At 68.7% G+C, this 112,186-nt stretch carries 105 protein-coding genes and 2 pseudogenes (2 of these 107 running past the window's edge); 61 read left to right on the top strand and 46 right to left on the bottom strand.

The features are described 5' to 3' along the window. The 6 genes from LRH25_RS32960 to LRH25_RS03115 all read left to right on the top strand — a co-directional run. Positions 1-5,601, top strand: partial view of a GH36-type glycosyl hydrolase domain-containing protein gene (locus LRH25_RS32960; RefSeq protein WP_231010151.1) — the 3' portion only. 3,369 nt of this gene lie to the left of the window's left edge; only the last 5,601 of its 8,970 coding nucleotides appear in the window; its start codon lies beyond the left edge, outside the window; it ends in the stop codon at positions 5,599-5,601. Between the two features lie 83 nt (positions 5,602-5,684). Further along, positions 5,685-7,010, top strand: coding sequence for a PQQ-dependent sugar dehydrogenase (locus LRH25_RS03135; protein ID WP_375142155.1), 1,326 nt, complete (start codon positions 5,685-5,687; stop codon positions 7,008-7,010). A gap of 109 nt (positions 7,011-7,119) precedes the next feature. Next, the gene (locus LRH25_RS03130) at positions 7,120-7,398 is read left to right on the top strand and encodes a hypothetical protein (RefSeq protein WP_141288627.1); all 279 of its coding nucleotides are present in this window, start codon (positions 7,120-7,122) and stop codon (positions 7,396-7,398) included. A 100-nt stretch (positions 7,399-7,498) separates the two neighbouring features. Next, on the top strand, positions 7,499-7,921 hold the full coding sequence (locus LRH25_RS03125; protein WP_141288628.1) for a hypothetical protein: 423 nt from the start codon (positions 7,499-7,501) through the stop codon (positions 7,919-7,921). Positions 7,922-7,978: 57 nt separating this feature from the next. Beyond that, positions 7,979-8,497 (top strand): cupin domain-containing protein, encoded by a 519-nt coding sequence (locus tag LRH25_RS03120; protein ID WP_141288629.1) that lies wholly within the window; start codon positions 7,979-7,981, stop codon positions 8,495-8,497. A 66-nt stretch (positions 8,498-8,563) separates the two neighbouring features. Next, positions 8,564-9,196: a LysE family translocator gene (locus LRH25_RS03115; protein ID WP_141288630.1), complete on the top strand. Its 633-nt coding sequence runs from the start codon at positions 8,564-8,566 to the stop codon at positions 9,194-9,196. Here the strand turns inward: LRH25_RS03115 and LRH25_RS03110 are convergent, their stop codons facing one another. Further along, on the bottom strand, positions 9,197-10,018 hold the full coding sequence (locus LRH25_RS03110; RefSeq protein ID WP_141288631.1) for a metallophosphoesterase family protein: 822 nt from the start codon (positions 10,016-10,018) through the stop codon (positions 9,197-9,199). A 10-nt stretch (positions 10,019-10,028) separates the two neighbouring features. Continuing rightward, positions 10,029-11,009 carry a diacylglycerol/lipid kinase family protein gene (locus tag LRH25_RS03105; RefSeq protein WP_141288632.1) on the bottom strand — a complete coding sequence of 327 codons (981 nt, stop codon included), beginning with the start codon at positions 11,007-11,009 and terminating at the stop codon, positions 10,029-10,031. A 134-nt stretch (positions 11,010-11,143) separates the two neighbouring features. Here LRH25_RS03105 and LRH25_RS03100 point away from each other — a divergent pair, with 134 nt between their 5' ends. The 6 genes from LRH25_RS03100 to LRH25_RS03075 all read left to right on the top strand — a co-directional run bounded on the left by LRH25_RS03100 (position 11,144) and on the right by LRH25_RS03075 (position 14,824). After that, the gene (locus LRH25_RS03100) at positions 11,144-11,530 is read left to right on the top strand and encodes a tautomerase family protein (RefSeq protein ID WP_141288633.1); all 387 of its coding nucleotides are present in this window, start codon (positions 11,144-11,146) and stop codon (positions 11,528-11,530) included. Positions 11,531-11,687: 157 nt separating this feature from the next. Next, a complete protein-coding gene (locus LRH25_RS03095; RefSeq protein WP_141288634.1) occupies positions 11,688-12,095 on the top strand; it encodes a polyhydroxyalkanoate granule-associated phasin in 408 nt (135 codons plus the stop codon). A gap of 184 nt (positions 12,096-12,279) precedes the next feature. Continuing rightward, on the top strand, positions 12,280-13,038 hold the full coding sequence (locus LRH25_RS03090; protein ID WP_231010149.1) for a hypothetical protein: 759 nt from the start codon (positions 12,280-12,282) through the stop codon (positions 13,036-13,038). Between the two features lie 12 nt (positions 13,039-13,050). Further along, positions 13,051-13,689, top strand: a complete 639-nt coding sequence (locus LRH25_RS03085) for an HAD family hydrolase (protein ID WP_141290317.1) — start codon at positions 13,051-13,053, stop codon at positions 13,687-13,689. An 80-nt stretch (positions 13,690-13,769) separates the two neighbouring features. After that, positions 13,770-14,393, top strand: coding sequence for a DJ-1/PfpI family protein (locus LRH25_RS03080; RefSeq protein WP_141290318.1), 624 nt, complete (start codon positions 13,770-13,772; stop codon positions 14,391-14,393). 65 nt (positions 14,394-14,458) lie between these two features. After that, a complete protein-coding gene (locus LRH25_RS03075) occupies positions 14,459-14,824 on the top strand; it encodes a four-helix bundle copper-binding protein (RefSeq protein WP_141290319.1) in 366 nt (121 codons plus the stop codon). A gap of 57 nt (positions 14,825-14,881) precedes the next feature. Here the strand turns inward: LRH25_RS03075 and LRH25_RS03070 are convergent, their stop codons facing one another. From LRH25_RS03070 to LRH25_RS03045, 6 genes are all read right to left on the bottom strand, one after another. Next, entirely contained in the window at positions 14,882-15,508 is a 627-nt protein-coding gene (locus LRH25_RS03070) for a hypothetical protein (protein ID WP_141290320.1), read from the bottom strand. A 58-nt stretch (positions 15,509-15,566) separates the two neighbouring features. Beyond that, positions 15,567-16,238, bottom strand: a complete 672-nt coding sequence (locus tag LRH25_RS03065; RefSeq protein WP_231010148.1) for a lipocalin family protein — start codon at positions 16,236-16,238, stop codon at positions 15,567-15,569. After that, positions 16,238-16,780 carry a hypothetical protein gene (locus LRH25_RS03060; RefSeq protein ID WP_231010147.1) on the bottom strand — a complete coding sequence of 181 codons (543 nt, stop codon included), beginning with the start codon at positions 16,778-16,780 and terminating at the stop codon, positions 16,238-16,240. Before LRH25_RS03060 ends, LRH25_RS03065 begins: the two co-directional genes overlap by 1 nt. After that, positions 16,777-16,995, bottom strand: a complete 219-nt coding sequence (locus LRH25_RS03055; protein WP_231010146.1) for a hypothetical protein — start codon at positions 16,993-16,995, stop codon at positions 16,777-16,779. The genes LRH25_RS03060 and LRH25_RS03055 overlap by 4 nt, the downstream gene beginning before the upstream one ends. Before the next feature lie 85 nt (positions 16,996-17,080). After that, positions 17,081-18,598, bottom strand: coding sequence for a sigma-54-dependent transcriptional regulator (locus LRH25_RS03050; protein ID WP_231010145.1), 1,518 nt, complete (start codon positions 18,596-18,598; stop codon positions 17,081-17,083). Between the two features lie 195 nt (positions 18,599-18,793). Further along, positions 18,794-19,537, bottom strand: a complete 744-nt coding sequence (locus LRH25_RS03045; protein ID WP_231010144.1) for a sensor histidine kinase — start codon at positions 19,535-19,537, stop codon at positions 18,794-18,796. Between the two features lie 124 nt (positions 19,538-19,661). Here LRH25_RS03045 and LRH25_RS03040 point away from each other — a divergent pair, with 124 nt between their 5' ends. From LRH25_RS03040 to ypfJ, 3 genes are all read left to right on the top strand, one after another. Next, a complete protein-coding gene (locus LRH25_RS03040; RefSeq protein ID WP_231010143.1) occupies positions 19,662-21,206 on the top strand; it encodes a response regulator in 1,545 nt (514 codons plus the stop codon). A 165-nt stretch (positions 21,207-21,371) separates the two neighbouring features. Next, positions 21,372-21,827 (top strand): PA2169 family four-helix-bundle protein, encoded by a 456-nt coding sequence (locus tag LRH25_RS03035; RefSeq protein WP_170200897.1) that lies wholly within the window; start codon positions 21,372-21,374, stop codon positions 21,825-21,827. Positions 21,828-21,989: 162 nt separating this feature from the next. Then, entirely contained in the window at positions 21,990-22,886 is an 897-nt protein-coding gene (ypfJ, locus tag LRH25_RS03030) for a KPN_02809 family neutral zinc metallopeptidase (RefSeq protein WP_141288066.1), read from the top strand. Here the strand turns inward: ypfJ and LRH25_RS03025 are convergent. From LRH25_RS03025 to ku, 8 genes are all read right to left on the bottom strand, one after another. Further along, positions 22,832-23,119 (bottom strand): thiamine pyrophosphate-dependent enzyme, encoded by a 288-nt coding sequence (locus tag LRH25_RS03025; protein ID WP_141288067.1) that lies wholly within the window; start codon positions 23,117-23,119, stop codon positions 22,832-22,834. The two genes, ypfJ and LRH25_RS03025, sit on opposite strands and share 55 nt — an antisense overlap. 129 nt (positions 23,120-23,248) lie before the next feature. Then, a complete protein-coding gene (locus LRH25_RS03020; protein ID WP_170200898.1) occupies positions 23,249-24,949 on the bottom strand; it encodes an ATP-binding response regulator in 1,701 nt (566 codons plus the stop codon). After that, positions 24,949-25,950 carry a SpoIIE family protein phosphatase gene (locus LRH25_RS32955; RefSeq protein WP_141288069.1) on the bottom strand — a complete coding sequence of 334 codons (1,002 nt, stop codon included), beginning with the start codon at positions 25,948-25,950 and terminating at the stop codon, positions 24,949-24,951. Before LRH25_RS32955 ends, LRH25_RS03020 begins: the two co-directional genes overlap by 1 nt. Then, on the bottom strand, positions 25,935-26,339 hold the full coding sequence (locus tag LRH25_RS03010; protein WP_231010142.1) for an anti-sigma regulatory factor: 405 nt from the start codon (positions 26,337-26,339) through the stop codon (positions 25,935-25,937). Before LRH25_RS03010 ends, LRH25_RS32955 begins: the two co-directional genes overlap by 16 nt. Continuing rightward, positions 26,336-26,719 carry an STAS domain-containing protein gene (locus LRH25_RS03005; RefSeq protein ID WP_141288070.1) on the bottom strand — a complete coding sequence of 128 codons (384 nt, stop codon included), beginning with the start codon at positions 26,717-26,719 and terminating at the stop codon, positions 26,336-26,338. Before LRH25_RS03005 ends, LRH25_RS03010 begins: the two co-directional genes overlap by 4 nt. A gap of 12 nt (positions 26,720-26,731) precedes the next feature. Further along, positions 26,732-27,598 carry an STAS domain-containing protein gene (locus LRH25_RS03000; protein ID WP_141288071.1) on the bottom strand — a complete coding sequence of 289 codons (867 nt, stop codon included), beginning with the start codon at positions 27,596-27,598 and terminating at the stop codon, positions 26,732-26,734. 119 nt (positions 27,599-27,717) lie between these two features. Continuing rightward, a complete protein-coding gene (gene ligD, locus LRH25_RS02995; protein ID WP_231010141.1) occupies positions 27,718-30,330 on the bottom strand; it encodes a DNA ligase D in 2,613 nt (870 codons plus the stop codon). A 10-nt stretch (positions 30,331-30,340) separates the two neighbouring features. Beyond that, complete coding sequence (gene ku / locus LRH25_RS02990) at positions 30,341-31,267, bottom strand: non-homologous end joining protein Ku (protein ID WP_141289870.1); 927 nt, start codon at positions 31,265-31,267, stop codon at positions 30,341-30,343. Positions 31,268-31,466: 199 nt separating this feature from the next. Between ku and LRH25_RS02985 the strand changes: the two genes are divergently transcribed. After that, positions 31,467-32,684 (top strand): M23 family metallopeptidase, encoded by a 1,218-nt coding sequence (locus tag LRH25_RS02985; RefSeq protein ID WP_141289869.1) that lies wholly within the window; start codon positions 31,467-31,469, stop codon positions 32,682-32,684. A gap of 121 nt (positions 32,685-32,805) precedes the next feature. Further along, positions 32,806-33,240: a response regulator transcription factor gene (locus LRH25_RS02980; RefSeq protein ID WP_141289868.1), complete on the top strand. Its 435-nt coding sequence runs from the start codon at positions 32,806-32,808 to the stop codon at positions 33,238-33,240. Positions 33,241-33,448: 208 nt separating this feature from the next. Here LRH25_RS02980 and LRH25_RS02975 read toward each other — a convergent pair whose 3' ends face one another. The 4 genes from LRH25_RS02975 to LRH25_RS02960 form a co-directional block, all read right to left on the bottom strand. Then, positions 33,449-34,300 carry an anti-sigma factor family protein gene (locus tag LRH25_RS02975; RefSeq protein ID WP_231010140.1) on the bottom strand — a complete coding sequence of 284 codons (852 nt, stop codon included), beginning with the start codon at positions 34,298-34,300 and terminating at the stop codon, positions 33,449-33,451. After that, complete coding sequence (locus LRH25_RS02970; protein WP_141287941.1) at positions 34,297-34,833, bottom strand: RNA polymerase sigma factor; 537 nt, start codon at positions 34,831-34,833, stop codon at positions 34,297-34,299. Before LRH25_RS02970 ends, LRH25_RS02975 begins: the two co-directional genes overlap by 4 nt. 22 nt (positions 34,834-34,855) lie before the next feature. Further along, on the bottom strand, positions 34,856-35,254 hold the full coding sequence (locus tag LRH25_RS02965; RefSeq protein ID WP_170200884.1) for a COG4315 family predicted lipoprotein: 399 nt from the start codon (positions 35,252-35,254) through the stop codon (positions 34,856-34,858). An 87-nt stretch (positions 35,255-35,341) separates the two neighbouring features. Continuing rightward, on the bottom strand, positions 35,342-36,598 hold the full coding sequence (locus LRH25_RS02960; RefSeq protein WP_231010139.1) for a catalase family protein: 1,257 nt from the start codon (positions 36,596-36,598) through the stop codon (positions 35,342-35,344). 299 nt (positions 36,599-36,897) lie between these two features. Here LRH25_RS02960 and LRH25_RS02955 point away from each other — a divergent pair, with 299 nt between their 5' ends. Next, the gene (locus LRH25_RS02955; protein WP_170200883.1) at positions 36,898-37,440 is read left to right on the top strand and encodes a CAP domain-containing protein; all 543 of its coding nucleotides are present in this window, start codon (positions 36,898-36,900) and stop codon (positions 37,438-37,440) included. A 16-nt stretch (positions 37,441-37,456) separates the two neighbouring features. Here the strand turns inward: LRH25_RS02955 and LRH25_RS02950 are convergent, their stop codons facing one another. Further along, positions 37,457-37,738: an AbrB/MazE/SpoVT family DNA-binding domain-containing protein gene (locus tag LRH25_RS02950; RefSeq protein WP_170200882.1), complete on the bottom strand. Its 282-nt coding sequence runs from the start codon at positions 37,736-37,738 to the stop codon at positions 37,457-37,459. Between the two features lie 111 nt (positions 37,739-37,849). Here LRH25_RS02950 and aqpZ point away from each other — a divergent pair, with 111 nt between their 5' ends. The 5 genes from aqpZ (at position 37,850) to LRH25_RS02925 (ending at position 41,238) form a co-directional block, all read left to right on the top strand. Next, positions 37,850-38,533 (top strand): aquaporin Z, encoded by a 684-nt coding sequence (gene aqpZ / locus LRH25_RS02945; protein WP_141287938.1) that lies wholly within the window; start codon positions 37,850-37,852, stop codon positions 38,531-38,533. A 124-nt stretch (positions 38,534-38,657) separates the two neighbouring features. Further along, positions 38,658-39,134 carry a CAP domain-containing protein gene (locus LRH25_RS02940; RefSeq protein WP_141287937.1) on the top strand — a complete coding sequence of 159 codons (477 nt, stop codon included), beginning with the start codon at positions 38,658-38,660 and terminating at the stop codon, positions 39,132-39,134. Between the two features lie 166 nt (positions 39,135-39,300). After that, a complete protein-coding gene (locus LRH25_RS02935) occupies positions 39,301-39,972 on the top strand; it encodes a hypothetical protein (protein WP_141287936.1) in 672 nt (223 codons plus the stop codon). A gap of 98 nt (positions 39,973-40,070) precedes the next feature. Further along, positions 40,071-40,874, top strand: a complete 804-nt coding sequence (locus LRH25_RS02930; protein ID WP_141287935.1) for a DUF4349 domain-containing protein — start codon at positions 40,071-40,073, stop codon at positions 40,872-40,874. Between the two features lie 10 nt (positions 40,875-40,884). After that, complete coding sequence (locus LRH25_RS02925) at positions 40,885-41,238, top strand: hypothetical protein (protein WP_141287934.1); 354 nt, start codon at positions 40,885-40,887, stop codon at positions 41,236-41,238. 610 nt (positions 41,239-41,848) lie between these two features. On the opposite strand, the gene LRH25_RS02920 is transcribed toward LRH25_RS02925, so the two are convergent. Both LRH25_RS02920 and LRH25_RS02915 read right to left on the bottom strand, forming a co-directional pair. After that, a complete protein-coding gene (locus tag LRH25_RS02920; protein ID WP_141287933.1) occupies positions 41,849-42,580 on the bottom strand; it encodes a GNAT family N-acetyltransferase in 732 nt (243 codons plus the stop codon). Positions 42,581-42,613: 33 nt separating this feature from the next. Next, entirely contained in the window at positions 42,614-43,507 is an 894-nt protein-coding gene (locus tag LRH25_RS02915) for a LysR family transcriptional regulator (protein ID WP_231010138.1), read from the bottom strand. A 90-nt stretch (positions 43,508-43,597) separates the two neighbouring features. Between LRH25_RS02915 and LRH25_RS02910 the strand changes: the two genes are divergently transcribed. Together LRH25_RS02910 and LRH25_RS02905 are read left to right on the top strand one after the other, a co-directional pair. Next, on the top strand, positions 43,598-44,029 hold the full coding sequence (locus tag LRH25_RS02910) for a PACE efflux transporter (RefSeq protein ID WP_141289751.1): 432 nt from the start codon (positions 43,598-43,600) through the stop codon (positions 44,027-44,029). A gap of 110 nt (positions 44,030-44,139) precedes the next feature. Then, complete coding sequence (locus LRH25_RS02905; RefSeq protein ID WP_141289752.1) at positions 44,140-45,843, top strand: methyl-accepting chemotaxis protein; 1,704 nt, start codon at positions 44,140-44,142, stop codon at positions 45,841-45,843. A 79-nt stretch (positions 45,844-45,922) separates the two neighbouring features. Here the strand turns inward: LRH25_RS02905 and LRH25_RS02900 are convergent, their stop codons facing one another. Continuing rightward, entirely contained in the window at positions 45,923-46,597 is a 675-nt protein-coding gene (locus tag LRH25_RS02900; RefSeq protein ID WP_141289753.1) for a hypothetical protein, read from the bottom strand. Positions 46,598-46,892: 295 nt separating this feature from the next. On the opposite strand from LRH25_RS02900, the gene LRH25_RS02895 reads away from it, so the two are divergent. The 8 genes and pseudogenes from LRH25_RS02895 (at position 46,893) to treY (ending at position 62,939) form a co-directional block, all read left to right on the top strand. Next, complete coding sequence (locus tag LRH25_RS02895) at positions 46,893-47,129, top strand: hypothetical protein (protein WP_141289754.1); 237 nt, start codon at positions 46,893-46,895, stop codon at positions 47,127-47,129. A 160-nt stretch (positions 47,130-47,289) separates the two neighbouring features. Continuing rightward, complete coding sequence (locus LRH25_RS02890) at positions 47,290-47,670, top strand: hypothetical protein (RefSeq protein WP_141289755.1); 381 nt, start codon at positions 47,290-47,292, stop codon at positions 47,668-47,670. A 54-nt stretch (positions 47,671-47,724) separates the two neighbouring features. Next, entirely contained in the window at positions 47,725-49,806 is a 2,082-nt protein-coding gene (locus LRH25_RS02885) for an alpha-1,4-glucan--maltose-1-phosphate maltosyltransferase (protein WP_231010137.1), read from the top strand. After that, positions 49,803-53,270 carry a maltose alpha-D-glucosyltransferase gene (gene treS, locus LRH25_RS02880; RefSeq protein ID WP_231010136.1) on the top strand — a complete coding sequence of 1,156 codons (3,468 nt, stop codon included), beginning with the start codon at positions 49,803-49,805 and terminating at the stop codon, positions 53,268-53,270. The genes LRH25_RS02885 and treS overlap by 4 nt, the downstream gene beginning before the upstream one ends. A 28-nt stretch (positions 53,271-53,298) precedes the next feature. Beyond that, entirely contained in the window at positions 53,299-54,519 is a 1,221-nt protein-coding gene (locus LRH25_RS02875; RefSeq protein WP_231010135.1) for an amylo-alpha-1,6-glucosidase, read from the top strand. A gap of 93 nt (positions 54,520-54,612) precedes the next feature. Then, positions 54,613-55,902, top strand: a pseudogene (locus LRH25_RS02870) (glucose-1-phosphate adenylyltransferase); the annotation flags it as partial. Next, on the top strand, positions 55,902-57,758 hold the full coding sequence (gene treZ / locus LRH25_RS02865; protein WP_375142151.1) for a malto-oligosyltrehalose trehalohydrolase: 1,857 nt from the start codon (positions 55,902-55,904) through the stop codon (positions 57,756-57,758). The pseudogene LRH25_RS02870 and the gene treZ, both read left to right, overlap by 1 nt. 108 nt (positions 57,759-57,866) lie before the next feature. Beyond that, complete coding sequence (treY, locus tag LRH25_RS02860; RefSeq protein WP_231010133.1) at positions 57,867-62,939, top strand: malto-oligosyltrehalose synthase; 5,073 nt, start codon at positions 57,867-57,869, stop codon at positions 62,937-62,939. A gap of 53 nt (positions 62,940-62,992) precedes the next feature. On the opposite strand, the gene LRH25_RS02855 is transcribed toward treY, so the two are convergent. Continuing rightward, on the bottom strand, positions 62,993-63,268 hold the full coding sequence (locus LRH25_RS02855) for a hypothetical protein (protein ID WP_141289464.1): 276 nt from the start codon (positions 63,266-63,268) through the stop codon (positions 62,993-62,995). A 687-nt stretch (positions 63,269-63,955) separates the two neighbouring features. Then, positions 63,956-65,074, bottom strand: a complete 1,119-nt coding sequence (locus LRH25_RS02850) for a serine hydrolase domain-containing protein (RefSeq protein WP_211361484.1) — start codon at positions 65,072-65,074, stop codon at positions 63,956-63,958. A gap of 195 nt (positions 65,075-65,269) precedes the next feature. Between LRH25_RS02850 and LRH25_RS02845 the strand changes: the two genes are divergently transcribed. The 3 genes from LRH25_RS02845 to LRH25_RS02835 are packed head-to-tail and all read left to right on the top strand — an operon-like array spanning position 65,270 to position 69,084. After that, positions 65,270-66,070, top strand: coding sequence for a hypothetical protein (locus LRH25_RS02845; protein WP_141289465.1), 801 nt, complete (start codon positions 65,270-65,272; stop codon positions 66,068-66,070). Between the two features lie 5 nt (positions 66,071-66,075). Next, positions 66,076-66,879 carry a nucleotidyltransferase domain-containing protein gene (locus LRH25_RS02840; RefSeq protein ID WP_141289466.1) on the top strand — a complete coding sequence of 268 codons (804 nt, stop codon included), beginning with the start codon at positions 66,076-66,078 and terminating at the stop codon, positions 66,877-66,879. A gap of 24 nt (positions 66,880-66,903) precedes the next feature. Next, positions 66,904-69,084, top strand: a complete 2,181-nt coding sequence (locus LRH25_RS02835) for a TonB-dependent receptor family protein (RefSeq protein WP_375142150.1) — start codon at positions 66,904-66,906, stop codon at positions 69,082-69,084. A gap of 1 nt (position 69,085) precedes the next feature. Here the strand turns inward: LRH25_RS02835 and LRH25_RS02830 are convergent, their stop codons facing one another. Then, positions 69,086-70,039 carry a TauD/TfdA dioxygenase family protein gene (locus tag LRH25_RS02830; protein WP_141289655.1) on the bottom strand — a complete coding sequence of 318 codons (954 nt, stop codon included), beginning with the start codon at positions 70,037-70,039 and terminating at the stop codon, positions 69,086-69,088. A gap of 352 nt (positions 70,040-70,391) precedes the next feature. Between LRH25_RS02830 and LRH25_RS02825 the strand changes: the two genes are divergently transcribed. Both LRH25_RS02825 and infA read left to right on the top strand, forming a co-directional pair. Next, positions 70,392-70,739, top strand: coding sequence for a hypothetical protein (locus LRH25_RS02825; RefSeq protein ID WP_310733353.1), 348 nt, complete (start codon positions 70,392-70,394; stop codon positions 70,737-70,739). Between the two features lie 11 nt (positions 70,740-70,750). Continuing rightward, positions 70,751-71,011, top strand: coding sequence for a translation initiation factor IF-1 (gene infA / locus LRH25_RS02820; RefSeq protein ID WP_141289654.1), 261 nt, complete (start codon positions 70,751-70,753; stop codon positions 71,009-71,011). A 31-nt stretch (positions 71,012-71,042) separates the two neighbouring features. Here infA and LRH25_RS02815 read toward each other — a convergent pair whose 3' ends face one another. Beyond that, positions 71,043-71,771, bottom strand: a complete 729-nt coding sequence (locus LRH25_RS02815; RefSeq protein WP_170200997.1) for a glycine-rich domain-containing protein — start codon at positions 71,769-71,771, stop codon at positions 71,043-71,045. On the opposite strand from LRH25_RS02815, the gene LRH25_RS02810 reads away from it, so the two are divergent. The 4 genes and pseudogenes from LRH25_RS02810 to LRH25_RS02795 all read left to right on the top strand — a co-directional run bounded on the left by LRH25_RS02810 (position 71,770) and on the right by LRH25_RS02795 (position 73,397). Further along, positions 71,770-71,943 carry a hypothetical protein gene (locus LRH25_RS02810; RefSeq protein WP_170200996.1) on the top strand — a complete coding sequence of 58 codons (174 nt, stop codon included), beginning with the start codon at positions 71,770-71,772 and terminating at the stop codon, positions 71,941-71,943. The genes LRH25_RS02815 and LRH25_RS02810 overlap by 2 nt on opposite strands. A gap of 168 nt (positions 71,944-72,111) precedes the next feature. Further along, positions 72,112-72,507, top strand: a complete 396-nt coding sequence (locus LRH25_RS02805) for a nuclear transport factor 2 family protein (protein WP_141289653.1) — start codon at positions 72,112-72,114, stop codon at positions 72,505-72,507. A 53-nt stretch (positions 72,508-72,560) separates the two neighbouring features. Further along, positions 72,561-72,755 (top strand): annotated as a pseudogene (locus LRH25_RS02800) (hypothetical protein); the annotation flags it as partial. A 24-nt stretch (positions 72,756-72,779) separates the two neighbouring features. Continuing rightward, the gene (locus tag LRH25_RS02795; protein WP_141289652.1) at positions 72,780-73,397 is read left to right on the top strand and encodes a hypothetical protein; all 618 of its coding nucleotides are present in this window, start codon (positions 72,780-72,782) and stop codon (positions 73,395-73,397) included. Positions 73,398-73,415: 18 nt separating this feature from the next. Here LRH25_RS02795 and LRH25_RS02790 read toward each other — a convergent pair whose 3' ends face one another. The 6 genes from LRH25_RS02790 to LRH25_RS02765 form a co-directional block, all read right to left on the bottom strand. Further along, entirely contained in the window at positions 73,416-74,792 is a 1,377-nt protein-coding gene (locus tag LRH25_RS02790) for an efflux transporter outer membrane subunit (protein WP_231010131.1), read from the bottom strand. Then, on the bottom strand, positions 74,789-76,072 hold the full coding sequence (locus LRH25_RS02785) for an HlyD family secretion protein (RefSeq protein ID WP_231010130.1): 1,284 nt from the start codon (positions 76,070-76,072) through the stop codon (positions 74,789-74,791). The genes LRH25_RS02790 and LRH25_RS02785 overlap by 4 nt, the downstream gene beginning before the upstream one ends. A 28-nt stretch (positions 76,073-76,100) precedes the next feature. Next, positions 76,101-77,798, bottom strand: coding sequence for an MFS transporter (locus tag LRH25_RS02780; protein WP_141291278.1), 1,698 nt, complete (start codon positions 77,796-77,798; stop codon positions 76,101-76,103). Between the two features lie 69 nt (positions 77,799-77,867). Beyond that, on the bottom strand, positions 77,868-79,133 hold the full coding sequence (locus tag LRH25_RS02775) for a c-type cytochrome (protein WP_231010129.1): 1,266 nt from the start codon (positions 79,131-79,133) through the stop codon (positions 77,868-77,870). After that, a complete protein-coding gene (locus LRH25_RS02770) occupies positions 79,130-79,822 on the bottom strand; it encodes a c-type cytochrome (RefSeq protein ID WP_231010128.1) in 693 nt (230 codons plus the stop codon). The genes LRH25_RS02775 and LRH25_RS02770 overlap by 4 nt, the downstream gene beginning before the upstream one ends. Positions 79,823-79,908: 86 nt before the next feature. Beyond that, on the bottom strand, positions 79,909-80,619 hold the full coding sequence (locus LRH25_RS02765) for a glutathione S-transferase N-terminal domain-containing protein (protein WP_141291879.1): 711 nt from the start codon (positions 80,617-80,619) through the stop codon (positions 79,909-79,911). Between the two features lie 231 nt (positions 80,620-80,850). On the opposite strand from LRH25_RS02765, the gene LRH25_RS02760 reads away from it, so the two are divergent. Then, entirely contained in the window at positions 80,851-81,510 is a 660-nt protein-coding gene (locus LRH25_RS02760) for a phosphoribosyltransferase (protein ID WP_231010127.1), read from the top strand. A gap of 201 nt (positions 81,511-81,711) precedes the next feature. On the opposite strand, the gene LRH25_RS02750 is transcribed toward LRH25_RS02760, so the two are convergent. From LRH25_RS02750 to LRH25_RS02740, 3 genes are all read right to left on the bottom strand, one after another. Continuing rightward, on the bottom strand, positions 81,712-85,341 hold the full coding sequence (locus LRH25_RS02750; RefSeq protein ID WP_231010126.1) for an amino acid adenylation domain-containing protein: 3,630 nt from the start codon (positions 85,339-85,341) through the stop codon (positions 81,712-81,714). Between the two features lie 8 nt (positions 85,342-85,349). Beyond that, the gene (locus LRH25_RS02745) at positions 85,350-86,144 is read right to left on the bottom strand and encodes a hypothetical protein (RefSeq protein ID WP_141290957.1); all 795 of its coding nucleotides are present in this window, start codon (positions 86,142-86,144) and stop codon (positions 85,350-85,352) included. A gap of 127 nt (positions 86,145-86,271) precedes the next feature. Continuing rightward, entirely contained in the window at positions 86,272-86,829 is a 558-nt protein-coding gene (locus tag LRH25_RS02740) for an NADPH-dependent FMN reductase (protein WP_141290959.1), read from the bottom strand. Positions 86,830-86,939: 110 nt separating this feature from the next. On the opposite strand from LRH25_RS02740, the gene LRH25_RS02735 reads away from it, so the two are divergent. Continuing rightward, positions 86,940-87,596 carry a glutathione S-transferase gene (locus LRH25_RS02735; protein ID WP_141290961.1) on the top strand — a complete coding sequence of 219 codons (657 nt, stop codon included), beginning with the start codon at positions 86,940-86,942 and terminating at the stop codon, positions 87,594-87,596. Here LRH25_RS02735 and LRH25_RS02730 read toward each other — a convergent pair whose 3' ends face one another. Both LRH25_RS02730 and LRH25_RS02725 read right to left on the bottom strand, forming a co-directional pair. Next, positions 87,597-89,000 carry an alkaline phosphatase family protein gene (locus LRH25_RS02730; protein WP_231010125.1) on the bottom strand — a complete coding sequence of 468 codons (1,404 nt, stop codon included), beginning with the start codon at positions 88,998-89,000 and terminating at the stop codon, positions 87,597-87,599. It lies immediately after the preceding gene. A gap of 113 nt (positions 89,001-89,113) precedes the next feature. After that, positions 89,114-90,043 carry a LysR family transcriptional regulator gene (locus LRH25_RS02725; protein WP_231010124.1) on the bottom strand — a complete coding sequence of 310 codons (930 nt, stop codon included), beginning with the start codon at positions 90,041-90,043 and terminating at the stop codon, positions 89,114-89,116. An 89-nt stretch (positions 90,044-90,132) separates the two neighbouring features. Between LRH25_RS02725 and LRH25_RS02720 the strand changes: the two genes are divergently transcribed. Then, a complete protein-coding gene (locus LRH25_RS02720; RefSeq protein WP_141290875.1) occupies positions 90,133-90,921 on the top strand; it encodes an NAD(P)H-dependent oxidoreductase in 789 nt (262 codons plus the stop codon). 150 nt (positions 90,922-91,071) lie between these two features. Continuing rightward, a complete protein-coding gene (locus LRH25_RS02715) occupies positions 91,072-91,632 on the top strand; it encodes a flavodoxin family protein (protein ID WP_141290873.1) in 561 nt (186 codons plus the stop codon). A gap of 72 nt (positions 91,633-91,704) precedes the next feature. Here the strand turns inward: LRH25_RS02715 and LRH25_RS02710 are convergent, their stop codons facing one another. Continuing rightward, positions 91,705-92,418: an NUDIX hydrolase gene (locus LRH25_RS02710; RefSeq protein WP_141290871.1), complete on the bottom strand. Its 714-nt coding sequence runs from the start codon at positions 92,416-92,418 to the stop codon at positions 91,705-91,707. 144 nt (positions 92,419-92,562) lie between these two features. Between LRH25_RS02710 and LRH25_RS02705 the strand changes: the two genes are divergently transcribed. From LRH25_RS02705 to LRH25_RS02680, 6 genes are all read left to right on the top strand, one after another. Further along, on the top strand, positions 92,563-93,432 hold the full coding sequence (locus tag LRH25_RS02705; RefSeq protein ID WP_231010123.1) for a cysteine hydrolase family protein: 870 nt from the start codon (positions 92,563-92,565) through the stop codon (positions 93,430-93,432). 15 nt (positions 93,433-93,447) lie between these two features. After that, complete coding sequence (gene pncB, locus LRH25_RS02700; protein WP_141288268.1) at positions 93,448-94,650, top strand: nicotinate phosphoribosyltransferase; 1,203 nt, start codon at positions 93,448-93,450, stop codon at positions 94,648-94,650. Further along, on the top strand, positions 94,650-96,350 hold the full coding sequence (locus LRH25_RS02695; RefSeq protein ID WP_141288272.1) for an NAD+ synthase: 1,701 nt from the start codon (positions 94,650-94,652) through the stop codon (positions 96,348-96,350). The genes pncB and LRH25_RS02695 overlap by 1 nt, the downstream gene beginning before the upstream one ends. A gap of 17 nt (positions 96,351-96,367) precedes the next feature. Beyond that, positions 96,368-97,465, top strand: coding sequence for a bifunctional nicotinamide-nucleotide adenylyltransferase/Nudix hydroxylase (locus LRH25_RS02690; protein ID WP_141288267.1), 1,098 nt, complete (start codon positions 96,368-96,370; stop codon positions 97,463-97,465). A 67-nt stretch (positions 97,466-97,532) separates the two neighbouring features. Next, the gene (locus LRH25_RS02685) at positions 97,533-97,784 is read left to right on the top strand and encodes a PDZ domain-containing protein (protein ID WP_231010122.1); all 252 of its coding nucleotides are present in this window, start codon (positions 97,533-97,535) and stop codon (positions 97,782-97,784) included. A 3-nt stretch (positions 97,785-97,787) separates the two neighbouring features. Continuing rightward, a complete protein-coding gene (locus LRH25_RS02680; protein ID WP_141288266.1) occupies positions 97,788-98,585 on the top strand; it encodes an ATPase in 798 nt (265 codons plus the stop codon). Here the strand turns inward: LRH25_RS02680 and LRH25_RS02675 are convergent. Continuing rightward, the gene (locus tag LRH25_RS02675; RefSeq protein WP_211361414.1) at positions 98,564-99,529 is read right to left on the bottom strand and encodes a glycosyl hydrolase; all 966 of its coding nucleotides are present in this window, start codon (positions 99,527-99,529) and stop codon (positions 98,564-98,566) included. The two genes, LRH25_RS02680 and LRH25_RS02675, sit on opposite strands and share 22 nt — an antisense overlap. 189 nt (positions 99,530-99,718) lie before the next feature. Between LRH25_RS02675 and LRH25_RS02670 the strand changes: the two genes are divergently transcribed. From LRH25_RS02670 to LRH25_RS02655, 4 genes are all read left to right on the top strand, one after another. Continuing rightward, a complete protein-coding gene (locus LRH25_RS02670; protein ID WP_141288265.1) occupies positions 99,719-100,039 on the top strand; it encodes a YbjQ family protein in 321 nt (106 codons plus the stop codon). 4 nt (positions 100,040-100,043) lie between these two features. After that, on the top strand, positions 100,044-100,502 hold the full coding sequence (locus LRH25_RS02665; RefSeq protein WP_211361413.1) for a YbjQ family protein: 459 nt from the start codon (positions 100,044-100,046) through the stop codon (positions 100,500-100,502). 7 nt (positions 100,503-100,509) lie between these two features. Then, entirely contained in the window at positions 100,510-101,391 is an 882-nt protein-coding gene (locus LRH25_RS02660; protein WP_231010121.1) for a M48 family metallopeptidase, read from the top strand. Positions 101,392-101,508: 117 nt separating this feature from the next. Beyond that, a complete protein-coding gene (locus tag LRH25_RS02655) occupies positions 101,509-103,803 on the top strand; it encodes a putative bifunctional diguanylate cyclase/phosphodiesterase (protein ID WP_231010120.1) in 2,295 nt (764 codons plus the stop codon). A 7-nt stretch (positions 103,804-103,810) separates the two neighbouring features. Here LRH25_RS02655 and LRH25_RS02650 read toward each other — a convergent pair whose 3' ends face one another. Together LRH25_RS02650 and scpC are read right to left on the bottom strand one after the other, a co-directional pair. Further along, entirely contained in the window at positions 103,811-104,722 is a 912-nt protein-coding gene (locus LRH25_RS02650) for a bestrophin family protein (protein ID WP_231010119.1), read from the bottom strand. A gap of 4 nt (positions 104,723-104,726) precedes the next feature. Further along, positions 104,727-106,250, bottom strand: coding sequence for a succinyl-CoA:acetate CoA-transferase ScpC (gene scpC, locus LRH25_RS02645; protein WP_231010118.1), 1,524 nt, complete (start codon positions 106,248-106,250; stop codon positions 104,727-104,729). A gap of 132 nt (positions 106,251-106,382) precedes the next feature. On the opposite strand from scpC, the gene LRH25_RS02640 reads away from it, so the two are divergent. Then, positions 106,383-107,366 carry a LysR substrate-binding domain-containing protein gene (locus LRH25_RS02640; protein ID WP_231010117.1) on the top strand — a complete coding sequence of 328 codons (984 nt, stop codon included), beginning with the start codon at positions 106,383-106,385 and terminating at the stop codon, positions 107,364-107,366. Here LRH25_RS02640 and LRH25_RS02635 read toward each other — a convergent pair. Then, the gene (locus LRH25_RS02635; protein WP_375142154.1) at positions 107,323-107,931 is read right to left on the bottom strand and encodes an NUDIX domain-containing protein; all 609 of its coding nucleotides are present in this window, start codon (positions 107,929-107,931) and stop codon (positions 107,323-107,325) included. The two genes, LRH25_RS02640 and LRH25_RS02635, sit on opposite strands and share 44 nt — an antisense overlap. 93 nt (positions 107,932-108,024) lie before the next feature. On the opposite strand from LRH25_RS02635, the gene LRH25_RS02630 reads away from it, so the two are divergent. The 4 genes from LRH25_RS02630 (at position 108,025) to LRH25_RS32665 (ending at position 111,316) form a co-directional block, all read left to right on the top strand. Then, positions 108,025-108,783, top strand: a complete 759-nt coding sequence (locus LRH25_RS02630; RefSeq protein WP_231010115.1) for a DeoR/GlpR family DNA-binding transcription regulator — start codon at positions 108,025-108,027, stop codon at positions 108,781-108,783. A gap of 671 nt (positions 108,784-109,454) precedes the next feature. Continuing rightward, positions 109,455-109,826 carry a DUF4145 domain-containing protein gene (locus LRH25_RS32950; protein ID WP_211361588.1) on the top strand — a complete coding sequence of 124 codons (372 nt, stop codon included), beginning with the start codon at positions 109,455-109,457 and terminating at the stop codon, positions 109,824-109,826. A 106-nt stretch (positions 109,827-109,932) separates the two neighbouring features. Beyond that, the gene (locus tag LRH25_RS02620) at positions 109,933-110,814 is read left to right on the top strand and encodes a phage exclusion protein Lit family protein (protein WP_141290634.1); all 882 of its coding nucleotides are present in this window, start codon (positions 109,933-109,935) and stop codon (positions 110,812-110,814) included. A 373-nt stretch (positions 110,815-111,187) separates the two neighbouring features. Further along, complete coding sequence (locus LRH25_RS32665) at positions 111,188-111,316, top strand: hypothetical protein (RefSeq protein WP_259372463.1); 129 nt, start codon at positions 111,188-111,190, stop codon at positions 111,314-111,316. Between the two features lie 33 nt (positions 111,317-111,349). Here LRH25_RS32665 and LRH25_RS02615 read toward each other — a convergent pair whose 3' ends face one another. After that, entirely contained in the window at positions 111,350-111,907 is a 558-nt protein-coding gene (locus LRH25_RS02615) for a YbhB/YbcL family Raf kinase inhibitor-like protein (RefSeq protein WP_231010114.1), read from the bottom strand. Between the two features lie 58 nt (positions 111,908-111,965). Next, a protein-coding gene (locus LRH25_RS02610) for a helix-turn-helix transcriptional regulator (protein ID WP_141287410.1) crosses the window boundary here: on the bottom strand, positions 111,966-112,186 show its 3' end. It continues 640 nt past the right edge of the window; 221 of the gene's 861 nt are visible here — the last part of the coding sequence; its start codon lies beyond the right edge, outside the window; it ends in the stop codon at positions 111,966-111,968.

Raw genomic sequence — 112,186 nt, 5'->3', positions numbered from 1 at the left:
CTGCAGGCCACGCTGGACTCGCTGGACACGCTGCCCCGCTGGCGCGGCCACTTCTACAACTGGTACGACACGCAGAGCGGTGCGGTGCTGCCGCCGGCCTATGTCTCGGCAGTCGACAGTGGCAACTGCTCGGGCCACCTGCTGGTCGTGGCCCAGGCCTGCGAAGCCGCTGCGGCCTTGAGCGACGAGCAGGCCGAGGCGCCGCTGCAGGTCGCGCTGGAGCGGGCCCGCCAGCGCATGAAGGCGCTGCACTCGGCGCTGGCCAATGCCCCCTCGCTGCAGACGCTCGCGCTGCTGGCCCAGCAAGGCCAAGCCTGGCCGACCGACCTGGCTGCCGCGCAGGCGCTGAGCGCGCAGGTGCGCCTGGCCCGCATGGAGCTGGACACGCTGCACCTGGCGCAACAGGGCCTGGGCGACCCCGACGAGCGCCGCTCGTTGTGGCTGATGCATGACATGGTGGTCACGCTGGAATCCGCCGTGCGCGACCGGCTGGCCGACCGCGACGCCTTGCGCAGCCAGCTGCGCACCCTCGCCCAGCGCGCCCGCAAGATGGGGCTGGAGGCCGACTACGCGGCGCTCTACGACCGCGAGCGCCAGCTGCTGCACATCGGCTGCCGCACCGACACCCACCAGCTCGACGACAACCACTACGACCTGCTGGCCAGCGAGTCGCGCCTGACCAGCCTGGTCGGCATTGCCAAGGGTGACCTGCCGGTGGCGCACTGGGCGGCGCTGGGCCGGCCGTTCTTCGCCTGTGGCAAGGAGATCGCGCTGAAGTCCTGGTCGGGCTCGATGTTCGAGTACCTGATGCCTTCGCTGGTGCTGGCCGAACCGATTGGCAGCGTGCTGCACCAGGCCACCCGCAGCGCGGTGGCCGAGCAGCGCGCCGAGGCGCGCGAGAAAGGCACGCCCTGGGGCATCTCGGAATCGGCCATCGCCGGCCAGGACCACACGCTGGCCTACCAGTACGGCCCGCAGGGCGCACCCCGGCTGGCGCTGAGCCGGCTGCCGGCCGACGAGCGTGTGCTCGCACCCTACGCGACGCTGATGGCCACCGTGGTGGCCCCGGTCGCCGCGGTCGAGAACCTGCGTGCGCTGCAGGAGCTGGGCGCGCGCCGCACCATGGGTTTCATCGAGGCGGTGGACTACACGCCGCGGCGCCAGACCGCCGGCAGCAGCTTCACGCTGGTGCACACCTACATGGCCCACCACCAGGGCATGGCGATGCTGGCGCTGACCAATGTGCTGGCCGACGAGGCGCCGCGCCACTGGGCCCAGGCCGACCCGCACCTGCGCGCGGTCAGCACGCTGCTGCACGAGCGCGCGCCGCGCGAAGTGGCGGCGCTGCCCGCTGCGTTGCCGGCACCCAAGCTACGTGGCCCGCGCAGTGCCCGCATGCTGCGCGACAGCCGGCCACTGCAGGAAGCCGTGCCGCTGACGCAGCTGCTCACCAACGGCCGCTACGCCGTGGTGCTGCGCAGCCACGGCGCAGGCTACAGCAGCTGGGACGGCGTGGGCATCACCCGCTTCCGCGACGACCTGCTGCGCGGCGCCTACGGCAGCTTCTTCTACCTGCAGCGCGAGGGCCTGCCGAACTGGCAGTCCATCACCGCCCATCCAGCCCCCGACCCAGCCGCGCGCTACAGCGCCCGGCTGCAGGCCGAACGCGTGATCTTCGATGCCCGCTGGAGCGACCTGCACAGCAGCTGCACCGTCTGGGTCAGCCCGGAAGACGACTGCGAGATGCGCCAGGTGGTGCTGACCAACGCCAGCCCGCAGGCCATGGCGCTGACGCTGGCCTCCTGCTTCGAGGCCACGCTGGCGCCGCAGCGCGGCGACGAGGCCCACCCGGCCTTCTCCAACCTGTTCATCCAGACCCGCTGGGACGAATCCGAGCTGGCGCTGCACATGGTGCGCAACCCGCGCCTGCCGGACGAGGCGGCAATGCGCGCGGTGCACTTCCTGGCCGGCGCCGAAGGCATCATCGAATCGGTCGCGCCCTGCGCCGACCGGGCGCGCTGGCTGGGCCGCTACGGCAGCAGCGCGCGCCCGCTGGGCGACGGCGGCGCGCAGTTCATCCCCACAGATCCGGCCGACCCGCAGGGCGGCGCAGGCCAGCTGGTGGACACCGGGCTGGACCCGATCGCCGGGCTGCTGGTGCGCCTGCGCATCGCACCGGGCGCCAGCGTCACGCTGACCTTCTGCACCGCCGCCGCGCGCGAAGCCGACACGCTCAGTGCGCTGATCGACAAGTACCGCCAGCCCAGCCACGTGGAGCGGGCGGCGAGCATGTCGTACACCATGGCCGGCATCCGGCTGCGCGAGCTGCAGTTCGAGCCCGACACCTGGGCCGCGCTGCTGAACCTCAACACGCTGGTGACCGGCCAGGCCACGCGCACCGAAGGCGCGGCCCAGCGCGGGCCCGTGCCGGTGGCTGCGCGCTGCGACCGGCGGGCACTGTGGCGCCACGGCATCTCGGGCGACCGGCCGCTGATCTGGGTCAGCATCAGCGGCGAAGAAGGCCTGGAGCTGGTGCAGACGCTCAAGCGCGCGCTGCGCATGTGGTCCACCGCCGGGCTGGTGGTGGACCTGGTGGTCAGCAATGACGAGCCGGTGTCCTACCTGTCGCCAGTGCTGCATGCGCTGCAGACGCTGCAGGCCCGCCTGCACGCCCAGCACCACGGCCGGCCCAGCCACCTCTGCGCGGCCATGTACGTGCTGCGCGAGCCGGAGCTGAGCGCCGACGAACGCATCACGCTGCACACCTTGTCGCGGCTGCGCCTGCTGGCCGACGGCCGCTCGCTGGCCCAGCAGCTGTCGCGCTGGGCCGAGGAACAGCAGCGCGCGCATGCCGAGCGCAGCGCGGTCAAGCATGCGGTCGTGCCGCTGCCTTTGCCGCTGGCGGGCCCGGTGCGGCACGCGGTGCTGGCGCCAGAGGGCCGCTTCGACGCGGCCAGCGGCGCCTTCGTGTTCGAGCGCTCGCCGGCCCAGCATCCGTCGCGGCCCTGGGTCAATGTGCTGGCCAACCCGGACTTCGGCTGCCAGGTCTCGGAACTGGCCGGCGGCTACACCTGGGCCGGCAACAGCCGCATGCACCAGCTCACCGGCTGGTCCAACGACGCGCTGTCCGACCCGGCCGGCGAATGGCTGCTGCTGCACGACCTGGACCGCGGCCGCATCTGGGCGCTGGGCCGCCAGCTCTCGCACGAATCGCCCGGCGAGGTCGAGCACGGCATTGGCTACAGCCGGCTGCGGCAGCGGCTGGACGACATCGAAGTCACGCTGACCTGGTGCGTGGACCCGCGTGCCGCCGTCAAGCAGGTGCAGGTGGAACTGGCGCTGGTGGGCACCGGCGGCCCGGCCAAGCAGACCGTGGTGGCCAGCTCGCCGCGGCGCCGGCTGCGGCTGGTGGCCATGGCCGAATGGCAGATGGGCAGCGCACGCCAGGAGCGCATCTCGGTGGCCACCCGGCCCGACTGGCTGGCCACCGGCCCCGAAGGCGCCGGCCTGCCGCAGCCGCAGCGCGTGCTGACGCTGCAGGCCACGCAGCTGGACCACCTGGGCGGCTTTGGCAATGCCACGGCCTTTCTGGCGATCCGTCCCCCGCAGCCTGGTGACGAAGCAGGGGACAGGCCTGGCACCGGCATCAAGCCCGACGCCGAGCAGGCCAACGTGCGCCTGCTGCCACAGGACTGGACCTGCGACCGGCGCGAGTTCTTCAACACCGCCGGCCAGCTGATCCTGCCGGTGCAGCTGGGCCAGGACAGTGGCGCCGGGCTGGACGCCTGCGCCGCGCTGGCCGCGCAGATGGAAATCGCCCCGGCCCAACCCGCAAAGCTGACAGTGCTGCTGGGCCACGGGCGCGATCCGGGCGACGCGCGCACGCTGCTGCAAAGCGCCTGGCGCGTGGCCCCGGCCGCGCGGCTGGCCGGCCAGCGCGAGCAGTGGCGCGAGATGCTGGGCAATGTGCAGGTGCGCACGCCGGACGCGCGCTTCGACGCGCTGGTCAACCACTGGCTGCCCTACCAGACGCTGGGCTGCCGCATGTGGGCCCGTGCCGGCTTCTACCAGGCCGGCGGCGCCTTTGGCTACCGCGACCAGCTGCAGGACGCGATGGCGCTGGTCACACGCGCACCGCAGCTGTTGGCCGCGCAGATCCGCACCAGCGCCGCGCGCCAGTTCCCCGAGGGCGACGTGCAGCACTGGTGGCACGAGCCGGGCGGCGCAGGCGTGCGCACCCATTTCTCCGACGACCGGCTGTGGCTGCCGCTGGCGCTGGCGCACTACGTGGAGCGCACCGGTGAGCGCGCGCTGCTGGACGAAGAAGCCCCGTTCCTGCAAGGCCAGCCAGTGCCGGCCGGCGCCGAGGACATCTACGAGAGCCCCACCGTCACGCCCGAGCGTGCCAGCCTGTACGAACACGCGGCCCGCGCCATCGACTGCAGCCTGGCCAATGGCGTGCACGGCCTGCCGCTGTTTGGCACCGGCGACTGGAACGACGGCATGAACCGCGTGGGCCACCACGGCAAGGGCGAGTCGGTGTGGCTGGCCTGGTTCCTGTGCCAGGTGATTGCCGACTTCGCCCCGATTGCCACCGCCCGCGGCGAAGCGCCGCGCGCGCGCCGCTGGCTGGCCGCACGCGACGCCTGGGTCAAGGCGCTGGACACCCAGGCCTGGGACGGCCAGTGGTACCTGCGCGGCTTCTTCGACGACGGCTCGGCACTGGGCAGCGCGCAGAACCCCGAGTGCAGGATCGACCTGATCGCCCAGGCCTGGGCGGTGCTGACCGGCGCCGGCGACGAAGCCCATGCGCGCCAGGCCATGGCCAGCGCCAGCGTGCACCTGCTGGACACACCCAACCAACTGGTGCGCCTGCTGGACCCGCCGCTGCAGCATGCAGCCCCGAGCGCCGGCTACATCCAGGCCTACCCGCGCGGCGTGCGCGAGAACGGCGGCCAGTACAACCATGCCGCCGTCTGGGCCCTGATGGCGCTGGCCCGGCTGGGCCAACGCGAGCGCAGCTGGCAGGTCTTCTGCGCGCTGAGCCCGGCCCACCGCTGGGCCGACCCGCGGCGCGGCGAGACCTACGCGATCGAGCCTTATGTGATGGCCGGCGACATCTACACCCACGCGCCTTATGTAGGCCGCGGCGGCTGGAGCTGGTACACCGGCTCGGCCGGCTGGCTGCTGCGCGCCGCTGTCGAGTCCATCTGCGGCGTGGTGCTGGCCGGCGGCAAGGCCGTGGTGTCGCCCTGCCTGCCGCCGCATTGGGACAAGGCCGAGGTCAGCGTGCGGCTGGGCGAGCGCACACACCGCATCGTCGTCTGCGCCCACGAGGCCACCGTGCATGCCGAGCTGGCTGCGCGGCCGGGGGCAAGACGGGTCGAGGCGCACCAGGCGATTGACCTGGCCGGCGCCGCCGAGTCGAGCTGCTTCGTGCTGCTGGCGCCACCGGGCGACGAAGCGACCGCCCCAGCCGCCCTGCGCACACCAATTGCCCCTGGCGCTGGGCAGGCTTTCGACAATGCTGGCGCGAACCTGCTGCACGGCAGTGTCCTGTCGTCTGCACACACCCAAATCAGCCCGGAGGAGACGCCATGACGCAGGACGAGGGAGCCCAGGAAGGTCACCAGACCCCGGCAGATTTGCAGCAAGGACGGGTGCCCATACTGTCCACGCTGGCGATGGCGGCGGTGGCCATCGCGGTCGGCGTGGCTGGCCTGACGGGCTGCGTCGACGGCCTGACCAACCTTGGCCTGGCCGCCGACGACACCTCGCACGGCGTGGGCCCGGATCCGGCGCTGCCCGCGCCGCAGGCCAGCCTGATCCCCACCGTCAACATCGCCGAGGCCACCGGCTGGGCCGGCGACGCCAAGCCGCAGGCCGCACCCGGCACCCAGGTGCGGCCGTTCGCCAAGGGACTGGACCATCCGCGCTGGCTCTATGTGCTGCCCAACGGCGACGTGCTGGTCGCCGAAAGCACGCCACCCAAGGGCGAAGGTGCTGGCGGCGGCCTGAAGGGCTTCGTGATGGGCCTGGTGATGGCGCGCGCCGGTGCCGGCACGCCCAGCGCCAACCGCATCACGCTGCTGCGCGATGCCGATGGCGACGGCATTGCCGAGACCCGCCGCGTCTTCCTCGCCAACCTCTATTCGCCCTATGGCATGGCGCTGGTCGGCGACCAGCTCTACGTCGCGAATGCCGACTCGGTGATGCGCTACACCTACATCGAAGGCAGCACCGCGATCGACCAGCCCGGCGTCAAGGTCAGCGACCTGCCCGGCGGACCGATCAACCACCACTGGACCAAGAACATCCTGGCCAGCAAGGACGGCGACAAGCTCTACGCCACCGTCGGCTCCAACAGCAACGTCGGCGAAAAAGGCCTGGACAACGAAGCCGGCCGGGCCGCGATCTGGGAGATCGACCTGAAGAACGGCGAGCACCGCATCTTCGCCAGCGGCCTGCGCAACCCCAACGGCCTGGTCTGGGAACCCGCCACCGGCACCTTGTGGACGGTGGTCAACGAACGCGACGAACTCGGCGACGACCTGGTGCCCGACTACCTCACCTCGGTGCAGGACGGCGGCTTCTACGGCTGGCCCTGGAGCTACCACGGCCCGCACGTGGACCCGCGGGTGAAACCGCAGCGGCCCGACATGGTGGCGCGCGCGCTGAAGCCCGACTACACGCTCGGCTCGCACGTCGCCCCGCTGGGCCTGTGCACCACCGAAGGCGCCACCACCCTGCCTGACCGTTTCCAGCACGGCATGTTCGCCGGCCTGCACGGCTCCTGGAACCGCCGCATCCGCACCGGCTACTCGGTCATCTTCGTCCCCTTCCAGGCCGGCAAGCCCAGCGGCCCCCCGGTCGAACTGCTCACCGGCTTCCTGGACCGCAACGGCAAGGCCCAAGGCCGCCCCGTCGGCGTCACCGTCGACAAACGCGGCGGCCTGCTGGTGGCAGATGACGTGGGCAACGCGATCTGGCGGGTGACCGGGGCGGTGTAACGCCGCCGACGGGAAAATTCACGGGGTCCTCGCCCCCTTCAGGGGGATGTCCCCCGATTGAGCCCAAAGCTACCTTTCGCCTCCACGAATTTGCTTCTTGGAGGCCGCGATGTCGTTCGAGCTGTTGCTGACCCTTTCCGCCCTGGCCATGATCCTGTGGATCATCTCGCAGTTGCACCGCATCGAAGCCAGGATGGACGACCTGCTGTCCATCTTCGGCATGCCCGCCAAGGGCGACCCAGCCCGCCCCTCCGCCGAAGTCCAAGCCCTGGCCGCCGCCGGCCAGCGCATCGAAGCGATGCGCTGCCACCGCCAGCAGACTGGTGCGGACGTGCGGCAGGCGATGAAGGTGGTGGACGAACTCGTGGAGCGGAACAAGGCTTCTTGAACATTGGCCAGCGAGGTAGGCTCCACGAATGCCACCCGCTCCTGCCCATCGGCCAACGCCATCCATTGCGCCATGTCTGCGGGGCAGAAACTGGCTCGCTTTGGCCTTCATCATCCTGGTCAGCGCCTGCTCACCCGACACACGGCCAGATGCCAACACCTTCACCTTTGCCACGGGCGTGCACCTGCTGTCATTCAAAGAGCGAAAACCTGACGCGAACACCGGACGCGGCGTCTCGGTCACGGCAGAGAGTGATCACCTGCGAATCAAGGTGCGTGACTTCTTCTATCGCAACGGTGACTTCCCTGCGCCGTGGATCGGTCTCCCGCATAACGGCATCGTCACGCTGAACATCGGCACGCACGAAGCGAGCAGCCCACTCAGCACAAAGGACGAATATGCCCTGGACCTTGAGGTGCAGGTTGAACTGCGACGACTCCAAGACGCAACCTCGCTGGCGATCTACAACCTCGACACAGGTGACGTGTTGGCCCACGTCGCGCTGCCTGTGAAGTCGCCCTGAGCGCTTTGACGGCCGCGCGCCTCGTGGCCCAATGCCGGTTCCCAATCAGGAGAACCCATGGGCAACTCGAATGACGGTTCGGCGGCCACCGCGCTGGCCGGCAAGCTGATCCGCAACTTCCGCCAAGCCGAGTTGCAGCACCGCGTGCGCGAGCCACTGTATGACAGCCACAGCGTGCGGCTGGCGCGGGGCACGGCCGCGCAGGGGCTGGGCCTGTCGGTGGTGACGGTGGCGCCGGGCAAGCGGGCGTCGCCTTACCACTTGCACCATGCCGAGGAGGAAATGTTCATCATCGTCTCGGGCAGTGGCACGCTGCGGGTGGCCGGCGAGATGCTGCCGCTGGTCGAAGGGGATGTGGTGTTCATCCCACCCGGCCCCGAGTACCCGCACCAGATCATCAACACCTCGGACCAGCCGCTGGCTTACTTGGCGATCAGCAACCGCTGCAAGGTCGAGGTCTGCGAATACCCGGATTCGGACAAGTTCCAGGCCGACGTGTCGACCGACGCCGGAACGAGTTTCGAGGCCACGCGGCGGCGCGGCGACGAGCTGGACTACTGGGACGGCGAGCCTTGAAGCCTGGCAGCGAAGCCAAGGTCGCAATGCGATGATCGCCAGCCACCCGACGGAGAAGCCTGCCCCATGCCGCCCATCGCCACCTTGATGCTGTTCGCCGGCGCCGCCTTGTTGATGGCGCTCACGCCCGGGCCGAACATGGCCTACCTGGTGTCGCGCTCGCTGTGCCAGGGCCGGCGCGCCGGGGTGACCTCCTGGCTGGGCGTGGTGCTGGGCTTCACGGTGCACATGTGCTCGGCTGCGGTCGGCTTGAGCGCACTCTTCCTGGCGGTGCCCATGGGCTACGAGTTGCTGCGACTCGGCGGCGCGCTGTACCTGCTGTGGCTGGCCTGGCAGGCCTTGCGGCCGGGCGCGTCTTCGCCGTTTCAGCCAAGCGCCATGCCAGAGGAGTCGCCGCGCAAGCTGTTCACCATGGGGCTGCTGACCAGCATCCTGAACCCCAAGGTGGCGATCTTCTACCTCTCGGTGCTGCCGCAGTTCGTCTCGGCCGAACACGGTTCGGTGCTGGCGCAAAGCCTGGCCTTCGGCACGCTGCAGGTGCTGATCGGCGCGACGGTCAATTTGCTGCTGACGCTTTCGGCCGCGCGCATTTCGGTGTGGCTGTCCGCGCGGCCGGTCTGGCTGGCGGTGCAGCGTTACCTCATGGGTGTTGTGCTGGGTGCGCTGGCGCTGCGGCTGCTGGTTCAGCGCCGGGCCTGATCAGACCGGCGCCATGCTGCGACCGCCGCGGTCCAGCGCCAGTGGCACCCGCTCCAGCTGCTTGAACTCGTCGGCCTCGGCGCTGTAGTCCCAGCGCGCGAGCCAGCAGAAGCCGGGCAGCCGCGCCGGGTCATGCTGCAGGACATTGACCGAATTCGGCGCACCGGCCCGCACCCGCGACGACAGCGCGGTGCCGGCCTGCACCACCCACAGCGGCCGCACGCCGTCCTTCACCTGGCAGTGGTAAGGCAGGTGGATGTGGCCACCCAGCACCAGGTCTGCCCCGGCGGCAGACCAGGCTTCGATGGCCGCCGCCGCGCCGCGGATCTGGTTGTTGTGGTCATGCCCTTCGCCCACATGCAGCGGCTGGTGCAGCACCACGACGCGCAGCTGCCCTGGCCGGGCCTGTTGCAGCTGCACGACCACCTCGGCCACCTGTTCGGCCGACAGCTGCCCGTGCTTGTGGCGCCAGCGCCGCGTTGTCTTCACGCCGATGATCAACGCGCCGGGCAGCGCCAGCGGCGCAACCGGCAACGCGCCGAACGCACGCTCGAAGCCGCGGTAGGGCCACGCAACGCGCGCCACCAGGTTGAACAGCGGGATGTCGTGGTTGCCGGGAATGACCAGGCGCTGCGGCACGTTCAGCCCGTCGGCAAACAGGCGCGCCGCTTCGAACTGCGCACGGCGCGCACGCTGCGTGATGTCGCCGGACCAGATCATCGCGTCCGGCGCCAGCTGGTGCACGAAGCGCTGCAGCGCGGCGACCACCGCAGGCACCTCGGTGCCGAAGTGCGGGTCGGAAATCTGCAACAAGACGGTCATGTCGGGACGATCATGACGCCGGCCCTTGGCCGTCCCACAGCAACCGAAGGGGCTGCGGACTGACGCGGAAGACCAGCGGCGTCTGCATGTGCATCACCTCGCCGTCGATCGCCACCTTGAGCCGCGCCTTGTCGCTGCCGCGCGCGGGTCGCACAGTCAGCTGGCGGAAACCGAAACTGCCAACGTGGTCGGAACCACCGAGCCGGCCGAGCGCACCACGCAGCCCCAGGCCCAGCAGCGCCAGCGGGCCCACCGGGTCGACCATCACCGCGGCCAGCCGGTCCTGGTCCAGCAGCGCGCCTTCCTCGATGCCGACCTGGTCCAGCTGCAGCCGGTTGTTGCCGACGAACAGCGTGCTGGTGCGCGCGCTGCGGCGCTGGCCGCCCTGTTCGATCTCGATCAGCCATTGCCCACGCCGGCTCAGCACCGTGGCGAGCGCGGCAAACAGCGCCACGATGCGGTTGCGCCCATAGTGCCGCTTGTAGGCCTCGCGGTCTTCCAGCAGCCGCGGGTAAAGGCCCAGGCTGGCATTGACCAGGAAAGCGCGGTCGTTCAGCAGGCCGACCTGGATGGGCCGCGGCTGGGCCTGCAGCAGCCGCCGAGCCGCCTGCTCGGTGTTGGCCGGAATGCCATGCGCCCGGCCGAAGTAGTTGAAGGTGCCCTGCGGCAGTACGCCAAACGGCAGGCCGCTGGGCAGCACCGTCTGCACCACCGCGTTGATCGTGCCGTCTCCGCCGGCCGCGATCACGGCCCCCTGGCGCGCCTTGGCCCAGCCCAGCGCCAGCGCGGCCTGCCTGGGCAGGTCCGCACCCCGCTCGGCCATGAAAAACGCATGCTGCCGCCCCGCCTCGGCGAACAGCCGACGCAGCACCGACAGTCGCTGCGCCAAAGGCTCGCGACCGGAGCGCGGATTGAGGACCACAGCCAGCGGCAACGCGCTGACCTCCGGGTTCGTGCCCAGGGTCGATAAGGAAGCTGGCACGATGCTCATGCCGGCATTCTGGCCAGCCACCGGGCACTCGCCGCCACCTGCGCGCCGCATCCGGCTGTAGGAAGGCGCCTCACACGTCAACAAAAAATGAGCCAACATGCCGGGCGCATCACAACTTCGCGCTGTCTCGCAACATGCCATTCGCCAAGATCGAAGTTCGCCGCAGCCGGCCCCCTGAGGAAGTGCAAGCCTTGATCGAGGCTGTGTACCAAGCCCTGCGCGAGGCGCTGAAGGTGCCGGAAGATGACAGGCAGATTCGCTACGTCGAGCACTCGCCGGCGCATTTCTCGGTGGCGCCGCCCAAGACCGAGAACTACACGCTGGTCGAGATCCAGATGTTCCCTGGCCGCTCGCTGAACGCCAAACGTGTGCTCTACCAGGCCATCACCCGCCGCTTTGGCGAACTGGGCATTGCACCGGCAGACGTGGCCATCGTGCTGCAGGAGCCACCGATGGACAACTGGGGGCTGCGGGGCGTGCCAGCGAGCGAGCTGGACCTGGGTTTCCGGCTGGACGTGTGAGGCTGGCTTGGCACTTCGGCGGCTGGCACAACCGCCGCCGGCCCGCCGCTTGCCATGGCAGCCTGGCGCCGGTTCATCTCGCCCAGCAGCCCATGCGGCGATGGCATAGCATGCATTGAACCGGGCGCTGCCCCGCCCACTCCAGAAAGCCGCCGCCATGAACACCCGCCACAGTCGCAAGACCCACTCCCTGGCCACCCAGTCCGCGGAGCTGGCCATGGCCGTGCCGCAGGTGATGGCGCACCGCCTGACCCGCATGGCGCTGGCCGGCCCGTCGCCTTCGGCGCGCGACCAGCGTGAAATGAGCCAGATGATGAGTGAGAAGAGCACGGCATTTTTTGCCTCCTGGTCGGCCATGGCCATGGAAAGCATTCGCACCCAGCAGGCGCTGGCCACCTCGGTGATGGGCATGTGGTCGCCCGCTGGCTGGGGCCAGGCCTCGATGGGCGCGCTGGCCAGCCAGATGCACGGTGCAGCCCTCTCGGTGCTGGGCCAGGGCCTGCGGCCGGTGCACCGCAAGGCGGTGGCCAACGCCAAGCGGCTGGCGCGCACGCCGCTGCGCTGAACCAGGCGCCGGCCAGGCCTCCCTCGGCTTGGGGATCGGCGCAGGTGGTGGAATGCCGCAAAATCGCGGCCGTCTCGCGCGCATGCGCGGAACGCGCACGGATTCAGGCAGGCGCAGACCTGCCCCCACCACCATGAATACAGGCCCCGGCGCTCGGCGCGCAGGCCATCGAGGGAGTCTTCAAATGCCATTTGCCGGCCTGGGCCTGCACATCCTGCTGGCGCTTTTCTGCGCCTACCACGTGGTCCGCTCGGGCCAGCAGCTGTACTGGCTGTTCATCCTGTTCGCGTTCCCGCTGCTGGGCAGCCTGGTCTACCTGTTCGCGGTCTACCTGCCGAACTCACGGCTCGAGCGCGGCGCAATGCGGGCCGTGTCCGCTGCCGCCAGGGCGCTGGACCCGACGCGCGAAGTGCGCGAAGCCCGCGCCCGGCTGGAAGAGACGCCCACCGCGCAGAACCAGATGCGCCTGGCCGCCGCGCTGCTGGACAACGAGCAGGCCGAGGAGGCCGCCAAGCTCTACGAAGCTTGCCTGAAGGGCCCGTTTGCCTCCGACCTGGAGATCAAGTTCGGCGCCGCGCGGGCCTTCACCGAATGCCAGCGCTACCCTGAAGCGCTGGCGCACCTGGCGGACATCCGTCAGCGCGACGCCGGCTTCCGCCGCGACCAGGTCGCCCTGCTCACCGCGCGCTGCCTGGCCGGCACCGCACGTGCCAGCGAAGCCCGCAGCGAGTTCGAAAACGCCGTGACCACACACGGCACCTTCGAAGCCTACGCCGAATACATGATCTGGACCCTCGCCATTGGCGACGCTTCGACCGCCGCCCGCCTGCAGACCGAGTTGGACAAGATCACCCAGCGCTGGAACAAGATGGCGCGCGAGCTGAACGAGCCCATCATGCGGCGCCTGCGCGCGGCGCAGCAGCTGGCGCAGAAGTCCGCCTGAAAGCCAGGACACATGCCCTACGACCTGATCCTGTTCGACCTTGACGGCACGCTGAGCGACCCGGCGGTGGGCATTGGCCGCTCGATCAACCATGCACTGCTGCACCACGGCCATGCGCCGCTGCAGCCACACGAGGTACCAGCCTGGATCGGGCCGCCGCTGGACGAGAGTTTCGGCAGGTTGCCGGGTGGCGCGGACCCTGCGCTGGTGGCCAGCCTGGTGGCGAAGTACCGCGAGCGCTACGGCGAGCTGGGCTATGCCGAGAACACGCTGTACGGCGGCGTGCCCGAGGCACTGCAGGTGCTGGCGGATGCGGGCGTGGCCATGGGTGTGTGCACCTCCAAGCGGGTGGACTTCGCCGAGCAGATCCTCGAGATGTTCGGGCTGCGGCACTTCTTCGGCTTTGTCAGCGGTGGCGACATCGGCGTGCAGAAGTGGCAGCAGATCGCCGCGCTGCGCGAGCGCGGCGTGATCCGCGGCCCGGCGGTGATGGTGGGCGACCGGGCGGTGGACCTGACCGCCGCGCGGCGCAACGGGCTGCATGGTGCCGGCGTGCTGTGGGGCCACGGCTCGCACGCGGAGCTGGCGGCCGAGCAGCCGCAGCACCTGTTCCGCGAACCGGCGGAGTGGCGGCAACTGCTGGCCGCCTGAGCAGCAAACCTCGCTGTACCGGTGCGAGGCGGCGGCCACTGTGTCTGGGCCGGCCTGCGCCCATCGGCTAGATTGCGCCCATGCACATCGCCATCCTCACCTTCGACGGCTTCAACGAGCTGGATTCGCTGATCGCACTGGGCCTGCTGAACCGCGTGAAGCGGCCCGGCTGGCGTGTCTCGCTGGCCAGCCCGACACAGACCGTGACCTCCATGAATGGCGTGGTGCTGCACCGCCAGTGCACGATGGAAGAGGCCAATGCGGCCGATGCGGTGCTGGTGGGCAGCGGCATGAAAACCCGCGAGGTGGTGGAAGACGCGGCGCTGATGGCCTCGCTGCAGCTGGACCCTGCCCGCCAGCTGCTGGGCGCGCAGTGCTCGGGCACGCTGGTGCTGGCCAGGCTGGGGCTGCTGGGCCGCGTACCCGCCTGCACCGACCTGACCAGCAAGCCCTGGGTGCAGGCGGCCGGCGTGGAAGTGCTGAACCAGGCGTTCACCGCACAGGGCAACCTGGCGACAGCTGGCGGCTGCATGGCCTCGGCCTATCTCGCAGCCTGGGTCATCGCGCGCAGCGAAGGCCTGGACGCGGCAGCGAGCGCGCTGCACTACGTGGCACCGGTGGGTGAGAAGGACAGCTATGTGAAGCAGGCGCTGGGCCACATCACTCCGACCCTTCCGACCCTTTCGATGGCCGCCCAGGCCTGAAGCCACCTCGGGGCACATCGCTTGCCAGCTCCAAGCCATCTCCCTGGCTTTTCGAGGAACAAGCAATGCCCACCGTCGACCCCCTGACCCCTCCGAGCGAGGACCTGAGCGCCTGCATCACGGCTTGCGAGGCCGCGCGCCGTGCCTGCGAAAACTGCGCCGCGGAAGACGCGCGTGACGGCGACCCGATGATGGCCGCCTGCATCCTCATCAACCTGGACTGCGCGGCGATCTGCAGCGCCACGCTGGGCGCGCTGGCGCGGGGCTCGGTGCACCACGGCGACTTCTGCGCGCTGTGCGCCCATGTGTGCACGGCCTGCGCCGAGGAATGCGGCAAGCACGAGCACGAGCACTGCATCCGCTGCCGCGAGGCGTGCAAGCTGTGCGCGCAGGCCTGCCTGCAGCATGCGGGCGAGCGCCACGCGATGTGAGGTGACGCTGGCCCGCTGAAGCGCCCTGCGCGGCCGCTTCAGCCCTGGCTCACTTCTTCACTTCTTCGTCTTCAATGGCTTGCCGCCTGCAGCCTTGGCCGGCAGCGGCTTTTGTGCCGGCTTGGCATGCGGCGCGGTCTTCGCGGCGGCTTCGGCATCGGAGTGGCCATCGCCCACCGGGTCGGCAGACTCGTCCTCCTTGTCCTCGCCCATCATCTCGCGCTCGCTGCGGGCAATGATGGCCAGGTCCTCGTTGGCGATGGCCTCGTCCTCCTCGTCGGCAACGTCTTCGTCGTCCAGCACGTCTTCGTAGACGGCCTGGTCCAGCGCGTCTTCGAGTGCGGCGTCCTGGTCGGCGTCACTGGCGTCGCCAGTGCTGAAGACACGGTCGACCGAGATGTCGCTGGCCTCCTCGCCGGCATCGGAGCCGGCGCTGCGGCGCTCACCCGAGCCGCCGCGGTCGCTGGTGGCGCCGTTCAGGCTGTCGACCGGCATCAACGGGCGTTCGAGGTCGCGGCCCAGCGCCACGTCCACCGGCTCGTTCGGATCACCGTCGCCCAGCTCGTCCACGCCGACCATGTCGCTGCCGCTGTCGGAGCTGTCGCTCGGGCCCAGCGCAGCGTTGTCGTGTCCTTCGGACTCGAGATCTGCTTGTTCAACACCCAGCAAGCTGCTGCGTCCCATGTGTGTCTCCTTGGCCTCTCGGCCGATGCGAAAGATTCGAGCGCCTCTTGCGCGCGGTTCAGGGTGCGGTGGCGTACTGCAGCTGATGGGTGGCAAAACCCATGGCCTTGGCCCGGCGGGTCAGCGCCCGCAATGCCGCCTGCGAAACTTGCGGCTGGCGCGCAAGCACCCACAGGTGGTCGCGCGAAGGGGTGCCGATCAGCGCGACCTGGTAGTCCGCGTCCAGCTCCAGCACCCAGTAGTCGGCCCAGACCATGGGCAGCCAGCGCAGCCAGCCCGGCGCGAAGCTGACCTTGAGCTGCGCATTGCCGCTGCCAGGCACGACCCTGGCCACGCCCAGGGCTTCACGCAGCTCGCCGTTGGCGCCCGCGCAGCGGTTCAACACCACCATGCGCTCACCTTCCAGGCGGTAGTTCGCAGTGGGCTGGCCCACGCAGCTGGCCTCGAAAGCCAGGGGCAGCCGCGCCACCTCGTACCAGGTGCCCTGGTAGCGCTTCAGGTCGACCGAGGGCACGCTGCGCACCGCGATGGCCGGCGGGCTGCTTGGCTCGCCGCTGGCCGCGCCGGCGCTCGCAGGTGCCTCAGCCCGGGCCTGGCGCTGCCACAGCCACAAGGTGCCCAGCGCCGCCGCGGCACCGAGCGCCAGCGGGAGCAGCCGCGGCACGCCTGCAGCAGCAGGACCGGCACCAGAAGCGGCCCAGGCGTCATCCGGCACTTCGACATGCGCCATCAGCGATCTCCGGTTTTGGCCAATGCCGGCTCTGCCGGGCGCATTGCGGCACGCTCGCGCTCGTTGCCAGAAGGCGTCTGCGCGTCCAGCCCGCGGTCGGGCGACTCGGCCACCTGCGGCATGTCACCCTCGTGTTCGATCATCTCTTCGATGATGAAACGGCCATAGAGCTGGGCCCGCTCTGCGCCCAGGGGCTTGACCAGGTCCGCGATCTCGCGGGCGTGGTCCGTGCCCTTGGCCTTGACGACCAGCCAGTGGTAGCCGCGCTCGGCCAGCGCCTGGTGGGCCTTGATCAGGTTCAGCTCCTGGCCGATGGCAGCGATGCTGCTGGCGCAGGCCAGGTCGTGCTCGATCTGCTGCAGCATCGCGCGGGCGGTGTAGAAGTGCACATCGCCTGGCGGCAGCCCGGTCTGCTCGATGGCCGCGCGCGCGGCCTGGGCCTGGTCGGCGGAAGGAAACGAGATCACGACATGGCCCACCGGTTTGAAGACGCCAAAGCTGGTGGGATGCTCGGTGTTGCTCGTGCTGCTGGTGGTGCTCATGTCCTGCCCTTTCTACGGCGAAGCTTGCCCTTGTGCCGGGCAAGCGATGTGCCGGCCTGGCCCTTCAGCGGCGCTGCCTCATGCGCCAGCAGGGCCATCAACTGCCGCTCGGCCAGGCTCAGGCCACGCTGCGGCGGGGGCGATTGCAGCCAGTCGCTCGCCAACAGCTCGCATGCAGCCTCGGCTTCGCACAGCGCCAGCACCGCGGGGTGCACATGGCTCTTGCGGCAGATCGCCGGGGTGTTGCCCAGCCGCGCGCCCAGGCCGGCTGGAGCGGGTGGCTGCCATGCTGCTGCAGGCTCAGGCGCGCAACGCGGCCGAGCCGTCGTCCTCGTCCGCCGGCTCGGTGTCGGCCGCCACCGCTTCTGCCGCGGTCGAAGGCTCGGCCTTGTCGGCGGTCGGTGAACCGGCAGCGGCGCCGGACTCGGCCGCATAGTCCTTGAGCCGGTTGTAAAGCGTCTTCAGGCTGATGCCGAGCACGGCCGCGGTGCGTTCCTTGTGGTGGTGGAAGTGGCGCAGCGTGGCCAGGATCAAGGCCTTCTCGGCCTGGGCCATCGAGCTGCCGACCGGCACCACGATCTGCTCGCCAGCGGCCGGGTCGTGCAGCAGTGCGGCAGACGGGGCCGGCACGACATCGGCCAGCGCGTGCGGCGCGGGCGCATCGGCGGCCGGCAGCCATTCCTCGTCGATGTCCTCGTCCAGCGCCATCACATAGGCGCGTTGCACCACGTTGCGCAGCTCACGCACATTGCCCGGCCAGCGGTAGGCGGACAGGCGCTCCAGCGCCCGCGGCGTGAAGCGGCGCTGCGCACCTTCTTCCTCGCCGATGCGGGCCAGGAACTGCTCGGCCAGCAAGGGCACGTCGCTCAGCCGCTCGCGCAGCGGCGGCAGCGCGATCGGGAACACGTTGAGCCGGTAATACAGGTCTTCGCGCAGCTTCCCTTCGGCCACGGCCTGCAGCGGCGGCCGGTTGGACGCGGCGATGACGCGCACATCGGTCTCCTGCGCCTGGGTGGCGCCCACCCGCATGAAGCGCCCGGTCTCCAGCACGCGCAGCAGCTTGACCTGCAGTTCCATCGGCATCTCGGTGATCTCGTCCAGGAACAGCGTGCCGCCGCTGGCGCGCTCGAAGAAGCCCTGATGCTGGCGCTCGGCGCCAGTGAAGCTGCCCTTCTCGTGGCCAAAGATCTCGCTCTCGAACAGCGTGGGCGAGATGGCGCCGCAGTTGACCGCCAGGAACGGCTTCTTGCGCCGCCGGCTCAGCTCGTGCACCGTCTGCGCCACGACTTCCTTGCCGGTGCCGCTCTCGCCTGTCACGAAGACGGTGATGCCGGTGCCGGCCACGCGGGCAATCTGCTGGTAGACCCGCTGCATGGCCGGCGAGCGGCCCCACAGGCTGCCGAAATGGCCGCTGCGGGCCAGCTCGTCGTTCAGGTCGGCCACCTCGGCCTGCAGCACCGCCGGCTTCATGTAACGAGACAGCACGCCTTGCAACTGCTTCATGCCGATGGGCTTGACGAGGTAGTCCGCCGCGCCCACGCGCAGCGCCTGGATGGAGGTGTCCAGGCTGGCGTGGCCGGTCACCAGCACCACTTCCGAGCGCGCCACCAGCTGCGCATCGGAGCTGAACAGCTCCAGGCCGCTGCCGTCGGGCAGCTGCAGGTCCAGCAGCACGATGTCGGGCCGCTGCAGCGCCAGCTGGCGCCGCGCCTCGGCCAGCGAATGCGCCAGCGAAACGGTGAAGTGTTCGCTCGCCACCAGCGCGCGCAGCGAGGTCGCAGCGTCTACATCGTCATCAACAATCAGGACATGGGCCACGGGGGGTCGCTCTCAAGAAAACAAGGGGCGCTACCGGCGTGCAAGGTTGCGCCATGGGCAGCGTCGCCACGCACGGCCACGCTGCATCTGGGGATGCACAACCCGTTTTTTACGCGGCTTTGGCCCCGCGGCTTGTAGGCGGGGAACGCGTCTTCAGGGCGGCCAGAAGCCCGACGACGCCCGATGACGCCCGGCTCAGCCCAGCGGCAGCCAGAGCCTGAAGCAGGTGCCCTGCGGGCCTGCTTCGGCCTCGGCCCTGCCGCCCTCGGCCTGCGCCAGGTGGCGCACCAGCGGCAGGCCCAGGCGCTGGGCAACGCCGCTGCCGGCTGCCAGCCCTGTCGCCGCGGGTCTGCCGGCCCAGTCGAAGGCCAGGGACGGCTCGGCGCCGCCGGGGCCAGCCGGCACCTGCAGCACGATGCAGGCCTGGCCTTGCAGCGCGCTGGCGCCCAGCCGCGCCGGGCCGGTGGCGCCCTGCAAGGCGTGGCGCAGCAGGTTGCCCAGCATCAGCGCCAGCCGGCCGGGAGACACCCGCAGCAGCAGGGCTTCCGCCGGCAAGGCCAGCACCAGCGGGTGTGCCAGCGGCTGCAGGCTCGCCAGCACCGCCTGCACCGCCTCGGCCAGTGCCACCGGTGGCGGCCGCGGCTCGGGGGCCGAGGACGGCGGCGCCTGGCTGCACAAATCGCCAAGCGCCTGCAATTCGTCCAGCAAGGCTTGCAGCCGGGCGGTCTGGCGGTGCAGCAGCGCCACCGCGTCGGCCCGCAGCCGAGGCTGTTCGCCGCCGCGGTCCAGCAGGTGGGCGGCGTTCGAAATCACCCCCAGCGGGCCGCGCAACTCGTGGCCCAGCAGCGCCAGCAGCGGCCCGGCAGGCAACACCGGTGGCGGCGGTGCTTCGCGGGCAGGGTCGGCGCAGGGCGGCAAAGGCGGCGGTGGGCGGGTCATCGGGGCGGGGTTTACCACGCTTTGGGCGACGGCAACGCAGGCACGCCGTTCGCCCTGGCAAGCCAGGGGCTGCGCACGCACGCCGGCCCCGCTGCAGAGACCTGGCTGGGAAAGTCCAAGCGCCATGCTGTTTCCGTTGATCCGTAACCGACCCTGGTGGCTGCTGGGCGCCTTGCTGCTGCCCGCAGGCCTGGCCTTGACCTGGTGGATGGGCGCCAGCGCCGCGGCCGGCCCGCCTGGCCTTTCCGCCGGCAAGCACTCCGCCATCTACTGGCCGCTGGCCGCTATGGCGCTGGCCTGGTGGCTGGCGTGGTGGGGCCAGCGGCGCTTGACGCAGCCGCTGCGCCGGCTGCAGGCCAGCCTGCGCGCGCTGCAGGCCGGCCTGCCGCTGCCGGCCGGCGGCACCGGCCTGGCCGCGCTGGACGAGCAACTGGGCGCGCTGGCCCTGGCCGCCGCAGCCTCGCGGGAGGCCCAGCAACAGTTGCAGCAAAGGCTGGAAGCTGCCCAAGCCCTTGCTCGCGAAGCCGAGCAGCGGGCCACCCAGCGCCAGCGGCTGGACACGCTGGGCCGGCTCGCTGCCGGCGTGGCGCACGACGTGAACAACCTGCTGGGCGTGATCAGCAACAGCGCCCACCTGATCGGCCGGCTGGCGCCGCCGCAGAGCCCGGTGGCACAGCCGCTGGCGGCCATCCTGCGCTCGGTCGACAGCGGCAGCCGGCTGACCCAGCGCCTGCTGCACCTGTCGGACCGCCACCCGCTGCAGCCGCTGCCGGTGGACCTGGCGCGGCAGCTGGACGAATCCGGCGAGGTGCTGCGCAGCGTGCTGGGCCGGCGCATCACGCTGCGCTGCAGCGTGGCCGCCGGCACCTGGCCCGTGCAGGTCGACCCCGACGAGCTGGAACTCGCGCTGGTGCAGCTGGCCCTGAACGCCCGCGACGCGGTGGCCCAGCAAGGCAGCGTGTGGCTGCGCGCGCGCAACGCCGGCCCGCAGGACTGCGCAGGCCTGCCGGCCAGCGCCACGCGGGCGGTGCTGATCACGCTGGACGACGACGGCTGCGGGCTGGACGAAGCGCTGGCCGAACGTGTCTTCGAGCCCTTCTTCAGCACCAAGCCGCTGGGCGAAGGCACAGGGCTGGGCCTGACCCAGGTGCAGGCGTTTTGTGCGGAAAGCGGCGGGCTGGCACGGCTGGCCAGCACGCCGGGGCTGGGCACCACCGTCTCGCTGCTGCTGCCGGCCGCCCGCACCGCCGCCGCAGCGCCGGCCCGCCGCGGCGGCACCGAGGAGCCCATGGCCGGCACCCGGGTGCTGGTGGTGGACGACAACGAGGAGCTCGGCCAGACCACCGGCCTGCTGCTGAGCTGCTATGGCTGCGAAGTGAGCTGGGCCGCGAATGCCGCCGAGGCGCTGCAGAAACTGGAAGACGAGCCCTTCGACGCGGTGCTCAGCGACGTGGTGATGCCGGGCGGCATTGACGGGCTGACGCTGGCGCGCATGCTGCGGCGCGAGCGGCCAACGCTGCCGGTGGTGCTGATCAGCGGCTACAGCGCGGCGCTGGCCGAAGTGCAGGACTTCATCGTGCTGCGCAAGCCCTGCGCACCCGGCCCGCTGCTGGCCGCGCTGCGCCGGGCCATGGCAGAAAAAGCAACGCCGCGCGAAACCCGGCGGTAAGCACTGCGGCAAAGCATTCCACGCCCCATCTGCGCCCAACACCACCGAAAACACCTTCAGAACCACAGCCATCCCCAACCCGCAGCCGATGGGCACACGGCTTGCCGAACCTGGGACAGCGGCCCCGCAACGGGCAATCTCGCAACCGAAGACCGGAAGGACATCATGGACAAGAATGACATCACCAAGACCCTGGATCGCCTCGTTGAAACCAGCAAGGACGGCGAATTCGGCTTCCAGGCCTGCGCCGAACACGCCAAGGACGCGGCGCTGCGCCAGAGCTTCCTGACCCGTGCGGCCGACTGCCGCCAGGCGGCCTCCGAGCTGCAGAGCGTGATCCGCACCATGGGCGAAACGCCGGAAGACGGCGGCACCGCCGGCGGCGCCATGCACCGCGGCTGGGTCGCCGTGAAGGGCACGCTGGCCGGCTACACCGACCTGGCGTTGCTCGAAGAAGCCGAGCGCGGCGAGGACGTGGCCCTGGGCGCGTACCGCAAGGCCTTGAAGGAAGACCTGCCGGCGGACATCCGCATGCTGGTCCAGCGCCAGGCCGACGGCGCGCAGCGCAACCATGACCAGATCCGCGCGCTGCGCGACCAGGCACGGGCCATGAAGGTGTAAGCCTCTCGCACCGCCTGCCGGCAGGCCCGGCAGTCCGACCCCAAGGCCCGCGCGAGCGACTGACCGCTTTCGCGGGCCTTGTCATGTCCGGCCTTGCCGCAGAATGCGGGCTGGATGGATCCACCGGCAGGCGCCCCGCGCAGCCGGTTACCGGAGAACGCGATGGAGTGGGAACGAGGCCGGCGCAGCGACAACGTGGTCGAGGCCGATGACGACGGTGGCAACGGCGGCGGTGGCGGCTTCCGCGTGGGCGGCGGCACCGGGCTGGGCATTGGCGGCGTGGCCGTGGTGCTGGTCATCAGCCTGTTCACCGGCATCAACCCGCTGCAGCTGCTGGGCCAGATGTCCGGCGGCGGCAGCGTGCAGCACCAGGCGCCGCCACCGCGCGAAGCCCACACCTCGCCGGCTGCGAAGAACCCGCAGACCGAGTTCGTGCGCGCCATCCTCGGCGACACCGAGGACACCTGGGGCGCGATCTTCCGCGCCAGCGGCAAGCAGTACCGCGACCCGACGCTGGTGCTGTTCAACGGCGGCGTGAACTCCGCCTGCGGCTACGCCCAGTCGGCGGTCGGCCCGTTCTACTGCCCGGGCGACCAGCGCGTGTACCTGGACCTGAGCTTCTTCCACGACATGGAAACCCGCTTCGCGGCCTCCGGCGACTTTGCGCGGGCTTACGTGATTGCCCACGAAGTCGGCCACCATGTGCAGCGCCTGCTCGGCACCTCCGCCAAGGTCGACCAGGCACGCCAGCGCGGCGCCCGCATGGAAGGCGCCAATGGCCTGTCCGTGCGCATGGAACTGCAGGCCGACTGCTACGCCGGCGTCTGGGCCAACAATGCCCAGCAGCGCCTGCACTGGCTGCAACCGGGCGACCTGGAATCCGCCCTGCGCGCAGCCACGGCCATTGGCGACGACCGCCTGCAACAACAGTCCCGCGGCCACGTCGTGCCCGACGCCTTCACCCACGGCAGCTCCGCCCAGCGCGTGAAGTGGTTCAGCACCGGCTACGACAAGGGCGACCCCGGCGCCTGCGACACCTTCTCGGCCAAGCAGTTGTGACGGCAGCAGGCGATCTTCATGCGCGACTGCGGCCCGAGCTGCAGCCGGTCGGTCACCAGCTCGATCATCGCGGCCTTGCCTGAGGCCTTGGCGCGCGCGAATGCCGCGGGGAAGTCCACCTCGTGTTCGATGCGCTCGGCATGCGCGACAAAGGCTTGGGCGAAGGCGACGAAGTCCGGGTTCACCAACTGCGTGCCGGACACCCTGCCGGGGTATTCGCGCTCTTGGGGCATGCGGATGGGGGCGCGGGGGCTTGATCAGCTCGTAACCGCCAGAGGTCATCTCCGAAACCCGCGCAGATGCCTCGCGTACCAATGCGGCCTGCCTGTGTTGGCACAAGCGCCCCCGAGGCGCCGGCCACCTCACCTCATCGGCTGACCGGCGTCGTGGCCAGCGCTTGTTGCGAGCCGCAGCAGCAGGGCATGCATGTCGATTGGCTTGACCAGGAAATCGTCGAAGCCGGCTTGCTTGGCGCGCAGCCGGGTGTCCTGCGTCGAGTAGCCGCTGATGGCGATCAGGGTCATGTCGGGGCCGTACCGTTGGCGCAGCTCGCTCGCCAGGCCAAAGCCATCGAGGCCGGGCAGGCCGATGTCGACGATGGCGATCTCGGGCGGCTGGTCGATGGCGGCGGCCAGGCCTTGCGGCCCGTCGCTGGCCACCGTGCAGGCGTAGCCGTGCATCCGGCACAACTCGGCCATGGCCTGCAGCGCGTCGGCGTTGTCGTCCACCAGCAGCAGCCGCCGCTGTCGCGGGGCGGTCTCCGGTGCCGGCGCGAACAACGGCGGCTCCTCGGTTGCGACCGCGGGCTTGGCAACGGTCGGCAGCGTCAGGATGAATTCACTGCCCAGGCCCAGCCCGGCACTGCTTGCACGGATGCTGCCGCCGTGGTCCGCGGCCATGCGCTGCACGATGGTCAGGCCAATGCCCAGGCCGACGTCTTCTCGCGCCAGGCTGTTCGGTGCCTGCGTGAACAGCTCGAAGATCTTCGGCAGCATCGGTGCATCAATGCCAACGCCGTTGTCCTTGACGCTGATGTGCACCACCGCGTCGGCCGGCGTGATGCCGATCTCGATCAGGCCGCCTTCGGGCGTGTAGCGCGCAGCGTTGTGCACCAGGTTGCTGATGACCTGCTTCATGCGCACCAGGTCGACATCGACAAAGGCCACGTCGTCCAGGGCCGGCACGCGCAGCCGGTGCTGCTTCGCATCGACAAAGGCCCGCGTCATCTCGATGGCTTCGAACACCAGCGAGCCGACGCCGACCACGGCGCGCTCCAGTTCGACCTTGCCGCGCGAGACGCGCGAGACGTCCATCAGGTCGTTGACCAGCTTGGTGAGCTGGGTCGCCTGACGGCCGATGGTGTCGCGGTACTTCCCGACCTCGGCCATGCTGAGGTCGCGCTTGCGCCGCATCACCTCGATGCTCATCGAGATCGCCGCGAGCGGGTTGCGCAACTCATGGGCCAGCATCGCCACGAATTCGTTCTTGCGCTGATCGGCCAGTTCCAGGTCGTGCTTGCGCTGGCGCAACTCGTCCAGCGCGTGCAGCATGTCGCGGTTCTGCTGCTCGAGCTCCTCGTGCGGGCTCTGCTGCTGGGAGCGCAGCAGCTCATCGATGCGCTGGCCGATGTCGGCGGCCGCCAGCCTGGGCGCCGTGCGCGGCAGCAGCATTTCCATCGACACGCTGGCCCCACCGCCAGGCGGGGTCTCGATCCAGAAGGCGTCCACCAGGCGCTGGCTGCCGTGCAGGCCGCCGGCCCTGTGCAGCGCGCCGATCTCGCCATCGGCCCAGATTGAAGCCGGCATGCCGGGGCCCTTGTCCGCGACCCGGATCAGCACCGATTGCGCGCCCGGCAAGGTGGCCGAATCGCCGACCAGAAAGCTCACCGTGGCGGCACCGGCATGCTGCAGCGCATTGCGGCCAATCTCCGACACGGCCGTGGTCAGGCGCGTGCGCTGCAGGGCTTCGAGGCCGAACAACTCGCCGACCTGGCGACACCGATGCCGCAGCATCACCAGGCTCTGGTTGGTCTGGATCCTGACGGTCAAAACAGCGATCTGCATCATTGGCCCTGGATGACGACGACGGTGGCGTCGTCCGTGTTGCGAGCGAAGTCCCGATGCAGCACGGCCGCAATCAGCAAGGGATGGCAGGCCAGCAGGCCGGGATGCCTGGCCAGGCTCCAGCGGGAGCTCAGGCCATCGGTGTTGAGGATCAGCGTCGAGCGGGGCACCCAGGCGACCGAGGACTCGCGCGCCCTCTGCACGCCGTAGCCGACCGTGCCGTCGCTCGAACTCAGGCGCACCGCCACGCCCTGGGTGTGGACCACCGCACTGATGTTGCCCAGGCCGGCAAAGCGCAGCGTCTGCGCATCGCCATCGATGCAGGCCACCGCCATCACCGCACCGCGTGTCGACAACAAGGCCTGATGGGCCAGCTGCACGACCTGGGCCGGACCGACATCGCGCACGCAGCGGTGGAAGGTTTCGATCGCGGCGTGCGCCGCCTCGGCCGCCTTCGGGCCATGGCCAAGACCGTCGACCACCGTCACCGCGATGGACGGGCCAAACCGCAGGCAGGACCAGCTGTCGCCCGACACGATCTCGCCGCGTATCGGCGTCATCCGGCTGCCGACGACAAAACCGTCGTCCCCTGGCGCTGCAAGCTTCTTTTCCTGCAAGCGCACCAGCACGGCAGTGCCCAGGCCGGGCGCGGTGTAGATGTCGAACAGCGCGGCAGCGCGGCGCATGGTGCCCAGCCCGATGCCCAGGCTGCCACCGGTGGAAAAGCCATCCTTGGCCGCGGCGGCGAAGTTGGCAATGCCCGGGCCGCGGTCCAGCGCGACGATGTCCAGCCCGTAGGCCGTGCCATTGGCCGCCAGCGTGCTCAGCCAGACCTCGCCCCGCTCTGCGTACTTGAGGATGTTGGTGCACAGCTCGGACGTGACCAGCGATGCCTGCGCGATCAACTCAGGGCTCAGGCCCATCGTCTGGCCGAGCAGGGCCGCGGCACGACGCACCTCCGCAATGCGGCTGTGGTCGTCGACGGTTACCGTCGTTTCCACTGCACGATCCGCACATGCGTGCCCGCGCCTGGGCGGGAGACGATCTCGAATTCATTGACCAGGCGCTGGGCACCGCCCAGCCCCAGGCCCAGGCTGTTGGCGGTGGTGTAGCCGTCGCGCAGCGCCTGCTGCACGTCGGCAATGCCAGGCCCCTGGTCCTCGAAATCGAGTTGCAGGCCTGGCTTGCCGTCGCGCTGCAGGTCACGCATGGTCATCGTGCCGCCGCCGCCATGCACGAGCACATTGCGCGCGAGCTCGCTGGCCGCCGTGACGAATTTGGTCATCTCCAGCGTCGACAGGCCGATGGCCATCGCACGTGCCTGCACCAACCTGCGGGCCGCGCTGACTTGTTCAGACGTGCGGATCTCGACCACGACAGCGTCGGTCACGGTGCGGCGACGATCCTTCCGGGCTCGTCCAGAGAACGCCGCAGCAGTGCCAGGCCCTTGTCCACGTTCAGCGCCGTGCGCACGCCGGCCATGGTCATGCCGAGTTCGACCAGCGTGATCGCCACGGCCGGTCGCATGCCGACCAGCACCATGGTGGCATCCATGATGCCCACGATGGCCGAGATCTGCGACAGCATGCGGCCAATGTAGGAGTCGACGATCTCCAGCGCCGAGATGTCGATCAGCACGCCGTGCGAGTTGGTCTTCAGCAGCTTCTGGGTCAGGTCGTCCTGCAGGCTCATCGCGAGCTCGTCGTGCAACTCGACCTGGATGGAGACCAGCAGGAAGCTGTCGACCTTGAGGATGGGAATGTGGTCCACCGGGCGCGGCCTCTAGTTGCCGACCTTCAGCGGCTCGGCGCGCTGCACGCTCTGCCCGGTCTTGCGCAAGGCCGTCTGCAGCGCGCCGGCCAGGGTGGCCTTGGTGATGACACCGTCGAGGTTGACCCCGAGGTGAACAATCGTCTGCGCGATCTGCGGGCGGATGCCGCTGATGATGCATTCGGCCCCCATCAGCCGGGCGGCCGCCACCGTCTTCATCAGGTGCTGGGCGACCAGCGTGTCAACGGTCGGCACGCCTGTGATGTCCAGGATCGCCACGGTCGCTTCCTTCTCGACGATGGCCTCCAGCAGGCTCTCCATCACGGTCTGGGTGCGCTCGCTGTCCAGCGTGCCGATCAGCGGCAGCGCGAGGATGCCCTGCCAGAGCTCGACCACCGGCGTCGACAGGTCCAGCAGCTCCTGGTGCTGCCGCTCGATGACCTGCTCCCGGCCGTTCTGGTACGCCTCGATGCTGAACAGGCCCAGCTTGTCCAGCATCAGCGAGACGGCCCAGAGTTCACTGCTGAGCCGCTTCGGGTCGTCGGCCAGCGACTCGCGCAGCGCCACGAACAAGGGCTGCTTCAGCGAGAAGACAAAGGTGGCGGTTTCGGTGGGGCTGAAGCCGGCCACGGCACGGTCACGCGACAGGTCGGTCAACAGCGCCCGCACGTCGTCCCATTCGGTGCCCGCCATGTCGGCGTCGCTGGACCTGCGGATGGCCGCTGCAAAGGCGGCGAGGAAGCTGCGCGCTTGCGCTTGCGTGTCGCCGCTGCCGGGACTGCCATGACGCCGCACTTCCTGCAGCGCGCCAGTCCAGTCCTGCAGAATCTTGCTTTCGTGCTGGCGCAGTACCCACGCCAGCCCTTTGTCGTCTTGCATGCTCTGCTCCGTGGACACAAAAAAAGGCCGCGTCATCGCAGCCGTGCCTTGATTATGCATGTCATGCATGAACGAGCAGGTTTTGACAGCGGCAAGGCGGGTCTTTCACAGGCCGCTCCTCACGGCAAGTGCCCCAGCACCTGCATCGCCGGCTGCAGCTTCTGCCGACCGTGCCGCTCCATGCCGGCCCAGCGGTCCGGCGCCTTCAGGCGGGCGGCGATGGTGGGGACTGTCCAGTGGTCGCCACCGGTCAGCGTCGGCAACTCTTCCCAGTCGACGGGGACCGACACGCCAAGCCCCGGCCGGGCGCGGGCGGACCAGGCGCAGGCTGTCGTGGCGCCGAAGCCGTTGCGCAGGTAGTCGACAAAGATCTTGCCGACGCGGTTCTTCGGCCCGCTCTTGGCGACGAAGCGCTGCGGCAAGGTGCTGGCCAGATGCTGGACGATGGCCTTGGAGAAGGCCTTGACCGCGTCCCAGCCCAGGTCCGGCTGGAACGGCACGACCACGTGCAGGCCCTTGCCACCGCTGGTCTTCAGGAAGGCGGTGAGCTTCAATTCGTCCAGCATGGCATGCACCAGCTGGGCGGCTTCCTGGACCTGCGGCCAGGCCACGCCTTCGCCGGGGTCGAGGTCGAAAGTCAGGCGGTCCGGCTGGGCGATGGAAGGTTGGCCCTCGACGCTGCGCACGCGGCCGTTCCAGGCATGCAGCTCGATCACGTTCATCTGCACCGCGCCGAGCAAGGTGCGGGCGCTGGCCATGGTCACCAGCGGCGCATGGCCCGGGTCCAGCGACGGGTCCAGCTGGGTCAGGCCGGGGATCTTCAGGCCGGCTGCGTGCTTCTGGAAAAACAGCTGGCCGCCCACGCCTTCGGGGCCACGCACCAGCGCCAGCGGGCGGTCTTCGCAGAGCTTGAGCAGTCGTGGCGCGACGGCGGCATAGAACTCCGCCAGCTGCTGCTTGGTGGTGCCGCTCTTGGCGTCGATCACCCGCGAGGCATGCGTGAGCTTCAGCCCGGCAGGCAGCTTCCCGCAGGCACGCCCGCTGGCTGGTGGCGGCAGCTCGGAGGCATTCTCCGGCGCAGCGGCCGCCAGCTTGCCGCCCTTCACCGCCACCGGCTGCTCGTGCACGATGGCGCCTGCCGGCTTGTCGCTGCGCAGCGCGTGGAACACGCCGTGGCGCACCCGGCCCTGGCCGGTCCATTCGCTGAACGAGACCTCGGCCACCAGCTTGGGCCGCACCCAGTGCACACCGGCCTTGATGCCCGCCTCTTTCAACTCGGCCGCGCTCAGCAACAGCGGCGAACGCGTGCTTTCCAGGGCCTGCAGCTGCGCGGCGAGCTTCTTCAGCGTGGCGGTGTTGAAGCCGCTACCGACATTGCCGGCGTATTGCAGCCTGCCTTCGCGGTCGTGCACCGCCAGCAGCAGCGCGCCGAAGCCGCTGCGGTTGCCCTGCGGGTCGGTGTAGCCGACGACGACGAACTCCTGGCGCTGGGTGCACTTGAGCTTGAGCCAGTCGGCCGAACGGCGCGAGACATACGGCGCGTCGGCCCGCTTGCCGATCAGCCCTTCCATGCGCAGCTGGCAGGCGGTGTGCAGCAGTTCGCCAGGCGCGGCGTCGAAGTCCTCGCTGAAGCGCAGCGGGCCGTCGCCAGGCAGGCCGGCCAGCAGCGTGCGCAGGCGCTCGCGGCGCTGCAGCAGCGGCAACGCGCGCAAGTCTTCGCCATTCAGGAATGGCGCGTCGAACAGGTAGTAGACGACCTCGCCGAGCTTGCGCGACTCGAAGGCGTCCTGCAGCGCCTGGAAGCTCGGTGCGCCGTGTTCGCCCGCGGCCTGCACGATCTCGCCGTCCAGCCAGCCGCTGGCCAGGTCCAGCTTCAGCAGCGCGCGCTTCAGGTGGGGCAGCTTGGCGGTCCAGTCGTGGCCGCTGCGGGTGAACAGGCGCAGATCGTCGCCGTCCCGCCGGGCCAGCAGGCGGTAACCGTCAAACTTCATCTCCCAGCGCCAGTCGCCGCTGGTTGGCGCGGCACTGGCCAAGGTGGCCAGCTGCGGCGCGAGGGACAGCGGCAACTCCGTTGCCTTTGCCTTTGCCTTTGCCTTTGCGGCCCGGGTGATCTTCTTCGTTGCCGCCTTGGCCGCAGGTGCAGGACCAGCGCCCACCGCATCGCCGCTCAGCACGCTGTCGGGCTGCTCGCTGACCACGTCGAACTCGGCCGCGGGCCGGGCCGCATCGTCGCGTTCCTTGACCAGCAGCCACGGCGCCTTGGTCTCGTCGGCCCGACCGCGCAGGCGCACCAGCGTCCAGCCGCCACTGAGCTTTTCGCCGTGCAGCTGGAACTTGAGCTTGCCTTCGCGCAGGCCGGCACGGGCGTCGCCCACCGGGGTCCAACTGCCACGGTCCCAGACGATGACGCTGCCGGCACCGTACTGGCCTGCCGGGATGGTGCCCTCGAAGCCGGCGTAGGCCAATGGATGGTCCTCGACCTGCACGGCCATGCGCTTGTCGTGGGGATCCAGGCTGGGACCCTTGGGCACCGCCCAGCTTTTCAGCGTGCCGTCCAGCGCGAGGCGGAAGTCGTAGTGCAGCGCGCGGGCGGCGTGCTTCTGGATCACGAAGGGCAGCGCGACCTGCTTCGCGCGCGGGATGTGCTCGCCCGAGGGTTCGCGGGTCAGCTCGAAGTCCCGCTTCTTGCGGTAGTCCTGCAGCGGGTCGCTGCGGTGTTGGTCGTCGCCCATGAACAACCTCTCAGGCCGCCTTGCGCCGCGCGGGCTTGGCGACAGACTTGGTGCTTGGCCTGGCCGCTGCGCCGCGCTTTGGCCTGGGCTTGGCGGCCGCGGTTTCCTCGGCCTCGGCCTTCGCCTTCTCGCCTGCTTTGCCGCGCCCGCCCAGGCTGCGCTTGAGCAGTTCGGTCAGGTCCACGACGTTGCTCGGCGCACTGCTGTCGGCAGCCGCTTCCAGCGGCGTGACGCGCTCGGTGTCGCCGGCTTCGGACTTCTTTTGGATCAGCGCCATGATCGCGGCGCGGAACTGGTCGGCGTAGTCCTCGGCCTTCCACTTCATCGTCATGTCGGCGATCAGCGCTTCGGCCATCTTCATCTCGCCGGCGGCCAGCTTGTTGGCCGCCGCGCCTTCGGGCGGAAAGGCCAGTTCCTCGGCCGGGCGGATCTCGTTGGGCCAGCGCAGCGTGTTGAGCATCAGTGCCTCGCCGCTGGGAATGAGCGCGGCCAGGTGCTCCTTGGCGTGCATGACCACGCGCGCAATGCCGATGCAGCCGGCCTTCAGCATGGCCTCGCGCAGCAGCGCATAGACCTTGCCAGCCTTGCCGATGGGCGCCAGGTAATACGGCTTCTCAAGGTAAAGGAACGGAATCTCGACCGCGGTGACAAAGGCCTCGATGGCAATCGTCTGCGTGCTCTGAGGGTAGGCGGCCTGGATCTCCTCGTCGGACAGCAGCACGTAGTCGCCGTCTTCCAGCTTGACGCCGCGCACGATGTCTTCCTTCCTGATCTCGCGGCCGGTGCGCTTGTTGACGCGCTTGTAGCCCACCGGGTCCATGCTGCGCTTGTCCAGCCAGTCGAAGTCGATGTCGTCTTCGCGCGAGGCGGGGTACAGCCCCACCGGTACATGCACCAGCCCGAAGCTGATGGCGCCTTTCCAGATCACCCGTGCCATGCCAAGCTCCTCAGGGGCCGACGGGGCCCGTGCAGCGGCCAGTGCGGCCCCAGAGCCTGCATGCTGGCCAAGGCCGGCGCCACACGCCAGCGGCCTAGCGGCAGAGCTGGCGTAGGCCAGGACCTACGAAAGCGCATGGCTAAACTCCGCGCCGAAGACCGCGCGGCGCTGCCGATGCGCCCACACCCGAAAGGATCGAATGAGAAGCTCCCACCCCAGCGCGCACCCGGTGCGGACCTGGCGACGCCGGATGTCAGTGGTGATGGCCTGGAGTTCGTTGCTGCTGTTGGCTGCAGCCGCAACGGCAGCGGAGGAGCCGGCACCGATAGAGGCGCACGCAGTGTTCACGCCGCAGGCAGTGCCGGGCAGCGATGGCTTTGTGCACCTGGCCTATGAGCTGGATGTCACGAACTTCTATGCCGGCACCGGCCCGCTGAATCTCGGCCTGCTGGAGGTCTTTGCCAGCGGGGCCAGCAAGCCCCTGGCCAGCTTCAGCGGCGCAGCGCTGGCCGGGCTGCTGGGCCCGGGCAAGGCACTGGAGGCCAACAACAGCCTGCCCATAGAGGCCGGCATGCATGCCGTGCTTTTCGTCTGGCTCACGCTGCCCAAGACCCAACCCCTGCCGGCGCTGCTGCGTCACCGCCTGGTGTTCAAGACTGCAAAAGGCCAGACGCAGGTGGCCACGGACGTGCCGGTGGCAGTCGACTCGACGCGGCCCGTGGTGATCGCGGCGCCGCTGCGGTCCAACGCCAAGGCCGTGCAGTGGCTGGTCGATGAAGGCCCGGGCCATGCGCAGTCGCACCACTGGGGCAGCCTGGTGGCAGAAAACGGTCGCCTGACGATTCCTCAACGCCACGCCATCGACTTCTTCGGCCTGGATGCCAAGGGCCACGCCATCACCGTGCCGTCAGACAAGCTGGCGAGCAGCCTGCCTGGCGACTGGACCGGCTTCGATGCGGAGGTTGTGGCGGTGGCAGACGGCGTGGTGCGCAACGCGCGCGACGGCGTGCCGGACCACCGGCCACTGGCGCCGATGGAACAGCCCACCGAGATGACGGCGGAGGCGCTGTACGGGAATTTCGTGATCCTGGAGATTGCACCCCACGTCTTCGTGCACTACGCGCACCTGCGCCAGGGCAGCCTGCGCGTGAAGACCGGCGAACGCATCCAGCGGGGCACCGTGCTGGCGCGGCTGGGCGTGTCCGGCAGCGCCGGAGCGCCCCACCTTCACTTCCATGTGGCCAGCTCGGCGGGATTCGCCCCGTCACAAGGGTTGCCGTTTGTCTTCGAGCGCTTCACCTTGACGGGCCGAGGCAGCGAAGACGACATGCTGGACCTGTCGAAGGACGCCTCACTCGACCACCCGGTCGGCATGCGAGGGGTGATGCCGCTGCACGGCGACCTGATCGGTTTCTAGTTCGGCTCATCGCCCTGTCAGACAGGTCTTACAGCAGGCCGGGTTGCCGATCCCTGGCAGAGGTGGCCCCCGCTTTGCCACACTGGGATCAGGGTGCCTCGGGCAGCCCGCACTGCCCACCATGCCCCACACCCTGAACGCCTATTTGGTCGAGGACAGCCGCCTGATCCGCGAGAACCTGACGGCTGCCCTTGAAGAAATGGCGGCGGTGAGGATCGTGGGCTGGGCCGAGGGTGAGTCCAAGGCGGTCGCGTCGCTGGCGGCATTGAGCGCCGCGCCGGCAGACCATGAACTGGACCTGGTGCTGATCGACCTGATGCTGCAACAAGGCTCGGGCCTGGGTGTCCTGCGTGCGGCCTGCGGCAAGGGCCCGGGCCGGCATGCGCGCTGTGTGGTGCTGACGAATTACGCAACGCCGGACATGCGGCGCGAGTGCCTGAAACTCGGCGCCGACCGGGTGTTCGACAAGTCCAACGAGATTGATGCGCTGATTGACTATTGCCTGTCGCTGGCCAAGGCCGGCCCGCCGCCAACGGCGGCAGCGGCACCCGTTTGATCCGGCAAACAAATGGGGTCAGAGTCAATTTATCTCGGCACACGTGCGACTTCGCATTGAGGTATCTCAAGATAAATTGACTCTGACCCCATTTGTTTGCTGACCCCATTTGTTTGAGGCACGTTGGGTGGCAGGGCGAACGGTGGAAATGCCGAAGCCGCGTGGATTGGCGAAGTCGCCACGCACCCAAGAAACTCGCGCCCCCGGTCTACTCACTCACCAGCTGCCGATACACCTCATTCGACACATCCGCCAGCACCTGCCGGCCGGCGTCGGCGGTGATCGCGTAGCCGTAGGCGCCGTCCACCCAGTAAAAGACATTGACCCGGCCTTCGCGGGCGAAGCGGAAGGCGGTGGTCGGCATGGCGCTGGCGGGTACACCGGCGTGAGCCGGCGCCGAGGCCGCGCCGGCGGGGCCGAGTTCGTTGGAGACGTAGACGGTGAGCTTGCGGCCTTCGCTGTCGCGGTACATGAACTGCGCGACCGGGCCCTGCCCGCCGGGCAGCAGCCGGCCGCCTTCGAGCGCGTAGCCCTGGGCCTGCAGATGCGGTGGCTTCATCGCCGCGCCCATGCGGCGCGAGAGCCAGGTGCTGAGCTGTTCCTCGTGCGCAGCGTCCAGCTCCACGGCGCGGCGCTGGTCCGGGCTGAAGACGGCATGGGCCACCGCGGCGCGGCGGGCGAAACCTTCGGGCGAACGGGCGGCGGCCAGCGCCAGCGCGGTCGCATCGCCACCTGCCGGCAGTGCGCTGCGCATGCCCCAGCCAGCGCCGGTGCCCAGCAACAGCAAGGCCAGGCCCGCAACCCAGCGCTGCGCATACCAAGGCTGTCGCGGCGCCGCAGCGCGCAGCAGCCGGGCCGGCGCGGCTTCGTCCAGCACCGGGTCGAACAGCGCGCGCAGCGCGGCCTTCTGGCCCCGGTAGTCCGCCAGGCGCGCAGCTTCTTCCGGGCGTGAGGCGAGGTAGGCCTCGATCTCCTGCTGGCGTGCGGCCGGCAGCTGGCCGTCCAGCCAGGCGTGCAGCTCGGCTTCGGTGACCGGCGTGTCCGCGTCTTCGGGCCTCATTTGACGACCTTCAAAGTGGGCCGACCCGCGACAGCAGCCGCGGACAGCACCGGTTCGTTCATCAGCTGCCGCAGCCGCTCGCGGCCCCGCGACAGGCGCGACATCACCGTGCCCATCGGCAGGCCCAGTGCCTGCGCCACGTCCGCATAGGCCATGTCTTCCAGCGCCACCAGCAGCAGCACTTCGCGCTGCTCGGCCGGCAACTGGGCCAGCGCGCTTGCCAGGTCCCGCAATGCCAGGCCTTCGGTTTGACGCGCTGGCTCGGCCTGCTCCGGCAGCGCCTCGCCTTCGGCCAGTGCCACGATGTTCAACCGGCCGCGGCGGTGGCCGTCCACGTGCAGGTGGTGCATCAGGCTGAACAGCCAGGCCCGCATGTCGGCCACGCCGCGCCACAGCCCGGCCTTGGCCCAGGCACGCTCCAGCGTGTCCTGCACCAGGTCGTCGGCATCGTCACGGTTGCCGGCCAGCGCCCGCGCATAGCGGCGCAGGCGCGGCAGCCAGGTCAGCAGTTGCTGCGGGTCGTCGTGCTGCACGTGCGGGCGCGGCCGTCCAGGATCATTCCGGAATGATGTGCCAGACGTCCTTGAACTTGTCGCCGCTGCGCTCGCCGGCGGCCTTGTCGGCCTCGTAGTAGTACAGCGGCTTGCCCTTGAAGGCCCATTGCTTTGCGCCGTCGTCGCGCGTCACCAGCGTGTAGTCGCCGCTGGGCATGTCGCCTGCTGCGGCCACCAGCGGCGGCCAGAGCTTGGCGCAAGGGCCGTTGCAGACGCTCTTGCCGCTGCCGGCGGTGTCCTTGTCGAAGGTGTAGAGCGTCATGCCGTTCGGGCCGACCAGCGCGCCCTTGCTGAAAGCCGGTGCGGCCGCCTGGGCCAGGCCGGCCAACGCCATCAGGCTGCTCATCAGCCCGGTCGTGAACACCAGGCGCCAAGTGGTCTGCATGCGAATCTGCGTCATCAGAATGTCTCCCATCGGTGAGTGAACCGCCCCGCCCCCATGGCGCGGCAGCCGCTCACTTTGACGCAGACGGGCCCGGCGCGGGGTTTATTCCACCGGCCGCGAAAAATTTCCCGGCGGCTCGGCGCCACGCAACGCCATGCCTTCGCCCGGCCAGGCCTGCTGGCCGGCTTCGCCGAGCACGGCTTTCAGCGCCGCGAGCGAACGCGGCTCGACGACAGGCGTGGGGTTGTGCGCCGCGCGGAATTCGGCGGCCATGCGGTAGGCCGCCTGGCGGATGCGCATGATGGCGCCCAGCGGCCGGTGCGCGGCCAGCGCATGCCAGGGGCTGAAGGACATGCCATCATCGATCGCCACCGACAGTTCCCGGCTCCAGCCCGGCTGAGGCCCGGCGCGCAGCATGGCCACCGGCACATACGGGCTCAGCACCTCGGACCACGGCTCGGACGGATCTTCCAGCGGCATGCGGGCCAGGTCGGTGCACAGCTGCACGCGCAGCTCCCACGCGCCGCCCTCGCGGGCGAAATGCGCCTCCACCGCCAGCCTCAGCGCGTCATGGTGGGCGTCCAGGTCGACCGGGTGCTGGCGCAGCGCGAGCAGCGAATCGTCCACCGGCACCAGGCAGAACTTGGCCATGTAAGGGCCCCACAGCACCGGCAGCTGGCCGTAGTAGCGGTCACCCAGCGGGTGCGTGGGCGGGTGCGCGCCCAGCGCCTTGAGCGAGTTGAGCTCGGTGTCGGCCTTCTCGGCCCAGCGCTCCAGCCCGCGCAACACCACCGAGAGCGCCTGCTTCAGGCTGGGCAGCCTGTCGGTCGTGGCGGCCACCAGCTTCACGCTGCGCAGGAACTGGCGCGCGCTCTTGGCGCTGAAGTTCGGGCTGTCGACCATCAGGAAATCCTGCGTCGTGTCGCCCTCCGAGCCCGGCACCCGGTCCCCCGGCACACCCACCAGCTTCAGCGCGAAGCCACGCGGCGTGGACACTGCGTCATGCAGCAGGTCGCCCGGAATGGTCGACAGCCGCATCACCGCCGGATAGCGCCCCGGCTGTGAGAACACGCCCTGTGCATAGGCCGGCGGCAGCTTGTCCAGGACTTCCATTTCCCCCAGCAGCAGCCCGTGGCTCTTGGCATGCACCGAGCGGTACGCGTGGCCTTCATCCTTCAGCACCTTCTCGCTGATGCCGCGCATCGCCGCGACCAGCGCCTCGCCGGTCCTCTCCTCGTCTTCTTCCAGGAACTCGAACGAGGGCTGGTAACGCAACGGTTGCAGCGTGAACGGATCCGGCAGCTTGGGGTCATCCAGCGTCGAATCGTGTGTGGCGTGCGCAGCGGCAGGCAAAGTCATGCGCGGCTCCTCGGCAGTGAAACTGCGCCAGCCTAGTCTTCCGCCAAAAGGCCGGACGTAGGACGGCGCCGCGATCACGCCAAGGTCCCTTACATCCTTCTCGAACAGCAACACCCGCCCGGCGCCGGGGGAATCGACAATCGCCCCGCACCCACACCCGAAGTCCCCCAGCTGATCACATGCGCCTCCATCCCCGGCTCCTGGCCACCGCGGCACTCACCTGCTGTGCCACCGTCACCGCCCCAGCCCAAGCCCAGGACATCACAGTCAGCTGTGCAGAAAGAGGAAAGCCCGGCCCCATGGCCCAGCCGCTGCTCGAAGAGGTGAACCTCCTGCGCACCAACCCGAGGGAATACGCCAAATTCGTCGAGGAGCGGCTCCGCAACATGGACGCGCAAGGCTTCTACAAATCGGAGGGCGTGTCCTACGCCAGCGTGGAAGGCCGCGCCGCCGTGGCGGAAACCATCGCGTTCCTCAGGAAGGCACAGCCGGTCAAGCCACTGGTGCTGTCGAACTGCCTGTCCAACGCCGCGCAAGGCCACGTGGCCGAACAAGGCCCCGAGGGCGCCACCGGCCACTACAGCGCAAACGGTGCCAGCCCTTCGGACCGCGCCACCCGCCACCTGTCCGGCACCGCTTACTGCGGTGAAAACATCAGCTACGGCATGCCCACACCGCGCGACGTCGTCATCCAATTCGTGGTGGACGACGGCGTGCCCACCCGTGGCCACCGTGAAAACCTGTTCAAGGACGACTACAAGTCCGTGGGCTTCGGCTTCGGCCCGCACAAGAAATTCGGGTTCATGGCGGTGGAATTGATGTGCATGAATGCCATTCGGTAGAGGAGGGCCAGTTCCCTCAGACAGCGCCCTGCGGCACGGCGCGCTGCACACGCAGCCGGAGACCGTCGGCTTCCTCCGTCACTTCCAGACGCGCACCAGGATTGAGCCCGAGCCGGCGACGCATGTCTGCCGGCAGCACCACCTGACCCTTGGATCCCGCATGCCGCCAAATCCACCCAGCCGGAAGACGCCTCGATGCGACGCACGCAGTGGGCGGAGGGCGGCGCCAGCTCGTGAACTGGTTCACGGTCTTGTTGGCTTGCTTCCAATGGGTGACGGTGATCGTGCGATGGGTCACGCAACTGCTTTTTGAGCCACCAAACGCAGGCGGCCTGCAGTTACAAACCGCACCCTTGCTGCCCATTCGGGTTGCGGCAAGTCATCCGTGAAATTCATTGAGGAGGTCGATATGCAAAAGTACGCCGCAGAGTTTGTGGGCACGTTCTGGCTGGTGCTGGGCGGTTGTGGAAGTGCGGTGCTGGCTGCCGCGTTTCCAGGGGTGGGCATTGGGCTCTTGGGGGTGTCGCTGGCCTTCGGTTTGACGGTGTTGACCATGGCCTATGCGATCGGCCACATCAGCGGTTGCCACCTGAATCCGGCCGTCTCCATCGGGCTGTGGGCGGGCGGCCGATTCTCGGCGCGCGAGCTGGTGCCTTACATCGTGGCCCAGGTGCTGGGCGCCGTGGCCGCAGGCGGCGTGCTGTTCCTCATCGCGTCCGGCAAGGCCGGCTTTGACGTCGCTGGCGGCTTCGCATCCAACGGGTTCGGCGAGCACTCGCCAGGGGGTTACTCCCTGTTCGCCGCGCTGGTGTGCGAAGTGGTCATGACGGCCCTGTTCCTGATCGTCATCCTCGGCGCCACCGACGAGCGCGCACCCAAGGGATTCGCACCCATCGCCATCGGCCTGTGCCTGACCCTGATCCACCTGATCAGCATCCCGGTGACCAACACCTCGGTCAACCCCGCGCGCAGCACCGGCGTGGCGCTCTTCGTCGGCGGTTGGGCAGTCGAACAGCTGTGGGCCTTCTGGCTCGCCCCGATCGCTGGCGCCCTGATCGGCGCAGGGGTCTACCGCGTCATCGGCAAGCGCTGAGCGCCCCCTCAGACCAGAAGCTTCACGCCTGGCTTTTCAAGAGCCGCCCGGCAGCGCAGCAGCATCACCAACGACTCGCCGAACCAGTGCCTTCCGTTCCGACCAAACACCGGACATCGGCCAGATGGTCGGACAACTGTTCGGCAACTCCAGCGGCTACGAGCAGGCGGGCATGCTCAACCAGATTCTGGCGACGCTGGGCCCCGCCGCCGCAGCCTCTCTTGCCGGCGACGCGCTCAGCCGGGTGATGGAACAGCCGGTCAAGCCACTTGTGCTGTCGAACTGCCTGTCCAACGCCGCGCAAGGCCATGTGGCCGAACAAGGCCCCGAGGGCGCCACCGGCCACTACAGCGCAAACGGTGCCAGCCCTTCGGACCGCGCCACCCGCCACCTGTCCGGCACCGCCTACTGCGGTGAAAACATCAGCTACGGCATGCCCACGCCGCGCGACGTCGTCATCCAATTCGTGGTGGACGACGGCGTGCCCACCCGCGGCCACCGTGAAAACCTGTTCAAGGACGACTACAAGTCCGTGGGCTTCGGCTTCGGACCCGCACAAGAAATTCGGGTTCATGGCGGTGGAGTTGATGTGCATGAATAACATTCGGTGAAGTCGCCCGCTCGGCGACGATGCACGCCGATGAGCACCCCCTAGAACGACGATCGGCGCGTTCAACCGGTCGTCGGAGAATTCGCTTCGTTTGACCGTAAGACAACCCATCCAACACCCGCGGCAAACAACGTCAGTCAAATCACTGGAGGGAACCATGAACCGATCACTTTCGATCCTGGGTGCGGCAGCGTCTACGCTCATCGCGAGCAGTGTCTTCGCAGCGCATCCGCAGGCCGCTGCCGCACCAAGCAACACCGCTGCATTCAAGGCCACCGAGACTTTGGTCACGGCGGCAGAGCCCGACACGGGCTTGTCGACGCTGTACAGCAACTTCAGCAAGGACGCAGCAGCCGTCTACGACTGCTGCACTGGCTGGTCCGTCGCGGGTCCAGCTGTTTTCGATGGGGTGGCTTACGACATCGGCATGCCGTTCACCCCGCGCTTTGACGGCATCGCGAAGCGCATCAAGCTCGCTGCGGGCTACACCTACGGTCCCGACATTGCGGTGGTAAGCCTGCGAGCTGACGAGAACGGTCTGCCAGGCGCCGTGCTGAAGAAATTCGACATCTCTGACATCCCTCAATTCGGGCTTTGCTGCGAGCGCGTCTCTGGCGACCTGGGCAAGGGCGTCCTGTTGTCTGCGGGAACGCAGTATTGGGTGGTGATGTCGACCAAGAAGAAGACGCCCGACGCGGACATCGCATGGAACGCGACCGTCACCGCGTCGCCAACGCCCATCGCATACGCCAGGGACGGTGTCTGGTTCCCCGACGTGGGCCGCGCCTCGGCCTTCAAGGTGCTGGGTGTGCGTGCTGAGTCGAACTGATTCAGCGAGTACCTGACTCACATGCCTGCGGCGGTGACATCCCGCTGGCGCCGCAGTTCCTGCTGCGCCAGCCCCACATCCGTCACTTCAGGGATTCCATGCGCCATCCTTTCCTCGTCGCCCTGCTGCTGATCTGCCTCACCGGATGTTCGAGAAACAACGAGTCTTCGCAGGTTGCTTCTCGGATGAGTTTCGAGCGGTCCGGCACATCGGCAAAGGCAGCGCCAAATCGCCATCTTGCGGTCCAGCACGCCATCACCGTGGACGTCACGGAGCCGCAAATCGCCTCGGTGTATGAGGCGGGCCAGGCGGCCTGCCGGGAGGCGACATCCGAGGCTTGTGTGGTGCTGGAGTCGGAACTGACGGCAGGACGACGACCCTTCGCCTCGCTCAAGTTTCGCGCCAGACCCGCTGGTATCCAGAAGCTCATGGCCACCTTTGGCGCCCAAGGTGCCGTCACCAGTCAAACCTCCAGCGCGGAAGATCTGACGGCGCCGGTGGAAGACACGGCCCGAAAGGTGGCCATGTTGACGGAATACCGGGCGAAGCTGGAAGCACTGCTGTCACGCCCGAGCGCTGATGTAGACGCATTGATCAAGCTCACCAAGGAATTGGCTCAAGTGCAAAGCGACTTTGAAGCCATCAAGGCTCAGCAGGCCAACCTCATGCAAAGGATCGACACGGAAATTCTCAACGTGTCCATCTCCGCCACCGAAAACCGCGCGTTCCTGGCGCCGGTCAACACAGCGCTTGCTGATTTCACATCCAACCTTTCACAAGGTATTTCCGGCGCGATCACCGGCGTCGCCTACCTCGTGCCGTGGTCGCTGCTGCTGGCGCTGTTTGGGTGGATCGGCACGAAGCTATGGCGCCGCCAACGTCGTGCAAAGGCGAGGGCCTGAAGGTACGGCGATGACCAGCAACCAACACCGACTGTTGACAGCAATGCTGGTATCAGCGCTTGCAACCGCCTGCGCCAAAGGCGGCGTGACCTTTACCGTTCGCAACGCCGGGGACAGCGTGATGGCCGGAGTCGTCGTCCAGGTCACAGGCAAGGCGTACCCCGTGGGTGATTTGTTGCCTGGCGAATCAAAGTCGATGACGCTGGCGCCGACAGGCGAGTCCCACGTCGAAATAGCCCAGATCGGGAATCCTAAACTCGTCGTCGATTGCTATTTCGAGCCCGGCTACGAAGGCACCATTGAGGCGAGGTTGACGGAAACCAAAGTGGTCGCCGTCAAGAGCCAGTTGCGGCTCTCTCATTGATCCAATTGGAACTGTGAAAGCTTTCGAGGCCGCATAAGATAAGGGCTTGGTCTTGCAATCGAGGGCTAACGCCCTTGAGCTGCAAGGTATCGCCAAGGCTAAAGGCCTGGATCGGAACACACGAACCACTCCCATCGTTTTGAGCATACGACTCGTTGCGCGCCGGAATGACCACCCGAAGCTCAAATTCGGTCACGCGATCAACCTCGCTGGGAACTTCGTATCGCGCCAGGAGAAGGCCTGACCGTCCTCCTGAGAAATATGGGACCGGCTCTGGAACACAGGACAACTCAAGCGTCCTTTCTGCGCCGCGCAACACGATGCTGATGCGAGCGCCGAGATCGTACGTGGAAGCGACTGTTGGCAAGCAGCCGCGCGAGGCCAAACCAATGACATAAGTCCCGTCGGCTGGGTGAACCACCGACCCAGTGATCCGCGATGATTGCCGGAGAGGAACCGCCGGACAAGCAAAGACGGTCACCGGCCTTTTGAAGGCGCGCACCAGTGCCCGAAACCGGGCTGGCAGATTCTCTTGGTTAGGCTTCATGACAGTCGGCAAGCCTTGCCGCCAAAGTCTGCACGGTGACCCATCCTGTCGATTCTTGATCCATTACTCCTTCACCCGATACCAATACCGATACACCTCGCCAAACCCCAACACCTCATACAACTTGATTGCCCCGGCATTCGTGCCCGTGACCTGCAGGTACGCACTCTGAGCACCTTGCGCCCGCCCCCACGCCAACAACGAGTTGCAGAGTTCGCTGGCCAGGCCTCGGCGGCGCAGTGTGGCGTCTGTGGCGATGTCGAACAAGCCCAGCTGGCCATCGACCAGCACACCGAGGCCGCAGGCGGCCGGGCGGCCGTTCCGTTCGAGCAACGCGAACGCGCTGGGGTGCTGGATGGTTTGCAGCATCTGCAGGTGAATGGCCTGCTCGGGGCCGAGCTTGCCGGAGACGGACTGGAAGGCTTCCAGCCAGGGGGCGGCGTTCGTGGTGGCGGGTTGGGGTGCGGTGGCGTCTGCGCTGCTCAGGGGGCGGTGCATGACCAGCGAGGTGTCGACATGCTGGTAGCCGCGGGCAGCGAGTTCGTCGTCCAGGCCTTCGGGCCCTGCGAAGGACGTGAGGCGGAAGATGGGGCGCAGGCCGCGTGCCGTGAATCGCGCCTCGATGGCTTCGATCTGCGCGCGCGAGAGGTCTTGCGCCGCCGCTGTCGCGTTCGCCGAGTTGGCGCGCTTGGTATAGCCCTGGGCGTATCGCAAATGCCAGCCGAAGAGGTCCTCGTGTTCGAGACTCGGCCAGGCGGCGAAGGCGGCGGTTTCGAGGGCGTGCAGCGGCGACATCAGGCGGACCGGTGAAGCGACAGAAGCGTCGCATCATAGGGGCGGCTCGCTCCGCAGACCTTCCCGCAGCAGCGCCAGGTAACGCTGTGCCACGCTGCTCAGCGGGCGCTCACGGTGCCACACCACGTCCACCCACAGCGAGACCTGGTTGCTCATGTTGTCGAAGGCCAGTTCGACCAGTTCGCCCTGGCCGGCGGGCGGCAGCATGGAGCGGGGCAGGAAGGCCCAGCCCAGACCGGCTTCGACCAGGCGCACGGCCGCCATGTGGCTGCCAGCTTCCCAGCGGTTGGCCGAGTGCACCAGGCGCGGGTCGTGGCCGCCGGCCTTGCTGCCGACCAGGATCTGGCGCGTCTCCTGCAGCGTTTCGCTGCGCAGCGGGGCGCTGCCGTCCAGGCCCGCCAGCCAGCTGCGCGAGGCCGCGGCCACCAGCACCTCGCAGCCCAGTTCCTCGAAGCCTTCCCAGGCTTCCAGCGCATGCCGCTCGAAGACCAGCGCCAGCTGCACCTCGCCTTCGCGCAGCAAGGCCATGGCCTCGGCCTGGGGCAGCACGCGCACGTCCAGCTCCAGCGGCGGGAAGGCCTGGGCCAGCGCGGCCAGCGGCGCATGCCAGCGCGCGCCCACCAGTTCCGGCGCGATGGCCAATGACAGCCTCGGCTGCGGCGCCTCGTGCAGCGCCAGCGCCTGCGCGGCCAGGCGCTGCAGGTGGCTGGCGGCCAGCCTGGCCTGCGGCAGCAGCGCGCGGCCGGCCGGCGTGAGCGGCGTGCTGCGAGGCTGGCGCTCGAACAACTGCAGGTCCAGCTCGGCCTCCAGCTGGGCAACAGCCATGCTGACAGCCGAAGGCATGCGGCCCAAAGCGCGGGCCGCGGCCGAAAACGAGCCGTGATCCACCACGGTCAGGAACACGCGCACGGCTTCGCTGCTGAACATGCTGTCAGCTTAACTGACAGCAGCCGACTGGCAGCTTTCAGCCAGCAACACTACGCTCGCGGCTTTTCGCATGTTGGAAGAGGTGCCCCGATGAATGGGCCAGGATTGCAAGGGCTGCGCCGCAGGGTGCTTTACGTGACCCTCTTCGAGGTGGGTGCCATCGCGGCCAACAGCCTGATCATGCAGGCGCTGGGCCACCCGCTGCCGGCGGCCGGTGCCGTGGCGGTGGCGGCCTCGGTGGCCGCGGTGCTGTGGAACATGGTGTTCAACGCGCTGTTCGAGCGCTGGGAAGCGCGGCAGACAACACGCGGCCGCAGCTTTGCGCGCCGGGCGGCGCACGCGGTGCTGTTCGAAGGTGGACTGACGCTGCTGCTGGTGCCGGTGATGATGCTGTTGCTGCAGATCAGCTTCTGGCACGCGGTGTCGCTGGAAGTCGGCCTGATCGCCTTTTTCCTGGTCTACACCTACCTGATGAACTGGGCCTTCGACGCGGTGTTCGGCCTGCCGGCCTCGGCGGCCTGAACGACGAAGGAACAGGCCAGTCAACTTTGCCTCGCGCTTTCCGATATCACTGCCGAGGGCTCACCCAAGCGTGAGTGTGTCTATTCCAGACGTCACAAGGCAGAAGCAGAATGAGATCCATCAAGCAGTTGTTCGGAACCGCACTGATCAGCACGGCCATCGCCACGCTGTTGCTCGTCATGTCGATCTATCAGGTGGGCGCAGCGAGCGACAGGCTGTCGGCCGCGCACGAGTCGCGCCACGTGTCTGCACTGCTGGCCGACGAATTGCGTCAAAGCTCGGATGACCTGACCCGCCTGGCGCGCACCTACGTCGTCAGCGGCGACCCGATGTGGGAGCAGCAGTACTTCGAAGTGCTGGACATCCGCAATGGCAAGAAGCCGCGCCCGCCCGGCTACGAAAGAATCTACTGGGACTTCCGCGCGGCCAACATCGTGCCCTCCGGGCCTGGCCATGAAGGCAGCAGCGCCAGCGTGCCGCTGCTGGACAGCATGAAGGCTGCTGGCTTCACGCAAGCCGAGTTCGCCAAGCTCAAGGAAGCCGCGGCGAACTCTGACGACCTGGTCAAGACAGAGACCATCGCGATGAACATGGTGAAGGGCCAATACGCGGACGGCAATGGCGGCTTCAGCAAGACCGGCGAGCCCGACCGGGCGCAGGCCCAGGCCTTGATGCACAACGCCGACTACCACCGCTACAAGGCCAAGATCATGAAGCCGGTCGACGAGTTCTTCGGCATGCTGGACCAGCGCACGGCGGCGGCGGTGGCTGACGCCAACGCCTTGCGCCGGCACTGGTACGCAGCGGCGCTGGCCAGCCTTGCGCTGGTGATCGTGTCGGCAATCGGTTCCCTGTTCTACGCGCGGTCCTGGATCCAGCGCCGGCTGGGCGCCGAGCCGGATGCCGTCGTTGGCGCGATGAACAGCATTGCACAGGGCAACCTGATCCTGAGCCCCATCCATGGCAAGGCGAATTCGAGCAGCGTGATGGCCGCGCTGACGCAGATGACCGCCAGTTTTGCGAATGCCGTGGCGATGGTCCGCAGCTCGGCCGAAGGCGTGGCCACGGCCAGCGGGCAGATCGCCCTGGGCAACCAGGACTTGTCGGGCCGCACCGAACAGCAGGCCAGCGCGCTGCAGCAGACCGCCTCCACGATGGAAGCGCTTGGCGGCACCGTGCGCAACAACGCCGACAGCGCCAAGCAGGCCCACCAGCTGGCGCACGGCGCATGTGCCGTGGCCGCACGAGGCGGCGACGTCGTCGGCCAGGTCGTCACCACGATGCAGGGCATCAACGACAGCAGCCGCAAGATCGGCGACATCATCGGCGTGATCGACGGCATTGCCTTCCAGACCAACATCCTCGCCTTGAACGCGGCGGTGGAAGCCGCCCGCGCTGGTGAGCAGGGCCGCGGCTTCGCGGTGGTGGCCTCCGAAGTCCGCAGCCTGGCGCAGCGCAGCGCCGAGGCGGCCAGGGAGATCAAGTCCCTGATCGGTCGCAGCATGGCGCAGGTCGAGCAAGGCACTGTTCAGGTCGATCAGGCCGGCGTGACCATGGGCGAGATCGTCAGCGCCATTCAGCACGTCAGCAGCATCGTGGCCGAGATCACGTCGGCCAGCACCCAGCAGAGCCACGGCGTGCAGCAGGTGGGCATGGCCGTCAGCCAGATGGACCAGGCCACCCAGCAGAACGCCGCGCTGGTCGAAGAGAGCGCCGCTGCCGCAGAGAGCCTGAAGGCCCAGGCACAGCAACTGGTGCAGGCCGTGGCGGTGTTCAAGCTGTCGCCGCAAGCCCAGGCTGGCGCGGCCCATTGAGCGTTGCGCCCCGCGTGACCCCCGGAATGCGCTCAGGGCCCCGAAAGGCCCTGAGCGCATGCCGTTCTCGGCGTCTCGCTCAAGGTTCGGCGTTGAGCCCGGTTTCCCAGAGCGCCTCGGGCGCCACGAAGATCGAGCGGTCGGCCGGGCCGGCGTCGTGGCTGGCCAGGCGCAGCCAGGCGACGGTGTCGTGGTGGGTGCCGGGCACGCGGTCGGTCGAGCGTTCGGTCATCAGCCAGGTGTGCAGCCGGGCGTAGAGCTCGGCATGGTGCTGCTGGGCCCAGGCCAGGCCGACCAGGTCGGCATAACCTTCCTCGCGGCGCACCGCCTTCATCTCGCGGTAGTCGGCCTGCAGCTCCGGCGCGAGGCCTTGCGGCTCCTGCCAAGACAGGCCTGCGGGCAGGCCGTACCAGGCGCCGTCCAGGTGACGGCGGCAGTGGGCCAGCTCGTGCGCGGCCATCAGCTCCAGCGCGGGGTTCTGCAGTTCGGGGGCCAGACGGTCCAGCGTGGCCTGGGCTTCGGGGTTGCCGCGCAGCGTGAAGACCAGCTTGCAGCGGCCTTCGACAAAAGCCATCGCGATTGGCGCCGCACCGGGACCGGGCTGCGGCTGCACCACGATGTCCAGCGGCAGCCGGCTTTCCTTGGCAAAGGCGACGACCGGCCAGACGGCCTTCATCCAGCTGGTTTCCAGGGCCGTCAGCTCCGCTGCAGCGACCGGCAAGCCTGCCAGGTTCTGCACAAGACCGAGGCTCACAATGGCCCACCCCCGGGCCCACAAAGACTGCTTCACAGGCATCTCCGGCATTCCACGACGCATTGCACGCAACCTTAGGGCCAGCCTGCTCCGTGTCTTCGGCGGAAATGAGGGGTGGCATGAAGCCTGTTACATCCGCGGCGCGGCGGTCACCGCTGCGGCAATTTCTGCATCGCGCGGCGCGGGGCCCCGCCGGCCTACCTGCAGAGGGCCGCCTGGGCACGGTGATTGCCGCGGAGGTGGCGTCGGCACACCGTCGGCGTTTGTATCGAAGCCATCGTCCAAGGAGACCATGATGAGTCAACAAAACCGCCCCAACGAAGCGCAGCAAAAGCAGCAGGAAGCCAGCCAGCAAGGCCAGGGCAGCGGCCAGAAACGCCCGCTGGACCCGCAGCAGCAACAGCAGCAACGCAGCGGCACCCAGGGCCAGCAGGGCCAGCAAAACCCCAAGGACCCGCAACAGCGCAACCAGAACAATGCCAACCAGCAAGGTGACAAGCGCCAGCCCGGCTCTGACGATCAGCAACGCTGATGAATGCCGCGCCAGCCTGCGCCGGAGGCGTGGGCCGGCGCGGCCGTCGGCACGCCGATTGCCAGGGCGGACTCGGTGGCTTGCAACCCCGAGGTTTTCGGGCAGCAGGCCCTGTTGTCCATGTCATGCCCAAGCGCTGCGGGCAGGAAAGTGCCCCGTGATGATCGACCTGTCCGCCCTCGCCCCTGTCGTGTTGCAGACGCCCGCCCTCGCTCTCGCGCCGGCCCAACGCACCCGCCGGCCACCCAGCACCAAGGCCCTGCTCACCTGCAGCCTGGGGCTGGAAGAGCGCGCGGGTGAGGAAATGCTGCTGATCCCCGCCGGCCCCTGCACGCTGGAGCGAAACCAGCGCCGCATGCTGCTGCGCTGGGTGGACGACGCGGGGCCAGGCGTGGCGAGCGTGTCCACCTCGCTGATGCGCTGCCTGCTGGCACGGGGTGTCTTGAAACAGGACCCGCCCAAGCGTGCCAACACAGGCGGCAGGATGCCGGCGATCCACGCTGCCCGTGCGGCCAGCACCTTCGGTGCCGTGAGCGCCTGAGCCCTGCCCTGCCCTGCCCTGCGGCGCGGCACCGGCCGCCGGGGACGCATCGGCATGCCGATTGCCGACACCGGCGGCATGTCCGATGTTGCCGCCGAGACCCGTTTCCTTGCTGGCCCTGAACTTCCGGCCGATGGCCGCGTACGCGTGGTCATCGCCGCGGTGCAACCGAGCATCGACCACGGCCGCTTTGCTGCCAAATGCGTGGCCGGCGAGCCCTTCGAGGTCAGCGCCCACGTCTTCACTGACGGGCACGACCAGGTGCGCGCCAGGCTGCAATGGCGGCCCGAACGGCAGGACGACGGCAGCGCCTGGCGCGAAGTGGAAATGAGCGCCGCCGGCAACGACGAGTGGACCGCCTGCTTCGTGCCGCCCGCACCGGGCCGCTACCGGTACCGCGTGGCCGCCTGGGTGGACGCGCTGCAGTCCTGGCGCCGCGAGCTGGCCCGGCGCGTGGAGCCGGAAGACATCCAGGCCGCGGCCCGCGTCGGCGCCCGGCTGCTGGCCGACGCAGCCGAGCGCGCCGGCCCGGGGCCGGACGTGGCGCCCTTGCTCGCCAGCGCGCAGGCGCTGCAGGCCGGCGGCGCCGCGCCCAGTGACCCGGTCGCGCTGAAGGCCCTGGCGCTGGATGCCACGCTGGCCCAGCTGGCCGACCGCCACCCCGACCGTTCGCTGCAGCTCGTGCACCCGGCCGAACCGCTGCCGCTGGTGGCCGACCGGCTGCGCGCCCGCTACAGCAGCTGGTACGAGCTGTTCCCGCGCTCGGCCTCGCCCGAGCCGGGCCGGCACGGCACGTTTGCCGACGTCGAAGCCCGCCTGCCCTACATCGCCGAGATGGGCTTCAACGTGCTGTACCTGCCGCCCATCCACCCGATCGGCCGCGAGCGGCGCAAGGGGCGCAACAACACGCTGCAGGCCGAGGCCGGCGACGTGGGCAGCCCCTGGGCCATCGGCGCGGCCGAAGGCGGGCACCTGGACATCCTGCCGGCCCTGGGCACGGCGGACGACTTCCGCCGGCTGGTGAACGCCGCCAAGGAACGCGGCATCGACCTGGCGATGGACATCGCCTTCCAGTGCGCACCGGACCATCCGTGGGTCGCCGAACACCCGGACTGGTTCCGCCACCGGCCGGACGGCAGCGTGCAATACGCAGAGAACCCGCCCAAGAAGTACCAGGACATCTACCCCTTCGACTTCGAGTGCCAGGACTGGCGCGGCCTGTGGCAGGCGCTCAAAAGCGTGTTCGAGCATTGGATTGCGCAAGGCGTGACGATCTTCCGCGTCGACAACCCGCACACCAAGTCGTTTGCCTTCTGGGAATGGGTGATCGCCGAGCTGCGCCAGGCGCGGCCTGAGCTGATCTTCCTGGCCGAGGCCTTCACCCGGCCCAAGGTGATGCACCGGCTGGCCAAGCTGGGCTTCACGCAGTCGTACACCTACTTCACCTGGCGCCACAGCCGGCAGGAGCTGACCGACTACTTCACCGAGCTCTCGCAAGGCCCCGGCCGCCACTATTTCCGGCCCAACGTGTGGCCCAACACGCCGGACATCCTCAGCGAGCAGCTGCACGGCGCCAACCGCGCGATGTTCTCGCTGCGGCTGGTGCTGGCCAGCCTGCTGGCCGCCAGCTACGGCCTCTACGGCCCGGCCTACGAGCTGCTGGAGAACCGCCCCGCAAAACCCGGCAGCGAAGAGTACCTGGACTCCGAGAAATACCAGCTGCGCCACTGGCAGCTCGACGCACCGGACAGCCTGCGCAACCTGATCGCAAGGCTCAACCGCCTGCGCCGCGAGCACCCCGCGCTGCAGGACAACGCCGGCCTGCACTTCCACGCCAGCGACAACGACAAGCTGCTCGTCTGGTCCAAGCACGACCACGCCCGGCGCGACCTGATGCTGGTGGTGTTGAACCTGGACCCGCAGCAGATCCAGGTCGGCTGGGTGGACCTGGACCTGGCGGCAATGCAGCTGGCCGCGGACAGGCCGTTCCGTGTCGACGACCTGCTCAACGACCAGCACTTCCTGTGGCAAGGGCCGCACAACTTCGTGATCCTGGACCCGGCGCGCACACCGGCCCATGTGTTCCATGTCCGCCCGCATCCGCGCAACGAGCTGGACTTCAAGGACTTCGCATGAACGCCCCGCTGACCCCCAAGCTCGACACCCCGGACCTGCAGCAAACGGCCCAGCCCGCGCTGGTCCCGGCCGGCACCGCCACGCTGGACGCTGGCGCCATCACCCCGGTGCCGACCGATCCGGCGCTTTGGTACAAGGACGCGGTCGTCTACCAGCTCAACGTCAAGGCCTTCGTCGACTCCAACGAAGACGGCGTGGGCGACTTCCTCGGCCTGGCCAGCCGGCTGGACTACGTGAAGGAGCTGGGTGTCAACACGCTGTGGCTGATGCCCTTCTACCCCTCGCCGCTGCGCGACGACGGCTACGACATCGCCTACTACACCGACGTGCACCCGCAATACGGCACGCTGGACGACTTCAAGCTGATGCTGGCCGAGGCCCACAAGAGGGACCTGAAAGTCATCACCGAGCTGGTCATCAACCACACCTCGGACCAGCACCCCTGGTTCCAGGCCGCGCGCCGTGCGCCGCCCGGCTCGCCCGAGCGGGAGTTCTACGTCTGGAGCGAGACCAACCAGAAGTACCTCGGCACGCGCATCATCTTCACCGACACCGAGACCTCCAACTGGACCTGGGACCCGGTGGCCGGCGCGTATTTCTGGCACCGCTTCTTCAGCCACCAGCCGGACCTGAACTTCGACAACCCGGCCGTGCTGGAAGCCATCCTGAAGATCATGCGCTTCTGGCTGGACCTGGGCGTGGACGGCTTCCGGCTGGACGCGATTCCCTACCTGGTCGAGCGCGAAGGCAGCGCCAGCGAGAACCTGCCCGAGACGCACGCCATCATCAAGCAGCTGCGCGCGGCGATCGACCGCGACTACCCCGGCCGCTTCCTGCTGGCCGAGGCCAACCAGTGGCCCGAAGACGTGCGCGAATACTTCGGCGACGGCGACGAATGCCACGCGGCCTATCACTTCCCGCTGATGCCGCGCATGTACATGGCCATCGCGCAGGAAGACCGCTTCCCGGTGGTCGAGATCATGCAGCAGACGCCGGACATCCCCGACAGCTGCCAGTGGGCCATCTTCCTGCGCAACCACGACGAGCTGACGCTGGAGATGGTGACCAGCAAGGAACGCGACTACATGTACAGCACCTACGCGGCCGACCCGCGGGCGCGCATCAACGTCGGCATCCGCCGCCGCCTGGCGCCGCTGCTGGACAACGACCAGGAGCGCATCAAGCTGATGAACAGCCTGCTGCTGTCGATGCGCGGCTCGCCCATCATCTACTACGGCGACGAGCTGGGCATGGGCGACAACGTCTACGTGGGCGACCGCAACGGCGTGCGCACGCCCATGCAGTGGAGCCCGGACCGCAACGCCGGCTTCAGCCGCGCCGACCCGCAGCGCCTGTACCTGCCGCCCATCATGGACGCCATCTACGGCTACCAGGCGGTCAACGTCGAGTCGCAGACGCGCGACCCTTCCTCGCTGCTGAACTGGATGCGCCGCCTGCTCAGCGTGCGCCAGAGCACCCGCGCCTTCGGCCGCGGCGAGCTGGTCTTCCTCACGCCGGGCAACCGCAAGGTGCTGGCCTACCTGCGCGAGTACGAAGGCGAGACCATCCTGTGCGTGGCCAACCTGGCGCGCAGCGCGCAGCCGGTGGAGCTGGACCTCGCGAAGTACCGCGGCCGCGTGCTGGTGGAGATGATAGGCCGCACGCCGTTCCCGCCCGTCTCGGACCTGCCCTACCTGCTGACGCTGCCGGCCTACGGCTTCTTCTGGTTCCGCCTGGCCGAGAACGCACCGGTGCCCGCCTGGCACACCACCCCGCTGTCGGACGACCGGCCGCTGCTGGTGATGTTCGATGGCTGGCGCAGCCTGTTCCCGGAGCAGGTGCTGCCCTCGCGCACCGGCCTGGCCCAGAAGATCCGCGCGCGGCTGGAGAATGACACGCTGCCGCGCTACATCGAAGGCCAGCGCTGGTACGCCGCGCATGGCGAGGCCATTGCCAGCGCGAAGCTCGCCGAACGCTGCGTCTGGGCGCCTGGCCCGGCGGACGGCGTGGCCGCCCTGGTGGCGCGCGGCGAGCGCTGGCTGCTGCCGCTGGTCACGGTGGAAAGTGCCGCGCAGCCGGCCACCGCAGCCGAACCGCCGCGCTACTTCGTGCCGCTGTCGCTGGCCTGGGAAGATGGTGGCGACGAAGACCGCTGGCGCCAGCTGTCACCCGCCGCCATCGCCCGTGTGCGCCAGCAAGGCCGCGTCGGCGTGATGGCAGACGCCTATGCCGACGAAGGCTTCTGCCGCGCCGTCGTTGCGGCCATGGGCGCCGGGCTGGACGCGGCCGGCGAAGTGGGCGAGTTCCGCTTCCGCGCCACGCGCGCCTTTGCCGAACTGGGCGGCGAGGAAGTCGGCAGTCTGGCCGTCACCCGCGTGAAGGCGCAGACCAGCAACACCATCGTCACGCTGGGCGACAGGCTGTTCCTCAAGGGCTACCGCCGCGCGCGCGCCGGGCAGAACCCGGAAGTCGAGATGGGCCGCTTCCTGACCGAGGTGGCGCAGTTCCCGAACTGCGTGCCGCTGGCCGGCACGCTGGAGCATGTGGACAGCGAAGGCCGCTGCACCACGCTGGCCTGCCTGCAGGCCTATGTCGTCAACCAGGGCGACGGCTGGGCCTACAGCACCCACTACCTGCAGCGCTACCTGGAGCTGTGCATGGCCAGCGGCGAGCCGCCGCAAGGCCACGCCGGCTACCTGGCGCTGATCCGCACGCTGGGCCAGCGCACGGCCGAGCTGCACCAGGCCCTGGCCAAACCGACCGGCGACCCGGCCTTCGACCCCGAGCCACTGACCGCCACGGACCTGCAGGCCCATGTGCAGCGCCTGGCCGCCGAAGGCGAAGCCGTGCTGGACAAGCTGCAGGCGCGCCAGGGCGAACTCACCGGCGCCTGCGGCAACGAGGTGGCCGGCGTGCTGGCGCTGCGCGAGCACCTGCTGGAGCGCCTCACGGCCCATGCCACCCAGCCGCCCGCAGCATGGAAGACCCGCTACCACGGCGACTACCACCTGGCCCAGGTGCTGCTGACCAAGGACGACTTCGTCATCACCGACCTCGAAGGCGAGCCCGGCCGCAGCGTGGACGAGCGCCGGGCCAAGGACTCGCCGCTGCGCGACGTGGCCGGCATGCTGCGCTCGTTCAGCTACGCCCGCCTGGCCGCGTTGCGCGCCGCAGCCACCACCAGCGAACACATGGCCCAACTGGCGCCGCTCTCGCAACAATGGGAAAGCGAAGCCCGCACCGCCTTCCTGGCCGGCTACGATGAAGCGGCCCGCTCCAGCACCTCGGCCGGCGGCCTGGCCCTGTACGACCATGCGCTGCTGCCCGGCCAGGGCCTGCTCGGGCTGTACGAGCTGGAGAAAGCCTTCTACGAACTGCGCTACGAGCTGGACCATCGGCCCGACTGGGCCTGCATCCCTTTGCAAGGCATGCTGGGCCTGGTCGAACAAGCTTCGGCCGGCTGACAGGCCGCTCAACGAAAGGACCGCCCCCGTGTTGCTCACGACCAGCCCGTCCCCGCCGCTCACCGGCCACGCACTGATCGATGAAGGCACTCGCCGCTCGTGGCAACTGCTGGAACGCAATCTGTCGCCGCAAGGCGTGCTGGCGGCCAGCCGCACCGCCGCGGCCGAGGCGCGCAGCTACACCCGCATCTTCGGCCGGGACGCCGCCATCTGCGTGCTGGCCATGGCCGGCAGCGGCCTGCCGGCGCTGGAGCGCGCCGCTGTGGACAGCCTGGCCTCGCTGGTGCAGTTCCAGGCGCCCAACGGGCAGATCCCGAAGTACGTGGACCCGGAAGGCCGGGACGCCGACTTCTGGTACCTCGGCTGCATCGACGCCACGCTGTGGTGGCTGATCGCGCTGCAGCATGTGCGACAAACCAGCCCGCTGGCACACGAGACCGAGGCCTGGGCGCCGCAGGTCGCACTCGCCATCCAGTGGCTGCAGGCCCAGGAGCACCAGCGCTTTTTCCTGCTGCAGCAGAACGAGGCCAGCGACTGGGCCGACATCATGCCGCGCTCGGGTTTCGTGCTGTACACCAACGCGCTGTGGTTCCAGGTCAAGACGCTGTACGGATTGCCGCAACAGAGTGAAACCCGCTACCACTTCAACCACCTGTTCCACCCTCAGCAGGGCGACCTGCCGGACTACCGCCGCGCCCGGCTGCTGAGCCACTACGCCCGGCGCGAGCGCCGGCACCCCGAGCTGTACCTCAGCTTCGTGAACCTCTCGTTTGCCGGTGACGAGGGCGACGTGTTCGGCAACCTGCTGGCCGTGTTGTACGGCCTGGCCAACCGGCCGATGGCGCAGCAAATCCTGCGCGCGCTGCAGCAGGCCGGCGTGGCCGATCCGCACCCGGTTCGGGTGGTCACCACGCCGATTGCCGAAGACGACGAACTCTGGCGCGCCTACATGGGCCGCCACCAGCAGAACCACCCGCACCAGTACCACAACGGCGGCATCTGGCCCTTCGTCGGCGGCTTCTGGGTCATGGCACTGGCCAAGCTCGGCCAGGCCTCTGCAGCACGCGACGCATTGGTCCGCCTGGCCGAGGTCAACCGCATGGACGACTGGCGCTTCACCGAATGGCTGCACGGCCAGACGCTGGCACCGATGGGCATGCTGGGCCAGAGCTGGAATGCCGCGACCTACCTGCTGGCGCAACGCGCGCTGGGCGGCAAATCCGCCCCTGCATCGCTGCCCGAAGGCTGACGGCGCCCCGGCTGGCACAGCCCTTGTAACGGCATGCCGATTGCCGTCTCCGTTGAAACCCTCTTTCTTTCAACGGCCCTCGCGGGGAGCGACATGGCATCGATACACAAGACCTTGGGCATTGTCCTGGCTGGCGGCCAGGGCACGCGCTTGCATGCGCTGACACATCAGCGCTGCAAGCCGGCGGTGCCATTCAACGGCAAGCACAGGCTGGTGGATTTCGTGCTCAGCAACCTGCTGAACTCCGGGCTGACTTCGGTGCACCTGCTGGTGCAGTACCAGGCGCAGTCGCTGGTCGAGCATGTGCGCCAGGCGTGGAGCTCGGCGCCTTACCTGCCGCCGCACTTCGTCAACCTGGTGCCGCCAGCACCGACCAGCGAACACGGCTACCTGGGCACCTCTGACGCGGTGTGGCAGAACATCCGCCTGATCGAAGAGGCCGCGCCGGATCACGTGGCCGTGTTCGGTGCCGACCACGTGTACCGCATGGACCTGCGCCAGATGCTGGACGCCCATGTGCGCAACCGGGCCGACGTGACGGTCGCCACCGTGCCGGTGCCGTGCGAGCACTGCAGCGGCTTTGGCATCGTCGAGACCGACGCGCAACTGCGCATCACCGACTTCCGCGAGAAGCCGCAGCAGACGCGCGGCATGGCCTCGCGCCCCACGCATGCGCTGGCCTCGATGGGCAACTACCTGTTTTCCACCGAGGTGCTGCTGCGTGAACTGCGCCGCGGCGCAGAAGCCGGCGAAACCGATTTCGGCACCCACCTGCTGCCGCGCCTGGTCAAGGGCCACCGCCTGCTGGCCTACGACTTCGCGGAGAACCAGGTGCCCGGCACGCATGCCTTTGAGGAGCCCGCCTACTGGCGCGACGTGGGCACCATCGACGCCTACTTCGAAGCCCACCTGGACACGCTGGGCGTGCAGCCGCGCTTTCGCATGACCAATCCGCAGTGGCCGATCTACGGCTCGCAGGATGCATCGGAGTCGGCCCAGATCGAGGCCGGGCTGATCCGCCGCTCGGTGGTCGGTTCCGGCTGCGTGGTCGACGGTGCGCGGCTGGACCATGCGACGCTGCGCCGCGCGGTGCACCTGCAGCCCGGCGCCGAGCTGGACCATTGCATCGTGATGGACCGTTGCGTGATCGGCGCGGGCGCCTCGCTGCGCCGGGTCATCGTCGACCAGGACAACCACGTCCCGCCGGGCGAGCGCATCGGCCACGACGAAGCCTACGACCGCATGCGCTTCCACGTCAGTCCCAGCGGTGTGGTGGTGGTGCCGCGCGGCCATTTCCGCAGGCCGGCATGATCGAAGACGACACCCGAGTTGACACGGCACCCGGTTCGGCGGCTCAGCCTCGCCTCGGGTTTGAACACGGCATGCCGTTCGGCGCGAACCTGCTGCCGGACGGTGGCGCGCGCTTTCGGCTTTGGGCACCGGCCCCGCTGGAGGTTTCGCTGCGCTTCGAAGGCCAGGCCGCGGCGCTGCGCGTGGCCGCACCGGTGAGTGCCGACGGCTGGCGCGAGCTGGTGCTGCCCGAGGCCCAGGCCGGCGACCATTACCAGTGGCTGGTGCGTGCGGACGACGGCGAGCAGGCCGTGCCCGACCCGGCCTCGCGCAGCAACCCGCAAGGCGTGTTCGAGCCCTCCGTGCTGTGCGACCCGCTGGCCTTCGACTGGCCCGCCACCGAGGCCGAGTGGCGCGGCCGGCCGTGGTTCGAGGCCGTCTGCTACGAGCTGCACCCCGGCTGCTTCACGCCCGAAGGCACGCTGGACAGCGCCGCGGCTCAGCTGCCGCGGCTGCAGTCGCTTGGCGTGAGCTGCGTGCAGCTGATGCCGCTGGCCAGCGCACCCGGCCGCTTTGGCTGGGGCTACGACGGCGTGCTGCCGTATGCGCCACACCCGGCCTACGGCGAGCCCGAGGCGTTGAAGCGTTTCGTTGCCACTGCGCACGCGCTGGGGCTGATGGTGATGCTGGACGTGGTCTACAACCACTTCGGCCCCTCCGGCAATTTCCTGCCGCTGTACGCGCCCGGCTTCTTCGCCGAGCGCCACCACAACGCCTGGGGCAAGGCCATCAACTTCGACGGAGAACACAGCGGCCCGGTGCGCGAGTTCTTCATCCACAACGCGCTCTACTGGCTGGAAGAATTCCGCCTCGACGGCCTGCGGCTGGACGCGGTGCACGCGATGAAGGACAACAGCTCGCCCGACATCCTCGAAGAACTCTCGCTGCGCGTGCGCGAGCAGTTCGCCGGCCGGCAGGTTCACCTGGTGCTGGAGAACGACAGCAATGACGCGCGCCGCCTGCCCGGCCTGCCGCAGCCCGGCGCCTACGATGGCCAATGGAGCGGCGACTTCCACCACACGCTGCACGTGCTGCTGACCGGCGAGACCGAGGGCTACTACGCCGAATACAAGGACGCACCGCTGGCCCAGCTCGCGCGCTGCCTGTCGCTGGGCTTTGCGCGCGTCGGCGAGCCGCACTTGAATGCGGAGGAGGCACGCGCTGCCAACCCGCGGCGCGACGCGACCGAGCCGGTGCCGCTGCCGGCCACCGTCAACTTCCTGCAGAACCACGACCAGATCGGCAACCGCGCCTTTGGCGAGCGCCTGGCCACGCTGGTGCCGGACGAAGCAGCCCGCCGCCTGGCCGCCGGGCTGCTGCTGCTGAGCCCACCGGTGCCGCTGCTGTTCATGGGCGAGGAATGGGGCAGCGACACGCCTTTCCTCTACTTCGCCGACTGGCAGGGCGAGCTGCAGGACATCGTGCGCGAAGGCCGGCGGCGCGAGTTCGCGCACTTCTCCGCCTTTGCCGACGCCGGCACCCGCGCCCGCATTCCCGACCCCTGCGACGAAGCCACGCTGCGCCGCTGCCGGCTGGATCCGGCCGCCGTGCCGCAGCAGCCCGCCGCGCAAGCCTGGTGGCTGTTCCACCAGCGCCTGCTGGCCTGGCGCGCCCGCGTGCTCACGCCGCGCCTGCTGCAGTTGCGCCATGGCGCGCACGAAGCCGAGCTGCTCGGCGGCCAGGGCCTGCTGCTGCGCTGGCGCTTCGACGACGGCGCCGAGCTGCTGATGGCCGCCAACCTCGGCGCCGTGCCGCTGGCGCTGCCCCCCATTGCCGCCCTGGGCGACAACCACTACGCCGGCGACGGCTTCACGCTGGGCGAACAAACCGAAACCCTGCTCGGCCCCTGGGCCGGCCGCTGGCGCTGGGCGCATGACGAGACCGAATGAATCATCCACCCTTGAAGACACTGGGCGGGCCGAGCGCCGGGCCGCTCCCAAGGCGGCCCGCATCCCCTCGGGGGATGGTCTGCGGTACTCCGCGGACGAGGGGCTGACATGAGCGAAGTCTTGCTGGCACTGTGCGAGCGCGCGGGACTCGCCACTTCCTACCAGGACTACTGGCACAAGACCCAGCCGCTGGATGACGCTGCACTGCGCGCGCTGCTCGCCGCGATGGGGCTGCCCGCGGCGGACGACACGCAGGCCGAGGCCACGCGGCAGCGCTTGGCCGACGAGGCGGCGCGCCAGGTGCTGCCGGCCATGCACGTCGTCCAACAATCGGCTCCTTCGCCACTGCGCCTGCAACACCCCGGCAGCGTGGGCATGGGCTGGCAACTGCTGGCCGAGGACGGGCAGCATTTCCGCGGCGTGGTGCTGGCCGGCGCCACGCCAGGCCACGGCCTGATCGCGCTGCCGCCCGAGCTGCCGCTGGGCTACCACCGGCTGCGCGTGCGCGGGCTGCCTGCGGGCGAGACGACCGTCGCCGTCTGCCCGCCGCGCGGCTTCGCACCCGCCGGCCTCGCACAAGGCGAGCGCTGGTGGGGCGTGACGCTGCAGCTCTACGCGCTGCGCTCGGCCGGCAACTGGGGCATTGGCGACTTCAGCGACCTGATGCACGCGGTGTCGCTGGCCGCTGCGCAAGGTGCGGCCTTTGTCGGCCTGAACCCGCTGCATGCACTCGCCCCCGGCCAACCCGAACGCGCCAGCCCCTACAGCCCAACCAGCCGGCGCTGGCTGAACCCGCTGTACCTGGACGTGCAGGCCGTGCCCGACTTCGCGCACTGCAGCGCCGCGCGCGAACTGGTGCGCGGGGCGGATTTCCAGCTGCGGCTGCAGCAGCTGCGCGATGCGCCGCTGGTCGACTACCGCGGCGTGGCCGCCGCCAAGCGTGAGGTGCTGGCCCTGCTGTACCAGCGCTTCCGCTCGCAGGAGCTGGCCCGCGCCACCGCGCGTGCGCTGTCCTTCCGGGCCTTCCAGCGTGGCAGCGGCGCCGCGCTGCGCCAGCTGGCGGTGCACCAGGTGTGGACTGCGCAGGCGGACGCCCCGCCGATGCCGCCGCCCGGCAGCCCCGAGCTGGCGCTATTCGCGGCAGAGCAGATCGAAGCCGTCGAACAGGCCGAGTACCTGCAGTGGCTGGCGGACCAGCAACTCGGCGCCGCCGCTGCACGGGCCCGCGCGCTGGGCATGCCGCTGGGCCTGTACCGCGACCTCGCAGTGGGCGCACCGGCCGATTCGGCGGAGGTCTGGTCCGCAGGCGACTTGCACAGCACGGCAGCCAGCATCGGCGCGCCGCCGGAAGACCAGTACCCCGGCGGCCAAAGCTGGGGCCTGGCGCCACCGCTGCCGGCGCAACTGCAGCAGCAGGGCTACGCCAGCTTCATCGCGCTGCTGCGCGCCAACATGCGCCACGCCGGCGCGCTGCGGCTGGACCACGGCATGGCGCTGCAGCGGCTGTTCTGGGTGCTGCCCGACACGACGGGCGAGGTCCCGGTGGGCAGCTATGTGGACTACCCGCTGGACGACCAACTGAGCCTGCTGGCGCTTGAAAGCGTGCGCCAGCGCTGCCTGGTCATCGCCGAGGACCTGGGCAATGTGCCGGATGGCCTGCGCGAGCGGCTGCAGGCCGGCGGCGTGCTGTCATACCGGCCGATGTATTTCGATTTCGACGATGCGACCGGCCTGCCGCCGCCCAACAAGGGCATGCCGCAGGCGCTGGCCGTGGTCGGCACGCACGACCTGCCCACGCTGCGCGCCTGGTGGCGCGGCGAAGACCTGAAGGCGCAAGCCGAGCTGGGCCTGTCGCCCACGGCCGCGTTGATGGCAGCCGCGCACCAGCGCCGCGCGCTGCAGCGCCGCCAACTGCTCACGGCGCTGGCCGATGCCGGCCTGCTGCCGCCGCGCCTGTCGCCCAACGACTTGGCCGACGACGACCCGTGCCTGCTCGAAGCCGTCTACGCCTGGCTGGCCCGCAGCCGCACCCAGCTGGTGGGCGTGGCCTGGGAAGACGTGACGCAGCAACTGCAGGCTGTGAACGTGCCGGGCAGCACCGAGGACCAGCGCCCGAACTGGCGCGTGAAGCTGCCGCTGACGCTGGAACAACTGGCGCACGACCCGCACTGGCAGGCCGTGGCCAGGCTGCTGCGCCTGGCCAGGCCGCTGCAACCCACCAGCGCCGCGCCAGCGCTGGTGCAAGACCTCGCGCTGCCGCCGCTGGACAGCGCCGAGATCCCGCGCGCCACCTACCGCATCCAGTTCCATGCCGGCATGCGCTTCACCGAGGTGGCGCGCCGCGTGCCCTACCTGAAGGCGCTGGGCGTCAGCCACCTGTATGCCTCGCCCTACCTGAAGGCGCGCGCCGGCAGCACCCATGGCTATGACGTGATCGCCCACGGCGAACTGAACCCGGAGATCGGCAGCCCGCAGGAGTTCGACCAGCTCTGCACCGCGCTGCGCAACCACGGCCTGCAGCAGTTGCTGGACATCGTGCCCAACCACATGGGCGTGCTCACGGGCGTGCCGGGTTCCGAAAACGCCTGGTGGCAGGATGTGCTGGAATGCGGCGGCGCGTCGCCCCATGCGCAGTTCTTCGACATCGACTGGCAGCCGCAGGCCGCGGAATTGACCGGCAAGCTGCTGCTGCCGGTGCTGGGCGACCACTACGGCCGGGTGCTCGAAGCCGGCGAGCTGCAGCTGCAGTTCGACGCCGCGCACGGCCGCTTCGAGCTGGCCTATTTCGACCACCGCTTCCCGCTGGATCCGCGCACCTATCCGCAGGTGCTGGGCCATGCCGCGCCGCCGGCCGACGCCATGCCGGCCGCAGCCGCCAGCATGCTGTCCGGCCTGCTGGACGACCTCGCCCGCCTCCCGCCGCGCGACGTGCGCGAGCCGGCGCGCATCGCCATCCGCCGGCGCGAGAAGCTGCTGTACCAGCAGCAGCTGGCCGGCGCCACGGCGCGCCACCCTGGCCTGTCGAACTGGATCTCGCAGCAGCTGCAGCGCCTCAATGGCAAGCCCGGCGAGCCCGCCAGCTTCGACGCGCTGGACCTGCTGATCCAGCAGCAACCCTGGCGCCTGGCCTTCTGGCGCGTGGCCGGCGACGAGATCAACTACCGCCGCTTCTTCGACATCAGCACGCTGGCCGCGCTGCGCATGGAGCGCGAGGACGTGTTCGAAGCCACGCATGCGCTGGTGCTGCGCTGGCTGGGCGAGGGCCGGCTGTCCGGCTTGCGCGTGGACCACCCGGACGGGCTGAGCGACCCGCGCGGCTACTTCGAGCGCCTGCAGCGCCGCTACCAGCAGCTGCGCCAGCAGCAAGGCCTGCCGCCGCGCGCGCTGTACCTCTCGGTCGAGAAGATCCTCGCCGAGCACGAGCACCTGCCGGAGGACTGGCGCGTGCACGGCGGCACCGGCTACCGCTTCGCCGTGCAGGTCCATCAGCTCAGCGTGGACAGCGGCAACGAAGCGGCGTTCACGCAGCTCTACGACGAGTTCACCGGCCAGACGCAGGACTTCGAGCGCACGCTGCGCGAGGCCAAGCGCCTGGTGATGACCCGCTCGCTGGCCAGTGACCTGCAGTGGCTCACCGAGGCCCTGCACCGCATCGCCAAGTCCGACCGGCGCAACTGCGACTTCACCCGCAACGGGCTGCGTCAGGCGCTGATGGCGGTGGCAGCGGGCTTTCCGGTCTATCGCACCTACATCGGCCCGAACCCGCCCAGTGATGCAGACCGCCAACATCTGGACTGGGCCTGTGCCGATGCGCGCCGCCACAGCCCCACGGCCGAACAGAACACCATCGATTTCCTGCGCCAGGTGCTGCTCGATGCGGCCACGCTGCCGGACCCGGCACGCCGCACGCAGGCCCTGGCCTTCGCCGCACGCTTCCAGCAGTTCACCTCGCCGGTGATGGCCAAGGCCATGGAAGACACCGCGTTCTACCGCTACCACCGCCTCGTCTCGCTGAACGACGTGGGCGGCGACCCGCGCCACTTCGGCAGCTCGGTGGCCGCCTTCCACGCCGCGAACCAGGCCCGCGCTCGCCACCATCCGCACACGCTGCTGGGCACCAGCACGCACGACACCAAGCGCTCGGAAGACGTGCGCGCGCGGCTGGCCGTGCTGTCCGAAATGCCGGCCCGCTGGGGCGCCGCCGCCGAGCGCTGGGCCGCGCTGAACCGCCCGCGCGCCGAACGCGCCGAGGCCACCATCTCGCGCAACGACGAGTACCTGCTGTACCAGACGCTGGTCGGCATCTGGCCGCTGGAGGCGGCGCTCGACGACATCGGGCTGGCCGAGTTGCGCCAGCGCGTGCAGGCCTACATGCAGAAGGCCGTGCGCGAAGCCAAGCAGCACAGCAGCTGGCTGCAGCCAGACGAAGCCTACGAAGCCAGGCTGTCGCGCTTCGTGGACCTGCTGCTGGGCACCCTCGAGCCCAACCCCTTCCTCAGCGACTTCCAGGCCTGGCTCGCGCCGGTGCAGGCCTTCGGCTGCTGGAACAGCCTGAGCCAGCTGCTGCTCAAGCTCACGTCACCTGGCGTGCCGGACATCTACCAAGGCCAGGAACGCTGGGACTTCAGCCTGGTCGACCCCGACAACCGCCGCCCGGTCGATTTCGATGCACTGCAAGCCTTGCTGACACAGGTCCGAGAAGCCTTCATCGAGGGCCAGCTCCCACCCACCGCAGCCGCCGCGATGCGCGCCACCCTGCCCGACGGTCGCCTGAAGATGCTGCTGACCCAGCGCCTGCTCGCGCTGCGCGACGCCCGCCCGCTGCTGTTCGAGCGCGGCCACTATCTGCCGCTGGATGTCACAGGCCCCGCCGCCGCCCACGTCACCGCCTTCGCCCGCCAACTCGACGGGGACACGCTCGTCGTGCTGGCCCCGCGGCTGCTCTGTGGGCTGGCGGGCGCGGATCCGACGCGACTCACGCGCGAGCTATGGCAGTCCAGTCACATCGTCCTGCCCAACAGCCACAAGCCGCCCGCCGCCTGGCAGGACGCGCTGACCGGCCGCTTGCTGCCGGACGCGACGCTGACCGCGCCATCACCTCAAGACGGCTCGGCCGTCATCCAGCTGCCTGAGGCTTTCGCGGACTGGCCGATGGCGGTCCTGATGCCCACGTCGTTGTAGGCAGCGTCGGGCATGAGGCTCTGCAGCATGAAGTGGCACTGATTGAACTTTCGTCAGGGCGAAAAATACAGCTCAGAACTGCCGCTTGAGGGGTTAAGTCGCTTGAACTCGGCTGCGTAGTCGTCATTGGCAAACCGAAAGCGCAGTCTGGCTGCATCGGCATACTCGAACTTCACAGGTGTGAAGCGGCGAGCCCAAAAAAACAAGCCGCAATAGGCAGCGGGAAACGCGGCCACTGATGCAACGTATTGCCATGTGATGCGCTGTGAGCCCGGCGATGAATTGACGAGGTTAAAAAGAGCACCTGCAGCACCAATTGCAAGCAGCACTGCGATGAATCCAAGAAGCACATTGAGAGGATGACGCTGCGAAAGCCGGCTCGCGACCCACCCCGAAATCCGATGTTTCCCGCAGATTGGATGGCTGATGGAACTCCGATGCCGCGACCAAAGGATTACAACCGCGATCAACGCGACATCTGTAGCCCGAGATGTCCTGATCTTGAGGGTGCCATCCGCTTGCCCTCCACACGCGGCACATCTGTGCGGCCAGCGAACCCCTTGATTCGCCAATATCACTCGTTTCATTGGATCGTCGGTTAAGTGGTTAAAAAGTGATTCGCCGCCACCGAGTGAAGCATGTAGTCGACGGGCAGGCAGAGGTTGGCTGAGCCGCTCGTATCTACCAAGATACCCGACACCGACGCCCTCACACGCCAGCCGATCGACGACCGTGTCACGCTCTGGACTGAGCGTGACACGGTGGCAACTATTCTGACGCGAGGCACCGCAGCGGCCCGTTACGGACACGGCCGATTGAAGCGATCATCGAACACCAGGGGGTGATCTGATTGGGATCCTCGAACCGCGCTGCCCTGCGCCGTGAGTCGAACCGCCCTCCATCGTCTGAGCCACGCCTTTAGCAACCAGATCGTCAGCTTCGGCCCCCAGGCCGTCGCCCGTGGCGTTGCTGATCGGTCTCTGGAACACTTGCCTCGCATGTCCCCTTGAGCCACCTCAAGGTCCCGCATAACTCTCCGCCAACAACTCATCCGCCATCTGCCCCAGCAGCAAATGGTCATCGCTGCTGTTGTTGAGCACGACCACGCTGTGGCCGTCGGCGAGGACGCGGCGGGCGATGGCGCGGAAGCCGCCGTTGGAACCGTCTTCCCAGGCGATTTCGCGGGGCTGGCCGGCAATGGTTTCGGTGCGGATGCGGCCGCCGAGGGCGTAGTGCTGGTCGGGCATCTGGGTGGTCATCAGCGTGCGGCGAGCTTCAGGGCTGAGCAGCGGGCCGGCGAGCACGCCTTGCAACAGTCGCAACAAGTCCGGTGCGGTGCTGTAGAAGCCGCCGGCCATGGCCATGTAGGCGGGAATCGGATTGATGCGCGCCTGCGGCCCGGGCTTCAAGGCGCTGTAGCCACGAGCCATGCCGGGCACCTGGGCCGAGTCGCCGGAGAAGATGCCGCTGCCCTCCAAGCCCAGCGGGCCGGTGAGTTCGTCGCGCACCAGTTGCGGGTATGGCTTGCCGCCGACCTGCTCGGCGATGGCCTGCACGATCAGCCAGTTCGAGTGCGAATAGTCCCACTGGGTGCCGGGCGCGAAGGCCAGGTCGCCGCTGGCGTAGCGGCGCACCGCCTCGGCCTGCGTCATGACCTGCGTGGCCACCGATGGATCGGCCTTGCGCGCGGCCGCGATGTCGTTCGGCACGCCGCTGCTGTGGCTCATCAGGTGGCGCAGCGTGAGGCGCGCGCCGGTGTCGGGCCGGTAGTCCGGCAAGTAGCGGGTGATGGGCGCGTCCAGCGACAGCAGCCCGCGGTCCACAAGCCGCATCACGACGATGGCCGCGACCCACTTGGACATCGAGCCGGTCTCGAAGCGCGTCTGCGCGGTGACCGGCAGGCCAGCTTCCGCGTCGGCCACGCCAGTGCTCACCAGCGCCAGCACCTGCGTGCCCTGCCCCACCAGCACCACACCATTGAAGCCATGCGCAAGGCGATGGCGCTCGACGATGGCGGCGTAGGGCTGAGGTGCCGGCACCACGGTTTGCACTTGAGGCGCGACGGCAAGCTGCGCGCTGCCGCAGCCCGCCAGCGTCGCTGCTGCCAGCGTTGCCATCAAAATCGGTTTGATCATGCCGCTCCCGGAAAGCCTGCTGGCACATGCCGCCGGCCAGTCTCCCACAGCGCCACCTCGGCACAATTGAAGTCCCCACGGCCCCGCCTTTGCATATGCCCAACGACAGTCGGGCAGCGTTCCAGTTGAGCGCAGTTCGTTTGCAATGCCAGCCTGGCTCCTTGGGACTGACCTTCCTGCTGCACACATCAACCCATGAACGACAACCTCCTTCTCCAGCATCTCTGCAGTGAGCTCGCCGGTCCCAAAGAGGACGAGCTGGACCCTGAGTTGCATGAACGCTTGTCCGTTGCCGAGCAGGTGGGCAGGCTGCACGTCCACTTCCATGGCTCGCCGATGGAAGCAACTTACTTCAGACTCTGCCGCGCCCTTCGAGAACCAGGCACCGCCGGACGCGTCGCATCGATCGTCCTGAATGGACCTGACGAAGGCGCCAATGGCGTCTGCAATTGGCGCCTGGACGAGCTGTTGGATGGTTCGACCACGTTCCCCGAACTGAAGCTGTTCTCAATCGCGCAGTCCGCACCTGGCGACCACAACCACAGGATCGTCGCGACCGGGTACGAAGAAGATGGGGCGCTTGGCCGGTTGCTCTGTAAAGCGCCTGCGCTTGAGGCTCTCATTGCACCCTCGGCGCCCAATGCAAGCTTCTTTGAACATGCTGGGCACCCGCTGCGCCGCCTGGATTTGGATGCGGGCCTGGCAACCGAGGATTTCATTGGCAATCTTGCTGATTCCAAAGCCTTTTCGGGCTTGAAGCATCTGGCGTTTGGTGAGTTCAACCAAACCTATCTCAAGGACTTCAGGGAACGCCGCACGCCCCTCGAAGACTATCGGCGGCTATTCACATCAGCAGCGTTCTCGACGGTTGCCAGCTTCACTTGGCGAAATCCCCCCTGTGCACCTGGCGATGTCGAGGCCCTGCGCGCGCTGCTGCCCCGCAGGTTCACTTTCAAAGTCATCCGATACTCTTCTGAATACATTCGTGCCGCGTGACATCCATGAACTTGTCCGACCCAGAAAGCTACGCCCATCCCATCGACCCGCTGATCCGCGAGCAGATCATGGCCAAGCTGGCCGCGGTTGAAACCGAGCATGGCGTGCGGGTGCTGTATGCCTGCGAATCCGGCAGTCGGGGCTGGGGCTTCGCTTCGCCGGACTCGGACTACGACGTGCGCTTCGTCTACGCGCGGCCGGTGCGCGACTACCTGCAGCTGGCGCAGCCGCGGGACGTGATCGAGGAGGTGCCGGGGCCGGTGTTCGATGTGAACGGCTGGGACTTGCGCAAGGCGCTGCAGTTGCTGGCCAAGGGCAATGCGACGCTGGTCGAATGGCTGAGCTCGCCGGTGGTGTACCGGCAGGACGAAGCGTTCGTGCAGCGGCTGCGAGCAGCGGCGGCCGCGGTCTACCAGCCGGTGCGCTCCTTCCACCACTACCACGCGATGGCGCGCGGCAACTACCGCGACTACCTGCACGGTGACCTGGTGCGGGCGAAGAAATACCTGTACGTGCTGAGGCCCTTGCTGGCCGCGCAATGGGTGCTGACGCATGACGATGCGCCGCCGATGGCTTTCGAGGCGCTGGTCGAGGCGATGGTGCCCGACGCGGCCCTGCGTGCCGAGGTTGCCGAACTGCTGGTGCTCAAGCGCCAGGCCGGCGAGCAGGACTGGCTGCCGGCGCGACCCATGCTGAATGCCTTCATGGACCGCATGCTGACCAGCATGGCCGAGCTGCAACCAGCCTTGGTGCAACGCTCGCTCGCACCACTGGATGCGCTGTTGGCTGACACGCTGCTGGGCGGCTGAGCGACTCAGCGGCACAATGGCGCGATGCCTCGTCACTTGCTTGCGGGCCGTGGAGCCCTGCGTCCGAATTTCCCCCGACATGCCGGTTGGCTGCTGGCCACCGCTCCGGTCGCAGTGTTGGCGCAACAGGTGACCGAGGCCACGCCTGCTGCGCCGGTTGAAACGGTGGTCATCACCGCGACCCGGACCGAGCAGCGCGCGTTCGACGTGCCTGCGTCCATCGATCGCATCGAGGGCGATGACCTGCGGCTGGGCCGTGCGCAGGTGAACCTGTCGGAAAGCCTGGGCGCGGTGCCGGGGCTGCAGGCGCGGGACCGGCAGAACTACGCGCAGGACACGCAGATCTCGATGCGCGGCTTTGGCGCGCGTTCGACCTTCGGCATCCGCGGCGTGCGGCTGTATGTGGACGGCATTCCGGCCACGCTGCCCGATGGACAGGGGCAGATCAGCAATGTGGAGCTGGGCTCGGTGGGCCACATCGAGGTGCTGCGCGGGCCGTTTTCGGCGCTGTATGGCAACTCGGCAGGCGGCGTGATCAACGTCTTCACCGACGACGGCGCCGGGCCGCCCCGCGTGGGCTTCAGCGCCGGTGCGGGCAGCGATGGCGCGCGGCGCGTGGGCGTGTCGGCCAGCGGGTCCGAGGGCACGCTGGGCTACGTGCTGGGCGCCAGCCGCTTCACGACCGACGGCTACCGCGAGCACAGCGCCACCGAGCGGCTGCTGGGCAATGCCAAGCTGAGCTGGAAGCCGGACCAGGACCGCAAGCTGACGCTGGTGCTCAACAGCGTGGCGCTGCCGCGGGCGCAGGACCCGCTGGGGCTGACCCGGGCGCAGTACGAGGCCGACCCGCGTGGTGTGGACCCGGTGGCGCTCAGCTTCGACACGCGCAAGCGCATGAACCAGACGCAAGGCGGTGTGACTTACGAACAGCGCATCGACCCGGCCAACACGCTGCAACTGATGGCCTACCTGGGCCACCGCGGCACCGAGCAGTTCCAGTCCATTCCCGTCACCACGCAGGCCAATCCCTTGCACCCGGGCGGCGTGATCGAACTCAGCCGCGACTACCGCGGCGGCGACCTGCGCTGGACCCACCAGACCGAGGCGCTGGGCGGGCCGCTGAGCCTGGTGGCCGGTCTGGCCTACGACACGCTGGCCGAGCACCGCCAGGGCTACCAGAACTTCACCGGCAGTGGGGACGACACGGTGACCGGCGTGCGCGGTGCGCTGCGGCGCGACGAGCACAACGACGTGAACAACCTCGACGAATACCTGCAGGCCAGTTGGCGCTTTGCGCCGAGCTGGACGCTGAACGCCGGCCTGCGCCACAGCCGGGTGCGCTTCGAATCCAGGGACGACTACATCGTCGGCACCAACCCGGACGACAGTGGCGGCGCCAACTACACGGCCACGCTACCGGTGCTGGGCCTGATGTTCGCTGCCAGCGAGCAGCTGCATTTCTACGCCACCGCCGGCCGCGGCTTCGAAACGCCCACGCTGAACGAACTGGCCTACCGCAGCGGCGGCCAGACCGGGTTGAACTTCGGCCTGGGCGCGGCGCGCAGCAGCAGCGTGGAAGCAGGTGTGAAGGCGCGCGTGGATGGACTTGGCGAGTTCACCGCCGCGCTGTTCCGCACCGGCACGTCCAACGAAATCGTCACGCAGACCAACCAGGGCGGCCGCGCGACCTACCAGAACGCTGGCGCCACGCGCCGCCGCGGGCTGGAGCTGGGCTGGTCGCAACGCTTCTTCGGCGACCTGCGCGCGCAGGTAGCGCTCAGCACGCTGGACGCCCGCTACCGCGACGGCTTTGCGACCTGCGCCGCCACGCCCTGCAGCAGCGCCACGCTGCAGATCCCCGCCGGCAACCGGCTGCCCGGCCTGGCCCGCAACACCGCGTTTGCCGCCGTGAGCTGGGCGCCTTTGCAAGGCTGGCATGGCGGCGCGGAGGCCCGCTACGTGAGCCGCGTGTTTGTCAACGATGCCAACAGCGACGCCGCGCCAGGCTATGCAACGGCAGCGGTCAACGCTGGCTATGCCGTGACGGCCGGCGCTTGGCAGCTGGACGGTTTCGCGCGCATCGACAACCTGTTTGCCCGCCGCTACGTCGGCTCGGTGATCGTCAACGAAGGCAACAGCCGCTTCTTCGAGCCGGCGCCAGGGCGCACCTGGTGGGCGGGCGTGTCGGGCAGCCTGCGGTTTTGACTCAGCGGCTGGCAGCGATCATCGCGTCCAGCTGGCCGTCGTTCGAAGCCTCGGGGCGGATGCGGGTGCGGCTGCGGCGGCCGTCCACCGAAACCGCGGCCTCGCCGTGGATCGTCACGCGGCGCACCAGGCGCGGCTGGTTGCCGTAGTCGTTGATCGCGAAATGCTGGGTCGCGCGGTTGTCCCACATCGCGATGTCGCCGACCTGCCACTGCCAGCGCACGGTGTTCTCCAGCCGCGTCACGCGGTTCTGGAACAGCTCGAACAGCCGTGCCGACTCGGTGCTGGACAAGCCGATGATCTTCTTCAGGAAGTGGCCCAGCAGCAGCGCACGTTCGCCGCTGACCGGGTGCACATGCACCAGCGGATGCTCGGCCTCGAAGACGTCCGAGACAAAGACTTCCTTGTGGTGGCGCAGCCGCTGCTCCTCGACCTGCGCGCGCTCCGCGCCGTAGTCGTAGTCGTTGCCATGCACCGCCCACAGCCGGTCGGCCAGCAGCTTCAGGTCTTCGGGCAGATGCTGGTAGGCCGCGGCGGTGTTGGCCCAGACGGTGTCGCCGCCGTAGGCTGGCGCGACCACATTGCGCAGGATGGAGATCTTCGGGAAGGCTTCGACGAAAGTCACGTCGGTGTGCCAGGAATCGGCCCGGCCGCCGCCCTTGGAGGCGTCCAGCTCGAACAGCTTGGTGCCTTCGCGCGCGGGCACGGTCGGGTGGGCCACCGTGCGGCCAAAGCGCGCGCCAAAGGCCTGGTGCCGCTCGTCGTCCAGCTGGACCTGGCCGCGGAAGAACAGCACCTTGTGGCGCACCAGAGCGGCCTCGATGTCGGCGATCACGGCCGCGTCCAGGTCGGGCGTGAGCGTCAGGCCCTGCACCTCGCCGCCGATGCGGCCGGCAATGCGGCGCACCTGCAGGTGCTGGAAGTCGTCGTCGAGAGGGGTTTGTGCAGCGGGCATCGCGACACCTTCGGAGAGCAGGATGCAGCGATGCTAGGCAGCCACGGCCGGGTTGGCGTCGAAGGAATAACGGCTTGCATATGCCGTTGCCGCCCGCAAATGCCGATTCGGGTGATCCGCAATCCGGTTCTGAAGCGCGGTCCAGAACGGACTTTTGCCCGGCTCGCCTGCCGCGCCAAGGGCCCGCAAAACCGAAGGCCTCGCACAAAGCTGTACCATGTGCGCTGCGGACGGTCCACGAGACACTGGCTTGGCCTGCGCCCGCCACCTGTCTTTTCTCCTGTTTGACCTCCGTTTCCTGCCCGCAGCCCACCCATGGTGAGCCGCCCGGCAGGCCCCGGCGCCCTGCCCAGTGTGGCGGATCGCCTTCTCCCGGCCTGGCCTTAGCGCCTCCAAGGCCACCCGGCCTTCCCAATTTCGGCCGGACCTGAAAGTCTGTATCAATCGTTCCACTTCCTCGCTCGAGATCGGCAAATACCTCGTATCGCCTCTGAGCAAGCGCACGCCTGACGCGCGCTATACCGCATCCGTTTCCATCCGCAGCGGCCAGGGCCGCGCCACGCACGACCGCGTGCTGCGCCTGCTCCCGTTGTTCAACAGCAGCGACGACGCGCTGTCCTATGCCCTCCGCGAAGGCCTGGCCTGGGTGCACGAACGCACCCCGGCCGTTTCGCGCTGCATGTCCCACACATCCTCCTGAGAGAACCCCGCATGGCAAAAGAAGAACTGATCGAAATGAAGGGCAAGGTAGACGAAGTGCTGCCGGATTCGCGTTTCCGCGTGACGCTGGAAAACGGCCATCAGCTGGTCGCCTACAGCGCGGGCAAGATGCGCAAGCACCACATCCGCATCCTGGCCGGCGATCAGGTCTCGCTCGAACTGTCGCCTTATGACCTCAGCAAGGGCCGGATCACCTTCCGCCACCTGAACCGTTCGGGCCCGCCGCCCAGCGGTGGCGGCAATCGTCGCTAAGCTGAGCTGAGCATGTGAGCGGCCAGGCGACTCAGTCGCCTCCGCCGCCACATCCCCCGCCGCAACCACCGCCGTCCCCGCCGCAGCCCCCATCGCTGCCGCCGCCGTCCCCACCGTCACTGCTGCCGCAGCCGCCAGAGCCGCAGCCGCCTGACGAACTGCGGTCGAAGTCGGTGGCGCAGAAGCTGGCGTCGCTGGCGAGGGACGCTGCACCCGGCTTGGTGCAATCCAGGCTGTAGCGGTAGCCGCCTTCGATGGCCAGCAGGCCGTCCAGCGCGAACAGCAGCGGCAGCCTTGCCGGCTTCAGCGGGTTCAGCGACTCATCCAGACAGGCCCAGCGCCAGGCGCGCCGCAGGCCGTGGAAACGTGTGCCCTGGCGCTGCGCCTCTGGCGGCATGGCTTCGGCCGGGGTGTGGTGCAGCGTCTTGCCAAACACCTGCTGGCAGAAGCGCTCGTAGCCGCGGGTGTAGAGGATGAACTCGTGCCACAGCGCGTCCACCGCCTTGGACGGCATGGCCACGTGCAGGCCCCTGGCCTTCAGGCAGGCCTTGAAAAACTGCTTCAACCCGCGCTCCACGTCCGCCAACTGGCGTTCGTTCAGGTGCGGATAGTGGGCTTGCAGCTTGCGCCGCAGGAAGCTGGGCAGCGGTTGCGCCAGCACCAGCGCGCGGCGGCGGACCAGACGGCTTCGCAGCCAGCCGTAGAGCACCAGGCCAAGGGCGATCAGCACCATGCCTGCACCGGGATGGCGCAAGGCCATGAGAACCAAGCCGCCGGCCAGCCCCAGGCCCAGTGCCCATGCGGGTGACGGCATCGGCCACCCGCGGGCCGGGTCGGTGGCTGGCTGCATCGCCGGCTCAGGACTGCGCCTGCTGGCCGGCGGGAAAGAACTCGAACTGCTTGACGAACTGCGCGAATCGCGCGGGTTCTGATTTGGGATGTTTGCCTCCTTCGGTTGTGTTGAGTGTGAATCCTCTCTTCCTGCTTCGCAATGTGCGACGGTTTGATGACGAACACATGACAGCGACGCCGCGGCCCGCAGAATCCTGTTGGTTCCACGCCATGCCTGCGCTCAGAATCGGCCACCCCAAGGAGCCGACATGAACGCTGACGCCCAGGCGATGGTCGCCGCCATCGAAGCGATGTACGCAGCCGCCAGCATCGACGACCGCGCAGGCGTCCATGCCATGCTGACCCCGGATTTCCACGTGTTCGAAAACGGCGTGCACATGCCCGGCGACGAACTCTGGGACCTGCTCAGCGGCGACTACGCCGAGGGCAAGCGCATGCGCTGGTCCGTCACCGAACCCCGCGTCGAACTCAGCGGCGATTTCGGCGCGGTGGTCTATGTGAACGTCGGCAGCATCACCGAAACCGAGGGTGCAGAACCAACCCCACTGACCTGGCTGGAAACCGTGCTGCTGCGCCGCGACGCCACCGGCTGGCGCGTGGCCTTCCTGCATTCGACGCGGACCAAGGCGGCGAGCTCGACCTGAGTTGAACAGCTTGTCGCGCCAGGTAGGTCAGAAGCTGCAGCAACGGTGCTGCGAGAGCCTTGGTGGGGGTGATGGCCGGCTCGGACAACATACAGAGCACGGTCAGGCTCAAGGACACCGCAACCGGAAAAGTCCTGTCGGAATTCAAAGTGGAGTCCAAAAACCCCACGGCGCTGTTCACGTCCAGGGGTTTGATCGAGGAACACGCAGACAAGATAGTGGCGACGCTGCGAGGCGAGAAGCGCTGATGCTTGGGTAACCAAAATCATTCCATGACACTGCAGTCATTCAGAGGTGGCGCAAAAATCGGTTGGGTGAATGCCTCCTGGCCCTTCGGCAAGCTCAGCGTCGAGGCCCGGCAACTGACACTGACTTGCCTGGGCAGCTACACCTTCAAACCTGAGGACGTGGTGACCATCGAGCCGCACGGTTCAATCCCGGTCCTGGCCCGCGGCATCCGCATCGGGCATAACCGGATGGACTACCCGGAAACCATGATTTTTTGGTGCCTCGGCAGCCGGGAAAAGGTGCTGGACGGCATCCGGCGCAATGGCTTCGAGCCCCAAGGCGAGACCGCCAAACGGCCACCCGGTTTTGCGGTCAAGTGGCGTGTTCTGGTCGCCGCGGTCGTGCTCTGGAACGTGTTGTTCCTGTCAGGACCATCTCCGTTCGAGTTCAAACCTCCGCAGCCAGGCCCCAGCGCTGGCGCCTTGCTGGCCCTGCTGCTGGCCTTCGCTGCAGCCACGGCGACACGCAGCTCACCGTGGGTTCAGCAAGTGGTCTTGCGGGACGGCCATCAGGTCGGAGAAATCAAGCATTTCCTGGTGCTGCTCCAACTGATAACCGGGTTTCTTTCGCTGGTGTTTGGCCTATTGCTGCTCACAGGCTGAACCCGGCAACACCCAAGCTCAGCGCCGCGCATCACCTTCCCAACCACCGCCCATGGCCTGCTGCAGCGCCACCGCAGCCGTCAGTTGGTCGCCCACGGTCTGGGCCAGCGACAGCTCGGTGCTGAGCAGGCTGCGCTGCGCGTCCAGCTGTTCGAGGTAAGGGCTGTAGCCGGCGTGGTAGCGGTTGGTGGCGTGCTTGAGCGCTTCGGCCAGCGCCCTTCGCTGGGCTTCGAGGTGGGCGCGCTGGTCGGCCAGCTGGCCCAGGCTGACCAGCGCGTCCTCGACCTCGCGCAGCGCGCCCAGCACGCTGCGCTGGTAGGCCAGCGCCGCCTGGTCGCGGCGGGCCAGCGCGGCCTCGGCCTGGGCTTGCAGCCGGCCGCCTTCGAAGATGGGCGCGAGCACGCTGGCGCCCAGGGACCAGATGTTGACCTGCGCATCCAGCAGGTTGGACCAGACCCGGCCGGCGCTGCCGGTGAGGCGGAACTGCGGCATGAACTGGGCGCGCGCGACGGCCAGCGATGCGTCGCTGGCGGCCAGCGTGGCCTCGGCCTGGGCAATGTCGGGCCGGCGGCGCAGCAGCTCGCTGGGCAGGCCTTCGGGAACTGGCGGGGCCACGAGCGCGGCCAGCGCCAGCCCCCGTGCGGCTGGCCCGGGTGGCTCACCAGCCAGCAGGCTCAGCGCGTGCGCCTGGCGCGCGATGGCCGTCTGCACCGGCGGGATGGATTGCGCGGTGGCCTGGTATTCGGCCTCGGCCTGGTGCAGTTCCAGGTCCGAGGTGTAGCCGGCCTGCGCGCGGCCCTGGGCCAGCTTCAGCGCCTCGGCGCGCGAGACCAGCGTGTCCTGCAGGATGAGCAGCCGCGCGTCCAGCGTGCGCAGCGTGAGATAGCCGCTGGCCGTGGCCGCGGCCACGCTCAGGCGCATGGCCGCCAGCGCGTGTTCGGAGGCCAGCGTGCTGGCCTGCGCGCCGCGCACCTGCTGGTCCACGCGGCCGAACAGGTCCAGCTCGTAGGCGGCCTGGAACTGCGGCTGGACCACGCTGCTGGTGCTGCCCTGGCCAAAGGCGTTGACGCTGCGTGCGCGCTGGGCCGGCAACGAGAAGTCCAACGTGGGTGACAGCGCGGCGCGGGCCAGGTTTTCCTGCGCCCTCGCCTCGCGCAGCCGCGCCACGGCGGTGGCCAGGTCGGTGTTGCGGGCCAGTGCGCGGTTCACCCAGTCGACCAGCACCGGGTCCTGGAACTGGCGCCACCAGTCCTGTTGCTGGGCAGCCATCGGGCTGTCCAACACGGTCTGCCAGGCGGGCGGCAGCGGCACCTCGGTGACGGCAGGCGAGACGGCCGGCGGCTGCGCGCAACCGCCCATCATGCTCAAGGCCAGCATCCACGCAACACGCCTCACTGCGAACTCCCTGACGCTGGCACACTGGCCGCCTGCGGCTGCGAGGGTGCGGCCACCGGCACGAAGACCGGCGCCTGGCCGGGTTTGGCCGTGTCCACCCGCGCGACCACCGACATGCCGGGCCGCAGCCGCGACAGCAGCGGCTGGCCCGGGTCCAGCGCAATGCGCACGGCCAGGCGCTGCGAGACCTTGACGAAGTTGCCGGTGGCGTTGTCGGGCTTGATGACGGCGAACTCGTTGCCTGTCGCCGGCGCAATGCGCTCGATGCGGCCGTTCAGTCGGGCGCCGTCCAGCGCGTCCACCAATATCCACGCCGGCTGGCCGGGCTGCATCTTCGAGGTCTGCGCTTCCTTGAAGTTGGCGACGATCCACAGCGTGGGTGGCACCAGGAACAACAGCTGCGTGCCGGCCGTCACGTACTGGCCCTGGCGCACGCTGACCTCGCCGATGCGCCCGTCGCGCGGCGCGCGGATCTCGGTGTTGGCCAGGTCGATCTCGGTCAGCGCCAGTGCGGCGCGGGCATTGGCCACCGCAGCCTCCAGGCCGGCGCGGCCCACGTCCACGCTGCGGGTCTGCTCATCGGCCACGCGGTATTGCGCCTCGGCCTGCAGCACTGCGGCCTCGGCCTGGCGCAGCGCGGCCAGCGTCTGGTCGCGCTCGCGCAGCGAAACCGAACGCTGCTCGACCAGCTCGTTCACCCGCGCCATGTCGGCCTGGGCGCGGGTGAGCTGCGCGCGCGCATTGCTCACCGCCGCCGCCTGGCCCTGCAAGGAAGCCGCGCTGCTGCGCTGGCTCTGCGCGAAGTTGGCCAGGCTGGCCTGGGCGGAAGCCAGCGCGGCGCGGGCCTGGGCCGTCTTCTGTTCGTAGATGCGGTGGTCGATGCGCACCAGCGGCTGGTCCTGCTTGACGTCCTGGAAGTCCTGCACCAGCACCTCGTTCGCGTAGCCGCTGACCTGCGGGCTGATGACCGTGGTCTGGGCGCGCACATAGGCGTTGTCTGTCGCCTGCACCGCGCCTGAGAACGGCGGCAGGTCCCACACGTAGAGCACCAGCAGCGCGCCCAGCACGGCGATGGCGGCGAAGATCAGCGTGCTGCGCAGGCCGCCGGTGGGAGGCGCCCAGCCTTTTGGCGTGGCAGGTGGTTCGGCCGGCGGCGGGCCTGCAGCTGCCGGCGCGCCGCCGGGCAAGGCGCCCGGATCGCGCACCTCCACCGGGTCGCGCAGGCGCTCCGCATGGGCCGGCGAGGGAACGGGGGCGGCGGGTGGCGGGGCTTCGCTCATGGGGTGCTGTGCGTGGGAGTTTTCGGAGTCAGGGCTGCTCTGCCTGGCGGGCGCGCATCGCGGCCATCGCGGCGAGTTCGGTGGCCAGCGGGTTGATGCCGCGGCTGCGCAACCACAGCCAGCGCGCGCCAACGATGAGGCTGGCCAGCGCAGCCAGCACGGCGATCAGCAGGAAGACGTCGTTGTAGGCCAGGATGTTGGCCTCGCGCGTGAGCTGCTGGCCGAACAGGGTGCTGCCTTGCAGGCGGCGCTGCGCAGCGTCCACCAGCACCCGGCCATAGGACGCGCTGAGCGCGTCGATGCGCCCGCTGACCAGCGGGTCGCCGGCGAGCAGGTTCTGCGTCAGCACTTCCGAATGCCAGCGCTCGCGCATGATCTGGAAGCTGCCCAGCAGCGCCGAGCCGCCCAGGCCACCCAGCGTCTGCGCAATGCCGAAGATGGCCGAGAAGCTGACGATGTGGCTGGGCCCTTGCGCCAGCGCACGCACGATGCCCACCATCATCAGCGGGCCGAGGAACAGGATGGCGGCAAACGAGATCAGCGCCTGGCTGATGTAGAACTGGGCCGGGCGGGTGAGGTTGCTGGCGTCCGAGTCCATCCACGCGCCAATGGCGATCAGCACCGTGGAGACCAGGATGGGCCGCAGCAGGTCGTTCGGGTTCATCGCCCGCACGCTGGCCACCAGCCCGGCCAGCGTGGCCAGCGTGACGACGACGTACAGCGTCACCAGCTGCTCCTGCCCCATGCCCACGGCCGTCAGCAGCCCGAGGGAGCCGAAGCCCTGCTCGGACAGCAGTACCCGCATCACCGCCGCCATCAAGCCGAACTGCAGGATCTGGCTGCTGCCCAGCCAGCGCGTGTTGAGCAACGGGTTGGCGCGGTGGTGCTCGATCAGCAAGGCCGCGGCCACCAGCACGATGGACGCCGCCAGCGACCAGCCCACCCACGGCGTGTGCCACCAGACGATGCGGCCCACCGACAGCACGCCGCACAGCAGCGCCATGCCCGGCACCATCAGCAGGAAGGTCACGAAGTCCAGCGGTTCGAAGGCGTCCACCGTCTCGCTGGGCGGCAGGCGCAGCAGCGCGGCGGCGGCCATGCACAGCAGCGACAGGCCCAGCTCCAGCAGGAACAGGAGCTGCACCTCGTCGCCCTCCAGCAGCGTGGGCGAGATGACGCGCGCCAACGGCAGCGCCACCTGCGACAGCCCGGTGCCGATGACCATGCCGGCCAGCCGCGCCGAGGCCGGCATGGCCTGCATCACGTAGAACAGCGCCACGCTGGACAGCGCGCTGGCGGTGACGCCGCTGAGCGCGCGCGCCACCAGTTCCAGCGAATAGCTGTGCACGAAGAACTGCAGCAGCGCCACGCCCACGAAAGCCGGCAGGAACAGGCGGATGAACCAGCCGGCGCCGAACTGCTGGCGCAACTTGATCAGCAACAGGCTCATGCAGATGTTGCTCATCGAGTAGGCCGCGGTGAGCCAGGCACCTTCGACGCTGGTAAGCCCGAGAGCGCCCTGGATCTGCGGCAGGTTGGCCACCAGCAAGGCGTTGCTGAAGCCGCTGGTGAGCGCCAGCAGCGCGCCGATCAGGAAGTAGGCGACGCGCCGCGCCACCGGGTGCGAAGGCGTGGCCGGCGAGCCCGGCATCATCGGCCGCTCGTGCGGCTGGAAGCGGTAGGCAGGCGTGGCGGAGGAGGCAGGGGAAGGTGCTGGGACAGGCATCTCGCGTGGCGCGGCCGAAGCGGGCCACGCGGCGTCCGACGCTATCAGCGTGCCCGCAGCGCGTCCAGTTCAGCGTGCCCGCTGCACGTCCAGCAACGAAACTTCGGCCGCCTGGTGGCCCCAGGCCTGGCGCAGGTAGCTGAGCAGCGCGGCCAGCTCGGCATCGTTGAGCTGCTGGGCAAACGGCGGCATGCCAAAGGGCCGTGGGTTGCCCGCGGTGGCTGGCGCAAAGCCGCCATGCAACACGCTCTTGATCAGGTTCACCGAAGCCGGCAGCGTGACCGCACGGTTGCCGGCCAGCGGTGGGTAGATGCCGGCCACGCCCTGCCCCTGCTCGCCATGGCATTTGGCGCAATGCTGGCCGTAGAGCTGCTCGCCCTGGCGCAGCACCGTGGCCTCGGCGGCCGGCGCAGGCCTGTGGTCGGCCGCTTCCTGCGGCAGCGCCTGCAGGTAGCCGGCCATGGCCTGCAGGTCAGGCGCGCTGAGGTATTGCGTGCTGCGGTAGACGACCTCGGCCATCGGCCCGGTGGCCATGCCCTGGGGCGCCACGCCGGTCTGCAGCAACGCGACCACGTCCGCCTTGGGCCACGCCGCCACGCTGGCTTCATCGGCCGCGGCCAGCGACGGTGCGTACCAGTTCTCCATCGGGATCAGCCCGCCGCCCAGCTCGAACTCGCCGCGGCTGGCGCCCAGCACGTTGCGGGCGGCGTGGCAGGCCACGCAATGGCCCAGGCCGCGCACCAGGTAGGCACCGCGGTTCCATTCGGCGCCGCGGCTGCTGTCTGGCACGAAGCTTTCGGCGCGGAAGTACAGCGCGCGCCACACGGCCAGCGCCGCCTGCTGGTTGTACGGGAAGCGCAGCGCATGCGGCGTGTTCGCGCGGCGCACCGGCGTCAGGCTTTGCAGGTAGGCCCACAAGGCATCGCTGTCCTCGCGCGTCACCTGCGTGTAGCTGGGGTACGGGAAGGCCGGGTAGAGCAAGCGGCCGTCTCGCCCGCGGCCATGGTGCAGTGCGCGCCAGAATTCGGAGGGGGACCAGCGGCCAAGGCCAGTCTGCGCATCGGGCGTGAGGTTGGGCGCGAACAGTGCGCCAAACGGCGTGTCCACGCGGCGCCCGCCGGCGTATTCAATGCCGCCGCGTTCGGTGTGGCAGCCCACGCAATTGCCGGCGCGCGCCAGGTAGGCGCCGCGCGCGACCAGGGCGGCGTCCAGCGTGGCCGGGCGTTCGCTGGAGACGGGTGCCTCGCCGCGCTGGTTCAGCCAAGCGACCAGTGCCGCGCCGCTGACGCTCAACACCAACAGCGCCAGCAAGATCCGCCACGCGACGCGTTTCATGGTGCGCCACTCCCGCAGCGCAGCGGCGCGGGCGCTGCCAATGCCGCAGCCGGCCTCGCATGCGCTGGCGGGCTTTGCGTGGCCAGCCACGACGAGACGGCGTTCAGGTCATCGACGCTCAGCTTGCGCGCCACGCTGGCCATGCAGTCCGGCGCCAGGGCCAGGCGCTGGCCGCTTTGCCAGGCGCCAAGCTGGGCCACCAGGTAGTCGCGCGGCAGGCCGATCAAGCCGGGCGTGGCCGGCTGCACGCCGGTGAGCTGCGCGCCATGACAGGCCGCACACGCCGGCAGCCCGCGCGCCGCATCGCCTTGCGTGGCCAACACCGCGCCGCGGCTCAGCGAGGCGGCCGTCGCCTGGATGGGCGGCGCGGGCGGGTACGGCAGGTCAAGCGAAGCGAAGTGGCCCGCGATCTCGCGCAGGTAGTCGTCCGACAGCTGGGCCAGCAGGTAGCCCATCGCTTCGTTGTGCCGCGTGCCGGCGCGGAAGCTCAGCAGTTGGTTGTAGAGGTAGCCGGCCGGCTTACCGGCAATGCGCGGGAAGTAGCCCTGGCGCGTGGCCTGGCCCTGCGCGCCGTGGCAGCCGGTGCAGGCCTGCACGCGCTGGGCCATGCTGTCTTCCACCGGTGCGGCGAAAGCAGCCGCACTGGCCCACATCGCCACGGCGCACAGCAGACGGAAGAACAGGTGCATGCAAAGCCCGGGGCGACACAGGAAGCCACGATTGTGACCAACGCCGCCGCCGCGGCCATGCAATCAAGCCCGATCAGCCAAAAGGCTCAGGCTGCCGGTCGCGCGGGGATCTGCAAACCGCGGGCCACGGCCGGGCGGGCCACAAACGCCTTCAGCACGCGCTGCACTTCGGTGAACTCGCCGAAGCCCACCAGCTCGCCCGCACCGTAGAAGCCGATCAGGTTGTTGATCCACGGGAAGGTGGCGATGTCGGCAATCGTGAACTCGTGGCCCATGAGCCATTCGCGGCCGGCGAGGTGGTGGTTCAGCACGCCCAGCAGGCGCTTGCTTTCGGCCACGTAACGGTCGCGCGGTCGCTTGTCTTCATAGTCCTTGCCGGCGAACTTGTGGAAGAAGCCGAGCTGGCCAAACATCGGGCCGATGCCGCCCATCTGGAACATCACCCACTGCAGCGTCTGGTAGCGGCCGTGCGCATCGGCGGGAATGAAGCGGCCGGTCTTCTCGGCCAGGTAGACCAGGATCGCGCCGGATTCGAACAGCGCCAGCGGCCGGCCGCCAGGGCCGTCCGGGTCGATGATGGCCGGGATCTTGTTGTTCGGGTTCAGCGACATGAACTCCGGCGTCAGCTGGTCGTTGGTCGCGAAGTTGACCAGGTGCGGCTCGTAAGGCAGGCCCAGTTCCTCCAGCAGGATCGAGACCTTCACGCCATTGGGCGTGGGCAGCGAATACAGCTGCAGCCGCTCGGGGTGCTGGGCGGGCCACTTGTGGGTGATCTGGTAGTCGGCAAGTGCGGTCATGGCGGATGTGCTTTTCGATGAGGAGGCAAAACCAGTTCGATTCTGTTCCGCCGCCGCGCAGTGCCGTGTCCGCCTCCCAAAGCCCTTGGTCCGCATGCGACCAAGCCCGCCGGCCCGCGCAGGGCGCCCCGTTGCGCTGTAGAAGCGCAGCGCCACCCGGGTTTGTCTGCTGGCAAGGGCACGTGGCTTGCCGCAGTCTGCTACCAACCACTCACCCCCGAGGAGCGTGCGATGGAAACCGTGTTCAAGAACCGCCGCGAGGCCGGCCTGGCCCTCGCCGAGTTGCTGTATGCCTACCACCAGCGCAGCGACGTGACCGTGCTGGCACTGCCGCGAGGCGGCGTGCCGGTGGGCTTCGAAGTGGCGCAGGCGCTGGGCGCGCCGCTGGACGTGCTGGTGGTGCGCAAGCTCGGCCTGCCCGGCCGGCCGGAGTACGCGATGGGCGCGCTGGCCAGCGGCCCCGCCGGCCCGGTGCAGGTGCTGGACCGCCGTATCCTGCAGCTGATGAACGTCAAGGACCAGGCCGTCGCCGAAGTCATCGACGCCGAGCAGCGCGAACTCGCCCGCCGCGAAACCCTTTACCGCGGCGGCCGCCCCCTGCCCTCGCTCGCCGGCCGCACCGTCATCGTCGTCGACGACGGCCTGGCCACCGGCAGCAGCATGCTCGCCGCCGTGCAGACCCTCGCCGCCCAGCAACACCCGCCCAGCCGCATCATCGTCGCCGTCCCGGTCGGCTCCGAGGACGCCGTGGCCGCGCTGCGCCAGCGCGCCGACGAAGTCCTCTGCCTCAGCACCCCGCCAGACTTCCAGAGCGTGAGCCGCTGGTACGAGGACTTCGGGCAGACGGAGGATGAGGAGGTGCGGGCGTTGTTGCAGCAAGCGAGGGGCTGACTGCCGCACCATCGTTGCTGCGATCCCGGCGGCCTGGCGGTGGGCGGACCGGACAATGGCGCGCCCGGCATGCGGCTGCACTACAGCCCGAATTGCCAAGCTGCTTTCCTCATCGATCCTGATGGGTATCACATCAAAGTCGCTATGAAGGTGCCAGAGCAGGAAGCTGGGCGGCTCCCGACATCCAGCCGGGTGGCCCCTTCAAGCCATGCCCGAACCGCGGTCACGCAGCAGGGCCACGAGTTCGTCGGCGCCTCGCGCTCCGTACAAGGCCTGACTGCGCGCCGATGGGGGCAGCAGCTTGTCCAGCGGCAGCACGGTCTGCCCGGTGTCCTGCGCGAACTGGTAGAGCTGGCGCGGCGGCGGCTCTGCCTCGTCTTCCCAGACCAGGTGCAGTGGCGGCGGGAGCAGGGACAGCCAATGGGGAGGCTTTGCCAACTCAGGGGTTACGGCCTTGTGCTGCGGCGCACGCCGATGCCGCACGCCAAGGTCTTCCGGTGCCAGCACCAGGCATAGGGCGCGGGTCGGCGCGTCGGTCCACGCCGCAGTGACTGAGCCGCGGGCCTTGGGCAGGACCACCAGGCAACCACTGGGCGCGCTGCTCGTAGGGTACAGCGCACCGAATTCCTGCAGCTCGCGCTGCAGCTGATGTCGGGCTTCGTCGGACGCCTGGGTCAACCGCTGCACACCCTCGCAAAAGCCTCCCAACCACTGCGGCTCGGCGCGACCCAGGCCAAGCCGAAGCAGGACCGAGCGCAGCAATGGGAACCGCAGCGCAGGGTCAAGCAGCAACAGGGCGCCCGGCCCTTCTTCGCCCGGCGATAACAACAAAGCCAGCAGGTGGCTCCAATGCGCCAGTGTGGCCAGCCCCGCCATTCCGGGTAACAAGCGTTCTGGGCCGACGCCCCGCATCGCACACAGGATCTCGTCCGGCCCGGCAGCGACCTCGGGTTGCCTGCGATCCTGCGCATCCAACCGGGCCAGCAACTGTTTCCAGGCCGGCGCTTCACGAAGCGCCCAGTCGTGCGAGATGCGCAGTCGCGCGCCCTGAGAACGCACCTGGGCCACACGCTGCAGCGCGTCCGTCAACGGCCGGAGCCGGCCGTCGTTTGACCATCGGAATTCGGGCGCTGCGGCCAGGGGTTCGGCCAGCAACGGTTCGATCTGCACCCGCAATCCTTCCAACACGCTGCGCACCTGTTCTGGCTTGAGTCTCGCAAAACCCAGGCCCTGGGCCAGCAAGCGCAAGGCTTGCGCCATTGCCGCCCGGGGATCGGGCTGCGGCCCTGGAACGAGGCCCGCGAGAAAGCCCGCCATCTGCAGCGCAGGCGCCAACGCGGGCGCGCTGTCGCGCAGCATCTGCGCAAATGCTTCGAGCCGCACCAAGTGTCGCGCCAGTTCGGCCACGTTGCCCGTGCCGTCGCGCGCCATCAAGAGAGCCTGGTGCGACTCCATGGCTTGCTGCCATGGCGGGCTTTGCGGCAACACCAGGGCTTCATCGATCAGCAGCTGCAGATCGGCATGCGTAGGCGACGGCAGGTGCGGGCTGCCGGCGAGCACGCTGGCCAGATCGATCTCCAGCGTCGTCACGAGGTCCAGCGCAGTCTTGGCTTGCTCGTGCGAGGCCTTTGGGTCGAGCGGTGCCGGGCTGGCAGCTGCAACCACCGGCGCGCGCGTCTCGCCGGACTGCCAGTAGCGAAAATCATAGACGCCAGCCATGCCCTCTCGCGGCTCCAGAAAGGACAAGCCGCCTTGCAGCAGTACCTCACGCACGGCCTGCTCGGGCTTGGGTGTGCGTGGTGCGCCCACCCGCTCGTGAGGATTCAGCGGCCAGCGTTGCTCCACCTGCTGCACAAGCTCGCTGCCAGCCAGCAATGCGGCCATCTCGTTCACAGTGCCGAAAAGCAGCACCAGATCGTCTTTGGATACCAGCTTGTCCTCCGCATCGACCGGTACACCGGTCGCACGACCGGGTTCGCCGTCCGGATCCTCCTCGCAGACAAAGACCTCGCCCAGGTTCATGCGCTGGTAAAGCGCGCTGCGGAACTCATCCCGTTGCGCATCCCGCAGGTCCAGCTCGGTCTTGCCAAGCAGCCATTCACGGGTGATGAAGTACAGCGCATCCAGCAGGGTTTGGCGCATGTCCGGCCGCTGCAGCGACCAACCCACCACGTGCGGCATGTTGAGGAAGTATTCGATGACAACCTGCAGCGTCACGTCGATCCGGTAGAAGACGGTGTCGCGCACCGTGCCGGGCAGCAGGTTCAGATCGCCGGCTTCGGTGCGTAGCGCAGCCAGTTCACGTGTCAGGTTCAACGCGTGCATCTGCGAGCGGTGTCGCAGCACCCATTTCAGAATCTCTTTATCGGCGGCGTCGGCATTCGAGACATTGCTGCCGGGCACAACGGGCGGCAGTTCCAGCACCAGCTCCAGGTAAGCATCCAGGTCGGCCGGTTCATAGGCAATCAGCAACGGGTGCGAGAAATACGACGAGGCCACGCCGTAGGCCTTCTCGCGCGCGGCCAGGCGCAGGAATTCCATGTAGCCGCGGTCGGTCAGAAAGCAGGTGAAGACGCTCTCGGCGACCAGCTTCTTCAGGTAGTGCACCATCGCCATGATGCGTTCGGACAAGCCGTCGACCTTGTCGAGCTCGTCAATCACGAACACCGGCGCCAAGCCTGCGGCCCGCAGCCGCTCCAGCAGCGTCGGCAGCACTCGGTCGAGCGTGCGCAGACTGAGGTCAGGGATGAAGGTCTTGTCGACATGGCGCTGGCGCTTGCCGGTGTTGCTGGTCGTGCGCTTGAAGGCCAACGACGAGGCCATCGCCGTGAGCAGCCCCAGCGCCAGTGCACTCGCGCCATGGCCAGGCCCGCTGGCCAGCGTACCGCCGGCCACCGCAGCACCGGACAACAGCGCCGCAGCCGGCTTCAAGGCGTCGGCAAACTTCGCGTCCAGCCCGCTGCTTTGTTCGGTGTTGCGGCCGGTCTCGCTGCTCTGCTTGGTCTCGCCGCTGAGTTCCCCCGAGATGCGCTGGTGCGCATTGCAGATGCCATTCAGCGCGACCAGCTCGCGGCTGCCCTGGTCCACGGGCGCACGCACAGGCTGCAACACGCCGCGCTCCAGCGCGCCGATGCGGTCCCATAGCTCGCGCAGCCGTGAAGCCGGCGGGTCTTCCATCAGTTCCAGTTCAAACTGTGCGGCCAGCTCACCGCGCTCCTCAAGCGGTATCGCCTGCCCCAGCCCGGCATCGGACAGCAGCGCGCGCCGGTAGGCCGAGGCGTATTCGCGCAACACCGCGCGATGCAGCCCGAGGATGATCTGCTTGAGCGCCAGTTGCGCCTGCAACTCAACCTTGCTGTCCTGGTCCAGCGCTGGCGGCGCAGGCGCTGCAGGGGCTGCTGCAACTGCCGGTGTTGCAGCCTGCCGGCCGGGCGCGGGCGCTGCGGCAGCCGGCGCCGGAGTCGCAACTGGCGCGGCCGGCGCCTGGGCCTTGGCCTGCTTCGCCTCGGCCCGCCGCACGTCGCTGGGCAAGGCGCGGAAGAGGCTGGGGCCATGCAGCATCACCGGCAAAGGCCGCAGGCCGACCTCACCACCCAGGCTGAGCTTGACGACGCTGCTCAGCACGTCGGCCACCATCGTCGTCTTGCCGGCGCCGCGGTGACCCGAGATCAGGAACGAGCGACCCTGGATGTGGCCGTCGCAATAGCGCCGCAGTTCCTGCTTCAGGATGCGACTGGCACTGGACTGCGCGGTGTAGACCCGGCCTTCCTCTCCCAGCGCGGCCGACTGGTCGCTGAGCGGGTCCGGGGCACGGCGGATGCGGAGCGCCATGGCGGCCTTCAGCCCTTGGCGCTGGCTGAAGCCACAGCCGAAGCCGAAGCGGCGGACGCAGGCTTGTTAGCAGGCCCCGGCGTGGCCGGCTCCAAACCTGATGGCCCCGGGCCTCCCAGCAAGCCGAGCAGCAACCACAGGCCCATGCACAGCAACAGCAAGCCGATCAGCAGGCGCATCAGCGCGGGTGACAGGTTCCAGCCCGTGCTTTCGCTGCCAAAGCTGCCCCAGTGACGGCGGAAGCTGAAGCCCTCGTTGCGCGGCGCTCGCAACTCGGGTGGCGCCTGGCTGGCCTGCAGACGGTTTCCCGGCAAGGACGGCAAGAAGGGCCACAGTCCAAGCGCTGCCAGCACGCAGCCCAGGCCAGCCACGCAGAGCAAACAGGCGACGAGGCCTGCTATCAGCAGCAACTGGTCGCGCACGGTCGATGGCGCAGCGTTGGCCACCGCTGGCACGTCGACCTTGGCGTCCTTGGGCTTTGCATCGCCAGGCGGCGCAGAAGCCGCTGCGGAAGCCGGCGATCCCGGCTGGCTGGCAGCGGACGCGGCACCGGGGGGCAATAGCGGTGGCGCACAACTCACCTGCACTTGAACCTGCTTGGTGCCCACCACCACGGTCGGCTTGCGCGGGCCAGTCTGCTGCCCACAGTTCAACAGCACCGGCGCCGAAGCGTCGGACGCAGCGCCGCTGGCGGCCGGGCTGCTGAGCGGCCCCGGCGAAGACTTCGCCGCACACGCGGATCCCAACCAGAGCATGCCCAGCAACGCGCAGATCAGGTCACGGCGAGACGTCAACATGCGCATCGACAAAGCTCCCGGCGCAGTGGTGGTAGGGCTGCCGAGGCTTATACGCCGGCCACCCCCGCGCGGCAACGGTCACACCTCGCACGGCGCGGTCGCATCGCCTGATCTGGGGACACCGCGGCGCCACTCAACCCGCGAACTGCCGCACCCAGCCAACGTAGGTCGCCATCCACCCCTGCAGAAAGCCCTTGCTGGCCTCGCCGATGTCGCCGTTGGCGTCGAACAGGCCTTCCTTGTTCTGCAGGAAGACCTCGGGCTGCGGCAGCGTGACCACGCCAACGGCGACCAGCACGTTGCGCAGGTGCTGCTGGGCCATGGCGGCGCCGGTGCTGCCGGGCGACAGGCCGACGATGCCGGCGGGCTTGCCGGTCCAGCTGCTGTGGCCATAGGGGCGCGAGCCGTGGTCGATGGCGTTTTTCAGCACGCCGGGGATGGAGCGGTTGTATTCCGGCGTGACGAACAGCAGCCCGTGCGACGCGCTGACCTGGGCCTTGAAGCGTTGCACCGTGGCGGCCTGCTGCGCGTCGTCGTCCTGGTTGTACAGCGGCAGGTCGCCAATCTCCAGCTGGTTGAACTCGACGCCCACCGGCGCCAGCCGCGCCAGCGCGGTGGCAAGCTGGCGGTTCATGGACTGCTTGCGCAGGCTGCCGAGGATCACGGCGATCTGCATTGGGTTCTGGCTCATGCGGGGGCTCCCTGGATGATGGAAATGAGGTGGAGACGCTCGGCACCATACTGCGAAGCGTGCCACCGCGCAGCCAGCCTTCGCCTACACGCCAACCCCTCTTTGGCCAGATGACACCGTCACCCCTGCCCCTGCTCTACAGCTACCGCCGCTGCCCTTACGCGATGCGCGCCCGCATGGCGCTGCTGCAGGCCGGGCGGCCGTTCGAGGCCTTCGAGATCGTGCTGCGCGACAAGCCGGCCGCGCTGCTGCAACTGTCGCCCAAGGGCACGGTGCCGGTGCTGCGCCTGCCAGGTGGCGAGGTGCTGGACGAGAGCTGGGACATCATGCGGTGGGCCTTGGCGACCGCGGACGACCCACACTGGTGGCAGGCAGCTCAGTCGCCGCCCAACCTTGCGCTGCTGCAGTGCAATGACGGTGTGTTCAAGCGCGACCTGGACCGCTACAAGTACCCCGAACGTTTCCTCGATGAGCCTCGCTCTCGCGAGGCCGTGCGCGCCGATGCGGTGGCGGCCCTGCTGCTGCCGCTGGAGGCTCGGCTGCAGGACCAGCCTTGGCTGGGTGGCGAACAGCCCTGTGCCACCGACCTGGCGATTTTTCCGTTCGTGCGCCAGTTCGCGGCCGTGGCACCGCAATGGTTCAGCGCACAGCCCTGGCCGGCGCTGCAAGCCTGGCTGGCCGCCTGGCTGGACGGCGCGCTTTTCGCCGCCTGCATGACCAAGTTGCCAAGCCAGCAGGCGGTGGTCTGTCCAGCGCCGCGCGGCTGATCAACGGAAGCCGTGCCGGTCCGCCAGCGCGCGCAGCTGGTGCAGTTCGGCCAGGTGCTCGTCGCGCCGGCGCACGACTTCGGCGAAGCCTTTGTCCGCGCCCGGGCCGGTGCCGCGCTGTTGCAGCACGCAGGCGGTGCCAAACGGGCCGGGCGGCACGTCGAAAGCAGGCGCCGCGGCGTGGTGCCGGGCGCTGAAGTCCAGCGCGTGGGCGAAGTTGGTGGAGGTGCTGCCGCGCACGCCCAGCGGCTCGAAGCCGAAGCGCCAGGCCAGCATGTTGAGGATGGCGTTGGGGTCGAACGGTGTCGACTCGACATGCCCACGCCGCGCCTTCGGGCCGATGGCCACGCAGGGCACGCGAATGCCCAGCCGGCCGTCATTGCCGGTGGCGGCAAACTCCTCGGGCGAGACCGGGCCGAACGGCGGCGCGACGTGGTCGAAGAAACCGCCCCACTCGTCGTAGTTGACGATCATCAGTGTGCGCTCCCAGTTCGGGCTGGCGCGCAGCGTGTCGTAGATGTCGTTCAGGAAGGCCTGGCCGTCGCGGATGTCGGCATACGGATGGTCGTCCCGCGAGATGCCCATGCCGGTGCCCAGCAGCGCCGGGTCGATGTAGCTGACGGCCGGCAGCCGGCCGGCCGCGGCGTCGCGCTTGAACTCGCTGAAGCGGCGCGAAATGTCCAGCTGCGCGGCGCCCCACAGCGCGGTGACCGGCACGTCGCTGAAGTAGTAGCGGCCGCGCAGGCCGGCGGCCTTGAGCCGGTCCCAGATGGTGGGCAGCTTCGAGATCGCGAAGGTATTGGTCACGCGGTCGGTCTGGCCTGCGTGCATGTAGATGCGGTTCGGGAAGGTGCAGGACAGGATGCCGCTGAAGTAATGGTCGCAGATGGTCCAGTGCTGGGCGCAGCCGGCGTAGAAGGGCAGGCTGCCTGCCGTGTAGTAGCCGATGGGGAAGGTGTCGCCCGCGGGCTGGGGCTTCAGGAAGCCGTCCATCGCGCCGTCATTCACATCGCCGCGGCCGGCGCCGTAGCTGTGGTCGGGGTCGGCGCTGCTGCAGTTCTGGAAGTCGGGCGCGAGGTCGTGCGTCTGCCGCCAGTGGCCCGCGGTGTCGGCAAAGCTCAGGCCCGCCTGCCGGCCTTCGGCGCCGGGCACCCAGCCGAGGAAGTGATCGAACGAGCGGTTCTCCATCATCACGATGACGAAGTGGTCGATGCCGCAGTCCTCGGGCGCCGGCAGTGGCTGGGTGGACGGGCCTTTGGCAGACTCGGCGGATGCCGCCGACGCCGGCTGCGCCAGCAGCGCGCCGGTGGTGGCAGCACCCGAGGCGGCCATGCCCGCAAGCAAGCGACGGCGCTGCGGATCCTGGGGTGACGCAGAAGACGGGTCGTCGTGATCGTTTTGCATGGGGTACTCCGGCGGGCAGGCAAGGAAAAGCGGGCTGGGATCGGAAAGCCGATCCTGAGCCTGCAAGGTGACGCGGATTTGACGCCGCCGCCTGCGCTGCGCGCAGCTTCGCTTTAGGGATGCGGCGGGTCGCCGTGGCCCGCCTGCACCAGCGCCAGCAATCGCTCGCGCAGCCAGCGCTGGCCGCTGTGGCCGTGGCCGCGCTCGTGCCACAGCATCAGCACGCGAAAGCCCTCGACGGGCAGCGGGCAGTCCAGCACTTGCAGCCGGTCTTCCATGCGCCCGCGCACCAGGCGCTCGGGCACCAGCGCGACGAAGTCCGACTGCGCGACCAGTTCCGGCACGAACAGGAACGAGGCGGCCGACAGCACCACGCGCCGCGCGTGGCCCAGCGCGGCCAGCGCGTCGTCCACCGCCGTGCTGAAACCGCCGCCCTGCGGCGACACGACGACGTGCTCCAGCTTCGCAAACGCCGCGACCGACAGGCCGCGCCGCAGTTTCGGATGGCCACGCCGGCCGATCAGCACGTAGCGCTCGTCCAGCAGGTGCCGGCTGCGCAGGCCGGGCGGCGCGGTCTGCGGCGTCATCAGCGCCAGATCCACTTCGCCGCGCGCCATCTGCGCTTCGAGCTGCGGCGCGTCCAGCTGGCGCAGCGCCAGGCGCACGCCCGGCGCCTGCGCGCGCAGTGCCACCGCCAGCGGCATCAGCACAGCGGCCTGCATGTAGTCGGTGCAGGCGATGGACAACGTGAGTTGCGCGGTGCCGGGGTCGAAATGGCGGTGGCTGACCACCGTGTGGCGCACCTGGTCCAGCGCCTGGCGCAGCGGCGCCACCAGCTCCAGCGCCTTGGCGGTGGGCGTCATGCCGCGCGGCGCGGGGATCAGCAGCGGATCGTCGAACAGCGTGCGCAGCCGGTTCAGCTGGGCGCTGACCGCCGGCTGGCTCAGGTGCAGCCGCGCAGCGGCCCGGGTGACGTTCTGCTCGGCCAGCAAGGCCTCCAGCGTGGCCAGCAGGTTCAGGTCGAGTCGCTTTTCGCCATCCATGTGGTGGATGGTAGCCAATCGATCTGGTGATTTCACGGATGACTCGTAGCCGGCCAGACTGGCGGCCTTCCCCCTTCAGGAGCCATCCCATGAGCCGCCGCGTGCTGATCGTCCATGCCCATCCCGAGCCCCGCTCGCTGAACCGCCAACTGGTGGACGAGGCGGTGTCGACGCTGCTACAGCAAGGCCACGAGGTGATGCAGTCGGACCTGCATGCGATGGGCTGGAAGGCAGTGTTCGACGCGCAGGACTTCCCCAGCCGGGCCAACGCCAAGCGGCTGGACTTCATCGCCGAATCTGGCCACGCGTTTGCGAACGGGCTGCAGACGGCGGACGTCGAAGAAGAGCAACGCAAGCTGCTCGCGGCCGATGCGCTGATCCTGCAGTTCCCGCTGTGGTGGTTCGGCATGCCGGCCATCCTCAAGGGCTGGGTGGACCGCGTGTTTGCCTACGGCCTGGCCTATGGCTGGCAGGGCGCCGGCAACCGCTACCGCTATGGCGAAGGCGGGCTGCAGGGCAAGCGCGCGCTGCTGTCAGTCACCGTCGGCGGGCCGGCCGAAGACTACGCGCCGCGTGGCATCAACGGCCCGCTGGAGCAGCTGCTGTTCCCCATCACGCATGGCACGCTGTTTTTCCCCGGCATGGCGGTGCTGCCCACGCATGCGGTCTACGGCACTGGTCGCCTGGACGATGCACGTGTCGCCGCGGCCCGGCTGGCCTGGCAAGCGCGACTGGCCGGCCTGTTCAGTGACGCGCCAATCGCCTTTCGCCCGCAGAACGGCGGCGACTACCCGGACGGGCACGCGCTGGCCGAACAAGTGGCGCCGGGCCAAAGCGGCTTGCTGGCGCACATTGCCGAAACATCGCCGGACCGTTGACTGTTCCTGACTCGAAACACCGCTGACCATTCGAATCCGCAGAACGATGCAGTCGAAGCGCATGAACCACGCGAGCCCCGGGGGTTCTCAAAATCGAGCCCAATCCAGCGCTCCTGCTGACTCCCTCAACCCCTCGCTCCAAGGCTCGCCATGTCTGCATCCATCGTCATCGTCTATCACAGCGGCTACGGCCACACCAAGAAGATCGCCGAGGCCGTCGCCGAAGGCGCTGGCAGCGCCGCCAGCCTGCTGGCCATCGACGCCGAAGGCAACCTGCCCGAAGGCGGCTGGGAACAGCTGGCCGCGGCCACCACCATCGTCTTCGGCTCGCCGACCTACATGGGCACCGTGAGCTGGCAGTTCAAGAAGTTCGCCGACGCCAGCTCCAAGGTCTGGTTCACGCAAGGCTGGAAGGACAAGCTGTTCGCCGGCTTCACCAACTCGGCCTCGATGAACGGCGACAAGCTCAGCACGCTGCACTACCTCACCACGCTGGCGATGCAGCACAGCGGCCTGTGGGTGGGCACCGGCATGATGCCGTCCAACAGCAAGGCCGCCACGCGCAACGACATCAACTACGTCGCCTCGTTCGGCGGCCTGATGACCGCCACGCCGTCGGACGCTTCGGCCGACGAAATGGTCCCGGGCGACATCGCCACTGCCAAGGCCTTCGGCCAGCGCCTGGCCACCACGACCGCGCGCTTCGCCTGAAGTCACAGCGTCTTCTCCTGACGCGCGAAGGCCGGCAACATGCCGGCCTTTTTTCATGCGCCGACGAAGGCGCTACCCGAGCGCATTGATGCCGCGCGGCACCACCGAGAGCTTGCGGCGGTACTGCGGCCGCAGCTGGTAGACCTGGGCCGGGCGGTGCGCGCCGGCCATCGTCGTTTCGCCAGCAATCGGCTCCAGCATGCCCAGTTCCTCGATCTTGCGGCGAAAGCTCACCTTGTTGATCGGCTCGCCCAGCACCGCCTCGTACACCGCCTGCAGCTGCGGCAGCGTCACGCGCTCGCCGCAGAGGTAGATCGGCAGCGACGAATACTGGCTCTTGGTGCGCACCCGCGCCACTGCGGTGGCGACCATCTCGCCATGGTCGAACGGCAGGCTGGGCAGGCTGTCGATGGGCGCGGTGCGCAGCCCTGGCCGGTCCGCCGGCAGCAGTTCAAACGCGACCACCGCGTAGTAGACGATGGACACCGACCAGCCGCGCGAATCGCGCTTCGCGCCGGACCAGGTCGCCAACTGCTCCAGGTAGGGGCTGACGATGCCGGCCTTTTCCTGCAGCGCCCGCGCCGCTGCGTGCCAGGCGGTCGCGTCCTCCTGCACATGCACGAAGCCGCCCGGCAGGGCTGGCACGCCGGCAAACGGCGGCCGGTCGCGGTCCACGAGCACCACGTGCAGGGCCTGGTCCTTCAGCGTCAGCAGCACCACGTCGACAGTGCAGATCACGGCGGGGAATTCGGTCGTGGAAGCTGGGGAGCTTGGCTTGAGGGCCATGAAAGAAAACGAACTCTGTGAGGGGAAGGACTTTGTTCAGTCTAGCAACCAAGCCCGTCCGGCCTGTGCGGAATAGATAGTTGCAACATTAAACAAAGTCATCTACAGTGCGGCTCATCGATGCTTCAAGACCCGAGGAAGTCCATGACCCGCCAGAAGATCCAGCTGCTCATCATCGACCCGCAGAACGACTTCTGCGACCTGCCGCAAGACTGGTGGCCGCTCGACCCGGTCAGCGGCCAGCGCACCGCCCCGGCCCTGCCTGTGGCCGGCGCCCATGCCGACCTGCAACGCGTCGCGGCGCTGGTCCGTGCCGGCGGCCAGGGCATCGGCCAGATCACCGTGACGCTGGACTCGCACCACCGCATCGACATCGCCCACCCCGGCTTCTGGCAGCAAGGCGACGGCGGCGCCGTCGCGCCATTCACGCCCATCACCGCGCAGCAGGTGCGCGCCGGCGAGTTCGCGCCACGCGACCCGGCCGCGCTGCCAAGAACCCTCGCCTACCTGGACGAGCTCGAAGCCCGTGGCCGCTACACGCTGATGGTCTGGCCGGTGCACTGCGAGATCGGCACCTGGGGCCACAACCTGCATGCCAACCTGAAGGCCGCGCTGGGCGACTGGGAGACCATGCAGCTGACGCAACTGAACCTGGTGCTCAAGGGCAGCAACCCGTGGACCGAGCACTACAGCGCGATGCAGGCCGAAGTGCCGGACGGCACCGACCCGGCCACCGAGCTGAACCGCACGCTGCTGGCCGAGCTCGCCCAGGCCGACCTGCTGTTGATCGCCGGCCAGGCCAGCAGCCACTGCGTGAAGGCGACCACCGAACACATCGTCGCGAACCTGCCGGCCGAAGCCGCCACCCGTGTCATGCTGCTGACCGATGCGATGAGCCCGGTGGGCGGCTTCGAGGCGAACGCCCAAGGCTTCCTGGCCGACATGCGTTCCCGCGGCGTGCAACTGGCCACCTGCGACCAGGCACTGCCGCTGCTCACCGCCAACCTCCAGTGAGGGCTCGAACCCACCATGACCCCCGTGATCACCAGCCTGCTGGACACCGACCTCTACAAGTTCACGATGTGGCAGGCCATGCTGCACCGGCACCCGTCCACCCAGGCCGAGTACCGCTTCGTCTGCCGCAACACACCGGCCTATCCACTGGCCGAGCTGGCCGGCGAAGTGGGCCAGCAGCTGGACGCGCTTTGCCAGCTGCGCTTTGCCTCCGAAGAACTGAGCTATCTGCAGGGCCTGCGCTTCATGAAGTCGGACTTCATCGACTTCCTGCGCATCTTCCAGTTCCAGCGCGCCTTCATCGAGGTCAGCACAGCGGGCGACACGCTGCAGATCGTCGCCCACGGCCCGCAGGTGCATGTGACGGGCTTCGAGATCTTCGTGCTGGCCATCGTCAACGAGCTGTACTTCCGCCGCTTCGACGCCGAGCCGGCGCTGGCCGAAGGCCGCCGCCGGCTGCAGGCCAAGATCGAGGCCGTGAAAGCGTTCGGCGCCGAGCCGTCCCGCACCCATCCCTTCGAGTTCTTCGACTTCGGCGTGCGACGCCGCTTCTCCGGCGCCTGGCAGCGCGAGGTCGTCAGCGCGTTCCAGCGCGAACTTGCGCAGTGGTTCAAGGGCACCTCCAACGTGATGCTGGCCAAGGCGCTGAACCTGGTGCCCATCGGCACCATGGCGCATGAGTACCTGCAGACCTTCCAGGCCCACGAGGTGCGGCTCAAGCACTTCCAGCAGGCGGCGCTCGAAGACTGGGTGCAGGAATACCGCGGCGACCTGGGCATTGCGCTGACCGACGTGGTCGGCATGGACGCCTTCCTGGCCGACTTCGACCTCTACTTCGCCAAGCTCTTCGACGGCCTGCGCCACGACTCCGGCGACCCCATCACCTGGGGCGAAAAGGCGCTGACCCATTACGCCAAGCTGCGCATCGATGCGCACACCAAGCGCCTGGTCTTCTCCGACGGCCTGGACATGCCGACCGCATTTGCGCTCTACCGCCATTTCGCCGACCGCACGCAGCTGGGCTTTGGCATCGGCACGCACCTGACCAACGACGTAGGCCTCACGCCGATCAACATCGTGATGAAGCTCACCGCCGCCAACGGCCAGCCGGTGGCCAAGCTGTCCGATTCCCCGGGCAAGACCCTGTGCGACGACGAGACCTTCCTCGCCTACCTGCGCCAGGTCTTCCACATCCAGCCGCCAGAGGTGCAGCAATGATGTTGACCCTGACCCTTGCCCAGCTGAACCCGACGCTGGGCGACATCGAAGGCAATGTCGCCGCGATGCGGCGCGCGGCCCGCCAGGCCCGGGACGCAGGCGCGCAGCTGGTCATCTTCCCCGAGCTGTCGCTGACCGGCTATTTCCCCGGCGATCTGCTGGCCGAGCCGGCCTTCCTGCAGCAGGTGGCAGCGGGCATCGAAGCGTTGCATCAAGCCTCGCGCGAACTGCCGCAGCTGACCTGGGTCGTCGGCGCACCGGTGCCTCGCGTCGGTCCAGGCAAGCCGCTGCACAACCAGCTGCTGGTGCTGCGCAACGGCGAGGTGCTGCTGCGCTACGCCAAGCAGCTGCTGCCGACCTACGGCATCTTCGACGACAAGCGCCATTTCGAGCCTGGCCCGGACGCCGCGCCGGTGCTGCGCGTGGGCGATGCACGCGTCGGCTTCCTGATCTGCGAGGACGGCTGGAACGACGACGGCCAGGCCTACGCGGTCAACCCGTTTGCCTGCATGCGCGACGCCGCGCCGGACCTGGTGGTGTCCATCAACGCCAGCCCTTCGGACCTGGGCCAGCGCCAGCGCCGCCATGCGGTAGTCGCCGCCGCGGCCCAGCGCCATGGCCTGCCGCTGGTCTATGTGAACCAGGTCGGCGGGCATGACGAACTGGTCTACGACGGCGCCTCCTTCTGCGCCGAACCGCAGCGCGGCGTGTGCTTCGAGGCCCGCCGCTTCGCCGAAGACATCTGCACGCTGGGCTTCGACCGGGGCCGCTTCTGCGCGGCCGATGGCGGCGCCTTGCCGCCGGTCGCACAAGCCATGACCGCGCCCGCCTTCCACCGCGCGCAGATCGTGCTCGGCCTTCAGGACTATGCGCGCCGCTGCGGCTTCCGCCAGGCTGTCGTCGGCGCGTCCGGTGGCATCGACAGCGCCGTCACGCTCGCCCTTGCCGCCGAGGCGCTGGGGCCGGAGAACGTGCTCGCCATCACGATGCCATCGCGGCACTCGTCCGCAGGCTCGGTGGACGACTCGGCCACGCTGTGCGCGAACCTCGGCGTGAAGCTGTTGACGCATCCCATCCAGGCCACAGTGGACCAGCACGCGGCACAGTTCGAAGCCAGCACCGGCGCGCCGCTGCAAGGCCTGGCGCTGGAAAACCTGCAGGCCCGCATCCGCGGCACCGTGCTGATGGCGCACTCGAACCAGTTCGGCCAGCTGCTGCTGACCACCGGCAACAAGTCCGAGATCGCCGTGGGCTACTGCACGCTGTATGGCGACACCAATGGCGGACTGGGCCTGATCGGCGACCTGTACAAGACGGAAGTCTTTGCGCTGGCGCGGCACCTGAACGAAGCCGCCGACCGTGAGCTGATCCCGCGGGCCATCATCGACAAACCGCCCTCTGCCGAACTCGCGCCTGGCCAGCAGGACAGCGACAGCCTGCCGCCGTACCCCGTGCTGGACGAGGTGCTGAAGCTGATGATCGAGGGCGAACGTCTCTCGCCCGAAGAACATGTACAGGCCAGCGCGATGGTCGCTGCGCTGCAGCTGCAGCCCGAGGGCGCGGCGCTGATCGCCCGCATCCGCCGCATGGTCTGGCGCAACGAGTACAAACGCCGCCAGGCGCCACCCCTCATCCGCCTGCGCGCCCAGGCTTTTGGCAGCGGCCGCCGCATGCCCATCGCCGCCGTGCATCCCGACTGAACCCCACCCAGCACCTCATGCGAACCCTGCCCGAAATCCCTGCCACCACACACGAAGCCGCGCTGTTCATCGGCCGCTTCCAGCCACTGCACAACGGCCACCTCGTGCTGCTGCGCCAGGCGCTGGCCACCGCGCCGCGGGTCATCGTCGTGCTCGGCTCCAGCTTCCAGGCGCGCACGCCGAAGAACCCGTTCACCTGGGAAGAACGCGCCGAGCTGATCCGCCTGGCGGTAGGCGAGGCGGATGCCGCGCGCATCCAGTTCCTGCCGCTGCGCGATTTCTATGACGAGACGCGCTGGGTCGCCGCAGTCAAGGCCGGCGTGGCCAGGCTGCTGGCAACCGCAGAAGACCGCAAGGCACCGTCCATCGCACTGATCGGCCACTTCAAGGACGCCACCAGCAGCTACCTGCGCCGCTTCGAGCCCTGGCAGCTGATCGCCGCCGAACGCGCACCCGGCACGCCGGACGCGCAGCAGGTGCGCGACGCACTGTTCGCCAGCGCCGAACTGGCCAGCGCAGACGACCGCCGCGCCGCACTCGGTGCACTGACCGCCGTGCTGCCGCACAGCACCCTGGCCTTCCTGCGCAGCTGGATCTCGCTGCCCTTCTTCAACGCCTTGGCCGCCGAATGGGCCGCGCTCAAGCGCTACCACGAAGCCTGGTCCCAGGCACCGTATGCACCGGTGTTCGTCACGGTGGACGCCGTGGTTCAGTGCGCAGAGCACGTGCTGCTGATCCGCCGCGCCCACCCACCCGGCGTCGGCCTGTGGGCCGTGCCCGGCGGCTTCATCGAACAACGCGAAACGGCTTACCAGTCCACGCTGCGCGAACTCGCCGAAGAGACCCACCTGCACCTGCTGGACACCACGATGCAGCAGGCCCTCAAAGCCAGCGCCGTCCTCGACCACCCCGACCGCAGCCAGCGCGGCCGCACGATCACCCACGCCCACCACTTCGACCTCGGCGACCGCGAACTCCCCGAAGTCTGCGCCGACGACGACGCCCAATCCGTCGCCTGGGTCCCCATCGCCGACCTCACCTCAATGGAAGACCAGTTCCACGACGACCACTTCCACATGCTGGATCATTTCCTGGGGTTGACGAAGGGGGAGTGATCCATAGGAGCCCAGCGGGGCCTTGGCCCACGCTGCACAATGAGGCCCTGAGCCGCAGGAGTTCCCGATGAAACCCATTCCGCCGCTGAGCGAAATGAACATGCAGATCGCCGAAGCCCGGATTCCGGAGCTGGCCGCGCGCGCCGGGCGCGCTGCGCATCAACGTGCGCTCGCGCAAGCTGGCAAGGTGGTGATGGCAGCCAATGGCCAACTGGTCGAAGCCAGTGCCGATGGCAGTGTGAGGGTGATCCATGCGCTCCCCCCTGCCACCAAGGTGCGAAAAGGCACGGTGCTGACCCGCAAGAGCAAGAGCGACTGAGCGGTGACGACGGCGACGGCCAGCCCGAGACTGCGAGTCTTCGCCGGGCCCAACGGATCGGGCAAAAGCACGATCCAGGACGAGTTGCGCCCGGAATGGATCGGCATCTACCTCAATGCGGACGAGATCGAAAAGGTCCTGAGACAACACGGGCAGATCGATCTGTCCAGCCTTGGCGTACAGCTCACCAAGCTCGACATTGGCGAGCGACTGCGGGCCTATTTCCGGGCTTCACCGCTGCTGCAAAACGCCGGCCTGTCAGCCGTCTCAGAAGACTTTCGGATGACAGGCTCGCTGGTCACGCTGAACCCCGCGCAGGCGAACTCCTATGTTGCCTCCGTGCTGGCTGACTTCGTGCGACGGGAGTTACTGGCAACGGGCACGTCGTTTACCTTCGAGACGGTCATGTCTTCGCGCGACAAGGTGGACTTCATGCGCGAGGCCCAGGCCTGCGGGTTCCGCACGTACCTCTACTTCGTGGCCACGGAAGACCCGGCCATCAACATCGCCCGCGTCCAGCAACGTGTGACGGAAGGCGGCCACGACGTGCCGCACGAGAAGATCGTGCAGCGGTACGCTCGATCAATTGGCTTGCTGGAATCCGCCTGCGATGCCGCCAACCGAGCCTATGTGTTCGACAACTCCGGCGAGCAGCACCGGCTCATCGCCGAAGTGACCGACGGCAAGACACTCGAGTTGCACGCTGACACCTTACCCCAGTGGTTCATCGCTTCCTCGCTCTGGCGCGCCTTCCAGCCAGGCACGCCAGACGCCACCGCTCAAAACGGCAACGACAGGTAGGTCAGCCCCAACCCACTCAACACCCCATCACCCGCCAGCAAACTGCTGTAGTGCGGGTCGGTGTTCAGGCGGCCGGTGAACCAGGCGTAGCGGAAGACGTCACTGCGGGTTTCGCAGGTGGCGACCATCTCGGTCATCTGGGCTTGCTGCTTGGCCAGCGTGTCGATCTGGGCGCCGTCGGTCTGGCTGTGCCAGTTGGCCATTTCGGTGACCCAGAAGGGCTTGGCGTATTTGGCGAGGCGGTCGAGCTGGTCGGCCAGGCCGTAGTCGTACCAGTGGAAGCCGAGGTAGTCGATCTGTGGTGAGCGGCCGGCGTGGGCGGCCTGGTAGGCGGCGTAGAAGGCGTCCAGCCACGCGACGGGGTCGGCGTAGCCGCTCATCGTGCCCCAGGTGATCTGCGGGCCGACGAGCTTGACGCCGGTGGCCGTGGCAATGGCCTCGTAGCGTGGCCAGAGGTCCGCGGCCTGCTGCGGCGTGAGGTTGGCCTGGTCGGTCAGGTTGGGCTCGTTCATCAGCAGCAGGTACTTGATGGACGTGTCGGCCAGCAGCTTGGCGGTGACCTGCGCGTCGTCGAAGTTGCCGTTCCACAGCATGGGCAGGAAGTCCATCGCGTGCGTGGTCTGCGCGTCCGAAGGCAGCGAGGCCGACGGGTTCAGGCCCCAGTCGTACCACCAGCTGACGCCGGGCGCGAGGGCGCTGAGGTCAGCGTCGGACGCGAAGTCATAGGCCACGCCACGCTTGGCGCTCTTGGTGGCCGGTGCGGGTGGTGGCGGAGGCGGTGGGGATGCCGGCGGCGGGGCTGGCGGCGGTGAGCCAGGGCTTGTGGGTGGCGCGGGGCTGGTGTCTCCGCCGCCACCACCACAGCCGGCCATCACGGCCGCGGTTGCAAATGCCAACCCCAGCAGCCGCCGGCGGCGCTGGTCTTCAGGTACTTCCAGGCTCATCTCTTGTTCATTCCCAACGTGGAGGCGCGATGTTATGCAGCGCATCCCGGGGCACTGAGCTGGAGCCGACAGGCGGTGCGGCACCGCAAACCCAACGGTGCCTGGCGCCGCGGTCGGGTGTCATCCGGGATGTGAAATGATGGCGCCGATTCCAATCCACAAATATCGCAACACAGAGGGAGAAATCGGATGTTGGTCAGCAATCTGGAAATGGCGCCGGGGCACCGAGTGGTCGCTCACCTGGGATTGGCGCAGGGCAGCACGGTGCGGGCCAAGCACGCCGGCCGGGACCTGATGGCAGGCCTGAAGAACATCGTGGGTGGTGAGCTGAAGGGCTACACCGAGCTGATGCAGGAAGCGCGGGAAGAGGCCATCAAGCGCATGACCGACGAAGCCCGCAGCATGGGCGCCAACGCGGTGCTGAACGTGCGCTTCGTCACCACGGCCATCACCACCGGCGCGGCCGAGATCCTGGCCTACGGCTCGGCGGTGACGATAGAGCGGATCTGAGCCCATGCCGCTGGACCTCATCCTCAACCTGGGGCTGCCGATCGTGCTGATCGTGATCGGCTACGTCGTTGGCCGGGCGCTGGAGCAACGCCACTATGCGTCGATCCGTGAACGCGAGCGTGCGCTGCAAGGTGTCATCGCGTTGAACACGCGCTTCGTGCCGGTAGGCGTCAAGGCCCATGGCTCGCAGCTTGTGAGCGGCGGCGTGGTCGTTTCGTCCGACCATTTCAAGACCTTCGTGGCCGGCTTTCGCAACCTGGTGGGCGGGCGCATGCGGGGCTACGAGTCGCTGCTGGAACGCGGGCGGCGCGAAGCCTTGCTGCGCATGAAGCAACAGGCCCGTGACGCCGGTTGCACGCTGGTCATCGGCGTGCGCTTCCACACCACGCGCGTGGCCGGCAAGCAGACCCCGGCGATGGAAGTGATGGCCTACGGCACCGCGCTGGACACGCGCGCCGAGTGAGCTGCCGATGACCGAATCTTCAGAACCACCGCGCCCTGCCGGCCCGACGCTGGAGAACCGGCTGCCCGCCGAAGGCATCAACAGCAGCGCCGAGCACCCGCTGCGTGAGTTCGCCTGGGTGGTCGGCGCCAGCGTGGCTGCGCTGGTGCTGGTGGCGCTGCTGCTGGGCTGGGCCTCGCGCTGGCTGGCGCCGCATGTGCCGTTTTCGGCCGAGCTGGCCTTGGCAGACCGCTTGCCAGAGCCACCCGAAAAAGACACGGGCCGGGCCGCACGCTCCGCCGCGCTGCAAGCCCTGGCCGACCGGGTGGCGCGGCAGATGGGCCTGCCGGCCGACATGCCGCTGCAGGTGCGCAGCGACGCCAGCGAGCTGGTCAACGCCTATGCCACGCTGGGCGGCCGGATCCGCGTGCACGAGGGGCTGCTGCGGCGGCTGCGCAGCGAAGACGAGCTGGCCGCGCTGCTGGCCCACGAGATCGCCCACGTGCAGCACCGCCACGTGGCGGCCAACCTGGGCCAGGGCCTGTCGATGGCCTTGCTGCTGAGCCTGCTGTCGTCCGACGCGGGCGCCCGCGCCGTGCAGGCCATGCTGGGCCAGACGGCCGGCGTGGTGATGCTGGGCTACAACCGCGAGCAGGAGTCGCAGGCCGATGCCGACGCGCTGAAGGCCGTGGCCGGACTCTATGGCCACACCGCCGGCGTGAAGGCCTTGTTCGACCGGCTGCGCGACAGCGCCGAAGCCAACGCGGTGCCATTTGCCCTGCTGCGCAGCCATCCGTTGACCGAGGCCCGGGTGCAGGCGGTGCAAACCGGTTCACTGGCCGCCGGCTGGGCCACCCAGGGCCCGCTGACGCCGTTGCCTGCCGTGCTGGTGTTGCCCGGCAAACCCTGAGCTCACCCGCCATCAGGTTGCGCCGGGACTGGCCGATAACGCAGCAAGGCGCCGGGTCGCGCTGCTCGCGTCCTCGCTTCGTGGCCGCGCCCCGCCCGGTGCCGCACGGAAGCCTGCATGAACCCGCCCCGCCCGCCGCTGTCTGCCGCGGCCCAGCTTCGGCTTTGGGCCAGGCCCTCGCTGCGCCTGCAGCTTACCGGGCTGGCGCTGGCCGGCTTCGTGGCCGCGGTCTGCATCATGGTGCTCAGCATCGTGCGGCTGCATGGCGCCTCGGCCGACGCGGCCCAGCTGCTGGCCGCGCACGTGGCGTCCTCGCTGGCGCTGCAGATCCAGCAGGCCAGCCATGCCCAGCTGCCAGGCGACACGCCGCTGTCCGTACTTGCCGCCCAGCAGCTGGTCGACTTCATCCACAGCGAGGGGCGGCGTGACCTCGAACTGGTGGACGCGAACCTGCGCATCGTGGCCGACGCGGACCACAAGGACATCGGCCACACGCTGGCAGGCGACATGGGCGCCGCGGTGGCCGCCACCTTGCATGACGGCCAGCCGCGCTACTTCGTCGAACCCGGCAAGGCCGGTGAACCGGGCCGCCACCAGACCGTCGTCGCGCTGAAGTCCGCGAACGGTGCCAGCGTAGGCGCGCTGGTGCTCGAATACACCTCGCTGCTGGACGAGATGGCGGGTGTCGCCGACGGCGCGGCACACACGCTGCTGCTGCTCGCCCTGCCCGTCGGCCTGCTGCTGCTGTGGGCCTCTGCCTGGGGAGCGCGCCGCATCCTGCGGCCCATCGCCCGGCTGCAAGCCGCCACCGCGGCATTGGCCAGCGGCCAGCACAGCGCGAAGATTGGCGAGTACACGCAGGACGAGGTCGGCGACCTGGCGCGTTCGTTCGACCGCATGGTGGACCACCTGGCCCGCTCGCAAGCTGCGGTGCAGCAGGAAATGACCGAGCGCCAGCTTGCGCAGCAGCAGCTGCAGGCGGCGCACGACGGGCTGGAGCAGCGCGTGCAGGAGCGCACCGCTCTGCTGCAGGAAGCCAACCAGCGGCTGGATGGCGAGCTGGCCGAGCGGCTGCGCATGGCACGCCAGCTCGAACAGATGGCGCGCTTCGACCCGCTGACCGGCCTGCCCAACCGCAGCCTGTTCCTGAACCGGCTGGCGCATGCGATGCAGCGCGGCACCCGCACCGGCAAGCTGGTGGCGCTGATCTTTGTCGACCTGGACCGCTTCAAGTCCATCAACGATTCGCTGGGGCATGAAGTGGGCGACCGGGTGCTGCAGGAGGTGGCGCAGCGCATGACCGCGCTGCTGCGCCAGACCGACGTGGTCTCGCGCATCGGGGGCGACGAGTTCACCGTGATCCTCGAAGACATCGAGCAGGTCCAAGACGTGGCCACCATCGCCGCCAAGCTGGTCGAAGGATTCCGGCTGCCGCTGCAGGTGGGCACGGCCGAGCTGTACTGCACGCTGAGCCTGGGCATTGCCATTGCGCCGCGCGACAGCGCCGACATTGGCGAGCTGATGCGGCAGGCCGATTTCGCGATGTACCACGCCAAGGCCGAGGGCCGCAACGGCTTCCAGTTCCACTCCGAGCGCATGGGCCATTCGGCGCGCAGCAAGCTGGCGATCGAACACGCGCTGCGGCACGCCATCGAGCGCAACGAGTTCACGCTGCACTACCAGGTGCGTGTCTCGGCCCGGAGCAAGCAGCCGGTCGGCATGGAAGCCTTGCTGCGCTGGCACAGCCCCGAGCTGGGCGCCGTGGGGCCGTGCGACTTCATTCCGGTGGCCGAAGAGACCGGCATGATCCTGCCGCTGGGCGCCTGGGTGCTGCGCACGGCCTGCGCACAGCACACTGCCTGGCGCCTCGAAGGCCTGCAGCCCGGGGTGATGGGCATCAACGTCTCGGCGCGCCAGTTCCGCCAGGCCGACTTCGTGGCCCAGGTGCGCGACATTGCGCTCGAAGCCGGCGTGAACCCGGCCCACATCGAGCTGGAACTGACCGAGAGCATGCTGATGAGCGACCCCGAGCGCGCCGCCACGCTGATGGGCGAGCTGCGCGCGTTGGGCTTCGGCATTGCCATCGACGACTTCGGCACCGGCTTTTCCAGCCTCAGCCACCTGAAGCGTTTCCCGGCCACCAAGCTGAAGATCGACCGCAGCTTCGTCAGCGGCATTGCGCACAACAGCGAGGACGCGGCGATTGCCGCGGCCATCGTCGCGCTGGCCGGCACGCTGAACATCCAGGTCACCGCCGAAGGCGTGGAGACCGAAGGCCAGCAGGCCAGCCTGGACGAGCTGGCCTGCAACGAATACCAGGGCTTCCTGTTCAGCCACCCGCTGCCCAGCCAGGGCATGGGCGAGGTGCTGCGCCAGGGCCTGCACCCCGGCCCGCAGCCCGCGGGCCGCTGAAGCTTTTTCAGCGCAGCTGGTAGTCGGCGTCGGGCAGCGGCAGCGGCGGCGGTACTTCCCCCAGCATCTCCCGCAGGCTGGCTTCGATGCCGGCGGCCAGGGCGTCCAGCGCCAGGTCGTTGGGCATCAGGCCGAAGGGCTGTTCGATCTCGTCGCTCAGCGCCTCCAGCGCGAAGAAGGTGTACGAGACAAAGGCCACCACCAGCGGCGTCATCCAGCCGATGGTGTCGACCAGGCCAAACGGCAGCAGCATGCAGTAGCCGTAGACGCTGCGGTGCAGGATCACCGAATAGGTGAAGGGCAGCGGCGTGTTGGCAATGCGCTCGCAGCCGCCGAGCGCGGCCATCAGCTGGTCCAGCGACTGTTCCATGCGCTCGGCCAGCTGCGGGACCAGGCGGTCCTGCTCGCGCCACTCGCGCATCAGCCCGCCCAGCCACAGCGCGATGGCCACCGGCACGCCGCGCCGCGGCGTGACCTGCGCCAGGACCTCCGCCGGCAGCAGCCCGGCCAGACCGGTTTCCGGTGCCTGGTCGCGCAGCTGGTTGCGCGTGGCGGCCGAGAACGCGGCCAGGCCGAGCACGAAGGGGCGCACGTCGGTGCCGGGCGCCGTCAGCGTGAGGGCCTGGCGGGCCAGGTTGCGCGAATCCACCAGCAGCGCGCCCCAGAGCTTGCGGCCTTCCCAGTAGCGGTCGTAGCTGGCGTTGATGCGAAAGCCCAGGAAGATGGCCAGCGACACGCCCATCAGCGAAAACGGGCTGGCGGTCAGCGTCACCTTCCAGTGGAACAGCTGGCCATGCGCCAGCACCACCAGGCAAGCCAGGCCGACGGTGAAGAGCTGCTGGGGCAGGATGAGCCGTATCAGCGAGCCCCGCCGCACGAACAGCAGGCGCAGCCAGTGCGGCCGGGGTCGGACGATCATCGCTTCAGGCTTGCGCCGCCATGCTGCCGCTGCGCAGGTAGCGCACATGCCAGGACAGGGCTTCCTCCAGCAGGTGCGGCGTGTGCTTGCCTGGCGAGCCGGCCAGCGCGCGCTGGCAGTAGTCGCGCAGCGCGGGGCGGTAGTCGGGGTGGGCGCAACGCTCGATGATGAGCCTGGCGCGCTGCTTGGGCGAGAGCCCGCGCAGGTCGGCCAGGCCTTGTTCGGTGACGACGACCTGCACGTCGTGCTCGGTGTGGTCCACGTGTGGGGTCATGGGCACGATGCAGGAGATGCTGCCGCCCTTGGCGGTGGAAGGCGTCATGAAGATGGACAGGAAGCCGTTGCGCGCGAAGTCGCCCGAGCCGCCAATGCCGTTCATGATCTGCGTGCCCATCACATGCGTGGAATTGATGTTGCCATAGAGGTCGGCCTCGATGATGCCATTCATCGCGATCACGCCCAGCCGGCGCACCAGCTCCGGGTGGTTGCTGATCTCCTGCGGGCGCAGCAGGATGCGCGAGCGGTAGCGCGCGAGATCGGCGTTGAAGGCCTCGCGGGCCTGGCTGCTGAGCGACAGCGCGGTGGCCGAGGCGAAGGCCAGCTTGCCGCTGCCCAGCAGGTCCAGCATGCCGTCCTGCAGCACCTCGGTGAAGGCGGTCAGGTTCTCGAACGGGCCGTCACCCAACCCGGCCAGCACCGCATTGGCAATGTTGCCCACGCCCGACTGCAAGGGCAGCAGCTCGGCCGGCAGCCGACCCTTGGCCACCTCGTGGGCGAAGAACTCGAGGATGTGGCCGGCAATGCGGCGCGAGGCTTCGTCTGGCGCGGCAAAGCGGGTGTCGCGGTCGGGCGCGTCGGTCTGCACCACGGCGATCACCTTGTCCGGGTTGCAGCGCAGGTAGGGCTCGCCAATGCGGTCGCTCGGGCGGACCAGCGGAATGGGCTTGCGGTGCGGCGGCAGCTGGGTCCCGTAGTAGAGGTCGTGCATGCCGTCCAGCCCGGCCGGCACGGCGCTGTTGACTTCCAGGATGATCTTGTCGGCCTGGTCCAGCCAGGTCTTGTTGTTGCCCACCGAGGTCGAGGGCACGAGCCGCCCATCTTCCAGGATGGCCGCCACTTCCACCACCGCCACGTCCAGCTTGCCCAGGAAGCCGAACCAGGCGAACTGCGCCACGTGCGAGAGGTGGATGTCCAGGTACTCCATGCGCCCGTCGTTGATGCGCTGGCGGCACACCGGGTCTGACTGGTAGGGCAGGCGCAGCTCCACGCCGTCCGCCGCGGCCAGCGCGCCGTCCAGCTCGGGCGCGGTGGAGGCGCCGGTCCACACGCTGACCTTGAACGGCTGGCCGGCCGCATGCGCCGCCGAGATGTGGCGCGCCAGCGCGGCCGGCACCGCCTTGGGGTAACCCGCGCCGGTGAAGCCGCTCATGCCCACGGTGTCGCCCGGCAGGATCAGCCGCGCGGCATCGTCGGCAGACATCAGGCGGCCACGCAGGGCGGGATGGAGGATTCGGCTGTCGTGTGGCATGGGGCTGCGGCGGAAAGAGGATGCCTGCCGGACCAGCCCGGCGGCGCGCGCACTCTAGGCCGCCAGCCCGGCGGTCGACAAACGAGTCTTTATGATGCGACGCATTAGCTCTGCTTCACCATGCAAGACCGGTTGCCCGCCCTGCCCCTGTTCCGCAGCTTCGAAGCGGCCGCCCGCCACCTCAGCTTCAAGCTCGCGGCGGCGGAGCTGCATGTCACGCCGGCCGCGGTCAGCCAGCAGATCAAGGCGCTGGAAGACCAGCTGGGCCAGCCGCTGTTCGAGCGGCTGACGCGCGCGCTGCGCCTCACGCCTCAAGGCGAGGCCCTGCGCGGCCCCGTGCGCGAGGCCTTCGAGGCACTGGCGCGCGGCGTGCAGCTGGCCAGGACCGGCACGGCGCAGCAAGCGCAGGACCAGCTCACCGTGTGGGCGCCGCCCGGCTTTGCCAGCCAGTGGCTGGTGCCGCGGCTGCCGGCCTTCCATGCGCTGCACCCGGCCGTGGACCTGCGGCTGGTCAGCAGCCCGGAGGCCGTGGACCAGGCCGGCGCCGCCACCGTGCTGGCCGCGCTGGACCCGCCTCCCAATGCCACCGGCCACGCCGGCAGCGTGCTGGCCATCGTCTACGGCAGCGGCCGCTATGCCGGCCACCGGGTGGCGCCGCTGCTGGTGCCCGAGCTGCTGCCGGTCTGCGCACCCGGCTGGCTGCAAGCTGCCCCGCCGCTGACCGAGCCGGCCGACCTGTGCCGCGCCACGCTGATCCACGACGAAACCCTGGCCGGCGCCGGCCGCGGCGGCGAAGCCGGCGGCTGGCTGCACTGGCTGGCAGCGGCCGGCGTGCCGCACCCTGTGCTGGCGCCAGGCCGGCGCTACTCGAACTCCACGCTGGCCATCGAAGCGGCGCTGGCCGGCGTGGGCGTGGCGCTGGCGGCGCAGCCCATGGTGGCGCAGCACCTGGCCGCCGGCACGCTGCTCGCGCCGTTTCCGCGGCACACGCTGCGCTCGCCGTTCACCTATGCGCTGGTGGCGCGTGATGGCGTGGCCGAACCGCCGGCCGCCGCGGCGTTCCGGGCCTGGCTCATCGCAGCAGCCCGGCCAGCGCCACGTGCTGCAGCAGCATGATGGTCTTGCCGTCCTGGATGCGGCCATCGGCCATCGCCTGCAGCGCATCGGCCAGCGGCCATTCCTGCACCTCGATGTCCTCGCCTTCGGCCACCTCACCGCCACCGTTGGAAATGCGGTCCGCGTCCTCGTATTCGGCGACGAAGAAGTGCAGCTTCTCGGTCACCGAGCCGGGGCTCATGTAGGCCTCGAAGACCTTGCGCGGCGCGCGCACCACGAAGCCGGTTTCCTCCTGCGCCTCGCGACGGATGCAGGCCTCTGCGTCCTCGCCGTCCAGCAGGCCGGCGCAGGCTTCGACCAGCAGCCCGTCGGCGCAGCCGTTCACATAGGCCGGGAAGCGGAACTGGCGCGTGAGCACTACCGTGCCACGCTGGGCGTTGAACAGCAGCAGTGCCGCGCCATTGCCGCGGTCATAGGTTTCGCGGTGCAGCATCTGCGTGCTGCCGTCGCGCCGGCGGTATTCGAAGCTGGTTTTCTTCAGCACGAACCAGTCGTCGGCCAGCACGCGCTGCTCAACGATGCGGACCTGCGCGCTGTCGGGCGGGCGGGTGGTGGCGGAGAGCATCGGGTTCATTCGGGCCTTTCTCAATTCGTGCAATTTCGTGCAGTATCATGCAAACATCCGAATGCCCGCAAGCCCCTGCAGAATCCCGCCCACATGCTCACCACGCACCGCAAGCAGCTGCTGCTGGCCCGCCTCGCGGCCGATGGCCACCTGGTCGCCAAGGACCTGGCGGCCGAACTCGGCACCTCGGAAGACACCATCCGCCGCGACCTGCGCGAGCTGGCCCAGGCCGGCAGGCTGCAGCGAGTGCACGGCGGCGCGCTGCCGGCCTCGCCCGCGGTGGGCGACCTGCAGGCGCGTGCAGCGCTGTCGCCTGACGACAAGGTCGCGCTGGGCAAGGCCGGCGCCGCGCTGATCCAGCCCGGCCAGCTGGTGATCCTCGACGGCGGCACCACCGCGCTGCAGCTCGCCCGCCACCTGCCGCCCACGCTGCGCGCCACCCTCGTCACGCACAGCCCGGCCGTGGCGCTGGAAGCCGCGAAGCAGCCGCTGGTGGAGATCCTGATGCTGGGCGGCAGGCTGTTCCGCCACTCGGGCGTGAACGTGGGCGCCACGGTGATCGAGGCCGCGTCCCGGCTGCGGGCCGACCTCTACTTCATGGGCGTGACCGGTGTGCACCCAGAGACCGGCCTGAGCACCGGTGACGATGAAGAGGCTGCTGTCAAGCGCGCGCTGCATGCCCGCGCCGCCGAAACCGTGGTGCTGGCTTCCAGCGAAAAGCTGATGGCCGCCTCGCCCTTCCTGGTCGCGCCGCTGGCCGACATCAGCCAGTTGCTGGTGCCGGCCACCACCCCCGAGCGCACGCTGAAGGCGCTGCGTGCTGGTGGCGTGAAGGTACAGCGCGCGGCATGAGGCACTTCCATCGGGGGCCTCAAAGTCGCAACGGCGGGCGCTAATGGCGTCGCGGCGTGCTGATGCGCATGCGGGCTGGTCAACCCCTCAGGCGCCATCGGCCAGATCGCGCCCGTGCTAGGCCGTGAATCCGAAAGCGCTTGCGGCGAGCGTGAGGCGCGAGCGCAGCCACTTTCATCATTGACATTGAGGATCCCGTTCGCGACGAACCACAAATCACATGCCACATTTGAAGCCGGTAAACCTGCACCTCGCGGAAAACCCACCAGAATGCCACTGCTGCTTTTGTCGTCAGGACCGCACGGCATGAAAACAAAGTCAATCGCCCGGATCGCCAGCGTCCATGCGGCCCCGCGGCCCATCACGCCTCCGGTTTTACGGAGACGGCCGGCGATGTTCGCCAGCAAAACTGTCGCCCGATAAAGAAGTTAGCCCTTTCACATCCGATCATGCCGACACTATCTGCAAACCTAGTACTGAGTCGCTGCCCTCATTGCTCCGTTGCAAATCCCAATTTGCAACGGAACCATCATTTCGACACGAACAACCACCTTAATAGCCGTCCGCGAAAGTGGGCAACCTATATATGCGGCAGCTGCGGCGGGGTAGTTACTGCATGGGCTGCAAACCACGGCACCGATGTTGGAGAGCACTTCCCTCGAGCTCATCAGGTGGATGAAGATATTCCAGATCGTCCACGCGCCTTTCTACAACAAGCTAATGAGAGCCTGCATGCACCTGCCGGCGCAGTTATGCTTGCGGCAAGTGCCGTTGATTCGATGCTCAAGCTGAAAGGCTACACGAACGGCAATTTGTATTCGAGAATCGAAAAGGCTGCGGCCGATCACATCATTACAAGCGATATGGCAACTTGGGCTCATGAGGTTCGGCTTGATGCCAACGATCAACGGCATGCAGACGAAGCAGCCGCGCTCCCGACAGAGGAAGACGCCAAGCGAGTCATTGATTTTGCCGCTGCATTGGCGGAAATCATGTTTGTTCTACCCAGCCTAGTTCAACGTGGCCTGCATCCAAAGGGCTAACCCGCCGCTCCAAGGGACGCCCGAGAAGCTGCGCTTCTGGTTCCCTCCGGCCTGCGGCCTGCGGCCTCCGGTCGCCCCTGAGCTAGCACGTTAGGCAGCACAACCCATGTCCTCCGCTATCGAACCGCTGCTAAATGCTATTGCGGCCAGCCCGTTTAGAGTCGCGCCGGATGCGGAAGAACAGCTGGCGGCGGTCATCGCAGGTCACCGGGTCACTCTTGAATTCGGAGATGAACCTACACTGTTTGCAAAGTTTGTTCCATCGAGGGCGGTAGTCCGGTTGGGTACGCCATTTCTTGAAGTTCTATGGGCGGCTTCGTACTCGTTCATTGTTATCTTCGACGAGTACGAGCAGGCGAATAAGCGAAAGGACGAGTACTTTCACGTAGGCGCATCCCACCGTACGGCCATCGCGTATTCTCTCCATCGTCAGCTACTGGAAGCCCACATAGCCAAGATCCGGATTCCGTGGCCGCTACCCGAACTGTCACCAGTTCGGTTCCCAGCTCCCGATACCGACGGACATGTAGCAAACGAACTCTTTCTAACGGCCGTCTCTTGGCTGATACACCACGAAATAGCACACGCGCGCCTTGACCACGGAGAACTAGAAACTGTGGAGTCGGTGCTTCAAGAATCCGATGCGGACCGCGCTGCTACAGATTGGGTTTGTCGTGACACAACGGAATCTGGTCCATTGTTCAAGCGTGCACTCGGAATTGCATGCGCCAATCTTCACTTACTTGCATACGATCTACAACAGAACAGAACCCGCTGGACGACACATCCTCCGACATACGAGAGGCTGCTCGTAAACCTCGACCGCATTGGGCTCGAAGACAACCACAAAGTCTATGCATTTGGATTCGTCTTACTAGAGATACTCCTCGCCCACCATGGGATCGGGGTCACAGTTGATCGCACGGTGAGCTTTCACGAAATGCTAGCCAACGCATGCTTCACCGTCCGTGACCTCGGTGCTGCCTAACGAATAAGGCTAGATCGCGCGAAGCCGCGATCTGAGCCGGTTGTTGGACAAGCCCGGTGATGTGCGTGACGGGATGGGTTTGTGGCGCTCTGCAAACAGCTTTTGGGGGCTGTTGGCGAGGCCAGTCCGCGAGGGCGACGGGACGCCTCTGCGGTGGATGTCTCAAATGGGTGCGGGCGTTTTGAGTGCTGCATTCGAGACGATTGGCTGGCAGCTTGGGGGAATCCGACGGTCAGGTCTCCCCTTTCCCCCGCGCATCTGCGCCGGCTTGGCACCTGAAGGTCTGACGCGGGGAAGTGGAAGACCTGAACCCGGATTCCCTCTGCACGCCCGCACCGCCGAAGCCGTGGTGCGGGCTTGCGGCGAAAAGCGGATGGCTGTCTCGCCCTTCTCGGCAGACCCACTGGCCGCCATCCGCCAGCTGCTGGTGCCTGCCGCCACGCTGGCGCGCACGCTCAAGGCGTTGCGCGCCAGCGGCGTGACCGTCACAAGGGTTGCCTGACTGCCATGCGCCGGCGGTTTCGGCCCGCCCCGCTCAGCGCCCGTAGCTGGCCTCCAGCGTGGCGCTGCCGAGCCGGTTGGCCTGGATCATGTAGCCGACCATGGCCGCTGTGGCGTCTGCCGGCAGCGCCAGCTTCGGCACGCCCAGTGCGTGCACGGTGAAGATGTAGCGGTGCGGCTTGTCGCCGGGCGGCGGGCAGGCGCCGCCAAAGCCGGTGCGGCCGAAGTCGGTGCGGCCTTGCGCGGCGCCGGCTGGCAGCATTGGCTTGGCGGTGTCGCCCGCGCCGGCGGACAGGCTGGTGGTCGCGGCTGGCAGGTTGTAGACGACCCAGTGCCACCAGCCGGAACCGGTGGGTGCGTCCGGGTCATAGACAGTCACAGCATAGCTCTGCGTGCCGGCCGGCGCGCCGTGCCAGTTCAGCGCAGGCGAGCGGTTGCCACCGTCGCAGCCAAAGCCCTTGAACACCTGGGCCTCTGCCAGTCTGGCGCCGGGCGCGATGTCCAGGCTGCTGAGCTCGAAACCCGCGGCCGAAGCCAGCAGCGGCAAGGCCAGCAAGGTGGCGCAGAGGATCAAGGGACGGGGGTGTTTCATGGCACGGCTCCAGTTCGTTGGCAATGCCTGCATGGTCCCCGCGCGGGAGCTTGGCGCGTTAGCCGCCCTGCGCCATTCGTTGCGCGCTTTGCGTCATGCCGGCGCGCAGCACCGAAGGCACGAAGCCCCAGCGCTCCTGGAACATCGCCGAGAAACGGCTGTGGGACTCCCAGCCGCAGCGCTGCGCGATCTCGCCAATTGGCAGCTTGGTGGTTTGCAGCAGGCCCAGCGCGGTTTCCAGCCGCACCTCGCGCACCAGCGCCGCGAGCGATGGGTCGC

Origin of the sequence: Ideonella azotifigens (genome assembly GCF_021043325.1) — a bacterium.
In the GTDB taxonomy this organism is placed as follows: domain Bacteria; phylum Pseudomonadota; class Gammaproteobacteria; order Burkholderiales; family Burkholderiaceae_C; genus Ideonella; species Ideonella azotifigens.
This window is presented reverse-complemented; position numbering and strand designations above follow the sequence as displayed.

Coding starts and splice junctions, on each gene's coding strand:
- LRH25_RS03135 (WP_375142155.1), top strand. CDS start 5,685: ATGGCGGCGGTGGCCATCGCGGTCGGCGTGGCTGGCCTGACGGGCTGC.
- LRH25_RS03130 (WP_141288627.1), top strand. CDS start 7,120: ATGTCGTTCGAGCTGTTGCTGACCCTTTCCGCCCTGGCCATGATCCTG.
- LRH25_RS03120 (WP_141288629.1), top strand. CDS start 7,979: ATGGGCAACTCGAATGACGGTTCGGCGGCCACCGCGCTGGCCGGCAAG.
- LRH25_RS03115 (WP_141288630.1), top strand. CDS start 8,564: ATGCCGCCCATCGCCACCTTGATGCTGTTCGCCGGCGCCGCCTTGTTG.
- LRH25_RS03110 (WP_141288631.1), bottom strand. CDS start 10,018: ATGACCGTCTTGTTGCAGATTTCCGACCCGCACTTCGGCACCGAGGTG.
- LRH25_RS03105 (WP_141288632.1), bottom strand. CDS start 11,009: ATGAGCATCGTGCCAGCTTCCTTATCGACCCTGGGCACGAACCCGGAG.
- LRH25_RS03100 (WP_141288633.1), top strand. CDS start 11,144: ATGCCATTCGCCAAGATCGAAGTTCGCCGCAGCCGGCCCCCTGAGGAA.
- LRH25_RS03095 (WP_141288634.1), top strand. CDS start 11,688: ATGAACACCCGCCACAGTCGCAAGACCCACTCCCTGGCCACCCAGTCC.
- LRH25_RS03090 (WP_231010149.1), top strand. CDS start 12,280: ATGCCATTTGCCGGCCTGGGCCTGCACATCCTGCTGGCGCTTTTCTGC.
- LRH25_RS03085 (WP_141290317.1), top strand. CDS start 13,051: ATGCCCTACGACCTGATCCTGTTCGACCTTGACGGCACGCTGAGCGAC.
- LRH25_RS03080 (WP_141290318.1), top strand. CDS start 13,770: ATGCACATCGCCATCCTCACCTTCGACGGCTTCAACGAGCTGGATTCG.
- LRH25_RS03075 (WP_141290319.1), top strand. CDS start 14,459: ATGCCCACCGTCGACCCCCTGACCCCTCCGAGCGAGGACCTGAGCGCC.
- LRH25_RS03070 (WP_141290320.1), bottom strand. CDS start 15,508: ATGGGACGCAGCAGCTTGCTGGGTGTTGAACAAGCAGATCTCGAGTCC.
- LRH25_RS03065 (WP_231010148.1), bottom strand. CDS start 16,238: ATGGCGCATGTCGAAGTGCCGGATGACGCCTGGGCCGCTTCTGGTGCC.
- LRH25_RS03060 (WP_231010147.1), bottom strand. CDS start 16,780: ATGAGCACCACCAGCAGCACGAGCAACACCGAGCATCCCACCAGCTTT.
- LRH25_RS03045 (WP_231010144.1), bottom strand. CDS start 19,537: ATGACCCGCCCACCGCCGCCTTTGCCGCCCTGCGCCGACCCTGCCCGC.
- LRH25_RS03040 (WP_231010143.1), top strand. CDS start 19,662: ATGCTGTTTCCGTTGATCCGTAACCGACCCTGGTGGCTGCTGGGCGCC.
- LRH25_RS03035 (WP_170200897.1), top strand. CDS start 21,372: ATGGACAAGAATGACATCACCAAGACCCTGGATCGCCTCGTTGAAACC.
- ypfJ (WP_141288066.1), top strand. CDS start 21,990: ATGGAGTGGGAACGAGGCCGGCGCAGCGACAACGTGGTCGAGGCCGAT.
- LRH25_RS03025 (WP_141288067.1), bottom strand. CDS start 23,119: ATGCCCCAAGAGCGCGAATACCCCGGCAGGGTGTCCGGCACGCAGTTG.
- LRH25_RS03020 (WP_170200898.1), bottom strand. CDS start 24,949: ATGCAGATCGCTGTTTTGACCGTCAGGATCCAGACCAACCAGAGCCTG.
- LRH25_RS03000 (WP_141288071.1), bottom strand. CDS start 27,598: ATGCAAGACGACAAAGGGCTGGCGTGGGTACTGCGCCAGCACGAAAGC.
- ligD (WP_231010141.1), bottom strand. CDS start 30,330: ATGGGCGACGACCAACACCGCAGCGACCCGCTGCAGGACTACCGCAAG.
- ku (WP_141289870.1), bottom strand. CDS start 31,267: ATGGCACGGGTGATCTGGAAAGGCGCCATCAGCTTCGGGCTGGTGCAT.
- LRH25_RS02985 (WP_141289869.1), top strand. CDS start 31,467: ATGAGAAGCTCCCACCCCAGCGCGCACCCGGTGCGGACCTGGCGACGC.
- LRH25_RS02980 (WP_141289868.1), top strand. CDS start 32,806: ATGCCCCACACCCTGAACGCCTATTTGGTCGAGGACAGCCGCCTGATC.
- LRH25_RS02975 (WP_231010140.1), bottom strand. CDS start 34,300: ATGAGGCCCGAAGACGCGGACACGCCGGTCACCGAAGCCGAGCTGCAC.
- LRH25_RS02965 (WP_170200884.1), bottom strand. CDS start 35,254: ATGACGCAGATTCGCATGCAGACCACTTGGCGCCTGGTGTTCACGACC.
- LRH25_RS02960 (WP_231010139.1), bottom strand. CDS start 36,598: ATGACTTTGCCTGCCGCTGCGCACGCCACACACGATTCGACGCTGGAT.
- LRH25_RS02955 (WP_170200883.1), top strand. CDS start 36,898: ATGGCCCAGCCGCTGCTCGAAGAGGTGAACCTCCTGCGCACCAACCCG.
- aqpZ (WP_141287938.1), top strand. CDS start 37,850: ATGCAAAAGTACGCCGCAGAGTTTGTGGGCACGTTCTGGCTGGTGCTG.
- LRH25_RS02940 (WP_141287937.1), top strand. CDS start 38,658: ATGGTCGGACAACTGTTCGGCAACTCCAGCGGCTACGAGCAGGCGGGC.
- LRH25_RS02935 (WP_141287936.1), top strand. CDS start 39,301: ATGAACCGATCACTTTCGATCCTGGGTGCGGCAGCGTCTACGCTCATC.
- LRH25_RS02930 (WP_141287935.1), top strand. CDS start 40,071: ATGCGCCATCCTTTCCTCGTCGCCCTGCTGCTGATCTGCCTCACCGGA.
- LRH25_RS02925 (WP_141287934.1), top strand. CDS start 40,885: ATGACCAGCAACCAACACCGACTGTTGACAGCAATGCTGGTATCAGCG.
- LRH25_RS02920 (WP_141287933.1), bottom strand. CDS start 42,580: ATGTCGCCGCTGCACGCCCTCGAAACCGCCGCCTTCGCCGCCTGGCCG.
- LRH25_RS02915 (WP_231010138.1), bottom strand. CDS start 43,507: ATGTTCAGCAGCGAAGCCGTGCGCGTGTTCCTGACCGTGGTGGATCAC.
- LRH25_RS02910 (WP_141289751.1), top strand. CDS start 43,598: ATGAATGGGCCAGGATTGCAAGGGCTGCGCCGCAGGGTGCTTTACGTG.
- LRH25_RS02905 (WP_141289752.1), top strand. CDS start 44,140: ATGAGATCCATCAAGCAGTTGTTCGGAACCGCACTGATCAGCACGGCC.
- LRH25_RS02895 (WP_141289754.1), top strand. CDS start 46,893: ATGAGTCAACAAAACCGCCCCAACGAAGCGCAGCAAAAGCAGCAGGAA.
- LRH25_RS02890 (WP_141289755.1), top strand. CDS start 47,290: ATGATCGACCTGTCCGCCCTCGCCCCTGTCGTGTTGCAGACGCCCGCC.
- LRH25_RS02885 (WP_231010137.1), top strand. CDS start 47,725: ATGCCGATTGCCGACACCGGCGGCATGTCCGATGTTGCCGCCGAGACC.
- treS (WP_231010136.1), top strand. CDS start 49,803: ATGAACGCCCCGCTGACCCCCAAGCTCGACACCCCGGACCTGCAGCAA.
- treZ (WP_375142151.1), top strand. CDS start 55,902: ATGCCGTTCGGCGCGAACCTGCTGCCGGACGGTGGCGCGCGCTTTCGG.
- treY (WP_231010133.1), top strand. CDS start 57,867: ATGAGCGAAGTCTTGCTGGCACTGTGCGAGCGCGCGGGACTCGCCACT.
- LRH25_RS02850 (WP_211361484.1), bottom strand. CDS start 65,074: ATGATCAAACCGATTTTGATGGCAACGCTGGCAGCAGCGACGCTGGCG.
- LRH25_RS02845 (WP_141289465.1), top strand. CDS start 65,270: ATGAACGACAACCTCCTTCTCCAGCATCTCTGCAGTGAGCTCGCCGGT.
- LRH25_RS02840 (WP_141289466.1), top strand. CDS start 66,076: ATGAACTTGTCCGACCCAGAAAGCTACGCCCATCCCATCGACCCGCTG.
- LRH25_RS02835 (WP_375142150.1), top strand. CDS start 66,904: ATGCCTCGTCACTTGCTTGCGGGCCGTGGAGCCCTGCGTCCGAATTTC.
- LRH25_RS02830 (WP_141289655.1), bottom strand. CDS start 70,039: ATGCCCGCTGCACAAACCCCTCTCGACGACGACTTCCAGCACCTGCAG.
- infA (WP_141289654.1), top strand. CDS start 70,751: ATGGCAAAAGAAGAACTGATCGAAATGAAGGGCAAGGTAGACGAAGTG.
- LRH25_RS02810 (WP_170200996.1), top strand. CDS start 71,770: ATGAGAACCAAGCCGCCGGCCAGCCCCAGGCCCAGTGCCCATGCGGGT.
- LRH25_RS02815 (WP_170200997.1), bottom strand. CDS start 71,771: ATGGCCTTGCGCCATCCCGGTGCAGGCATGGTGCTGATCGCCCTTGGC.
- LRH25_RS02805 (WP_141289653.1), top strand. CDS start 72,112: ATGAACGCTGACGCCCAGGCGATGGTCGCCGCCATCGAAGCGATGTAC.
- LRH25_RS02795 (WP_141289652.1), top strand. CDS start 72,780: ATGACACTGCAGTCATTCAGAGGTGGCGCAAAAATCGGTTGGGTGAAT.
- LRH25_RS02785 (WP_231010130.1), bottom strand. CDS start 76,072: ATGAGCGAAGCCCCGCCACCCGCCGCCCCCGTTCCCTCGCCGGCCCAT.
- LRH25_RS02780 (WP_141291278.1), bottom strand. CDS start 77,798: ATGCCTGTCCCAGCACCTTCCCCTGCCTCCTCCGCCACGCCTGCCTAC.
- LRH25_RS02775 (WP_231010129.1), bottom strand. CDS start 79,133: ATGAAACGCGTCGCGTGGCGGATCTTGCTGGCGCTGTTGGTGTTGAGC.
- LRH25_RS02770 (WP_231010128.1), bottom strand. CDS start 79,822: ATGCACCTGTTCTTCCGTCTGCTGTGCGCCGTGGCGATGTGGGCCAGT.
- LRH25_RS02765 (WP_141291879.1), bottom strand. CDS start 80,619: ATGACCGCACTTGCCGACTACCAGATCACCCACAAGTGGCCCGCCCAG.
- LRH25_RS02760 (WP_231010127.1), top strand. CDS start 80,851: ATGGAAACCGTGTTCAAGAACCGCCGCGAGGCCGGCCTGGCCCTCGCC.
- LRH25_RS02750 (WP_231010126.1), bottom strand. CDS start 85,341: ATGGCGCTCCGCATCCGCCGTGCCCCGGACCCGCTCAGCGACCAGTCG.
- LRH25_RS02745 (WP_141290957.1), bottom strand. CDS start 86,144: ATGCGCATGTTGACGTCTCGCCGTGACCTGATCTGCGCGTTGCTGGGC.
- LRH25_RS02740 (WP_141290959.1), bottom strand. CDS start 86,829: ATGAGCCAGAACCCAATGCAGATCGCCGTGATCCTCGGCAGCCTGCGC.
- LRH25_RS02735 (WP_141290961.1), top strand. CDS start 86,940: ATGACACCGTCACCCCTGCCCCTGCTCTACAGCTACCGCCGCTGCCCT.
- LRH25_RS02730 (WP_231010125.1), bottom strand. CDS start 89,000: ATGCAAAACGATCACGACGACCCGTCTTCTGCGTCACCCCAGGATCCG.
- LRH25_RS02725 (WP_231010124.1), bottom strand. CDS start 90,043: ATGGATGGCGAAAAGCGACTCGACCTGAACCTGCTGGCCACGCTGGAG.
- LRH25_RS02720 (WP_141290875.1), top strand. CDS start 90,133: ATGAGCCGCCGCGTGCTGATCGTCCATGCCCATCCCGAGCCCCGCTCG.
- LRH25_RS02715 (WP_141290873.1), top strand. CDS start 91,072: ATGTCTGCATCCATCGTCATCGTCTATCACAGCGGCTACGGCCACACC.
- LRH25_RS02710 (WP_141290871.1), bottom strand. CDS start 92,418: ATGGCCCTCAAGCCAAGCTCCCCAGCTTCCACGACCGAATTCCCCGCC.
- LRH25_RS02705 (WP_231010123.1), top strand. CDS start 92,563: ATGACCCGCCAGAAGATCCAGCTGCTCATCATCGACCCGCAGAACGAC.
- pncB (WP_141288268.1), top strand. CDS start 93,448: ATGACCCCCGTGATCACCAGCCTGCTGGACACCGACCTCTACAAGTTC.
- LRH25_RS02695 (WP_141288272.1), top strand. CDS start 94,650: ATGTTGACCCTGACCCTTGCCCAGCTGAACCCGACGCTGGGCGACATC.
- LRH25_RS02690 (WP_141288267.1), top strand. CDS start 96,368: ATGCGAACCCTGCCCGAAATCCCTGCCACCACACACGAAGCCGCGCTG.
- LRH25_RS02685 (WP_231010122.1), top strand. CDS start 97,533: ATGAAACCCATTCCGCCGCTGAGCGAAATGAACATGCAGATCGCCGAA.
- LRH25_RS02675 (WP_211361414.1), bottom strand. CDS start 99,529: ATGAGCCTGGAAGTACCTGAAGACCAGCGCCGCCGGCGGCTGCTGGGG.
- LRH25_RS02670 (WP_141288265.1), top strand. CDS start 99,719: ATGTTGGTCAGCAATCTGGAAATGGCGCCGGGGCACCGAGTGGTCGCT.
- LRH25_RS02665 (WP_211361413.1), top strand. CDS start 100,044: ATGCCGCTGGACCTCATCCTCAACCTGGGGCTGCCGATCGTGCTGATC.
- LRH25_RS02660 (WP_231010121.1), top strand. CDS start 100,510: ATGACCGAATCTTCAGAACCACCGCGCCCTGCCGGCCCGACGCTGGAG.
- LRH25_RS02655 (WP_231010120.1), top strand. CDS start 101,509: ATGAACCCGCCCCGCCCGCCGCTGTCTGCCGCGGCCCAGCTTCGGCTT.
- LRH25_RS02650 (WP_231010119.1), bottom strand. CDS start 104,722: ATGATCGTCCGACCCCGGCCGCACTGGCTGCGCCTGCTGTTCGTGCGG.
- scpC (WP_231010118.1), bottom strand. CDS start 106,250: ATGCCACACGACAGCCGAATCCTCCATCCCGCCCTGCGTGGCCGCCTG.
- LRH25_RS02635 (WP_375142154.1), bottom strand. CDS start 107,931: ATGCTCTCCGCCACCACCCGCCCGCCCGACAGCGCGCAGGTCCGCATC.
- LRH25_RS02630 (WP_231010115.1), top strand. CDS start 108,025: ATGCTCACCACGCACCGCAAGCAGCTGCTGCTGGCCCGCCTCGCGGCC.
- LRH25_RS02620 (WP_141290634.1), top strand. CDS start 109,933: ATGTCCTCCGCTATCGAACCGCTGCTAAATGCTATTGCGGCCAGCCCG.
- LRH25_RS32665 (WP_259372463.1), top strand. CDS start 111,188: ATGGCTGTCTCGCCCTTCTCGGCAGACCCACTGGCCGCCATCCGCCAG.
- LRH25_RS02615 (WP_231010114.1), bottom strand. CDS start 111,907: ATGAAACACCCCCGTCCCTTGATCCTCTGCGCCACCTTGCTGGCCTTG.